Source organism: uncultured Pseudosulfitobacter sp., assembly GCF_963976325.1.
Lineage (GTDB): Bacteria > Pseudomonadota > Alphaproteobacteria > Rhodobacterales > Rhodobacteraceae > Pseudosulfitobacter.
On record NZ_CAXBJW010000009.1, the window covers coordinates 1 to 102,092 of the forward strand.

The 102,092-nt window shown below is 61.6% G+C and carries 94 protein-coding genes; 37 read left to right on the forward strand and 57 right to left on the reverse strand.

The window, feature by feature from the left end; genetic code table 11:
* Positions 1–1,328 (forward strand): 2-isopropylmalate synthase (locus AAC077_RS16370; protein WP_339771700.1); only part of this gene is annotated, 1,328 nt, incomplete at its 5' end.
* Positions 1,329–1,335: 7 nt separating this feature from the next.
* On the opposite strand, the gene AAC077_RS16375 is transcribed toward AAC077_RS16370, so the two are convergent.
* Together AAC077_RS16375 and AAC077_RS16380 are read right to left on the reverse strand one after the other, a co-directional pair.
* Positions 1,336–2,862 carry a cryptochrome/photolyase family protein gene (locus tag AAC077_RS16375; RefSeq protein WP_339771702.1) on the reverse strand — a complete coding sequence of 509 codons (1,527 nt, stop codon included), beginning with the start codon at positions 2,860–2,862 and terminating at the stop codon, positions 1,336–1,338.
* Positions 2,859–3,515 (reverse strand): SDR family NAD(P)-dependent oxidoreductase, encoded by a 657-nt coding sequence (locus AAC077_RS16380; RefSeq protein ID WP_339771705.1) that lies wholly within the window; start codon positions 3,513–3,515, stop codon positions 2,859–2,861. Before AAC077_RS16380 ends, AAC077_RS16375 begins: the two co-directional genes overlap by 4 nt.
* A gap of 305 nt (positions 3,516–3,820) precedes the next feature.
* Between AAC077_RS16380 and AAC077_RS16385 the strand changes: the two genes are divergently transcribed.
* Positions 3,821–5,383, forward strand: a complete 1,563-nt coding sequence (locus AAC077_RS16385) for a 2-isopropylmalate synthase (protein WP_339771707.1) — start codon at positions 3,821–3,823, stop codon at positions 5,381–5,383.
* Between the two features lie 145 nt (positions 5,384–5,528).
* Here AAC077_RS16385 and AAC077_RS16390 read toward each other — a convergent pair whose 3' ends face one another.
* Positions 5,529–6,395, reverse strand: coding sequence for a 2-isopropylmalate synthase (locus AAC077_RS16390; RefSeq protein ID WP_339771710.1), 867 nt, complete (start codon positions 6,393–6,395; stop codon positions 5,529–5,531).
* Positions 6,396–6,585: 190 nt separating this feature from the next.
* Positions 6,586–7,167, reverse strand: a complete 582-nt coding sequence (locus AAC077_RS16395) for a VOC family protein (RefSeq protein ID WP_339771713.1) — start codon at positions 7,165–7,167, stop codon at positions 6,586–6,588.
* 238 nt (positions 7,168–7,405) lie between these two features.
* Between AAC077_RS16395 and AAC077_RS16400 the strand changes: the two genes are divergently transcribed.
* From AAC077_RS16400 to AAC077_RS16425, 6 genes are all read left to right on the forward strand, one after another.
* Positions 7,406–8,452 (forward strand): rod shape-determining protein, encoded by a 1,047-nt coding sequence (locus AAC077_RS16400; protein ID WP_028955141.1) that lies wholly within the window; start codon positions 7,406–7,408, stop codon positions 8,450–8,452.
* Positions 8,453–8,540: 88 nt separating this feature from the next.
* Positions 8,541–9,425 (forward strand): rod shape-determining protein MreC, encoded by an 885-nt coding sequence (mreC, locus tag AAC077_RS16405; RefSeq protein WP_339771717.1) that lies wholly within the window; start codon positions 8,541–8,543, stop codon positions 9,423–9,425.
* A complete protein-coding gene (locus tag AAC077_RS16410) occupies positions 9,422–9,961 on the forward strand; it encodes a rod shape-determining protein MreD (protein WP_339771720.1) in 540 nt (179 codons plus the stop codon). Before mreC ends, AAC077_RS16410 begins: the two co-directional genes overlap by 4 nt.
* Positions 9,958–11,901 (forward strand): penicillin-binding protein 2, encoded by a 1,944-nt coding sequence (gene mrdA / locus AAC077_RS16415; protein ID WP_339771722.1) that lies wholly within the window; start codon positions 9,958–9,960, stop codon positions 11,899–11,901. The genes AAC077_RS16410 and mrdA overlap by 4 nt, the downstream gene beginning before the upstream one ends.
* On the forward strand, positions 11,898–13,037 hold the full coding sequence (rodA, locus tag AAC077_RS16420; protein ID WP_339771724.1) for a rod shape-determining protein RodA: 1,140 nt from the start codon (positions 11,898–11,900) through the stop codon (positions 13,035–13,037). The genes mrdA and rodA overlap by 4 nt, the downstream gene beginning before the upstream one ends.
* A 3-nt stretch (positions 13,038–13,040) precedes the next feature.
* The gene (locus tag AAC077_RS16425; protein ID WP_339771727.1) at positions 13,041–13,970 is read left to right on the forward strand and encodes a glyoxylate/hydroxypyruvate reductase A; all 930 of its coding nucleotides are present in this window, start codon (positions 13,041–13,043) and stop codon (positions 13,968–13,970) included.
* Between the two features lie 52 nt (positions 13,971–14,022).
* Here the strand turns inward: AAC077_RS16425 and AAC077_RS16430 are convergent, their stop codons facing one another.
* The 8 genes from AAC077_RS16430 to AAC077_RS16465 form a co-directional block, all read right to left on the reverse strand.
* Complete coding sequence (locus AAC077_RS16430) at positions 14,023–14,364, reverse strand: hypothetical protein (protein WP_339771730.1); 342 nt, start codon at positions 14,362–14,364, stop codon at positions 14,023–14,025.
* Positions 14,361–15,299 carry a DnaJ C-terminal domain-containing protein gene (locus AAC077_RS16435; protein ID WP_339771732.1) on the reverse strand — a complete coding sequence of 313 codons (939 nt, stop codon included), beginning with the start codon at positions 15,297–15,299 and terminating at the stop codon, positions 14,361–14,363. Before AAC077_RS16435 ends, AAC077_RS16430 begins: the two co-directional genes overlap by 4 nt.
* A 103-nt stretch (positions 15,300–15,402) precedes the next feature.
* Positions 15,403–17,415: a M3 family metallopeptidase gene (locus AAC077_RS16440; RefSeq protein WP_339771734.1), complete on the reverse strand. Its 2,013-nt coding sequence runs from the start codon at positions 17,413–17,415 to the stop codon at positions 15,403–15,405.
* 76 nt (positions 17,416–17,491) lie between these two features.
* Positions 17,492–18,538, reverse strand: coding sequence for a molybdopterin-synthase adenylyltransferase MoeB (gene moeB / locus AAC077_RS16445; RefSeq protein ID WP_339771737.1), 1,047 nt, complete (start codon positions 18,536–18,538; stop codon positions 17,492–17,494).
* Complete coding sequence (gene dut / locus AAC077_RS16450) at positions 18,535–19,002, reverse strand: dUTP diphosphatase (RefSeq protein WP_339771740.1); 468 nt, start codon at positions 19,000–19,002, stop codon at positions 18,535–18,537. Before dut ends, moeB begins: the two co-directional genes overlap by 4 nt.
* A gap of 36 nt (positions 19,003–19,038) precedes the next feature.
* Positions 19,039–20,232, reverse strand: a complete 1,194-nt coding sequence (coaBC, locus tag AAC077_RS16455; RefSeq protein ID WP_339771742.1) for a bifunctional phosphopantothenoylcysteine decarboxylase/phosphopantothenate--cysteine ligase CoaBC — start codon at positions 20,230–20,232, stop codon at positions 19,039–19,041.
* 76 nt (positions 20,233–20,308) lie between these two features.
* Complete coding sequence (locus AAC077_RS16460) at positions 20,309–21,115, reverse strand: ChaN family lipoprotein (RefSeq protein WP_339771744.1); 807 nt, start codon at positions 21,113–21,115, stop codon at positions 20,309–20,311.
* Complete coding sequence (locus tag AAC077_RS16465; protein ID WP_339771746.1) at positions 21,112–21,990, reverse strand: RNA polymerase factor sigma-32; 879 nt, start codon at positions 21,988–21,990, stop codon at positions 21,112–21,114. The genes AAC077_RS16460 and AAC077_RS16465 overlap by 4 nt, the downstream gene beginning before the upstream one ends.
* Positions 21,991–22,091: 101 nt before the next feature.
* Here AAC077_RS16465 and cobU point away from each other — a divergent pair, with 101 nt between their 5' ends.
* From cobU to AAC077_RS16485, 4 genes are all read left to right on the forward strand, one after another.
* Entirely contained in the window at positions 22,092–22,598 is a 507-nt protein-coding gene (gene cobU, locus AAC077_RS16470; protein WP_339771748.1) for a bifunctional adenosylcobinamide kinase/adenosylcobinamide-phosphate guanylyltransferase, read from the forward strand.
* Positions 22,595–23,173, forward strand: a complete 579-nt coding sequence (locus AAC077_RS16475) for a histidine phosphatase family protein (protein ID WP_339771751.1) — start codon at positions 22,595–22,597, stop codon at positions 23,171–23,173. Before cobU ends, AAC077_RS16475 begins: the two co-directional genes overlap by 4 nt.
* A gap of 60 nt (positions 23,174–23,233) precedes the next feature.
* Positions 23,234–23,908 carry a glutathione S-transferase gene (locus AAC077_RS16480; RefSeq protein ID WP_339771753.1) on the forward strand — a complete coding sequence of 225 codons (675 nt, stop codon included), beginning with the start codon at positions 23,234–23,236 and terminating at the stop codon, positions 23,906–23,908.
* A gap of 128 nt (positions 23,909–24,036) precedes the next feature.
* Positions 24,037–25,551: a YifB family Mg chelatase-like AAA ATPase gene (locus AAC077_RS16485; RefSeq protein WP_339771756.1), complete on the forward strand. Its 1,515-nt coding sequence runs from the start codon at positions 24,037–24,039 to the stop codon at positions 25,549–25,551.
* Here AAC077_RS16485 and AAC077_RS16490 read toward each other — a convergent pair.
* The 4 genes from AAC077_RS16490 to rsmI are packed head-to-tail and all read right to left on the reverse strand — an operon-like array spanning position 25,517 to position 28,757.
* Positions 25,517–26,431, reverse strand: a complete 915-nt coding sequence (locus AAC077_RS16490) for an alpha/beta hydrolase (protein WP_339771759.1) — start codon at positions 26,429–26,431, stop codon at positions 25,517–25,519. The genes AAC077_RS16485 and AAC077_RS16490 overlap by 35 nt on opposite strands.
* Entirely contained in the window at positions 26,428–27,363 is a 936-nt protein-coding gene (gene gshB / locus AAC077_RS16495) for a glutathione synthase (RefSeq protein ID WP_339771761.1), read from the reverse strand. The genes AAC077_RS16490 and gshB overlap by 4 nt, the downstream gene beginning before the upstream one ends.
* Before the next feature lie 60 nt (positions 27,364–27,423).
* Positions 27,424–27,879 (reverse strand): YraN family protein, encoded by a 456-nt coding sequence (locus AAC077_RS16500; protein WP_339771764.1) that lies wholly within the window; start codon positions 27,877–27,879, stop codon positions 27,424–27,426.
* A gap of 8 nt (positions 27,880–27,887) precedes the next feature.
* On the reverse strand, positions 27,888–28,757 hold the full coding sequence (rsmI, locus tag AAC077_RS16505; RefSeq protein ID WP_339771767.1) for a 16S rRNA (cytidine(1402)-2'-O)-methyltransferase: 870 nt from the start codon (positions 28,755–28,757) through the stop codon (positions 27,888–27,890).
* 88 nt (positions 28,758–28,845) lie between these two features.
* On the opposite strand from rsmI, the gene AAC077_RS16510 reads away from it, so the two are divergent.
* Both AAC077_RS16510 and AAC077_RS16515 read left to right on the forward strand, forming a co-directional pair.
* Positions 28,846–30,027: a penicillin-binding protein activator gene (locus AAC077_RS16510; protein ID WP_339771769.1), complete on the forward strand. Its 1,182-nt coding sequence runs from the start codon at positions 28,846–28,848 to the stop codon at positions 30,025–30,027.
* A gap of 6 nt (positions 30,028–30,033) precedes the next feature.
* Positions 30,034–32,805 (forward strand): [protein-PII] uridylyltransferase, encoded by a 2,772-nt coding sequence (locus AAC077_RS16515; protein WP_339771771.1) that lies wholly within the window; start codon positions 30,034–30,036, stop codon positions 32,803–32,805.
* Positions 32,806–32,840: 35 nt separating this feature from the next.
* On the opposite strand, the gene AAC077_RS16520 is transcribed toward AAC077_RS16515, so the two are convergent.
* The gene (locus AAC077_RS16520) at positions 32,841–34,010 is read right to left on the reverse strand and encodes a M20 aminoacylase family protein (RefSeq protein ID WP_339771774.1); all 1,170 of its coding nucleotides are present in this window, start codon (positions 34,008–34,010) and stop codon (positions 32,841–32,843) included.
* Positions 34,011–34,281: 271 nt separating this feature from the next.
* Between AAC077_RS16520 and murJ the strand changes: the two genes are divergently transcribed.
* Complete coding sequence (murJ, locus tag AAC077_RS16525) at positions 34,282–35,820, forward strand: murein biosynthesis integral membrane protein MurJ (RefSeq protein WP_339771776.1); 1,539 nt, start codon at positions 34,282–34,284, stop codon at positions 35,818–35,820.
* Between the two features lie 74 nt (positions 35,821–35,894).
* On the opposite strand, the gene AAC077_RS16530 is transcribed toward murJ, so the two are convergent.
* Positions 35,895–36,575: a rhomboid family intramembrane serine protease gene (locus AAC077_RS16530; protein ID WP_339771779.1), complete on the reverse strand. Its 681-nt coding sequence runs from the start codon at positions 36,573–36,575 to the stop codon at positions 35,895–35,897.
* Between the two features lie 73 nt (positions 36,576–36,648).
* Here AAC077_RS16530 and trpS point away from each other — a divergent pair, with 73 nt between their 5' ends.
* The 5 genes from trpS (at position 36,649) to AAC077_RS16555 (ending at position 40,886) form a co-directional block, all read left to right on the forward strand.
* Positions 36,649–37,677: a tryptophan--tRNA ligase gene (gene trpS / locus AAC077_RS16535; RefSeq protein ID WP_339771781.1), complete on the forward strand. Its 1,029-nt coding sequence runs from the start codon at positions 36,649–36,651 to the stop codon at positions 37,675–37,677.
* Between the two features lie 153 nt (positions 37,678–37,830).
* Entirely contained in the window at positions 37,831–38,316 is a 486-nt protein-coding gene (locus AAC077_RS16540) for a VOC family protein (RefSeq protein WP_339771784.1), read from the forward strand.
* A 74-nt stretch (positions 38,317–38,390) separates the two neighbouring features.
* A complete protein-coding gene (locus AAC077_RS16545) occupies positions 38,391–39,497 on the forward strand; it encodes a class II histone deacetylase (protein ID WP_339771787.1) in 1,107 nt (368 codons plus the stop codon).
* 73 nt (positions 39,498–39,570) lie between these two features.
* Positions 39,571–40,149 (forward strand): nitroreductase, encoded by a 579-nt coding sequence (locus AAC077_RS16550; RefSeq protein WP_339771790.1) that lies wholly within the window; start codon positions 39,571–39,573, stop codon positions 40,147–40,149.
* The gene (locus tag AAC077_RS16555; RefSeq protein WP_339771793.1) at positions 40,146–40,886 is read left to right on the forward strand and encodes an EI24 domain-containing protein; all 741 of its coding nucleotides are present in this window, start codon (positions 40,146–40,148) and stop codon (positions 40,884–40,886) included. The genes AAC077_RS16550 and AAC077_RS16555 overlap by 4 nt, the downstream gene beginning before the upstream one ends.
* On the opposite strand, the gene AAC077_RS16560 is transcribed toward AAC077_RS16555, so the two are convergent.
* Both AAC077_RS16560 and mce read right to left on the reverse strand, forming a co-directional pair.
* Entirely contained in the window at positions 40,816–41,112 is a 297-nt protein-coding gene (locus AAC077_RS16560; protein ID WP_339771795.1) for a DUF1467 family protein, read from the reverse strand. The two genes, AAC077_RS16555 and AAC077_RS16560, sit on opposite strands and share 71 nt — an antisense overlap.
* Positions 41,112–41,516 (reverse strand): methylmalonyl-CoA epimerase, encoded by a 405-nt coding sequence (gene mce / locus AAC077_RS16565; RefSeq protein WP_339771798.1) that lies wholly within the window; start codon positions 41,514–41,516, stop codon positions 41,112–41,114. The genes AAC077_RS16560 and mce overlap by 1 nt, the downstream gene beginning before the upstream one ends.
* A 138-nt stretch (positions 41,517–41,654) precedes the next feature.
* On the opposite strand from mce, the gene AAC077_RS16570 reads away from it, so the two are divergent.
* Positions 41,655–42,374 carry a response regulator gene (locus AAC077_RS16570; RefSeq protein ID WP_339771800.1) on the forward strand — a complete coding sequence of 240 codons (720 nt, stop codon included), beginning with the start codon at positions 41,655–41,657 and terminating at the stop codon, positions 42,372–42,374.
* A 42-nt stretch (positions 42,375–42,416) separates the two neighbouring features.
* Here AAC077_RS16570 and AAC077_RS16575 read toward each other — a convergent pair whose 3' ends face one another.
* The 12 genes from AAC077_RS16575 to AAC077_RS16630 all read right to left on the reverse strand — a co-directional run bounded on the left by AAC077_RS16575 (position 42,417) and on the right by AAC077_RS16630 (position 56,842).
* Positions 42,417–43,142 carry a GNAT family protein gene (locus tag AAC077_RS16575; protein ID WP_339771803.1) on the reverse strand — a complete coding sequence of 242 codons (726 nt, stop codon included), beginning with the start codon at positions 43,140–43,142 and terminating at the stop codon, positions 42,417–42,419.
* A gap of 50 nt (positions 43,143–43,192) precedes the next feature.
* Positions 43,193–44,395, reverse strand: coding sequence for a DUF1501 domain-containing protein (locus tag AAC077_RS16580; RefSeq protein ID WP_339771807.1), 1,203 nt, complete (start codon positions 44,393–44,395; stop codon positions 43,193–43,195).
* A gap of 11 nt (positions 44,396–44,406) precedes the next feature.
* Positions 44,407–45,792 (reverse strand): DUF1800 domain-containing protein, encoded by a 1,386-nt coding sequence (locus tag AAC077_RS16585; protein WP_339771809.1) that lies wholly within the window; start codon positions 45,790–45,792, stop codon positions 44,407–44,409.
* A gap of 109 nt (positions 45,793–45,901) precedes the next feature.
* Positions 45,902–47,752: an aspartate--tRNA ligase gene (gene aspS, locus AAC077_RS16590; protein WP_339771812.1), complete on the reverse strand. Its 1,851-nt coding sequence runs from the start codon at positions 47,750–47,752 to the stop codon at positions 45,902–45,904.
* Between the two features lie 120 nt (positions 47,753–47,872).
* Positions 47,873–49,018, reverse strand: coding sequence for a lytic murein transglycosylase (locus AAC077_RS16595; protein ID WP_339771815.1), 1,146 nt, complete (start codon positions 49,016–49,018; stop codon positions 47,873–47,875).
* 114 nt (positions 49,019–49,132) lie between these two features.
* Positions 49,133–50,281 carry an iron-containing alcohol dehydrogenase gene (locus AAC077_RS16600; RefSeq protein ID WP_339771818.1) on the reverse strand — a complete coding sequence of 383 codons (1,149 nt, stop codon included), beginning with the start codon at positions 50,279–50,281 and terminating at the stop codon, positions 49,133–49,135.
* 4 nt (positions 50,282–50,285) lie between these two features.
* Positions 50,286–51,656 carry an aldehyde dehydrogenase family protein gene (locus tag AAC077_RS16605; protein WP_339771820.1) on the reverse strand — a complete coding sequence of 457 codons (1,371 nt, stop codon included), beginning with the start codon at positions 51,654–51,656 and terminating at the stop codon, positions 50,286–50,288.
* 2 nt (positions 51,657–51,658) lie between these two features.
* Positions 51,659–53,023 (reverse strand): glutamine synthetase family protein, encoded by a 1,365-nt coding sequence (locus AAC077_RS16610; RefSeq protein ID WP_339771822.1) that lies wholly within the window; start codon positions 53,021–53,023, stop codon positions 51,659–51,661.
* Between the two features lie 77 nt (positions 53,024–53,100).
* Positions 53,101–54,138 (reverse strand): TRAP transporter substrate-binding protein, encoded by a 1,038-nt coding sequence (locus AAC077_RS16615; RefSeq protein ID WP_028955184.1) that lies wholly within the window; start codon positions 54,136–54,138, stop codon positions 53,101–53,103.
* A gap of 48 nt (positions 54,139–54,186) precedes the next feature.
* Positions 54,187–55,512: a TRAP transporter large permease subunit gene (locus tag AAC077_RS16620; protein WP_339771826.1), complete on the reverse strand. Its 1,326-nt coding sequence runs from the start codon at positions 55,510–55,512 to the stop codon at positions 54,187–54,189.
* Entirely contained in the window at positions 55,512–56,081 is a 570-nt protein-coding gene (locus tag AAC077_RS16625; protein ID WP_339771829.1) for a TRAP transporter small permease subunit, read from the reverse strand. The genes AAC077_RS16620 and AAC077_RS16625 overlap by 1 nt, the downstream gene beginning before the upstream one ends.
* A complete protein-coding gene (locus AAC077_RS16630) occupies positions 56,069–56,842 on the reverse strand; it encodes an N-formylglutamate amidohydrolase (protein ID WP_339771832.1) in 774 nt (257 codons plus the stop codon). The genes AAC077_RS16625 and AAC077_RS16630 overlap by 13 nt, the downstream gene beginning before the upstream one ends.
* A 116-nt stretch (positions 56,843–56,958) precedes the next feature.
* On the opposite strand from AAC077_RS16630, the gene AAC077_RS16635 reads away from it, so the two are divergent.
* The 3 genes from AAC077_RS16635 (at position 56,959) to AAC077_RS16645 (ending at position 59,924) form a co-directional block, all read left to right on the forward strand.
* Entirely contained in the window at positions 56,959–57,831 is an 873-nt protein-coding gene (locus AAC077_RS16635; protein ID WP_339771834.1) for a MurR/RpiR family transcriptional regulator, read from the forward strand.
* Between the two features lie 71 nt (positions 57,832–57,902).
* Positions 57,903–58,685: an HAD-IIB family hydrolase gene (locus tag AAC077_RS16640; RefSeq protein ID WP_339771837.1), complete on the forward strand. Its 783-nt coding sequence runs from the start codon at positions 57,903–57,905 to the stop codon at positions 58,683–58,685.
* Positions 58,686–58,700: 15 nt separating this feature from the next.
* Positions 58,701–59,924, forward strand: a complete 1,224-nt coding sequence (locus AAC077_RS16645; RefSeq protein WP_339771839.1) for a glycosyl transferase — start codon at positions 58,701–58,703, stop codon at positions 59,922–59,924.
* A 30-nt stretch (positions 59,925–59,954) separates the two neighbouring features.
* Here AAC077_RS16645 and AAC077_RS16650 read toward each other — a convergent pair whose 3' ends face one another.
* The 13 genes from AAC077_RS16650 to AAC077_RS16710 all read right to left on the reverse strand — a co-directional run bounded on the left by AAC077_RS16650 (position 59,955) and on the right by AAC077_RS16710 (position 74,952).
* Positions 59,955–61,319, reverse strand: a complete 1,365-nt coding sequence (locus tag AAC077_RS16650; protein WP_339771841.1) for an FAD-binding oxidoreductase — start codon at positions 61,317–61,319, stop codon at positions 59,955–59,957.
* Between the two features lie 49 nt (positions 61,320–61,368).
* Positions 61,369–62,694 carry an FAD-binding oxidoreductase gene (locus AAC077_RS16655; protein WP_339771845.1) on the reverse strand — a complete coding sequence of 442 codons (1,326 nt, stop codon included), beginning with the start codon at positions 62,692–62,694 and terminating at the stop codon, positions 61,369–61,371.
* A gap of 1 nt (position 62,695) precedes the next feature.
* Positions 62,696–63,577, reverse strand: a complete 882-nt coding sequence (locus AAC077_RS16660; protein ID WP_339771847.1) for an ABC transporter permease — start codon at positions 63,575–63,577, stop codon at positions 62,696–62,698.
* 16 nt (positions 63,578–63,593) lie between these two features.
* Complete coding sequence (locus AAC077_RS16665; RefSeq protein WP_339771849.1) at positions 63,594–64,544, reverse strand: ABC transporter permease; 951 nt, start codon at positions 64,542–64,544, stop codon at positions 63,594–63,596.
* Between the two features lie 114 nt (positions 64,545–64,658).
* The gene (locus AAC077_RS16670; RefSeq protein ID WP_339771851.1) at positions 64,659–66,323 is read right to left on the reverse strand and encodes a peptide ABC transporter substrate-binding protein; all 1,665 of its coding nucleotides are present in this window, start codon (positions 66,321–66,323) and stop codon (positions 64,659–64,661) included.
* A 99-nt stretch (positions 66,324–66,422) separates the two neighbouring features.
* The gene (locus tag AAC077_RS16675) at positions 66,423–67,754 is read right to left on the reverse strand and encodes an FAD-binding oxidoreductase (protein WP_339771853.1); all 1,332 of its coding nucleotides are present in this window, start codon (positions 67,752–67,754) and stop codon (positions 66,423–66,425) included.
* Between the two features lies 1 nt (position 67,755).
* Positions 67,756–68,466 carry an SDR family NAD(P)-dependent oxidoreductase gene (locus AAC077_RS16680; protein WP_339771854.1) on the reverse strand — a complete coding sequence of 237 codons (711 nt, stop codon included), beginning with the start codon at positions 68,464–68,466 and terminating at the stop codon, positions 67,756–67,758.
* Positions 68,457–68,975 carry a MarR family transcriptional regulator gene (locus tag AAC077_RS16685; protein WP_339771856.1) on the reverse strand — a complete coding sequence of 173 codons (519 nt, stop codon included), beginning with the start codon at positions 68,973–68,975 and terminating at the stop codon, positions 68,457–68,459. Before AAC077_RS16685 ends, AAC077_RS16680 begins: the two co-directional genes overlap by 10 nt.
* 223 nt (positions 68,976–69,198) lie before the next feature.
* Entirely contained in the window at positions 69,199–70,824 is a 1,626-nt protein-coding gene (locus AAC077_RS16690; protein WP_339771858.1) for an ABC transporter ATP-binding protein, read from the reverse strand.
* 469 nt (positions 70,825–71,293) lie between these two features.
* On the reverse strand, positions 71,294–72,790 hold the full coding sequence (locus tag AAC077_RS16695) for a tripartite tricarboxylate transporter permease (protein WP_339771861.1): 1,497 nt from the start codon (positions 72,788–72,790) through the stop codon (positions 71,294–71,296).
* 1 nt (position 72,791) lies between these two features.
* Positions 72,792–73,241: a tripartite tricarboxylate transporter TctB family protein gene (locus AAC077_RS16700; protein WP_339771864.1), complete on the reverse strand. Its 450-nt coding sequence runs from the start codon at positions 73,239–73,241 to the stop codon at positions 72,792–72,794.
* 3 nt (positions 73,242–73,244) lie between these two features.
* Positions 73,245–74,195 (reverse strand): tripartite tricarboxylate transporter substrate binding protein, encoded by a 951-nt coding sequence (locus tag AAC077_RS16705; protein WP_339771866.1) that lies wholly within the window; start codon positions 74,193–74,195, stop codon positions 73,245–73,247.
* Positions 74,196–74,220: 25 nt separating this feature from the next.
* Positions 74,221–74,952, reverse strand: coding sequence for a GntR family transcriptional regulator (locus AAC077_RS16710; RefSeq protein ID WP_339771869.1), 732 nt, complete (start codon positions 74,950–74,952; stop codon positions 74,221–74,223).
* 82 nt (positions 74,953–75,034) lie between these two features.
* Here AAC077_RS16710 and AAC077_RS16715 point away from each other — a divergent pair, with 82 nt between their 5' ends.
* Positions 75,035–75,814 (forward strand): amidohydrolase family protein, encoded by a 780-nt coding sequence (locus AAC077_RS16715; protein WP_339771872.1) that lies wholly within the window; start codon positions 75,035–75,037, stop codon positions 75,812–75,814.
* Between the two features lie 236 nt (positions 75,815–76,050).
* On the opposite strand, the gene AAC077_RS16720 is transcribed toward AAC077_RS16715, so the two are convergent.
* A complete protein-coding gene (locus AAC077_RS16720) occupies positions 76,051–76,980 on the reverse strand; it encodes a LysR family transcriptional regulator (RefSeq protein WP_339771875.1) in 930 nt (309 codons plus the stop codon).
* A 229-nt stretch (positions 76,981–77,209) separates the two neighbouring features.
* Between AAC077_RS16720 and AAC077_RS16725 the strand changes: the two genes are divergently transcribed.
* From AAC077_RS16725 to AAC077_RS16775, 11 genes are all read left to right on the forward strand, one after another.
* On the forward strand, positions 77,210–78,913 hold the full coding sequence (locus tag AAC077_RS16725) for a CocE/NonD family hydrolase (protein ID WP_339771932.1): 1,704 nt from the start codon (positions 77,210–77,212) through the stop codon (positions 78,911–78,913).
* Positions 78,913–79,368, forward strand: coding sequence for a hypothetical protein (locus AAC077_RS16730; RefSeq protein ID WP_339771878.1), 456 nt, complete (start codon positions 78,913–78,915; stop codon positions 79,366–79,368). Before AAC077_RS16725 ends, AAC077_RS16730 begins: the two co-directional genes overlap by 1 nt.
* A complete protein-coding gene (locus AAC077_RS16735) occupies positions 79,359–80,159 on the forward strand; it encodes an ABC transporter permease (protein WP_339771881.1) in 801 nt (266 codons plus the stop codon). Before AAC077_RS16730 ends, AAC077_RS16735 begins: the two co-directional genes overlap by 10 nt.
* A gap of 15 nt (positions 80,160–80,174) precedes the next feature.
* On the forward strand, positions 80,175–81,218 hold the full coding sequence (locus tag AAC077_RS16740; RefSeq protein WP_339771883.1) for an ABC transporter ATP-binding protein: 1,044 nt from the start codon (positions 80,175–80,177) through the stop codon (positions 81,216–81,218).
* 35 nt (positions 81,219–81,253) lie between these two features.
* Complete coding sequence (locus AAC077_RS16745; RefSeq protein ID WP_339771885.1) at positions 81,254–82,291, forward strand: extracellular solute-binding protein; 1,038 nt, start codon at positions 81,254–81,256, stop codon at positions 82,289–82,291.
* A gap of 4 nt (positions 82,292–82,295) precedes the next feature.
* Positions 82,296–83,126 carry an ABC transporter permease gene (locus AAC077_RS16750; protein ID WP_339771887.1) on the forward strand — a complete coding sequence of 277 codons (831 nt, stop codon included), beginning with the start codon at positions 82,296–82,298 and terminating at the stop codon, positions 83,124–83,126.
* A gap of 304 nt (positions 83,127–83,430) precedes the next feature.
* Positions 83,431–84,375 (forward strand): LysR substrate-binding domain-containing protein, encoded by a 945-nt coding sequence (locus tag AAC077_RS16755; RefSeq protein WP_339771890.1) that lies wholly within the window; start codon positions 83,431–83,433, stop codon positions 84,373–84,375.
* 135 nt (positions 84,376–84,510) lie between these two features.
* Positions 84,511–86,022, forward strand: a complete 1,512-nt coding sequence (locus tag AAC077_RS16760) for an amidase (RefSeq protein ID WP_339771893.1) — start codon at positions 84,511–84,513, stop codon at positions 86,020–86,022.
* Positions 86,023–86,026: 4 nt separating this feature from the next.
* Positions 86,027–87,310: a TRAP transporter large permease gene (locus AAC077_RS16765; RefSeq protein ID WP_339771896.1), complete on the forward strand. Its 1,284-nt coding sequence runs from the start codon at positions 86,027–86,029 to the stop codon at positions 87,308–87,310.
* Positions 87,311–87,327: 17 nt separating this feature from the next.
* Entirely contained in the window at positions 87,328–88,302 is a 975-nt protein-coding gene (locus AAC077_RS16770) for a TRAP transporter substrate-binding protein (protein ID WP_339771899.1), read from the forward strand.
* Between the two features lie 53 nt (positions 88,303–88,355).
* Entirely contained in the window at positions 88,356–88,883 is a 528-nt protein-coding gene (locus tag AAC077_RS16775) for a TRAP transporter small permease subunit (protein ID WP_339771901.1), read from the forward strand.
* A gap of 247 nt (positions 88,884–89,130) precedes the next feature.
* Here AAC077_RS16775 and AAC077_RS16780 read toward each other — a convergent pair whose 3' ends face one another.
* The 3 genes from AAC077_RS16780 to AAC077_RS16790 all read right to left on the reverse strand — a co-directional run bounded on the left by AAC077_RS16780 (position 89,131) and on the right by AAC077_RS16790 (position 92,112).
* Positions 89,131–89,985 carry a fumarylacetoacetate hydrolase family protein gene (locus AAC077_RS16780; RefSeq protein WP_339771903.1) on the reverse strand — a complete coding sequence of 285 codons (855 nt, stop codon included), beginning with the start codon at positions 89,983–89,985 and terminating at the stop codon, positions 89,131–89,133.
* A 95-nt stretch (positions 89,986–90,080) separates the two neighbouring features.
* On the reverse strand, positions 90,081–91,076 hold the full coding sequence (locus AAC077_RS16785) for an NAD(P)H-quinone oxidoreductase (RefSeq protein ID WP_339771906.1): 996 nt from the start codon (positions 91,074–91,076) through the stop codon (positions 90,081–90,083).
* A 55-nt stretch (positions 91,077–91,131) separates the two neighbouring features.
* A complete protein-coding gene (locus AAC077_RS16790) occupies positions 91,132–92,112 on the reverse strand; it encodes a VOC family protein (protein ID WP_339771908.1) in 981 nt (326 codons plus the stop codon).
* A 229-nt stretch (positions 92,113–92,341) separates the two neighbouring features.
* Here AAC077_RS16790 and AAC077_RS16795 point away from each other — a divergent pair, with 229 nt between their 5' ends.
* Positions 92,342–93,094, forward strand: a complete 753-nt coding sequence (locus AAC077_RS16795; protein WP_339771934.1) for a helix-turn-helix domain-containing protein — start codon at positions 92,342–92,344, stop codon at positions 93,092–93,094.
* On the opposite strand, the gene AAC077_RS16800 is transcribed toward AAC077_RS16795, so the two are convergent.
* From AAC077_RS16800 to AAC077_RS16835, 8 genes are all read right to left on the reverse strand, one after another.
* On the reverse strand, positions 93,091–93,702 hold the full coding sequence (locus AAC077_RS16800; RefSeq protein WP_339771911.1) for a nuclear transport factor 2 family protein: 612 nt from the start codon (positions 93,700–93,702) through the stop codon (positions 93,091–93,093). The two genes, AAC077_RS16795 and AAC077_RS16800, sit on opposite strands and share 4 nt — an antisense overlap.
* A gap of 66 nt (positions 93,703–93,768) precedes the next feature.
* A complete protein-coding gene (locus tag AAC077_RS16805) occupies positions 93,769–94,776 on the reverse strand; it encodes a TRAP transporter substrate-binding protein (RefSeq protein ID WP_339771914.1) in 1,008 nt (335 codons plus the stop codon).
* Between the two features lie 89 nt (positions 94,777–94,865).
* Complete coding sequence (locus AAC077_RS16810) at positions 94,866–96,167, reverse strand: TRAP transporter large permease (protein WP_339771917.1); 1,302 nt, start codon at positions 96,165–96,167, stop codon at positions 94,866–94,868.
* 27 nt (positions 96,168–96,194) lie between these two features.
* The gene (locus AAC077_RS16815) at positions 96,195–96,728 is read right to left on the reverse strand and encodes a TRAP transporter small permease (RefSeq protein WP_339771919.1); all 534 of its coding nucleotides are present in this window, start codon (positions 96,726–96,728) and stop codon (positions 96,195–96,197) included.
* A gap of 52 nt (positions 96,729–96,780) precedes the next feature.
* Complete coding sequence (locus AAC077_RS16820; RefSeq protein WP_339771922.1) at positions 96,781–98,394, reverse strand: bifunctional 3-(3-hydroxy-phenyl)propionate/3-hydroxycinnamic acid hydroxylase; 1,614 nt, start codon at positions 98,392–98,394, stop codon at positions 96,781–96,783.
* 117 nt (positions 98,395–98,511) lie between these two features.
* Complete coding sequence (locus AAC077_RS16825) at positions 98,512–100,173, reverse strand: alkaline phosphatase family protein (RefSeq protein WP_339771924.1); 1,662 nt, start codon at positions 100,171–100,173, stop codon at positions 98,512–98,514.
* Positions 100,174–100,185: 12 nt separating this feature from the next.
* Positions 100,186–100,803 (reverse strand): glutathione S-transferase family protein, encoded by a 618-nt coding sequence (locus AAC077_RS16830; protein WP_339771927.1) that lies wholly within the window; start codon positions 100,801–100,803, stop codon positions 100,186–100,188.
* 10 nt (positions 100,804–100,813) lie between these two features.
* Positions 100,814–101,683 carry a 3-keto-5-aminohexanoate cleavage protein gene (locus tag AAC077_RS16835; RefSeq protein WP_339771929.1) on the reverse strand — a complete coding sequence of 290 codons (870 nt, stop codon included), beginning with the start codon at positions 101,681–101,683 and terminating at the stop codon, positions 100,814–100,816.
* Positions 101,684–102,092 lie beyond the last annotated feature (409 nt).

Genomic DNA, 102,092 nt, shown 5'->3' on the forward strand with positions numbered 1-102,092 from the left:
TGCAAAACGGCACCGGCACCTACCGGCTGCCCAACGGCTATGAATACACCGGCGCCTGGGTCGACGGCGAGATCAAGGGCGAAGGCGTGGCGCGCTTCCCGAACGGGTCGGTCTACGAGGGCAACTTTGAAAAGGGCAAGCCAGACGGATTTGGCAAGATCACATTTGCCGATGGCGGCACCTATGAAGGCGACTGGCAGGCGGGTGCGATCATGGGCAATGGCGTGGCGCTCTATGCCAACGGCGTGCGCTACGAAGGCGCGTTTCGCAATGCCAAGCACCACGGCAAGGGCGTGATGCAAAGCCCGGGCGGTTACGAATACAAGGGCGATTGGGTGGATGGTGTCAAACAGGGCGTGGGCACGATCACCTATCCCGACGGCGCGGTCTATGACGGCGAGATTGCCAACGGCGAGCGTGACGGCACCGGCACGCTGACCATGCCCGACGGGCTGGTCTATGCGGGCAAATGGGTCAACGGCCAGATCGAAGGTGACGGCAAGCTGACCCAACCCAACGGTGACATATACGAAGGCGACCTTGTCGCCGGGCGCCGCGAGGGCAAGGGCCGCGTGACCTATGCCAATGGCGATGTCTACGAGGGTGACTTCAAGGACGACCGCCGCGACGGCACCGGCACCTTTATCGGCAACGACGGATACACCTATATCGGCGACTGGGCCGAGGGCCAGATCGAAGGCAAAGGCCGCGTGACCTATCCCGACGGATCGGTCTACGAGGGCGATTTCCGCGATGATCTGGCCGATGGCACCGGCAAGATCACCTATGCCGATGGTGCCACCTATGAAGGGCAATGGACCGCCGGCGTGATCGAAGGCCAGGGCAAAGCCGTCTATCCCAATGGCGTGGTCTACGAGGGCGGGTTCAAGAATGCCAAGAACGACGGTCAGGGCGTGATGACCTATGCCGACGGCTACCGTTACGAAGGCGGCTGGCAGGACGGCCAACGCCATGGCGCGGGCAAGGCGACCTATCCCGATGGCACGGTCTACGAAGGCAATTTCGAAGACGGCCAGCGCCACGGCATCGGCACGATCGTGATGGCGGACGGGTTCAAATACGAAGGCGAATGGGTGCGCGGCGAGATCAGCGGCACGGGCACGGCGACATATGTAAACGGCGATGTCTACGAGGGCACCTTCCGCGCGGGCAAACGTCAGGGCGATGGCACCATGCGCTATGCCTCCGGCGAAGAAGCCTCGGGCGATTGGGACAATGGCGCGTTGAAGACAGAGCAGACGCCCGAGCAAACATCACAGCCAGCGGCAGATCAGACGCCCGAACCGACACCCGGACAGGGCGGCTAAGGGGCGGCTAGACCACCTCGCCCGCGTCCAGACGTTTCAGGAACCGCTTGGCGTCCGAGATCACCGCATCACGCCGGTCTGCATCCATGCGGTCCCATGTGCTGTACATATTGCCCATGCGCGGGTTGTTTTCGAACCTGTCGCGGTGTCGGGTCAGAAAGTCCCAATACAACAGGTTGAACGGGCACGCCCCGTCGCCGGTTTTCTTGGACACCTTATAGCTGCACTGTTTGCAGTGGTCCGACATGCGGTTGATGTAGGCGCCCGAGGACACATAGGGTTTGGACGCGATCACGCCGCCGTCGGCAAACTGGCTCATGCCCACGGTGTTCGGTGCCTCGACCCATTCGAAGGCATCCGCATAGACCGCCAGATACCAATCATGCACCTGCGCCGGATCGACGCCAGCCAATAGGGCAAAGTTGCCTGTCACCATCAGCCGCTGGATGTGGTGGGCATAGGCATGGGTTTTGGTCTGGGCCACCGCCTGCCGCACGCAGCGCATTTTGGTTTCCGCGCCCCAGTAGAATGCGGGCAGATCGCGGCTGTGGTTCAGGGTGTTGCGGTCGGTATAGTCGCGCCCTTCCAGAAAATAGATGCCGCGCACGTATTCGCGCCAGCCGATGATCTGGCGAATGAACCCTTCGGCGGCGTTGATCGGCACGTCGCCCGCGTCATAGGCATCCTGCACCGCCTGGCAGACCTCAAGCGGCGACAGCAGGCCGATGTTCATATAGGGCGACAGAACCGCGTGATAAAGGTAGGGTTCCCCGTCCAGCATAGCATCCTGATAATCGCCAAAACGCGGCAGGGCGTGTTCGACAAAATGCGCCAGCGCGTCCAGCGCGCCCGCGCGGTCGGTGGCAAACTCGAAGGGTTCAAGGTCGCCAAAGTGGTCGCCGAACTCGGCGGCCACCAGATCCAGCACGGCGCGGGTGGTGTCGTCGGGCTCGAACTTTAGCGGCCCATCGGTCTCGATGTCCTCGGGGGCTGGTTTGCGGTTGTCATGGTCAAAATTCCATTGCCCGCCCGCAGGATCATCGCCGTCCATCAACAGCCCCGTCTTGCGCCGCATCTCGCGATAGAAATACTCCATCCGCAGCGCCTTGCGGCCCTCGGCCCAGTCTTCGAACATGGCATGGCTGGCGATAAAGCGGTCGTCGTCGCAGATCTCGACCTTCAGCGGCGCGTACCGCAGCTTGTCGATCAACCGCCATTCGCCCGGCTCGGTGGCGATCACATGGGATGCGCCGCGTTCCTCGGCACGGCGCAACAGCTCGCCCACGATGCTGCCCGCGTTGTCGGGATCGTCCAGCGTGGTGTAATCCACGGTCCAGCCCGCATCGCGCAACCGGGCCGCGAACTTGCGCATCGCCGCCAGCACCAGCGCGATCTTCTTGGGGTGGTGGGCGACATAGGTGCCCTCGTCGCGCACCTCGGCCATCACCACAACGTCCTGCGACTTGTCCGCTTTGGCCAGCGCCGCGATGTTTTCGCTTAGCTGGTCGCCCAGGATCAGGACCAGACGGCTCACCACGGCACCTCTTTGCCGGCCCAGTCGAAAAACCGCCCCGTCTGCGCGGCGGTCAGCCCGTCCATCACCGCCATCAGGTTGTCTGCTGCCGCGTCCGGGGAAACCGACGGATGCCGCCCCAGATATTTCTCGGTGAACGGCGTTGCCACCGTGCCGGGATGCAAGGCTACCACCGCCGCACCCTTGTGGCTGCGCGCCAGTTCAATCGCCGCCGTATGCACGATCTGGTTCACCGCCGCCTTGGCGCTGCGGTAGCTGATCCAGCCGCCGATGCGGTTGTCGCCGATTGACCCCACCCGCGCAGACAGCACGGCCAAGACCCCATCCGGCTTTAACAGGTCGTGCGCATGGGCCAGCACCAGCGCAGGCCCGATGGCATTGACCGCAAACTGATCCGCCATCGCCTTGGCCGTGACCGCACGAATCGTCTTTTCCGGCACCGCCCCCGCGATTTCTAACGCGCCTGTCGCCACGATCACCCGGTCGAACGGCCCCAGCCCCGTCAGGGCGGCATCCACCGACGCGGCATCGGTCACATCGAACCCGTCGCGCGACCGCGACAGGCCTGTCACCGCATCGCCCCGCGCGTGATGTGCGGCGGACAAAGCCGACCCGATCCCGCCTGACGCGCCCAATATCAATACATCTGCCATGCAGGCAGACCTAGCGCACGGCCCGTGCCGGTCCATCTTCTCTGGTTCAAAAAATCCCCGCCGGAGGCACCGCGCCACGCGAAGGCGTGGTGCAAATAATAATTCTGCCCCCTTTTCATTCATTCGCAGGGATGTATAAGTTTTTCCCATGACACAGGTCGCACATATCCCTTCTGCCCGCGCTTCGCGTGCGATCCTGCGCGACCTACTGATCCTAATCCGCCTCTGAGCGTGCCATTCCGGCGCGCCCGCTCAGAGGGGAGTGCCGCGCGCCACAGGCTTTTAGGACAATAAAGAGAACTCTCATGACCCAAGAACAAGACCGCGTTGTCATTTTTGACACGACCCTGCGTGACGGTGAACAATCGCCCGGCGCCACCATGACCCACGCCGAAAAGCTGGAAATCGCCAGCCTTCTGGACGAAATGGGTGTCGACATCATCGAGGCAGGCTTTCCCATCGCCTCCGAAGGCGACTTTGCCGCCGTGTCGGAAATTGCCAGGAACTCGAAAAACTCGGTGATCTGCGGGTTGGCCCGCGCGCAACTGCCCGACATCGACCGCTGCTGGGAGGCGGTGAAACACGCAGCCCAACCGCGCATTCACACCTTTATCGGCACCTCGCCGCTGCACCGCGCCATCCCGAACCTGACCATGGACGAAATGGCCGAGCGTATCGACCAGACCGTCAGCCACGCGCGCAACCTGTGCGACAACGTGCAATGGTCACCGATGGACGCCACCCGCACCGAAGACGATTACCTGTGCCGCACCGTGGAAATCGCGATCAAGGCCGGGGCCACCACCATCAACATCCCCGACACGGTCGGCTATACAGCCCCGCGTGAAAGTGCGGCATTGATCCGCATGTTGCTGGAGCGTGTGCCGGGCGCGGACGAGATCATTTTTGCCACCCACTGCCACAACGATCTGGGCATGGCGACCGCCAACAGCCTGGCCGCCGTCGAAGCAGGCGCGCGCCAGATCGAGTGCACGATCAACGGCTTGGGCGAACGCGCGGGCAACACGGCGCTGGAAGAAGTCGTGATGGCCTTGCGGGTGCGCAACGACATCATGCCGTTCCAGACCGGCGTGGACAGCACCAAGCTGATGAACATCTCGCGGCGTGTGGCGGCTGTGTCGGGGTTCCCCGTGCAGTTCAACAAGGCCATCGTCGGCAAGAACGCCTTTGCCCACGAAAGCGGCATCCACCAGGACGGTATGTTGAAGAACGCCGAGACCTTCGAAATCATGCGCCCCGAGGATGTGGGCCTGACCGAGACCAACATCGTCATGGGCAAGCATTCGGGCCGTGCAGCGTTGCGCTCCAAGCTGGAAGATCTTGGGTTCGAGTTGGGCGACAACCAGCTTAAGGACGTGTTCGTGCGGTTCAAGGAGTTGGCCGACCGCAAGAAGGAAATCTATGAAGATGACCTGATTGCGCTGATGCGGACCACGACCGACCCCGAGGACGACCGGATCAAGCTGGTGTCGATGCGCGTTGTCTGCGGCACCGAGGGACCGCAACAGGCAGACATGACGCTTGAGGTTGACGGCGCCGAGCACAAGACCAGCCAGACCGGCGATGGCCCTGTGGATGCGTCGTTCAACTGCATCAAGGCCTTGGTCAGCCACACCGCACGCCTGCAACTGTATCAGGTTCACGCCGTGACCGAAGGCACCGACGCACAGGCCACGGTGTCCGTGCGGCTGGAAGAGGACGGGCGCATCGTGACCGGCCAGTCCGCCGACACCGACACTGTCGTCGCATCGGTGCGCGCCTATGTCCACGCACTGAACCGTTTGCTGGTGCGCCGCGAAAAGGGCGGCACCGACAAGCGCGAGATCAACTACAAGGACGTGCACTGACCCCCGTTCGGTCAGTTTGAAATGCGAAAGGGGCAGCGGGACATCCCGCTGCCCCTTTTTCGTGGTCCGCACACGGATCGCACAAACAAAAACGGCCGGATGTTTCCATCCGGCCGTTTCAGTATTCGGTAATCTGTCAGGCAGATCAGAAGCTGGTCAGACCCGCGAAGGAACCTGTGGCGCTGCTGATCACGTTGCCCAGTGTGCGACGCGAGGATGTGCGGCGACCGATTTCGTAGTTCACGCCAAAGCTGACCTGGTCGATGTTCGGCGCGCCGTCGATGTTGATGCGGCCCAGGGCCAGTTCAACATTCGCGCCTTCGACGAACTCGTACTGACCGCCCAGTGTGATGGACGTGCCGTCTGTGCCGCCCAGATCAAAGTAGGACAGCGAGCCGATGGCCGAGAAGCCGTTGCCGAAGCTGTAGCCACCTGCAACCGAAACCAGGTCCAGACCGTCTGTCGTGATCACGTCGGCCTGCACGTTGTAGATGTCCATGTCATAGTCGGCAAAGCCTGCGTACAGTGTCTGGCCTTCAATGCGGATGATATCCAGACCAACGGTGCCGGTGGGGGCCACGTCCCACGACCCGAACAGGGTGTAGACAGTGTCGTTCAGGTCGGAGGAGTCACCGATCGCGGCGCCCAGAGCATATGTGCCCATGTCGTAGTAGGCGAATACCGATGTCAGGCTGATGTCAGCGCCACCGAAATCCAGCGATGTGTAGTCCAGACCCATCGAGACGCCGTTGTTCAGGCGATATTCGCCCGCGACCGAACCGTAGTCGATGTCTGTGCCTTCGATGTCGAAGTGCGCCAGCTCGCCCGAGAAGGTCCACGCGTCGTACGTGTACTCGATGCCGCCGCCCAGAACGGTCAGGTCAGCCGAGCCGAAACCATCGGCGTCCAGGCGGTGTTGTTTGATGAATGCGTTGCCATAGGTCAATTCGCCTGCGGCGGCGACCGATGCAGTTGTGCAGATGACAGTGGCGATAAGAGCTGTACGGATCATGTGATGCCTTCTTTTCTTTTTTGCTGCTTTGAAGCGGGCTATACGCCTTTGGCTGGCAGACAAAAGTGGGAAGAAGACGTTAGACATTCACGGCGACCCGTTGTTGCAAAGCAGCCACAAGTCGTACGCTTCCAAACAAATTTGGCCTGCATTCACCATTTTTTAACAATCAGTTAGAGCCGCAGCGGCCTTAATAGGGGTTTTTAGGCTCTCTATTTTTGCTCAGCGACTCTTGCGACCGTTCCACGATGCGCTCGACCGCGTCGGCCAGGTGCACTTCGGCAATGTGGTCATCACCGGCGGCCACCCTGATCTTGTGCGCTTCCATCAGAACGGCCGCATGGCTGGACCCGCGCGGCGGGATAAACTTGTAGCACGCCAGTTCGATCAGCAGGCCGCAAGGGTCCTTGAAATAGATCGAGTCCATAAAGCCGCGGTCCTTGACGCCCGAATTGCCGATGCCCCGCGCCTTGAGCCGTTCGGGCACCTGGCCAAAGGTTGCGCGGTCCACCTCGAACGCCAGATGGTGGACACAGCCCACGTCCATCGGGGTGCGGCGGTTGTCGGCCTTGCGGTTGTCATCGGTAAAGATCGTGATCAACCGCCCGTCGCCGGGATCGAAATACAGGTGCCCCTGTTCGGGATCGTCCAGGTTGGGCTGATCAAAAATGAACGGCATCCCCAGTACGCCCTCCCAGAAATCAATCGTGGTCTGCCGGTCGGCACCGGTCAAGGTAATGTGATGAACGCCCAGAACCTGAAGTTTGCGCATGATTGTTCTCCCTTTTTCATCCGGGAACCTAGCACGGTACGCTCTGTGTGCCATATCCTGTTGACCGGGCTGCCCATTTGCAGTCTGCGGCCACAGTCGCCTATTTACCTGGCTGCGCGGGAACCCGCGTAACCAAGTTCCATTCGGCCCTTTCGTCCGGCTATACACATCCCTATAAGTCGAGCGCCCGCAGCAATCATGACTCGCGGGCCAAAACGTATTGACGAAGGGTACGCGCATGTCGTGGTTTGGAAATTTGGGTGGTCTGTTTTCTTCGGATATGGCCATTGATCTCGGAACGGCCAACACTCTGATATACGTAAAAGGCAAGGGCGTTGTTCTGTCCGAACCTTCTGTTGTCGCTTATCATATCAAGGATGGTGTCAAAAAGGTGCTCGCCGTGGGCGAGGACGCCAAGCTGATGCTGGGCCGAACGCCCGGCAGCATCGAGGCGATCCGCCCGATGCGCGAAGGTGTGATTGCCGACTTTGACACCGCCGAAGAGATGATCAAACATTTCATCCGCAAGGTGCACAAGCGATCGACCTTTTCCAAGCCCAAGATCATCGTCTGCGTGCCGCACGGTGCGACCCCCGTTGAAAAACGCGCGATCCGCCAATCGGTTCTGTCCGCAGGCGCACGGCGCGCCGGTCTGATCGCGGAACCCATCGCGGCGGCCATTGGCGCGGGGATGCCCATCACCGACCCCACCGGCAACATGGTCGTGGACATCGGCGGCGGCACCACCGAAGTTGCCGTTCTGTCGCTGGGTGACATCGTCTATGCCCGGTCCGTCCGCGTCGGTGGCGACCGCATGGACGAGGCGATCATCAGCTATTTGCGCCGCCAGCAAAACCTGTTGGTCGGTGAAACCACCGCCGAGCGCATCAAGACAACCATCGGCACTGCCCGTATGCCCGACGACGGGCGGGGCACCTCGATGCAGATCCGGGGCCGCGACCTGTTGAACGGCGTGCCGAAGGAAATCGAAGTGACCCAAGCACAAATCGCCGAGGCGCTGGCCGAACCGGTTCAGCAAATCTGCGAGGCGGTGATGACCGCGCTGGAAACCACGCCGCCCGATCTGGCGGCAGACATTGTTGACCGTGGCGTGATGCTGACCGGCGGCGGCGCGCTGCTGGGCGATCTGGACCTGGCCCTGCGCGAACAGACAGGGCTGGCCGTGTCCATCGCGAACGAATCGCTCAATTGTGTGGCCTTGGGCACCGGCAAGGCGCTGGAGTTTGAAAAACAACTGCGCCACGCCATCGACTACGACAGCTAAGCCAAAGGCCCCTTTGCAAGAAGGGGCCCCTTGCGGCACAATTGAAGCACCATCGCCGCGCTGACCATTTCGCAGGTGAGACTTCACATTGGCAAAAGACCGTTCTTCTTCATCCGATTATGTCGCCCCGATCCGGCGGCTGCTGACGGCTGTCCTGGCGCTGGCGTTGATCGCCACATTTATCGTCTGGCGCATCGACAGCCCGCGTGTGGAACGGTTCCGCGCGCAGGTCACGGACCGGATCGTTCCCAATTTCGACTGGGCCATGGCGCCGGTCACGGGCACCATCAACCTGGTGCGCAATTTCCGCAGCTATCAGCGTATCGCCGAACAGAACGCCGAACTGCGCCGCGAACTGCGCAAAATGCAGGCGTGGAAAGAGGCCGCTGTTCAGTTGGAACAGGAAAACGCGCGGCTTCTGGATCTGAACAATGTGCGCCTGGACCCGCGCCTGACCGTGATTTCGGGCATGGTGCTGGCCGACAGCGGGTCACCCTTTCGCCAGTCGGTGCTGCTGAACGTCGGCGCGCGTGACGGGCTGGTCGATGGCTGGGCCACGATGGACGGCATCGGCCTTGTGGGGCGCATTTCCGGCGTGGCCGAGAACACCGCGCGGGTGATCCTGCTGACGGATGCATCAAGCCGCATACCTGCGACAATCCAGCCGTCGGGCCAGCGCGCTATCGTGGCAGGCGACAACAGCCCCAACCCGCCGGTGGATTTTCTGGAAAACCCCGACCTGGTGCGCCCCGGTGACCGTGTGTTCAGCTCGGGCGATGGCGGGGTGTTTCCGGCGGGTCTGCTGATCGGCGAGATTGCCAAAGACCCCGGCGGGCGGCTGCGCGTGCGGCTGGCGGCGGATTACGAGCGGCTGGAATTCCTGCGGGTGCTGCGCCACTATGGCAACGAACCCGTCAGCGACGCCGCCCATATCATCACCCCCGAACAACCTGTGGCAAAGGTGGGTGAATGAGCGAACAGTCGCAATTCCACCTTTGGATGATGCGCGCGGGATTTTGCGTGCTGGTTCTGGTGATTCTGTTCTTCCAGATCCTGCCCTTGCAAACCCAGCCCGGCCAGTGGGCGCCGCCCGACCTGTTGATCGGGTTTGTCTTTGCGTGGTCGGTGCGCCGCCCCGAATATGTCCCGCCGCTGATGCTGGCCATCTTGCTGCTGCTGGCCGATTTGTTGCTGCAACGTCCGCCGGGCCTGTATGCGGCGTTGGTTCTGCTGGCGAGCGAGAACCTGAAGGCGCGCGCGCGCGCCTTGCGGGCCTCGACGCTGATGGCCGAGTTTCTGACCGTGGCGATGTTGATGGTGGCCGTGGCCGTGGCGTACCGGCTGGTTCACAAACTTATGTTGATTGATACCGCTCCGATGGGGCTATCACTGTTGCAACTGGGGCTGACAATCCTCAGCTATCCCCTGGTGGTGCTGGTCACGCACAGCATCATGCGCGTCCGCAAAACCGGGCCGGGCGATCTGGAAACGGCAGGAGGCCGCATATGAAACGCACCCGCGCAGACGCCGAAGCCGGCAACCGCACGATTTCGCGCCGTGCCGCAGTTCTGGGGGGCCTTCAGTTGGCCTTTGTCGGGGGGCTGGCCGCACGGATGAATTTCTTACAGGTCGATCAGGCCGACCAGTTCCGTTTGCTGGCCGAAGACAACCGCATCAAGGACAGCCTGATTCCGCCCGCACGCGGCGAAGTGTTCGACCGCAACGGGGTGCAACTGGCCAAGAACGTGCCCTCGTACCGCATTGTCGTCAAACGCGAGGACATCGGCGACGTGGACGAGGCGCTGGAACGGCTGAGCCGCGTGGTCAAGCTGGACCCTGACGAATTGGAACGCGCGATGATCGAGATGAAACGCTCGGCCCCGTTCCACCCGATCACGGTCGCCGAAAACGTGTCGTGGGAAGACATCAGCCGGGTCAGCGTCAACGCCCCCGCCCTGCCCGGTGTCACCCCCGAAGTGGGCCTGAGCCGGATTTACCCGCTGGGATCGAACTTTGCCCATGTGCTGGGCTATGTCGGTCCTGTCAGCGACTATGACCTGGACCAGATAGAAGCCCCCGACCAGTTGCTGCTGATCCCGCGGTTCCAGATCGGCAAGGTTGGCATTGAAGCCAAGCAAGAGGACCGTTTGCGCGGCAAGGCCGGCGTAAAACGTGAAGAAGTCAACGCCACGGGCCGCGTCATGCGCGAACTGGACCGGCGCGAAGGACGTCCAGGTGCGGACATTCAGTTGACCATTGATGCCGCCTTGCAAAACTATGTTCAGGCGCGGCTGGGCGACGAAAGCGCCAGTGCCGTGGTCATAGACTGCGAGACCGGCGATCTGGTTGCAATTGCCTCGGCGCCGTCGTTCGACCCCAACCTGTTCGTGCGTGGTATTTCGATCGCCAACTACAAGGAACTGACCGACAACATCTATCGCCCGCTGGCGTCGAAAACGGTGCAGGGGGCTTATCCGCCCGGTTCGACCTTCAAGATGATGACGGCGTTGGCAGCGTTGGAAGAGGGCATGGCCCAACCCGACGAGACGGTTTATTGCCCGGGCTATCTGGAAGTGGCCGACCGCCGCTTTCACTGCTGGAAAAGCGGCGGGCATGGCTATGTCGACCTGCAAAACAGCCTGAAACAGTCCTGCGATGTCTATTACTACGATCTGGCCCTGAAGGTCGGGATCGAAAAGATTTCGGCGATGGCGCAACGCTTTGGCCTTGGGGTGCGCCACGATGTGCCGATGTCGGCGATCTCGCAGGGATTGACGCCCACCAAGGACTGGAAGCGCCGTGTTCACGGTCAGGAATGGGTGATCGGCGACACGGTCAACGCCTCGATCGGTCAGGGCTATATGCTGGCGTCGCCCTTGCAACTGGCGGTGATGACCGCCCGCATTGCCACGGGCCGCAATGTGGCGCCGCGTCTTGTGAAGTCCGTTGACGGGATCGAAGAACCCTCTGGCGCCGGTGACAGCATGGGCCTGAACGAGAACAACCTGCGCAAGATGCGGCGGGCGATGTATGACGTGGTCAATGACCGGCGCGGCACCGGCTACGGCAGCCGGATCATCACCGAAGGTATGCGCATGGCAGGCAAGAGCGGCACCAGCCAGGTCCGCAACATCACCGCCGCCGAACGCGCCCGTGGCGTGGTCAACAACCGCGACCTGCCGTGGGAGCGACGCGACCATGCGCTGTTCGTCAGCTTTGCCCCCTTCGAGAACCCCAAATACGCCGTATCGGTCATCGTCGAACACGGCGGTGGTGGATCCTCCGCAGCGGCGCCGATTGCACGCGATGTCACGCTTCAGGCGCTTTATGGCGGACCGCCGCCGCTGGACGCTTATCCGTCCAAGGACCGTGGCCGTATCAAGACCCAGCAGGAAGAGCTGCAAGCGGTGCGCCCGATGGCCGATCTGGGCGGGTCTGATCAGGCATGAGCTATCTTGAGTATACGGTCAAATCTGTCCCAACCGGGTTTCGCAAGCTTCTGTACCTGAACTGGCCCCTGACCCTTTTGCTGAGTTCCGTGGCGGGCGTCGGGTTCCTGATGCTGTATTCCGTGGCGGGCGGGTCCTATATGCCCTGGGCCGAGCCGCAGATGGAACGCTTTGGCGTCGGGCTGGTGCTGATGGTGCTGGTGGGCATGGTGCCGATCTGGTTCTGGCGGTCGGTGTCATCCGTGGCCTACGGCGTATCGGTGATGCTGCTGATCGCGGTGGAACTGTTCGGGTCGATCGGGATGGGGGCGCAGCGGTGGATTGATCTGGGCTTCATGCGGTTGCAACCGTCCGAGTTGATGAAGGTCACGCTGGTGATGTTTCTGGCGGCCTATTACGACTGGCTGCCCCCTGCCAAGAAGTCGCGCCCGTTCTGGGTTCTGATACCGGTGGTCGTGATCCTGGTGCCCACGGCGCTGGTGCTGGGCCAGCCCGACCTTGGCACCGCGATCCTGTTGCTGGCAGCGGGGGGCGGGCTGATGTTTCTGGCCGGTGTGCACTGGGCCTATTTCGCGGCGGTGCTTGCCGCGGGGATCGGGCTGATTGCTGCCGTGTTCCAGTCGCGCGGCACCCCGTGGCAGTTGATCAAGGATTACCAGTACCGCCGGATCGACACGTTCCTTGATCCGTCCTCGGACCCGCTGGGCGCGGGCTATCACATCACCCAGTCCAAGATCGCGCTGGGGTCGGGCGGCTGGCCCGGGCGCGGGTTCATGCAAGGCACGCAATCGCGGCTGAACTTTCTGCCCGAAAAGCACACCGACTTTATCTTTACCACGCTGGCCGAAGAGTTCGGCTTTGTCGGCGGGTTCTCTTTGCTGGTGCTGTACGCGCTGATCATCTTTTTCTGCGTCGTTTCGGCCGTGAACAACCGCGACCGGTTTTCATCGCTGCTTATCCTGGGGCTGGCGTTGAACTTTTTCCTCTTTTTCTCGGTGAATATGTCGATGGTCATGGGATTGGCGCCCGTTGTGGGTGTGCCTTTGCCGCTGGTCAGTTATGGTGGGTCTGCGATGCTTGTTCTCATGCTCGCCTTTGGATTTGTCCAAAGCGCCCACATCCACCGACCAAGGTAATTTATGATCAATGTACTCTTCGCAGCCCAGCCCGACACCTGGGGCAGCTATGAAACACCCCTGAAACAGGCCATCGCCAACGCGGGGGTCGAGGCCAATGTGGCATTGGATATTCCGCCGGCCGAGGTCGACTATATCGTTTATGCGCCCAATTCACCCGTGCAGGATTTTGCGCCTTATACCCGCGCCAAGGCTGTGCTGAACCTGTGGGCCGGTGTGGAAAAGATCGTGGGCAATCCGACGCTGAAGATCCCGCTGACGCGGATGGTTGATCCGGGTCTGAGCCAGGGCATGTGCGAATGGGTCACCGGCCACACGCTGCGCCATCATCTGGGCATGGACGCGCATATCAATTGCGCCCCGGGTGTGTGGAAGAACGTGGCACCGCCGCTGTCCTGGGACCGCAAGGTAACGGTGCTGGGGCTGGGCGAGCTGGGCACCGCCTGTGCGCAGATGCTGGCGCTGGTGGGCTTTGACGTGACCGGCTGGTCGCGCAGCCCCAAGGACATCGACGGCATTCGCTGCCTGTCCGGCACGGCGGGTCTGGGCAAGGCGCTGGCAGGGGCGGAAATTGTCGTGCTGTTGCTGCCCGACACGCCCGCGACCGAAAACACGCTGAACGCCGATACGCTGGGACTGTTGGCCAAGGGGGCGTGCATCATCAACCCGGGGCGCGGACCGCTGATTGACGACGACGCGCTGCTGGCGGCGCTGGATGCGGGCCAGGTCGGCCATGCCACGCTGGATGTGTTTCGCGTGGAACCGCTGCCCGAGGCGCACCCCTACTGGCACCACCCGCGCGTTACGGTCACGCCCCATGTCGCCGCCGAAACGCGGGCGAAGTATTCGGCCCTGACCATCGCGGAAAACATCCGCCGCGGCGAGGCGTGTGCGCCGTTCCTGCATCTGGTGGACCGGTCCGCCGGTTACTGAGGCTGCCGATTTCCCACCCGCGCCATTGCCCATCTGGTGAAAGGCGCGGGACTTAGCCGTCAGTATCTTCCCCCGCCAGCCGACGCGACAGGCGCAGCTTGATCTCGGACGGCTCGGCGCCAATCGCCTGCATCACCTGCTCCAGCTTGCTGTGCGCGCCGTGCAACTGGTCAAGAAGTGACATGATGATCACCAAGGCATCCTCGTTCACCTCGAAATCATCGGTCAGCTCGCACAGCAGCGTGATCCGGCGGATGTCCAGCGTGCGGTAGCGTGGACCATCGGGGGTGGTCACTGGCGTGACAATGCGCAGGCGTTCAAAATGGCTAAGCCGTTCGGCGGTCAACGAGGTGACGTGCGCGATCACCTGATCGGGGGCATATGCATCGGTCATGTCGTTTCCTTTCCTGTGCGCGGATCATAGGAATGCGTGGTCCGCCAGTCCTCCATAAAGGTCTTCAGTGCGTCGTCGATTTTTGGCGGGCTGACGATGCGCAACGTGATGCGCTGGTCGCCCTTGCCGTTGCGCCCTTTGACGCCGCGCTCTTTCAACCGCAGCACCTGACCCGAGCTGGCACCGGCGGGCACGCTGACCTTGACCGTGCCGGACACGGTGCGCACGGGCACCTTGCCGCCAAGGATCGCCTCGTCGATGGTGATTGGAAGGGTCACGACAATATCGTCGCCGTCCCGTTCGAAATCCGGGTTCGGGATGACGTCCAACGTGATAAAGGCGTCGCCCGGCTGGCCTGCGCCATATCCCGGCGTGCCCTTGCCCCGCAACCGCAGGGTCTGACCGTCGCGCGCCCCTTCCGGGATCGTGACGCCCAGCGTGCCACCGTCCGGCAGGGTGATCCGCGTCTTCGTGCCCAAGGCCGCATCCAGAAACGGCACCCCCAGACGGTATTGCACATCTTGCCCCGGCATATCGCCCGGCGCACCACGGCCAAAGCCCGCACCGCGACTGCGGGCGAAGTTGGCAAAGAAATCATCGGCGTCAAACCCGTCCTGAAACGGACTGCCCCCCTGCGAACTGCGGCTTTGGGTATAGGGGTTTTCCGGCTTGCGCGCCGTGTCGCGGTAATATCCGCGCGGCGCTTGCTCGGCCCCGGAGGCGTCTATTTCACCGGCATCGAACCGGCGGCGCTGTTCGGGGTCTTTCAGCAGGTCATAGGCCTGCCCCGCCGCCTTGAACCGCGCCTCGGCCCGGGGATCGTCGGGGTTCAGGTCGGGGTGATCGGTGCGCGCGATCTTGCGATAGGCCTTTTTGATGTCGTCTGCGCTGGCCTCTTTGGTCAGGCCAAGTGCGGCATAGGGATCTTTTGTCATTGTCGTCTCCGCAACGGATTACAGAATGATCGGCAGCGCACCGTAGCCACGGCACACCACCGATGGACAAAGCCACCGCCCACGACGCGCGGCGGCCCCTTTTTCAGGCCGCGAGGCCGCGCCCTTTCAACAAGGCTTCGACCCCTGGCAAACGGCCACGGAACGCTGTGTACAGCTCTGCCGCGTCACGGCTGCCGCCAGTGCTCAGGATGTTTTCCTCCAGCGCCTTGGCCACAGTCTCGTCAAAGGCACCTCCGGCCTCTTCAAAGGCTGCGAAGGCGTCGGCATCCATCACTTCGGACCACATGTAGCTGTAGTACCCAGACGAATACCCGTCGCCTGAAAACACATGCGCAAAATGCGGCGTCGCGTGGCGCATGTTGATCGCCTGCGGCATCCCCAGATCTTGCAGAATGTCCGCCTGACGTGCCATCGGATCGGCGGGCGCCGCACCGTCGTGGAATTCCAGATCGACCAGCGCCGAAGCGATGTATTCAACGGTCTGGAAACCCATGTCATAGGTTGCCGCTGCCAGTACCTTGTCCAGCAATACCTGCGGCATGGGCTGGCCCGTGTCCGCATGAGTGGCAAAGGTGCCCAGCACCTGCGGCACGTCCAGCCAGTGTTCGTAAAGCTGGCTGGGCAGTTCGACAAAGTCCCGCGCGACCGAGGTGCCCGACACGCTTTCATAGGTCACATCCGACAGCATCTGGTGCAGCGCATGGCCGAATTCGTGAAACAGCGTGCGCGCGTCGTCATAGGACAGCAAGGCCGGATCGCCCTTGGCAAAGTTGCACACATTGATCACCACCGGCGTTTGAACCTGCGGGTGTTTCGCCTGCGACCGCATTGCCGAGCACCACGCGCCCGAGCGTTTCGCCCCCCGCGCGAAATAATCGCCGATGAACACCGCGATATGTTCCCCGCCCCGCGTCACGTTCCACGCGCGGCAATCGGCATGATACAGCGGCACGTCCAGCGGTTCGAACGACAGGCCGAACAGACGCGACGCGCAATCAAACGACGCCTCGATCATACGGTCGAGCTGAAAGTACGGCTTCAGCTCGGCCTCGTCCAGATCGTGCAGTTGCTGGCGGCGGCGCTCAGAGTAGAACCGCCAGTCCCAGGCCTGCAAATCGCCGTTCACGCCGTCCTGTTGCATCATCTGCGCCAGCACCCAGGCGTCGGCCTCGGCCTGTGCTTTGGCCGGTTCCCACACCTGCATCAACAGGGCGCGCACCGACGCGGCATTGCCTGCCATTTCGGTTTCCAGCTTGTAGGCGGCAAAGTTTTCATAACCCAGCAGCTTGGCCCGCTCCTCGCGCAGCTTCAGGATTTCGGCGGCAATGTCGCGGTTGTCGGTCTTGCCGCCGTTGGCGCCCCGTGCGGTCCAGGCCTTGTAGGCGATCTCGCGCAGGTCGCGGCGGGTCGAGAATTGCAGGAACGGCACGATCAGCGACCGCGACAGGGTGATCACCGCGCCATCCGCACCCTTTTCCTTGCCTGCCTCGCGCGCCGTGCGGATCACGAAATCGGGCAGGCCCGCCATGTCCGTTTCGGCCAGATCCATGTACCAGTCGCGTTCGTCCGCCAGCAGGTTCTGCGTAAACTCGGTGCCCAGCACGGCCAGCCGGCCCTTGATCTCTTTCATCCGCGCCGCTTCGGCCCCGGTCAGGGCGGCGCCTGCGCGGACAAAGCCACGATGGGTCAGCATCAGCACACGCGCCTGTTCGTCGGTCAACTCAAGCGCATCGCGCTGGTCCCAGACGGCGGCGACGCGGGCGAAAAGCGCCGTATTGGCCGATATTTCCGAGAAATGCGCCGCCAGTTTGGGTGAAAATTCCCGCTGCAACGCCTCGCGCGCGGGGTTGCTGTCCGCGCCTGCCACGGTAAAGAACACGCCCAGAACCTTGTCCAGATCGCGCCCGGCGGCCTCAAGCGCGCCGATCACATTGTCAAAGGTCGGCGCGTCCGAATTGCCCGCGATCGCGTCAATCTCGGCGTTGTGTGCGGTCAACGCCTGTTCCAGTGCGGGGGTGAAATCATCATCGGAAATCGCGTCGAACGGAGCGATCTGGAACGGTGTGTCCCAGTCGGCAAGCAAGGGGTTGGTCATATCGGGTCTCCTTTGCCCACAACCTAACCCTTGCCTCGGCACTTGCAATCGCATCCGCCCGAAGATGCGCGGGAAATCAGCCGTGGCCGCTGCAAACCGGACAGTCCGCGCGCCGCGCCAGCCCGATCTTGCGGCTTTCGCCATAAAGCGCGTCGTAAATCAGCATCTCGCCCCGCAAAGGCGCACCTGCACCGGTCAGCAGCTTCACTGCCTCGACTGCCATCATCGCCCCCACCACACCGGGCAATGGCCCCAGAACGCCGGCTTCGGCGCAACTGGGGGCCAGCCCGTCGGCGGGCGCGTGGGGGAAAATGCACTGGTAACAGGGGGCGCCACGGGCGGGGTCAAAGATGCTCAGTTGCCCTTCCCACTGGCTCAGCGCGCCGGAAACCAACGGCACGCCCGCCGCGACCGCCGTGCGGTTGACCAGATAGCGCGTTTCGAAATTGTCGGTGCCGTCCAGCACCAGATCGTATTCCGCGACCAGTTCGGCGGCAATCTCTGCGTCAAAGCGCCGGTGATAGGGGCGCACGGTCACGAAGGGGTTCAGCGCCTCCAGCGCGGCTTGGGCCGAGAACACCTTTGGCATGCCGATGCGCGCGTCCGTGTGGATCACCTGACGTTGCAAATTGCTGCCCTCGACGACATCGGCGTCGATCACGCCCAACGTGCCCACGCCCGCCGCCGCCAGATACTGCAAGGCAGGGGCACCCAGGCCGCCCGCCCCCACGACCAGCACGCGCGCGTTTTTCAACGCCACCTGCCCCGGTCCGCCGATCTCGCGCAGAACGATGTGGCGGGAATAGCGGTTCAGTTCCACCTCGGTCATCGGCCCGGTGCGTGGCGCGGGCGTTTCTGCCTGTTCGCCTGCTGCCTTCGCCTTTAACCGGCGCAGGCCCCAGCGATAGGCCAGAACCAGCACCACAAAGCCGCCAAGGATCAGCCACAGCGCCCCACTTTCCCCAGTTGCCATGCGCAAGGGATGCGCGTCCGGCAGCACCAGATGCAGCGCCAGCACCGCCACATACAACAGCAACACCATGTTCAGCCGCACCGCGCGCGGCGCGCCCATCATGGCCCCGACGCCCCACAGCGCAGCAGCAAGGGCCAGAACCAGAATCATTGCGCGCCCGTCGAGCCAAAGCCGCCCGCGCCACGCGCCGTGTCGTCCAGCGTCTCGGCCAGATCAAACCGCGCCTGCACCACCGGGGCCACGACGATCTGCGCGATGCGCATTCCGTGTTCGACCACGAAATCGACGTCACCCAGATTGATCATGATCACCCCCAACGGCCCGCGATAATCGCTGTCGATGGTGCCAGGCGTGTTCACCAGCGTCACACCATGCTTCAGCGCCAGCCCCGAACGCGGACGCACCTGCACCTCGAACCCTTGCGGGATCGCCATGCGCAACCCCGTCGGCACCAGCGCCCGCGCACCGGGTTCCAAGACCACCGCACCACGGTCGGCAAAGTTCGCCCGCACATCCGCACCGGCGGCGCCTGATGTCTCGTAGGACGGCAGGCCAAGCGCGGTGTCCGCGCCTGCGTCCCAGACGAATTGCACTGTCACTGTTTCGCTTTTCATCTTGCCCTGAAAACTCCCGCCGGAGGCATAAAAGTTCTATCCAACCGCCGCCGCAATCCGCGCCGCCAGTTTTTGTGCCACTGCATCCTTGCCCATGCGCGGCCAATCCTCGACGCCCGCGTCCGAAATCAGATGCACCGCGTTTTCGTGGCCGCCCATGATCCCCGTTTCGGGCGAGACATCATTGGCCACGATCCAGTCACACCCCTTGCGCGCGCGCTTGGCGGTCGCATGGTCGATCACGTCGTTCGTCTCGGCGGCAAAACCCACAACCAGCCCGGGCCGCCCCTCTGTCATCTGCGATACGGTGGCCAGAATGTCGGGGTTCTCGGCAAAATCAAGCTTCGGCATCCCGTCCTTGGTCTTTTTCAGCTTGCGATCCGAGGCTGACGCGACCCGCCAGTCGGCCACCGCTGCCGCGAACACGGCCACATCGCAGGGCAGTGCGGCCTGTACCGCCTGCAACATCTGCTGTGCTGTCTGCACCTTGACCACCTGCACGCCCGCAGGCGGCGGCACGTCGGCCGGGCCGGTGACAAAAACCACCTCGGCCCCCAATGCCGCCAGCGCCGCGCCCAGCGCCGTGCCCTGCGCGCCGGACGACCGGTTTGCGATATAGCGCACCGGATCAATCGGCTCGTGCGTCGGCCCCGAGGTGACCAGCACCCGTTTGCCCGCCAGCGGTCCACCGCCCAGCGCACCCTCAAGGGCTGCGACAATCTCCAGCGGCTCGGCCATGCGGCCCGGCCCGAATTCACCGCAAGCCATGTCGCCATCATTCGGCCCGATCACCGCGATGCCGTCCCCGCGCAGGGTCGCCAGATTGCGCTGGGTCGCGGGGTGGTCCCACATGCGTACGTTCATCGCGGGTGCGATCATCACAGGCGTGTCGGTCGCCAGCAGCAATGTCGAGGCCAGATCATTCGCCAGCCCCTGCGCCATCTTCGCCATCAGGTCGGCAGTGGCCGGCGCCACCAGCACCAGATCGGCGGAACGGGACAGTTGGATGTGGCCCATTTCCGCCTCGTCCGTCAGATCGAACAGGTCGCGATACACTTTGGTCCCAGCCAGCGCCGAAACGGACAGCGGCGTGACAAATTCCCCTCCTGCCTGAGTCAGAACCGGGGTCACCGATGCGCCGCATTCGCGCAGGCGCCGGATCAGGTCCAGCGATTTGAACGCCGCAATCCCGCCGCCAATGATCAGAAGAATTCTTTTGCCGTTCAGCATCCTGCGTCCCCGCTGCCGTCACATTTGCCCAACCATAAGCCGCGCCTGCGCATTCTGCCAGCCCGTAAGGCGCCCGCTATTTGAACGCGGCGCAAGGGTCGGGACGTGCCTGCTCGGGTGCGTCCCACACCACGTCAAAACCGCCTTCGGGGGCATTGCCATCCTCGGCCTGACCGATCGACCAGACGCGGGCCTTGGGCACAACCCCGGACAGATAGCTGGGCACGCCCCAATCCTTGCGCGCATGGCCATTGCCGGTGATCACAACCACCGGCCCGCCGGTGTCGGCCAGCGCCCTGACCGCCGCCTGTGCCAGCGTTGCATCGCGCAACCGCTGAACCTTGACCATCGCCGGCAACAGGTCCTTGGGCAGCGCGTCGCAATGGGCCACCCGTTGCAGCTCTTCCCGGGCAAGCTGATGTGCGTCGCTAAGGTCACGGTCCAACCCATAAGCCGCCGCCGCCTCGAATGCCGCGCCCAAGGGTTCGTGCATCACGGCCTGCGCCAAATCGCGCGGCACCGCGGCGCCATAGCTGACGGCATCGGGGGCCGCTGCAAAAATCGGGTGATACATGCTGAAATCCGGCCAGCCCGCCGCGTCCCAATCCAGCCTTTCGGCCATCGCAGTCGCGTTGTCGATCAATTCCGGAGTGACCAGCCCGGCCTGTGCGGGGGTCAGCATTTCCCAGACAATTGCCTTGGGCTGCACCTGTGCCACGACCGCCGCCTGCGCCGTGTGGTGGGCAGGGTTGTCGTGCACCTCGCCCACGATCACGATGTCGGCGGCGCCAATGTCAGCAGCGGCCACGTCAACAGGTTCAATAGCAAAGGCCGCCCCCGCGAGGACGGCCCACGACAACACAGCGGGAATCACATATCTCATACGAGGAAGTGATGCACCTCCCGGCTCTGAGTCTCCAGCGATTTCCGCATCTTGGCAAAAGCGGCGGCTTCAAGCTGACGCACACGCTCTTTGCTCAGGGACAGCTCTTGCCCCAGGCTTTCCAGCGTCCGCGCGTCGTCACGCAGCTTGCGTTCGCGGATGATGAACCGCTCGCGTTCGTTCAGCGCGTTCATCGCCATCAGCAGCCATTCGCGCAACTGGGCGGTGTCATGTTCATTCTCGACCTGCTCGGCCGCTTGCACGCCGTCGTCTTCCAGCGCGTCAATCCATTCGCGGCCTTCGTCCTCGGACGACTGGGTGGCGTTCAGCGAATAGTCGGACCCGCCAAGGCGGCCTTCCATCATTTCCACATCGCGCAACGGCACGCCGATCTCGGTCGAGATCATCTGGCGAAGTTGGTGCCGGTCCAGCGTTTCACCCGCCGAGGCGCTTTCGCGTTCCAGCCTCGCCTGAACCCGGCGCATGTTGAAGAACAGCGATTTCTGCGATGACGTGGACCCTGTGCGCACCATCGACCAGTTGCGCATCACGTAATCCTGAATAGACGCCTTGATCCACCAAACTGCGTAGGTCGAAAACCGCACACCCCGATCCGGGTCGAATTTGTCGGCAGCTTTCATCAAGCCAAGGCCCGCTTCCTGAATCAGATCATTCATCGGCGCGCCGTAGCGTTTGAACTTGGACGCCATCGAAATCGCCAGCCGCATATAGGCTGTGATCAGCCGGTGAAGCGCCGCCTCGTCCCGCTCGTCGCGCCAGGCATAGGCCAGTTTCAATTCGGTATCCGCGTCCAGCAATTCAGCTTTCATCGCGATCCGGGACAGTGAAATTTCCCGTACGTTGTCCAGTGCCATAGTCACATCTCCCCGATCGCTGCTTGTTTTGCGGTGTTGACTTAATTACGCATCAGCACAGGGTTTGGTTCACTCGAAAGGTGAAAAATATGTTGCCTTCGATGACATTCGTTTTAGGTGGCGCGGCTTCCGGAAAATCCGTTTTTGCGGAAAAAATGATAGTTAACAGCGGGTTAATTCCTGTCTATCTGGCCACGGCCCGCATCTGGGACGCCGAAATAAAAGATCGCGTGCAAGTGCACCGTGATCGGCGCGATGCTGCCTGGATCAACTGCGAGGCCACGCATGATCTTGCTGATACCTTGCGTGTGCGTCACGCGGGCGAGGCTGTTTTGATCGACTGCGCGACCATGTGGCTGACCAATCATGTGATGGACGGCACCGATCTGACACAGGCGCAGGCGGCGTTGATGCAGGCACTGGCCGATTGCGCGGCACCGGTGGTGATCGTGTCGAACGAACTGGGTCAGGGGATCGTCCCTGCCGACGCCGACACCCGCGCCTTCCGCGAGGCGCAGGGACGGCTGAACATCGCGCTGGCCGCCCGCGCCGACACCGCTGTGCAAGTGGTTGCCGGGCTGCCCAACGTTCTGAAAGGACACCTATGACCACGTGGCACTGGGTCCGGCACGGGCCGACGCATCAGAAAACCTTTGTTGGCTGGCGCGATGTGTCGGCTGATCTGTCCGACACCGCACAGATCGCGCGCATTCAGGCGTTTCTGCCAACAGATGCGCTGGTGATCTCGTCCGACCTGATCCGCGCCCACGCGACCGCCGATGCCATAGCGGGCGGGCGCTCCCGTTTGCCGTCGGACCCGATGCTGCGCGAATTCCACTTTGGCGCATGGGACAACTGGCATTTTTCGCGCGTCAGCGACGCTTATCCCGATCTCAGCCGCGCCTATTGGGAAGACCCGGGCGACATCGTGCCCCCGGGCGGCGAAAGCTGGAACATGGCCGCCGCCCGCGTCGCCACCGCTGTCCGCCGGATCAGCGCGCAGCATCCTGCGCAGCACATCATTGCGGTGGCCCACATCGGCGTGATCCTGACACAAGTGCAGGCGGCGATGCGCTGGACGCCCAAACAGGCGCTGGCCCACAAGATCGACAACCTGTCGGTCACCCGCATCGACCTCGCAGACACCAAAACACCGGTGCCGTTGCTCAATCACCTTCCGTGATGGATGCCCGCACAAAACAGCGATTTACCGATCAGGATGTCTGCGGCTAACGTCCATTGCATGACATATGATCTTTATATCGGTGACCGCACATTTTCGAGCTGGTCCTTGCGCGGCTGGCTGATGCTACAAAAATTCGGCCTGCCCTTCCGCACCCATCTTGTTGGCCTGTACGCCGGCACAATGGCTGACGATCTGGCACCCCTTGCGCCTGTCCGGCTGGTGCCCGCGATCAAGCTGCCGGATGGCACCGCCGTCGGTGAAAGCATGGCCATCGCCGAAACACTGGCCGAGCGTCACCCCGACGCTGGCCTGTGGCCCGAAGATGCCGCCGCCCGTGCCACCGCCCGGATGCTATGTGCTGAAATGGCCTCGGGCTTTGCCGCCCTGCGCAACCAATGCCCGATGCAGTTACAACACGTGAACACCGGCTTTGCCCCATCGGATGCCACCCGCGCCGATCTGGCCCGCATCGAAACCCTGTGGTCCCACGCCCGCAATTTTGCAACAGACGGCCCCTGGCTTTTTGGGGATTACAGCCTGGCCGATGCCTTTTACGCCCCCGTCTGCGCCCGCATTGTCGGCTACGACCTGCCCGTGTCTCAAGCCGCACGCGCTTATTGCACCACAACCCTATCCGACCCCGCCTTCAAGGCATGGCGCGCCGAAGGTCTGAAAACCATCTATGACCCTTTCCCCTATGACATGGGCACCCCGACCAAAGCGTGGCTCTAACCCTTCTTTTGGCCCTAAATATCCAAAATCCGACATCACAGCCGCCACTTCCGGTTGCCGTGATGTGCAGCATTAACCATTCGTAAACGCCCACCCTCTACCGATTAACCATATCGCAGAGGGATAGAATGGTCGCACGCGCCTATACCGTGGCATTTCAGGGGGTCGAAGCCCGCACCGTCGAAGTGCAATGCGCCCTGTCGCCGGGCCTGCCTGCCTTTTCCATCGTGGGTCTACCCGACAAAGCCGTGTCCGAGGCGCGCGACCGCGTCCGCGCGGCCTTGGGCGCGATGGCGATTGCGCTGCCGTCGCGCCGGATCACGGTCAACCTATCCCCTGCTGACCTGCCGAAGGAAGGCTCGCATTTCGACCTGCCCATCGCGCTGGCCCTTCTTGCCGCGCTCGACATTATCCCCAAGGACACCGCCGAAGGGGTCGTCGCACTGGGCGAGCTGTCCCTTGACGGCACCCTGATCCCGGTGATCGGTGCCTTGCCCGCTGCCATGGCCGCCGCCGCAGACGACCGCACGCTGCTGTGTCCCGCAGCCTCGGGGGCCGAAGCGGCGTGGGTGTCGGCAACCAAGGTGATCGCAGCACCCGATCTGGGCGCGGCCGTGCGCCATTTCACCGGCCAGTCGCTGATCGAACCCAGCACACCGGGCGAGGTCACCCCGGATGCGCCGCTGAAAGACATGCGCGACGTCAAAGGGCAGGAACGCGCCAAACGCGCATTGGAAATCGCCGCAGCCGGACGCCACCACCTGATCCTCGTGGGGACGCCCGGGTCGGGGAAATCCATGTTGGCCGCGCGCCTGTCGGGCATCCTGCCTTCGCTGACCCCGACCGAGGCGCTGGAAACCTCGATGATCCATTCGCTTGCCGGACTGCTGGACGCGGGCGGCATTTCGCGTGCGCGCCCCTTTCGCGAGCCGCACCACACCGCCTCGATGGCCGCGATCATCGGCGGCGGGCGCACGGCCAAACCCGGCGAGGTCTCGCTGGCCCACAACGGCGTGCTGTTCATGGACGAATTCCCCGAATTCCCCCGCACCGTGCTGGAAACCCTGCGCCAGCCTATCGAGACCGGCGAAGTCATGATCGCCCGCGCCAACGCGCATGTGAAATACCCCTGCGCCTTTATGCTGGTCGCCGCAGCCAATCCCTGCAAATGCGGCTATCTGACCGATCCCGACCGCGCCTGCGCCCGCGTGCCTGCCTGCGGCGAGGATTACATGGGCCGGATTTCCGGTCCGCTGATGGACCGGTTCGACCTGCGCGTGGACGTGCCGCCCGTGCGCTACACCGACCTTGACCTGCCCGCCTCGGGCGACACCTCGGCGCAGATCGCTGCGCGGGTCAAAGCCGCCCGCGACATTCAGCTTGCCCGGTTCGAAGGCCGCGCCGACATGCGGTCAAACGCAGATGCCGAAGGGGAAATTCTGAAAGACATCGCAACCCCCGACGCCGAAGGAAGCGCCCTGTTGACCCGGGTGGCCGAGCGGTTTGCCCTGTCGGCGCGCGGTTATCACCGTGTCTTGCGGGTGGCGCGCACCATCGCCGATCTGGACGGATCGCCCGAGGTGTGCCACCGCCACGTTGCCGAAGCGGTCAGCTACCGGGTGCCGCAACCCAGCGGGACCTGATCCATCCCGCCAGCTCGCCCAGCGTCGCACGTGCTTCGGGCAGGGTGTTATGAAACATCGGCCAAACGTGGGGCAGATCACCGGCAATGTGCATCTGCACCGAAACGCCCTGAGTTCTCACGTGGGCCGCAATGCGTCGCGTGTCGTCCAGCAGGATTTCCGTATCACCGACGGTCAGCCAGACCGGCGGCGCACCGGTGAAATCCGCAAACAGCGGGCTGACCTGCGGGTCGTCTGCGGCGGCCCCGGCAAGGTATTGCGCGGCCATTTCAGTCACGCGCGCCGCAGGCAACATCACGTCACGCGCCGCGTTTGCCTGTAGGCTGGCCCCCGAAAACGTCATGTCGGTCAACGGCGACAGCGCGAACACACCGGCAGGCAGATCAGCACCCGCCCCGATCAGCCGCCCCAACACCGCCAGAACCAGCCCACCGCCAGCACTGTCGCCGCCCAACACGATATTTTCGGGCGACACGCCCGCCGCCACCAGCGCGTGATAGGCATCTTCGGCACGGTCCACTGCGGCAGGAAAAGGGTGTTCAGGGGCCAGCGGATAGGCTGGTAGGACGGCACGCACGCCCGCTGCCTTGGCCAAAACCCCGACCATCGCCGCGTGGGTGCGCGGGCTGCCAAAGATATAAGCGCCGCCGTGGAAATACAGCAGGACACGGGACCGGTCCGCTGCGGCAGGTTCCAGCCACAGGGCGGCGCCGTCCCCCAGATCACGCCAGTGCTGGAGAACATCGCGCGGGCCGCGAAAAAAGAACCGCGCATTGCGCTCCAACCGGTTGCGCAAGCTGTCGTGCGAGGTGGCGTGGGCCAGACGCGGCTTTTCAACCAGCCGCAGCCAGCGGTTCAGCGCCGAGCGTTGCCAGCTCACGCGCGCCTGGCCTCGATCGCCTCCCAGATTTTGGCGGCAATGTTCACGCCGTCAAATCGCTCCAGCTCTTGAATGCCGGTGGGCGAGGTCACGTTGATTTCAGTCAGATAGTCGCCGATCACGTCGATGCCGACAAAGACCTGGCCACGCTCTTTCAGCAAGGGACCAATGGCCGCGCAAATTTCCAGATCGCGGTCGGTCAGGCCAACCTTCTCGGGACGGCCGCCCACGTGCATGTTTGATCGCGTCTCACCCTCGGCCGGCACGCGATTGATCGCGCCGACGGCGGCACCGTCGACCAAAATCACCCGCTTGTCGCCCTTGCTGACGGCGGGCAGGAATTTCTGCACAATCAACGGCTCGCGGCTGAAACCGGTGAACAGCTCGTGCAGGCTGCTGAGATTGCGGTCGTTGGCATCCAGCCGGAACACGCCGGCACCGCCGTTGCCGTAAAGCGGTTTGAGGATGACATCGCCATGCTTGGCCTTGAACGCCTTGATGGTGTCCAGATCGCGCGCAATCGTGGTGGGTGGGGTCAGGTCCGGGAAATCCAACACCAGCAGCTTTTCGGGAAAGTTGCGGACCCAGAACGGGTCGTTCACCACCAGCGTCGTTTCTTTCAGACGGTCCAGAAGATGGGTCGAGGTGATGTAATGCATGTCAAAGGGCGGGTCCTGTCGCAGCCAGACCACGTCGAATTCAGACAAGTCCACTTCGCGCATCTCACCCAGTTGGGCATGATCGCCCTGCACCCGCTGCACGGTAAAGTCCTGCCCGCGCGCAGTGATGCGCCCCTCTTGATAGGCCAGATGATCCGGCGTGTAGAAAAACAGCGAATGCCCCCGCGCCTGCGCCTCTTCGGCCAGCCGAAAACTGCTGTCTGCGTTGATATTCACGTCCCCGATCGGGTCCATCTGAAAAGCGATCTTCATCGCGGCACCTCGCGTTGCTGAGCTTCCTTGATGGATCAGCCACGCCAAAGGCGCAATGGGTCAGTCCAAACCAAACGCGTTTTCTATGATCCGCGTTTCGCCCTGCCCGTTCACCAACGCCACATCAAAGCGCACCTCGGTCAGGCTTCCGCGTGGCATCCGGCCAAGGTATTCTTCGGCAGAGGCATAGATGCGCCGCATCTGGGCAGCCGTCAGGCGGGCGGCGGCACGGTCGAATGTCTTGCTTTGTTTGACCTCGATGAACACCAGCCCGTCGCCGTCCTGCGCGATCAGATCAATTTCTCCGCGCTTGCCACGCCAGCGCTGCTGTACGACGGGAAACCCACGCCGTTCGTAATCGGAGGAAATCCGCATCTCGGCAGACGCACCGGCCTGATAGGCCATCGCGCCGCGCAAGCGGCGCCTGTCCGTTGCAGCAGGCCGCGCCGCCGGTACTGCGACAGCGGCAGCCGCCACAGCAGGTATCGGTGAAAAATCAAACGCCAGTTGGTCCATGCCGGTCCTCAGGATGCGCCGCTGCCCCCCTTGGGCAGGGTCAGCGCCAGTTGGTACACTTTGCGACGGGGCGCGCCGTGTGCAGCCGATACGGCATCCACCGCATCGCGCATCGACATATTTCCCAACGCTTCAATCAGGTCTGATTCAACATCATCTTCCCTAATTTTCTCTAAACGTCGGGCAATCAACACGACGATTTCGCCCTTAACCGATGCGCCTGCGTAATGCTCGGCCAGTTCGGTCAGCGTGCCGCTGCGCACTTCCTCGAATTTCTTGGTCAACTCGCGGCACACGGCGGCCTGACGTTCACCGCCCAGCACCTCTGCGGCGTCGGCCAGCATCGCCCCCAGCCGTTTGGGTGATTCGTAAAACACCAGCGTGGCCTGCACATTGCCCCACCCTTCCAGCGCAGTGCGCCGCGCAGCCTTGGCGTTGTGCAAGAAACCGCCGAACAAAAAGGCATCTGTCGGCAATCCGCCGACCGCCAAAGCGGTCACCACCGCACTTGGCCCCGGCGCGCAATGCACCGGCACGCCCGCGCCGCGCGCCGCGCGGATCAATTCGAAACCCGGATCGGCGATCAGCGGCATACCCGCCTCGGACGCATAGGCCACCGACCCGCCTTCGCCCGCGCGGGCCAGCAATTGCCCTACAACCTTGTCTGTACTGTGGTCATGCAATGTGTGGATGTGCCGCCCGTCCAGCGGCACGCCGTGGATATCCATCAGCCGCCGCAGGCTGCGGGTGTCCTCGGCGGCCAGCACATCGGCTGACGCCAGCACGTCCAGCGCGCGCAGCGTAATGTCGCGGGCCGTGCCGATCGGGACGCCGACAAGGTGGATGCCTTGCGGTAACGAAACCTTTTGGAAATTCAACGCTGGACCCGCCTTTCGTGACCTCTATGATCTTCGCCAAATCAAGGCGGCTTCTGCGCCGCCCAGACCCGAGGGAGTTCTCTGGACCATGTTCGCGTTTTTACAACCTGCCCGCAAGGCGTTGCGCCTGCTGTTTCTGTCACTGTTCGCACTGGCGCTGGCCGCCTGTGACGCCGGTATGACCGGGGGTGTCAGCCGAGGCGGCCCTTCGGTTGATACATCCAAACCTGTGCCGGTGGCCCTTTTGGTGCCGCGCGGAGGGTCAGCCTCGGACGATCTGCTGGCCAACAGCCTGGAAAACGCCGCGCGTCTTGCCATGCGCGACCTGACCGGTGTGGCGATTGACCTGCGGGTCTATGCCACGGCAGGCAATGCCGCCACGGCGGCCAGCGTCGCCACCCAGGCGGTCAATGACGGTGCCAAGATCATCATCGGCCCGGTCTATGCCGAAGCGGCAAATGCCGCAGGCGTGGCAGCGGCGGGTGCCGGTGTGAACGTGCTGGCATTTTCCAACAACACCACCATCGCGGGCGGCAACGTCTTTGTGCTTGGGCCAACCTTTCAGACCACCGCCGACCGTCTGGTCAGCTATGCTGCCAGCCAAGGCAAATCGCGTATCGTCGTGGTCAGCGCCCAGGACGTGGCGGGCCAGTTGGGCCGCACCTCGATCCAGAACGCCATTTCCCGCAGCGGTGCGACTTTGGCCGGTTCCGTGGACTATCCGCTGTCGCAACAGGGCGTGATCGACGCCGTACCGCGCATCAAATCCACCGTCGACAGTTCGGGCGCCGACGCGGTGTTCATGACCTCGTCCACGGCCTCGGCCCTGCCGCTGCTGGCGCAATTGCTGCCCGAAGCTGGCATTCAGCCCACGGTCACCCAATACATCGGCCTGACCCGTTGGGACATTCCGTCGCCAACACTCTCGCTGCCCGGCTTGCAAGGCGGCTGGTTTGCCCTGCCCGATCCGGCGCGCAGTGCTGCGTTCAGCGCCAAGTATCAGGCCGCATATGGCGGCACACCCCACCCGATCGCGAGCCTTGGGTTTGACGGCATCGCGGCTGTCGGCGCGCTGGTTGCCAAAGGCAAATCAAACGCACTGACCGGCGCCGCCCTGACGCAAGGCGCCGGATTTCAGGGCGCTTCGGGCATTTTCCGCCTGCGCAGCGACGGCACCAACGACCGCGGGCTGGCCATTGCCACCATCCGCAACAATCAGGTCGTCGTGATCGACGCGGCTCCGCAATCCTTTGGCGGCGCCGGATTCTGATAAAACATGCAAGACACACACCAGCTTGCACCTCTGGCGGTCGACTTGATCTGTCCGCCAGAGGAGATTTTTGATGCGGCCGCCTTTGCGCAGGCGCTGATCAAGGCGCAGCAGAACGACGCCGCGCCGATGGACGTGCGCAATGCCATCGTCACATGGCTGCAACAGGCCCAAAAGCAAGGCCGCGCCGCTATTGCCGAAGCCTTTGCCGAACGCCCCTTTGCCGCGCGGGCCACAACTGCGGCTTATACTTATCTGACCGACCAGTTGGTCCAGTCGGTCATGACGCTGGCCACCGAAGTCATCCATCCCAATGTGTCGCCCACCGCCGGCGAGCGACTGTCGCTGATTGCCGTCGGCGGCTATGGCCGGGGCGAGATGGCGCCGTTTTCCGATGTCGACCTGCTGTTTCTGACGCCCTACAAGATCACTGCCTGGGCCGAGAACGTGATCGAAACCATGCTGTATATGCTGTGGGATCTGCGGCTGAAGGTTGGCCATTCGTCCCGCACGGTCAAGGATTGCATCCGGCTGGGCCGCGAGGATTTCACCATTCGCACCGCCATGCTGGAACACCGGTTTATCGGCGGCGACTTTGAACTGGCCGAAATGCTGGACAAACGCCTGTGGGACGAGCTGTTCTCCGGCACCGCCCGCGACTTTGTCGAGGCCAAGCTGCACGAGCGCGACGAGCGTCACAAACGGCAAGGCCAACGCTATGTGGTCGAGCCGAACGTGAAAGAAGGCAAGGGCGGGCTGCGCGACCTGCAATCGCTATTCTGGATCGCCAAATACATTCACGGCGTCCACGACTCTGCCGATCTGGTGCCGCTTGGGGTTTTTACCGAAGACGAATTTGCCAGCTTCGCCGCCGCCGAAAGCTTTCTGTGGGCGGTGCGCTGCCATCTGCATTTGCTGACGGGGCGGCCCACCGAACAATTGACCTTTGACATGCAGGTTCAGGTGGCCGAGGCCATGGGCTACGAGGACAAGGTCGGCCGCCGCGCGGTCGAGGTGTTCATGCAGGCCTATTTCCTGCACGCCACCGAAGTGGGCGACCTGACACGCATCTTCCTGACGGGGCTGGAGGCCGTGCACCTGAAAGCCGAGCCGCTTCTTGAGCGTCTGCTGGGCCGCCGCCGCAAGATCAAATCGGGCTACGAGGTGATCAACAACCGTATCGCCATCATCGTCGATGCTGAATTTCTGGCCGATCCGCTGAACATTCTACGCCTGTTTGAAGAGGCATTGCGCACCGGCATGCTGATCCACCCGGATGCGATGCGTCTGGTCAAATCGAACCTGAAACTGATCGACGATACCATGCGCAACACGCCCGAGGCGCAGCGCATTTTTCTGGACCTTCTGCTGAAACACGGCAATCCCGAACGGGCGCTGCGGCGGATGAACGAACTGGGGGTATTGGGCGCCTTTATCCCCGAATTCAAACCGATCGTGGCGATGATGCAGTTCAACATGTATCATTCGTATACAGTCGACGAACATATCATCCAGACGATCATGAGCCTGAGCGAGATCGAAAACGGCGATCTGGTCGAAGACCTGCCGGTGGCCACGTCGATCCTGAAAGCAGGCGTGAACCGGCGCGTTCTTTATGTGGCGCTGCTGTTGCACGACATCGGCAAGGGCCGCGAAGAAGATCATTCCATCCTGGGGGCACAGATCGTGCGCAAGGTGGCGCCGCGTTTGGGGCTGAAACCGGACGAAGTGGACACGGTGGAGTGGCTGGTCCGCTATCACCTGCTGATGTCCGACATGGCGCAAAAACGCGACATCGCCGACCCGCGCACCGTGCGCGATTTTGCCAAGGCCGTCCGCACGGTCGAACGGCTGGACCTTTTGTGTGTGCTGACCGTCTGCGACATTCGCGGTGTCGGGCCGAACACGTGGAACAACTGGAAGGCCGTGCTGATCCGCGCGCTGTACCGCCAGACCCGCACAGCGCTTGAGGACGGCATGGAGGCGCTGAACCGCGAAAACCGGGGAGCCGAGGCCAAGAAGACCTTGCGTGCCGCGCTGGCCGACTGGCCGCGCAAGGATGTGCAGACCGAAACCGGCCGCCATTACGAACCCTATTGGCAGGGCTTGCACCAGACCGCGCATGTCGTCTTTGCCAACCTGTTGCGTGGCATCGCGGACGACGAAATTCGCATCGACCTGCACCCCGACGAAGACCGCGACGCGACGCGCGTCTGTTTCGTGATGCAGGATCATCCGGGTATCTTTGCACGACTGGCCGGCGCACTTGCGCTGGTCGGGGCCAATGTGGTCGATGCGCGCAGCTATACCACCAAGGACGGCTATGTGACCGACGCGTTCTGGATACAGGATGCCGACGACACGCCCTATGACGCCGACCGCCTGCCACGCCTGCGCAAGATGATCGAACGCACGCTGTACGGCGAGGTCGTCACCCGTGATGCGATGGTGGACCGCGACAAGGTCAAGAAACGCGAGAAAGTGTTCCGTGTGCCAACGCACATCACCTTCGACAACGACGGGTCCGAGATTTACACGATCATCGAAGTCGACACCCGCGACCGCCCCGGCCTGTTGCACGATCTGGCACGCACATTGGCGTCCTCCAACGTCTACGTGGCCAACGCGGTCATCGCGACCTACGGCGAACAGTGCGTCGATACCTTCTATGTGAAGGATATGTTCGGGCTGAAATACTACACGCCCAGCAAGCAGAAAACACTGGAGAAGCGACTGCGCGCCGCCATCGTCGAAGGGGCGCAGCGGGCCGAAGGGTGATGCCGGCCTGGCCTTTGCCGCCAGCCGCGGGCGGCTTAATCCGCCCGCAACACATCCTGCACAAGATGCACCCAGACATCTGCCCCCGGCACAAGGCCCGCATCATTAAAGTCATAGTCAGACGCGTGCAGCGGGCGGGCGTGCGCGCCCTTGGTGCCATTGCCCATCAGCAGGAAACATCCCGGTCGGGCCATCGCCATGTGAGCAAAGTCTTCCGAGAACAGTTTGGGAAAGCATGACGTGTCGACATTGGCAGCACCCAACGCCGCAGTTCCCGCAGCAGCCACGGCAGCGACCGCATCGGCGTCGTTGATCGTGGGGGCAAAGATCGTTTCGTAGGTGACCGCGCCTGTCACACCATGGGCGTCACAGGTGCCTGCCACCAGTTCGTGCATCCGTGCTTCGATGGTCGTGTTGATCTCGGGGGAAAGCGCCCGCGCGTCCCCTTTCAGGATCGCGCTGCCGGGCAGAACATTGCGCCCGCCGTCCGCGATGAATTCCGTGACCGACACCACGCCGTTCTGCGCCGGGTCCAGCTTGCGCGACACGATGGTCTGCAAGGCACCCACCACCTGCGAGGCCACCATAATGGCATCGACGCCCAGATGCGGCAGGGCGGCATGACCGCCGCGCGCACGGATGTCGATCTCGAACAATGCTTCGGACGCCGTCATCGGTCCCGCCCGCGTTTCCATCTGCCCCACGGCCAGCCCCGGCATGTTGTGAATGGCAAAAACCTGATCCACCGCGAACCGCTCGAACAGCCCGTCCGCGATCATCGCCTGTGCCCCTTGCCCGTGTTCCTCGCTGGGTTGGAAAATGAACACCACCCGCCCGTTGAACTGCCCGTGCGCCGCCAGATGCTTCGCCGCCCCCAGTAGCATCGCCATGTGCCCGTCGTGACCGCAGGCGTGCATGACACCCCGGGTCAGGCTGGTATGGCCCGCCCCGGTGGCTTCACGGATCGGCAGCGCATCCATATCGGCCCGCAGGCCCACCGCCCGCGTGCCATTGCCCCGCTGCAACACCCCAACGACACCAGTCTGCCCAATGCCGCGATGCACCTCGAGGCCGAAGCTTTCCAGCAATTCGGCCACCCGTGCCGCAGTGCGCGTCTCGGCAAAGCCCAGCTCGGGGTTGGCATGGAAATCACGGCGCCACGCGGTCATCTCGGCGGACAGGTGGGCAGTGCTGGCGTCTGGCATGAAGCATCCTTTGCGATGTGATTCCATCCATCAAAACCATCTCGGGAACAAACTCAAGTTTTGGCCCCTTTCGGTCCCTCCACAGGCAACAATGACACCAACGGGCCGCATTTATGCACGCCCGGGCCAATCCGGCAGGAAACTGCGCAGAAACTGCCGCAGCGCCGTGCCCCATTTGCACAGCGCCCTGCCATCGCAGCGACAGGCCCTTGTCACGCACCCGCCTGACCCGCTAGGCCCTGATCCAGACCTGCATCCGAAAGGCTCCCTTGTGAAACCCATCCGCCTGATGTCCGGCTTCTTGACTGTCGGAGTGTGGACGCTTTTGTCGCGCGTCCTTGGCTTTGTGCGTGAAATCCTGATCCTGTCCCTGATCGGGCCGGGGCCGCTGATGGATGCTTTTGTTGCCGCGTTCCGGCTGCCCAACATGTTTCGCCGTTTCTTTGCAGAGGGTGCGTTTAACGCAGCATTCGTGCCGATGTTCTCGGCCCGGCTGGAGGGCGAGGACAACCCGCACCGGTTTGCCAATGACGCGCTGAACGGGTTGATGTTTGCCACGCTGGCGCTGACGGCGCTGGGGCTGGTGTTCATGCCTGCGCTGGTCTGGGCCACCGCCGGCGGGTTCGACGCACAGCGGTTCGATATGACGGTGGGTTTCGGGCGGATCACCTTTCCTTATATCTTCTTCATGTCCCTGTCGGCGCTGTTCTCGGGCATCCTGAACGCCACGGGACGCTTTGCGGCGGCGGCGGCGGCCCCTGTGCTGCTGAACATCTTTGTCATCATTTCGATGATCGTCGCCAGCAAGGTCGGCGGCGAAATCGTTGTCTGGCTGATCTATACCATTCCGCTGGCGGGCATCGCCCAACTGGCGCTGACGTGGACCGCCGCGTCGCGCGCAGGGTTTGCCCTGACGCCCGGCCTGCCACGCTGGACGCCCGAGATGCGCCAGATGCTGATCGTTGCGGTGCCTGCGGCGTTGGCCACCGGCGTGATGCAGATCAATCTGGTGGTCGGCCAGGTCGTCGCCTCGCAATTCGACAAGGCCGTAAGCTGGCTTTTTGCCGCGGACCGTTTGTACCAGCTGCCGCTGGGCGTGGTTGGCATCGCCGTCGGGATCGTGCTGCTGCCCGACCTGTCTCGACGCCTCAAGGCGGGCGACGATGCAGGTGCGCGCAATGCACTGAGCCGCGCCGCCGAAATATCGCTGGCTCTGACCATCCCGTCCGCCGTGGCGCTGATGGTGATCCCGCTGCCGCTGACCTCGGTTCTGTTCGAGCGTGGCGCGACCGGGCCCGACGATGTGGCCGCCATCGCCGTGGCGGTTGCGATCTACGGGCTGGGCCTGCCTGCCTTCGTGATCCAGAAATTCCTGCAACCGCTTTACTTTGCCCGCTCGGACACCCGCAGCCCGTTTCGCTATGCGCTGTGGACCATGGGGGTGAACGCGGTTCTGGCCGTGGGCCTTGCGCCGGTGATCGGATGGCTTGCGCCTGCCATTGCGACGACTGCGGCAGGCTGGGCGATGGTCCTGATGCTGCGCCACGGCACGCGCCCGATGGGTGATGTTGCCCGCTTTGACGACCGCTTTCGCAAACGCATCTGGCGGATCATTCTGGCCTCGGTCGTGATGGGGCTCTGCCTGTGGGCCGCGGCGTTGGCCATGTCCGGGCCACTTGGCACGACGGGTCTGCGCTATATCGCGCTGCTGATCCTGATCCTTATCGGCGCTGTCAGCTACTTTGGCACGGGCCACCTGATCGGGGCGTTCAAGCTCTCCGACTTCAAACGCGCCGCCAAACGCAAATAAACCGCGGCTTCATCTTGCCGGATAAACTCCGGGGGCGCGCCGCAAGGCGCGGGGGCAGCGCCCCCAAAGCACCGTCAGCGGCGCTGGATCATCGTCCGCAGGCGTGCCCAGCCGCCCGGCACGACGACCAAGGACAGCACGAAACCGCAGACAAAACCGGCCAGGTCAGCCACCCATTCGACGCCCACTTCGAAGAAGATGCCAAACAGCAGTTGCAGCCCCATCAGAACACCAATCAGCGAAAACGCCTGAAACTGCTGCCCGCCGGTGCCTGCCAGCTTTTGCCACATCAAAAACGTATAGGCCCCGATCAAACCGTACACAGCGGGAAAGGCCCCAATCAACCACGGCGCATTGGTGACCAATCCGAACACCACGGCCCCGAAGATGGCCGAAAAGAAGAACACCACTAGCACCGCCAGTTGGCCCATGACCTCGCCCACCAGCTTGCCCAGCGCCAACAGGATCACGCCCGCAAACAGCGTGCTGGAGAACCCCGAGTGCACAAAGGGATAGGTGACAAAGCGCAGCAGATGTTCCCACGGGAAAATCCCGTTGGCCACCATCCAGTCAAAGGCGATGCCCGAAAACCCGTAATCGCGCAGCGCCGCCAGCCGCCAGCCCACGGCACCGGGGCCGCCGATGATGCCCGCCGATCCCAGCGACAGCACCGCCTCGACCCCCATGATGGCGGCGAACAGCGCCCAGACGACGGGCGGCAACGGGTTTACGGGGGGTTGCATATCGGGGTGCATCGGTGGCTCTCCTTGACGGGACTTTGGCGCATGGGTAAGCCAGCCACGCACGAATGCCCAGAGGGGAACCCAAATGACTGACGCTCCTGCATCGCAATTCACACCGCGCGTATTCTCCGGCATCCAGCCGTCGGGCGGTTTGACACTTGGCAACTATCTGGGGGCGCTCAAGCGGTTCTCGGAAATGCAGAACGAAGGCCGCGACTGCATCTACTGCATGGTCGACTTGCACGCGATCACCGTCTGGCAAGACCCTGACAAGCTGCGCCACAACACGCGCGAGTTGACCGCAGGCTTTATCGCCTCGGGCGTCGACCCTGAAAAATCCATTCTGTTCAACCAGTCCGCCGTGCCCGAGCACGCGCAACTGGCGTGGATTTTCAACACCGTAGCGCGCATGGGCTGGATGCAGCGCATGACCCAGTGGAAGGACAAGGCCGGCAAGAACGCCGAAAAAGCCTCGCTCGGGCTGTTCGCCTATCCCGCTCTGATGGCCGCCGACATTCTGGTCTATCATGCGACCCACGTGCCCGTGGGCGAGGACCAGAAACAGCATATCGAGCTGACCCGCGACGTGGCGGCCAAGTTCAACCACGACTATGGCGTCGACTTCTTCCCGATGACTGAACCGGTGATCGAAGGGGCCGCGACCCGCGTGATGTCCCTGCGCGACGGCTCCAAGAAGATGTCGAAATCGGACCCGTCGGATGCCAGCCGCATCAACCTGACCGATGATGCCGACACCATCGCCAAGAAGATCCGCAAGGCCAAGACCGACCCCGACGCCCTGCCGTCCGAAGCCAAGGGGCTGGAAGACCGCCCTGAGGCGCGCAATCTGGTCAACATCTACGCCGCTTTCACCAACCAGACCGTCGATCAGGTGCTGGCAGATGTGGGCGGCAAGCAGTTCGGGGAATTCAAGCCGATGCTGGCCGATCTGGCCGTGGCCAAGCTGTCGCCGATCTCGTCGGAAATGGCGCGGCTGCTGGACGACACCACGGAAATCGACCGTATTCTGGCACGCGGTGCCGAACAGGCGCGCGAAATCACGGTGCCGATCCTGAAAAAGACCTATGAAATCGTCGGGCTGGTCGGCGCGTAAGCCCCCCTTTCACGACAATCCAAAGTATCAAAGGGCGGGTGCAGCGGCATCCGCCCTTTGCGCATTGGCGCACCCTGCCTGCGCGCGCCCTCGCCTTTTGCGGGGGGATGGCGCAGGTTATCTAGAGGTCAACCACAGTCTCAGGAGGCACCCATGCCCGGCAAAGTTCCCGCCGACACCCGCGTCGGCCATATTCATCTGAAAGTGTCCGATCTGGACCGCGCAATTGCATTCTATGGCGATGTTCTGGGGTTTTCGCTGACGCAACGCTATGGCAGCGAGGCGGCCTTTCTTGCGGCGGGCGACTATCACCACCACATCGGTCTGAACACATGGCATTCCAAGGGAGCAGGCCCCGCGCCGGACCGCGCGCCGGGATTGTATCACTCGGCCTTTGTGTTCCCTGACCGCGCCAGCCTTGGGGCGGCGCTGAAACGGGTGGTCGAGGCCGGCATTCCGCTGGACGGCGCCGCAGACCATGGTGTGTCCGAGGCCGTCTATCTGCGCGATCCCGACGGCAACGGTGTCGAGCTGTACCGCGACCGCGACTCAGCCGACTGGCCGCGTGACGCCGATGGTCACCTCAAAATGGTCAACAGCCCGCTGGATGTTCACGCCCTGCTGGCCGAAGCCGCCTGAGGCGAATTTTACGCTCAGGCGCATCGACAATCCTCTCTGTCTCGGCCACCCTGCGGCCAAACAGGAGACAGCATATGACCACGGGATTTTTCTGGGACGAACGCACATTCTGGCACGGGGGCGGCAACTATGCCTTTACCCTGCCCGTCGGCGGGCTGATACAGCCGATGGCCGCCGGCGGCCTGCCCGAAAGCCCCGAGACAAAGCGCCGTCTGGTCAACCTGATGCAGGTCACCGGATTGATGGGCGAACTGGACGTGCGCACCGCATCCGAAGCGCCGACCGAGGCGTTGCTGCGCGTTCATCCGCAAAGCTATCTGGATACGTTCAAAAAGATGTCCGACAACGGCGGCGGCGAGCTGGGCCTGCGCGTGCCCTTCGCCCGTGGCGGGTATGAGCTGGCAGCCCTGTCGGCAGGTCTGTCGATGGCAGCGGTCGAGGCGGTCCTGACGGGGGATGTGCAAAACGCCTATGCCCTCAGCCGTCCGCCCGGACACCACTGTCTGCCCGATTATCCCAACGGCTTCTGCCTGATGGCCAACATTGCCATCGCCATCGAGGCCGCCAAGGCCAAGGGGCTGGCGGGGCGCGTCGCCGTTCTGGACTGGGACGTGCATCACGGCAATGGCACCGAGGCGATCTTTTATGACCGCGACGACGTGCTGACGATCTCGTTCCACCAAGAGGGCAACTATCCGCTGGACACCGGCGCGCTGGCCGACCGTGGCAAGGGGGCGGGCGAAGGGTATAACATCAACCTGCCACTGCCTGCCGGTGCGGGGCACACGGCGTATCTGCACGCGATGGACCGCGTGGCGATCCCGGCGATCCGCGACTTTGCCCCCGACATCATCATCATCGCCAGCGGCTACGATGCCTCGGCTGTTGACCCGCTGGCACGGATGATTGCCACGGCGGACACCTACCGGCAGATGACCCACAAGGTCAAAGATCTGGCTGCCGAGGTCTGCGATGGCAAGCTGGTGCTGGTCCACGAAGGCGGCTATTCCGAGGTTTACGTCCCCTTCTGCGCCCATGCCGCGATTGAGGCGATGTCGGACAGTGCCATCAACTTGTCGGACCCCTTTGGCATCACATTCGAAGTGCGACAACCCGGCCCGCGTTTCGATGCGTTCCTGATTGCCGAGATTGACCATATGGCCGACCAGCTTGGGCTATAATCCGCAGGCGGCCCTTGACGGCACCGCTTGCAATGACGACATGCAACCTGACCAATGTAAAAGATCGTAACATATGCCCGAATCTGATCACGCCGCCCTAAGCTTCCTGCTGTCGCGCCGCAGCCGCCCGGCCAAGACGCTGACAACGCCCGTCCCTGACCGCGCCGCACTGGAAGAATTGCTGACCGCCGCCGCCCGCACGCCGGACCACGGCAAGCTTGAACCGTGGCGGTTCATCGTGATCGAAAAGACCGCGATGCCACGACTGGCCGATCTGGCCGAAACGCGCGGCAAGGTGCTGGGGCTGGACGACGAACAGATCGGCAAGGGCCGCAGCCAGTTCGACATGGGCCATCTGGCCATCGCGGTGATCGAGGTGCATGTGCCATCGCCCAAGATCCCGCCGCTGGAACAAACCTATTCCGCCGGTGCGGTGTGCCTGTCGCTGCTGAACGCGGCACTGGCGGCGGGCTGGGGGGCCAACTGGTTGTCAGGCTGGCCCAGCCACGACCGCGTGTTCATGCAAGAGGCGTTTGGCCTGAAAGACAACGAACGCATCGCGGGGCTGATCCACATCGGGACCGAAACATCCGCCCCGCCCGACCGTCCGCGCCCGGACATCGCGGCCAAAACCACATGGCTGTCGGAATGATTTTCGCATCGTTTTTCGCCGCCCTGGGCCAGATCGGCGACCCGCGCTTTCGGCGTGTGCTGCTGTTGGGCGTCGGGCTGACCATCGCGCTGTTGGTGGCCTTTACCACCGGACTGGTGTGGCTGGTCGATGCGCTGACGGCTGACAGTGTGGACGCCCCGATTGTGGGCGAGATCACGTGGCTGGACGACATTCTAAGCTGGGGGTCGGTGTTTTTGATGCTGATCCTGTCGGTGTTCCTGATGGTGCCTGTCGCCTCGGCCATCACGTCGATGTTTCTGGACGAAGTGGCCCAGGCGGTTGAGGATGAACATTATCCCAACCTGCCGTCTGCGATCAACGTGCCCTTTGGCGACGCGGTGCGTGATACGGTGAACTTTCTGGGGGTGCTGATCGGTGCCAACCTGCTGGCATTGATCGTCTATTTCGTCCTGACGCTGATGCTGATGCCGTTCCTGACACCGGTCGTCTTCTGGGCGCTGAACGGCTTTCTTCTGGGTCGTGAATATTTCACCCTTGCCGCCATGCGCCGGATCGGACGCGAAGGTGCCCGCGACATGCGCAGCCAGCACAGCGGCACCATCTTTATCGCCGGATTTCTGATGGCAATCCCGCTGTCAGTGCCGCTGGTCAACCTGCTGATCCCGATCCTTGGGGCCGCGACCTTTACCCATTTGTTCCATCGGTTGCAGATGGCGGGCTCATCCGGTCAAACCAGTCAATATCGCGCAAGGTGATCACCCCGGACAGAATGATCGTTGCGACGATGGCCCAGATCACCGCGGCCACGCCGGTGGTAATCAACGCCTTTTTCTTCAGGTTGTGAACCTCGGGCGCGCCCGCGTGGGTGCCGGGCACGATCTTGCCCATGTCCCCTTGGGTCTGGACGCGAATCGGCAGAATGATCAGGAACGTCATGAACCAGATGACAGCGAACAGAACGAGACCGGATACAGGGCCCATCAGACTTGCTCAAGCTCTGTGAGAGTGCCGTTCATATCCTTGGGATGCAGGAAGATCACCGGCTTGCCATGCGCGCCAATTTTGGGTTCGCCGTCACCCAGAACCCGCAGGCCGCTGGCTTTCAGATGGTCACGGGCCGCGATGATGTCGTCGACCTCGTAGCAGACATGGTGGATACCGCCCGAGGGGTTCTTGTCGAGAAACCCCTGAATCGGGCTGTTGTCGCCCAAGGGGTACAGCAATTCGATCTTGGTGTTGGGCAGTTCGATAAACACGACCGTAACGCCGTGGTCGGGTTCGTCCTGCGGCGCGCCAACCTTGGCGCCCAGCGCGGTGCGGTATTGCTCTGACGCGGCCTTCAGGTCCGGCACGGCGATGGCAACGTGGTTCAGGCGTCCGATCATGGCAAATCTCCCGTATGATGTTGGTGCTGTTATGGGCAGCTTGGCTGTCGGGTGCAAGCGACGCACCGCCGCAGTCGCGTTAACGGCCTGTTAGGCAAGTCGCGCTAGCGTCAGTCAAGCAATCAAAGGACTGCAGTCATGGACACCATCGACCCATTCAAACCGCACCTGCCCGCCCCCACGACCGCGCGCCCGCTACTGGGGCTGACCGTTCTGGCCGTTGAAGACAGCCGTTTCGCCTGCGAGGCGCTTCGTTTGTTGTGCCTGCGCAGCGGGGCACGCATTCGCCGCGCCGACAGCCTGCGCGCCGCGCGACGTCACCTGCGGGTGTACCGCCCGACAGTGGTGATCATTGATCTGGGCCTGCCGGATGGCAACGGCGTCGACCTGATACAGGCCCTGTCCAGCGCGTCGCCCCGCCCCGAGGTGATACTTGGCACCTCTGGCGACAATTTCGGGCAGGCCGACGCGATGGCCGCCGGCGCAGACGGATTTATTGACAAGCCGATCACCTCGCTTGGCCTGTTCCAAAGCAAGATCCTGTCCCTGCTGCCAGAAGAGCGGCGCCCGGACGGACCGCGCAGCGTGTCCATGGAAGAGGTGTTTCCCGACCCGATCGCCTTGCAGGATGATCTGGCCCACGTGGCCGATGTTCTGGAAGACCGCGAAGACGACCGCACCCTGGATTATGTGGCGCAGTTTCTGTGCGGCGTGGCCCGCAGCGCCAAGGACAGCCCCTTGCAACAGGCCGCCGAAGCTTTGGCGCGAAAACGCGCCGCAGGACATCCTGCAATGTCCGAGGCTGCTGTTCTGGCGGGCTTGGTGCAGGACCGCCTGAACCAACGGGTTGCGATCTGAGCGTGCGAACAACCGGATAGAGGCGTAGGCGGTGACGCGGGTTTACAGCGTCGGGTCGCTGGTCACGCGCACCAGCGCTGTCAGATCCGACAGGCGTTCGATCTGGTGGCCTTCTTCGTTAAAGTTCGACGGGTCCAGCCAGACACGAAACGCCTCTTTCAACGCAGGCCATTCCTTGTCAATTGCAGCGAACCAGGCGGTGTCACGGTTGCGCCCCTTGTAGACCGTCGCCTGACGAAAGGTGCCCTCGTAGCTAAGCCCCAACCGTTGCCCTGCACGGCGCGACGGCACGTTCAGCGCGTCGCATTTCCATTCAAACCGGCGATAGCCTGCCTCGAACGCCCATTGCATCGTCAGAAACAACGCCTCGGTCGCGACGGGGGTGCGTTGCAATGCCGGCGAGAAATTGATGTGCCCCACTTCGATGGAACCCGCCGCAGGGTCAATCCGCAGCAGGCTGAGCACACCGTCAAAGTGGCCGGTGTCCAGATTGCGCACGGCAAAAAACACCGGATCACTTTTGTCGGTCACGCTGTGCACCCAGCGATGATACTGCGCCGACGATGAAAACGGACCGTAGGGCAGGTAATCCCAAACATGATCCTCGCCCTCGTAGGCGCGAAACAGCAAGGCCGCATGTTTATCCGCATTCAGCGGTTCAAGGGCAGCATAGCGCCCGGTCATCACGGCCCCTTCGGGCGTGGCGGGCGGCGTCCAGTCTGGCACCAAAGCGCCGAATTGCGGGCTGTCTGAGCGGCGTGTGTTCATACCCGAATCTATAGGCGGAACGCAGCCGACCGCCAAGCGCGATTTGATCCTTACAAAACGATCCCTGGATTGCTGCCCATATCGAGACCGGGGAAAATCACCCGTTCCAGTACCGATTTGTCCAGTCCGGTCATCGCCTGCATGATCCATGCCGCATGGGCGCGCACATCGCGGGTCGGCATCAGGTCGCGGCCTTCGTACAAGTCCGATTCTCTCAGCCCCGGCCAGTCGCCGTAAACCTTGCCCCCCTTGATCGCGCCACCCGCCATCACCATCAGCCCGCCGGTCCCGTGATCGGTGCCACCGGTGCCGTTCTCGCGCGCCGTGCGGCCGAATTCGGTCATCGCAACGACAGCGGTCTTGTTCCAGACAGGGCCGGTCAGCTCTTGCTTCAGATGCACCAGCGTGTCGGACAATTCGCCCAAGGCCGCTTTCAACCCGCGTTCCTGAAAGCGGTGGGTGTCCCAGCCGTTCAACGAAAATGAAGCAACCCGCGCATCTTCACGCAGGCGTTTGGCGGCGAATTCCGCGATTTTCAGGTGCTGTCCGCCCTTGCGGATTTCCTGCATATCCCGCGCCATATTGCCCGACATCGCAGGCGCGTCCGCCGCTGACAACAGCGCCGCCTCGGCCAGTGCCGCGTGCATCGCCGGATCGCTTTCCGAAATCATGCCCAACAGCCGTTCCGCCTGCGGGCTCAGGCTCAGCGTCGCCTCCGGAGTCCAGTTCGCCACCGGGGCCTTGCCCTTGAGAATCGGCATTTCACCCATACCGATGGCATAGGCGGTGTCCGCCTCGACGCCCGGCACCTCTTGCAGCATCCGGTTCAACCAGCCGTCGCGCACGCCGCCTTGCAGCGTGTCGGTGCCTGCTTCCAGCACGTCCTGCCCGTCGAAATGGCTGCGCTTGTCGCGGTAGGGCGTGCTGACCGCATGGGCAAAGCCCAGTTCGCCCGCCTGCCACATCGGCGCCAGTGCCGCCATCGCCGGGTGCAGCGCAAAGAACCCGTCCAGATCCATCGCGCCGTTCTGCGGACCGCCCGCAAGACTGCTGCGCAGGCCCGCATAGTTGGCGTCGCCATAAGGTTGCACCGCGTCCAGCCCGTCCATCGCACCGCGCAGGATGATGACAACCAGCCGCGTGTCCCAAGGGGCCGCGGCAAAGGTGACCGGCGTCAACAGCGGGCTGGCCGCCAGCGAACAGCCCAGAACCGCCGAGCGGGTCAGAAAAAAGCGGCGCGTAAGATCGGTCATGGCGGCTACTCCTAGCGGCGCTGGAACGCGGGGGACATCAGCACCAGGCCGATGGCTTCGGATTTGCTTTCGGCGGCACCTGCCGCGAATTTTACATCTTCGGGCGCCAGACTGCCCAGCGCCGCGTCGACAAAGGCGCGCGGGTCCGGCAGATCGGGGCGCAGCATCTCCGGCCCTGCCATCGCCCAACGGACACGGCCCGACAACCCTTGGGGTGTCAGCCATGCGTCGTCTTCTTCGGGCCAGCCGTCGGGGCCGGAAAACTTTTGCCAGGTCTGTCCCATCACCGCCATCGGTGTCAGCAGCACATTGCGCACCCGTTTCTCGGGCATCTCGGTCACCACGGCAGGATCGACGGCCAGCGCGCGCATGGCCGAGCCTACGAATTCCACCGGCGGCTTGATGTTCGCGCCCTCGGGCGTCCACGCGGCGGGGTGTTCCAGCAATGCAGCATAAACCTGCATCAGGTCGCCTTCGGTTTCGATATAGCGCGCCGTCACGTGGTCGATCAGCGCGGGATCGGGTGTGTCGGATACGAAATGCACCGCCAGTTTCCACGACAGGTGACGCGCGGTGGCGGGATGCACGGAAAGGTCTTCCAGAACCGCATGAACGGGCTTGATCGAATAGGCATCGTCATAGGTCACGCCCAGCACCGTTTCGGCCCCCGGCTCGACATAGTCCTTGCGAAACTTGGCGCCTTGTTTGGGCTGAAACGACAGGCCGGTAAACAGCTCGGCCAGTTGGCGCACATCGTCCTGGGTATAGGGGCCATCGACCCCAAGCGTGTGCAATTCCATCACTTCACGGGCGAGGTTTTCGTTCAGCCCTGCCGTCTTGCCCCGTTTCTGCGCCCGTTCGCTGCCCGGCCCCATCGACCGGTCCTGATCCAGAAATTGCAGCATGACCGGATGAGTCACGGCGCTGATCAGCAGATCGGCGAAACGACTGCCAACAAAGGGGCGAATGCCGTCTTCGATGTAGGGTGACGTGGCGCGCTTCACCACACCCGCCTTGCCCGTGGCAGTGAAATGGTCGCCCCAGAAATACACCAGACGTTCAAAGAACCCCGTTTCGGTATAGGTCCGGCGCAGCATGGACATGCCCAGCCAGTGGGTCATGTCGATACGGGCCTGTTTTTTCAACAGGTTGCGCTCTTTCTGCGCTTCTTTGGCTTCGGGTTTACCCCGGTTCGCCCGCAATGTGGTCCGCAGCTTGTCACTGGCGACCATTCGTTCGCGGAAGATGCTGAACGGCTCGATGGGAAAGCGTTGCGCCATCGCGTCGGGGGCGGTGATACCGGCCAGCATCGCCTCGACCGACGCTGCGGGGGCGATCACCGGCGACAGGCCGCAGCCAAATCGGATCTCTGCAAACTCAGGTTGGAATGCGCGCACGGACAACTCCCTTGCCGATCATGGATGCAATATAGCAAGGGGCGCGCCCATTTGCATCGGCGCGCCCCATCACTTTTTTATTGCAGGCGGCGGACCGCCCAAGGATGCATCAGTCCTGCGGAATGACCCGCAGACCCAGCTCCATCAACTGGTCGCTGGTGGGGTCTGACGGCGCATTCATCATCAGATCTTCGGCGCGCTGGTTCATCGGGAACAGGATCACTTCGCGGATGTTCTGTTCGTTCGCCAGCAGCATCACAATGCGGTCAATACCTGCGGCACAGCCACCGTGGGGCGGCGCGCCGTATTGGAAGGCGTTGACCATACCGCCAAAGCGTTTGCGCACTTCAGTCTCGTCATAGCCCGCGATTTCAAACGCTTTGAACATGATCTCGGGGCGGTGGTTCCGAATGGCACCGGACACCAGCTCATAGCCGTTGCAGGCCAGATCATACTGATAGCCCAACACATCCAGCGGATTGCCTTGCAGCGCGTCCATGCCGCCCTGAGGCATCGAGAACGGGTTGTGTTCAAAGTCGATCTTGCCGGTGGTTTCGTCTTTTTCATAGATCGGGAAATCGACGATCCAGGCAAAGGCAAACCGGTTGGTGTCGGTCAGGCCCAGCTCGTCACCGATGATGTTGCGGGCACGGCCCGCGATGGCTTCGAACTGTTTGGGCTTGCCGCCCAGGAAGAACGCCGCATCGCCCATGCCAAGGCCCAGTTGCTGGCGGATGGCTTCGGTGCGCTCGGGGCCGATGTTCTTGGCCAGCGGGCCGGCCGCCTCCATGCCGCCCTCGACCTCGCCGGATTTCAGCTTGGCTTGGGCCTCTTTCACGGTAATGCCCAGCTCTTGCGCCACGGCATCGGCGGTTTTCTCGCGCCAGAAGATATAGCCCATGCCGGGCAGTCCTTCCTTCTGGGCGAATGCGTTCATGCGGTCGCAGAACTTGCGCGACCCGCCTGTGGGCGCGGGAATGGCGCGCACTTCGGTGCCGTCCTGTTCCAGCAGCTTGGCAAAGATGGCGAAACCGGACCCGGCAAAATGCTCGGACACGACCTGCATCTTGATCGGGTTGCGCAGGTCGGGCTTGTCGCTGCCGTACCACAGGGCCGCATCGCGATAGCTGATCTGCTCCCATGTCTGGTCGACTTTGCGCCCGCCGCCGAATTCCTCGAAAATGCCGCCGATCACGGGCTGGATCGTGTCGAACACGTCCTGCTGGGTGACAAAGCTCATCTCAAGGTCAAGCTGGTAGAAATCGGTGGGCGACCGGTCGGCACGCGGGTCTTCGTCGCGGAAACAGGGCGCGATCTGGAAATATTTGTCAAAACCCGAGACCATCAAAAGCTGTTTGAACTGCTGCGGGGCCTGCGGCAACGCATAGAACTTGCCGGGGTGCAGACGCGAGGGCACCAGGAAGTCGCGCGCGCCTTCGGGCGACGATGCGGTGATGATCGGCGTTTGGTATTCGCGGAACTTGGCATCCCACATGCGGCGCCGCATCGAGGCAACAACGTCCGAGCGCAGCTTCATGTTGGCCTGCATCTTTTCGCGGCGCAGGTCCAGATAGCGGTATTTCAGGCGGGTTTCCTCGGGGTATTCCTGATCGCCAAACACCATCAACGGCAGCTCAGCAGCGGGGCCCAGCACTTCGACCGCGCGCACGAACACTTCGATCTCGCCGGTGGGGATCTTGGCGTTGACCAGTTCGGGCGCGCGCGCCTTCACTTCGCCGTCGATGCGCACGCACCATTCGCTGCGCAGCTTTTCCACGTCGGCAAAGGCGGCGCTGTCGGGGTCGCACAGAACCTGCGTCACGCCGTAGTGGTCGCGCAGGTCGACAAACAGGATGCCCCCGTGATCGCGCACGCGATTGACCCAACCGGACAGGCGGACGGTTTTGCCGACGTCGGCGGCGGTCAGTTCGGCGCAGGTGTGGCTGCGATAGGCGTGCATAATAGGCTCCCGCTCTCTGGGCTGATGATCGGGGCAGATACACCGCCCATAGGGTGGGAAGTCAAGCCGCGCGGGCCGTCGCGCGGGGGAAATCCGCGCGACAGGGACGTTTTGTGGGGTCTAGCCCAGCGATCGCAGCAATTCTTGCGAGGGCACGCCGGTGGCCGCCATCCCGCGGCTGGACTGATAGGCGCTGATCGCGGCCTTGCTTTTCGGGCCCAGAACGCCGTCGGCCCCGTCGGTGTCAAAGCCTGCGGCGGTCAGTTTACGTTGCAATGCCATACGGTCATCCTTGGTCAACCCGTTGGCATCGGGCGGGAAGGATCCGCGCAACGGCCCTGCGCCGCCGATGCGGTCAGCCAGATGGCCCACGCCAATCGCGTAGCTGTCCGAGTTGTTGTAGCGTTTGATCGCGTTGAAATTCGACGTGACGGCAAAGCTTGGGCCGCCCGGTTGCGGGGTGATCACACTGCCCGCAGGCGCGCCTGCGCCCACCTCGCCGCCCCAGCGGGTGCCACGGGACCAGCCGTTGCGTTGCAGGTACGCGGCGGTCGAGGCCAGCGCGTCGCTGGGGTCCGCCGACCAGATGTCGCGGCGGCCATCGCCGGTATAATCGACGGCAAAGGCTTGGTACGATGTGGGGATAAACTGGGTGTGGCCCATCGCCCCCGCCCAACTGCCCACCATACGGTCGGCGGCGATGTCGCCGTTCTGAACAATCTTCAGCGCCGCCACCAGTTGCTTTTCAAAGAATTCCCCGCGCCGCCCATCATAGGCCAGCGTCGAGGTGGCCGACACGACCGGCACGTCGCCCTTACGCTCGCCAAAAAAGCTTTCCAACCCCCAGATCGCACAGATGATAGTGCTGTCGACGCCATATTTCGCCTCAAGCGCGTTCAGCGTGCTGCCGTGGCGCGCATAAGCGGCGCGGCCCTTGGTGACGCGTTCGTCAGATGCCGCGATGGCAAGGTAATCTTCCAGCGTGCGGCTGAACTCGGTCTGGTTGCGGTCGCGTTTGACCACGCCGGGCAGGTAGCCCGCGCCACGAAAGCCGGCATTCAGCGTGCTGTCGGAAATGCCCTGCGCGCCTGCGCGGTCGCGGAACGATGCGACCCATTGGCTCCACCCGGCATTCGGCACCGGGCGCAGGTCATCGGGCAAGCCGCCCGATGCAACCGACGGGATGCCCGGCATCGAAGTGCCACAGCTTGCAAGGCCCAGCCCTGCGGTCAGTGCAAGTGTGAAATTGCGTCGTGTGATGATCATTTTTCTGCCCTGCCCATTCTTGTTTGGGCATCACCCTAACGCAAAGGTGAACACACGCAATCATCCGCGTACCGCATGTCGGGCGGTACGCGGCGTTTTGCCCAAGGCGCAGGCTTAGCCGATGATATTCAGCAGCAGTTCGCGCGTGTTTTCTTCGGTCATTGTCACCGGATTGCCGCCGGTGCTGGGGTCGATCAGTGCGCCCGCCACGATGCGGTCTACGTCGGGGTTTTCAACACCCAGACCCTTCAGCGTCTTGGGAATGCCCATCGACGCATTCAGATCGTCGACAAAGGCGCAGAACCCGTCAAAACCGCCGTCGATGTCCAGATAGCGCGCAGCCTGTGCGATCTTGGCTTCGATCTCGGGGCGGTTAAATTGCAGCACCGCGGGCATACACACGGCGTTCGTGGTGCCGTGGTGGGTGTGGTAGATCGCGCCGATGGGGTGCGACAAGGCGTGGATCGCGCCCAGACCCTTTTGAAACGCGGTGGCCCCCATGGCAGCCGCCGACATCATCTGTGCGCGCGCTTCGATGTCGGTGCCGTCCTTGTAGGCACGCGGCAGGTAATCCTTGACCAGCCGCATCCCTTCCAGCGCCATGCCCTGGCTCATCGGGTGATAATGCGGCGAACAGAACGCTTCGACGCAGTGGGCAAAGGCATCAAGTCCGGTGCCAGCGGTGATAAACGGCGGCATGCCCACGGTCAGCTCGGGGTCGCAGATCACGACACTGGGCAGGATCTTGGGGTGGAAGATAATCTTTTTCTCGGCGGTTTCCGAATTGGTGATAACCGACGCGCGGCCCACTTCGGACCCGGTGCCTGCGGTGGTGGGCACGGCGACGATGGGCGCGATGGCGTCGGCATCGGCGCGGGTCCACCAATCGCCGATGTCCTCGAAATCCCAGATCGGGCGGTTTTGCCCCGCCAGAAACGCCACGACCTTGCCCAGATCCAGGCCCGAGCCACCGCCAAAGGCGATCACGCCGTCATGGCCGCCCTCGCGGTAGACCGCGACACCCGCTTGCGCGTTCACTTCGGTCGGGTTCGGGTCCACGTCGGAAAACATCGCGCGGCCCAGACCGGCGGCGTCGATCAGGTCCAGCGTGCGCTGGGTGATGTCCATGCCCGCCAGCCCGCGATCGGTGATCAGCAGCGGCTTGGTGATGCCTGCGGCCATGCAAGCCTCGGCGATTTCGGAAATGCGCCCCGCGCCAAAGCGGATTGCGGTGGGGTAGGACCAGTTTGCAGTCAGCGTCATGGGATCAGGCTTTCTTCAGGTGGTAGGATTTGGGACGGGTCAGGTTGTGATAGCCGATGACCGACAGACCGCCGCCGCGACCGGTGTCCTTGCAGCCGGTCCAGCACAGCGCCGGATCAAGGTAATCGGCGCGGTTCATGAACACGGTGCCGGTTTCGATCTGGTCGGCAATCGCCTCGGCGCGCGCCGCGTCCTGCGTCCAGACGGATGCCGTCAGCCCGTAGTCACTGTCGTTCATCAGCCGGATCGCCTCGGCGTCGTCCTTGACGGCCATGATGCCGACCACGGGGCCAAAGCTTTCCTCGCGCATCACGCGCATGTCGTGGGTCACGTTCGTCAGGATCTGCGGCATCAGGTACGCGCCCCCGTCCTGCGGGAAATCTGCGGGGTCGATGTGGGCCGTGGCCCCTGCGGCAATCGCCTCGGCGGTCTGTTCGCGCACGGTGTCGGCGAACCGCACGTGGGCCATCGGGCCGATGGTGGTTTCGGGGTCCAGCGGATTGCCCAGCTTGTACCCTTTGACGATCTCGACCGCCTTGGCGACAAAATCATCAAACACTGCCTCGGCCACATAGATCCGTTCGATCCCGCAACAGCATTGCCCCGAGTTGAACATCGCGCCGTCAATCAGCGTATCGGCAGCGGCCTGCACATCGGCGTCATTGCAGACATAGCCGGGGTCTTTGCCGCCCAGCTCCAGCCCGACGCCGGTGAACGTGCCAGCGGCAGCCGTTTCAATCGCGCGGCCCCCGCCGACCGATCCGGTGAAGTTGACGAAGCCAAAGGATTTCGCCGCGATCAGGTCCGATGTGGTCTGGTGGTCCAGAAACACGTTCTGGAACACGTCGTCGGGGATACCGGCCGCGTGGAACGCTTCGGCCATACGCTCACCGACCAGCGGCGTCTGGCTCGCGTGTTTCAGCATCACGGCGTTGCCCGCGATCAGCGCAGGCGCGACAGTGTTGATCGCCGTCATATAGGGATAGTTCCACGGCGCCACGACCAGCACGACGCCATGCGGCACCCGTTTGATCACGCGGCGGAATTTGTCGCTGTCCTCGATCACCAGATCGGCCAGCGCGTCCTGCGCGATGTCGGCCATATAGGTGGCGCGTTCGTTAAAGCCGCCGAATTCCCCGCCATAGCGCACGGGGCGGCCCATCTGGTGCGCCAGCTCCGGCACGATGGCGTCATTCATCGCCCCCACACGGGCCACGCCGTCCTGGACCAAGGCAATGCGTTCGGCCAGCGGGCGCGCAGCCCATGCGGCTTGGGCGTTGCGGGCACGCGCAACAGCAGCCGCAGCGTCGGATGCGCCCAGCGGCGTGCGCTCGGCGTAGACCGATCCGTCGATCGGCGAAATACAGGTAATCATGGTCAGGCCCTTTCAAATCCGCGCGCGATTTCCCAATCGGTCACGACGCGGTCAAATTCTTCCTGCTCCCATTCGGCGCATCGGGTGTAATGGTCAATCACATCGTCCCCGAACGCATCCCGAAGGAAAGCGGATTTCCGCAAGGTCTCGGTCGCCGCCCGCAGGGTCTGCGGAATGTCGGCGGCCTTGGCGTCTTCGTACACGTCGCCGGTGGTGGGCGGCGACAGTTTCATCTTGTCCTCGATCCCCTTGATCCCTGCGGCCAGCATCGCGGCCTGCGCAAGATAGGGGTTCAGGTCCGAGCCACCGATCCGGCATTCGACCCGCACGCCCTTGGTGTCGGCCCCGCACAGACGGAAACCGGCCGTGCGGTTGTCGATGGACCAGACGGTTTTGGTGGGGGCAAAGGTGCCTTTGGCAAAGCGTTTGTAGCTGTTCACGTAAGGCGCCAGGAAAAACGTGTAATCCGGCGCATAGGCGATCAGCCCGGCCATATAGTTTTTCATCAGGTCGGACATGCCCAGATCGGCGTCCTTGTCGAAAAACGCGGGCGTCTCACCCTGCCACAGCGATTGGTGCACGTGGCTGGAACTGCCGACGCGGTCCTTGTGCCACTTGGGCAGGAACGACGCCGCGCGACCGTTTTGCCAGGCGATTTCCTTGATCGCATGTTTCGCAATGCTGTGGTGATCGGCGCAGTCCAGTGCCGGGGCATAGCGAATGTTCAGCTCTTCCTGCCCGGCCTCGGCCTCGCCCTTGGAGTTCTCGATGGGCAGGCCTGCTGCGTACAGATGGTTGCGGATCGGGCGCATCACGCCTTCTTCCTTGGTGGTCTGGAAGATATTGTAATCTTCGTTGTAGCCGCTGATCGGCGTCAGATCGCGAAAGCCGCCAGCGCGGATTTCGTCCAGGCTTTTCTCGAACAGGAAAAACTCCAGCTCGGTGGCCATCTTCGCGTCAAAACCCAGATCGCGCAGCCGCGCCACCTGCTTTTTCAGGATCGCGCGTGGGTCATGGGGCACGGGGGCGTGGGTGTGATGGTCCAGCACATCGCACAGCACCAGTGCAGTGCCTTCCAGCCACGGCACAGCGCGCAGCGTGGTCAGGTCGGGGGCCATGACATAGTCGCCATATCCCGTTTCCCAACTGGTCGAGGCATAGCCATCCGGTGTCGCCATCTCAAGGTCGGTCGCCAGCAGATAGTTGCAGCAATGGGTCTCTTTAAACGAGGTTTCCACGAAGTTGACCGCATGAAACCGCTTGCCCATCAAACGGCCCTGCATGTCCACAAAACAGGCCAGCACCGTGTCGATGCTGCCGTCAGTGACGCGGGATTTCAGGTCATCAAAGCTAAGGTTGCCGGGCATGTCGGTGTCCTGTGGTTAAAGTGCGTGTGGCGGGCGACCCGAAAGGCCGCCCGCATGTATTTGTGGGACAGAAAGGCTTAGCCGAAGCTGTAGGGCGGGCCCGCCTTGTCGATCACGTCGTTATAATCGCGGAAAATCTGGACGATCTTGGCGTTCACTTCGCCCTCTTGGGCCACCTCGTCCCAGAAGACCTTGGCCGCGTCTTCGACGACTTTCCATTCCTCTTGCGGGATCGAACGCAGTTGCAGCTTGTCGCCCTTGGCGCGCAGCGACGCCTCGCCGCCCCAATACCATTGGTTGCGATAGGTGTGACCCGCCTCGATGCCCGCCATCACGATGGCTTTCAGATGCTCGGGCAGATCCGCCCAGCGGCCTTCGTTGACAAAGAACGACCCGATCCATGCGCCCGAGATGTTGTTGGTCAGGAAATAGTCGGTCACGTTGGCCCAACCGACGGTGTAATCCTCGGTGATGCCGGACCACGCCATACCGTCCAGCTCGCCCGTCTGAACCGCGACTTCGGCGTCTTCGTAGGGGATCGACACCGGCACAACACCGAACTGAGTCAGGAAACGGCCCGCTGTGGGGAAGGTGTACAGCTTCAGCCCGTCCAGATCGGCCAGCGATGTGACCTCTTTCTTGGTGTTGAAGTTGCACGGGTCTTGCCCCGCCGCCGACAGCCATGTCACGCCGACCTTGGCGTATTCCTCGCGCCAGATGTCGGCCAGACCGTATTGGTTGAACAGCACCGGCACATCCAGCGAATGTTTGGTGGCCAGCGGGAAATAACCGCCGAACTGCTGCAAGGGCGTGGGCGATGCCATGCTGTCGTCGTCCGAATGCACGGCGTCGATGGTGCCACGTTGCAGGGCCTGGAACAGCTCGCCGGTGGGGACGATCTGGTCGGCATAGAACAGCTCGATCTCAAGCTCGCCGTTCGCGGCGGTGTTGATGTAGTCAATGACCGGCTTGGTCACATGTTCGCCCAGCGCGGCGCCGGCATAGGTCTGAAACCGCCACTTGATGGTGTCCTGCGCCCGGACGATGGCAGGGGCCGCAAGGCTGGCCGCGCCGCCAAGGGCTGCGGTGCGGATGAAATTGCGTCTCGTCGTCATGTCGTTTCTCCTTGTTAAGTTGGGGTGCACCGTTTGCGGTGTCTGTTATCAGTTTGCGTAGACGTAACCCGGCAGCCACAGGGCGATCTGGGGAAAGGCCATCACCATCACCAGCGCCCCCACCATGACCAGAACAAAGGGCGCGATGGACCCGTAGATGTCGCGCAGTGTGATCTCGGGCGGGGCCATGGCCCGCATCAGGAACAGGTTATAGCCAAAGGGCGGCGTCATATATGCGATCTGGCAGGTGATCGTATAAAGGATACCGTACCACACCAGATCAAAACCCAGCGCGCCCACCAGCGGCACATACAGCGGTGCTACGATCACCAGCATGGCCGTGTCGTCCAGAAACGTCCCCATGATGATAAAGCTAAGCTGCATCAGGATCAGGATCACCCACGGGCTCAGGTTCAGCCGCTCGGTGAACAGGTTCTCGATCGCCTTGACCGCGCCCAGCCCGTCGAACACCGCGCCAAAGGCCAGTGCCGCCAGAATGATCCACATGAACATGCAGGTGATGCCCAGCGTCTTGCGGACCGAATTTTCGAACACTTCGCGGGTCATACGCCCCTTGAGGATGGCCGCCACAAAGGCCGCAATCGCTCCGATGGCCGAGCTTTCCACCAGCGATGTCCAGCCTTTGACAAAGGGGAACATCATCACCGCAAAGATCACCACCGGCAGCAGCCCCGCCCGCAACAACGCCAGCTTTTCGCGGCGCGGCATCGCGCGTTCCTCGGCGCTTAGCACCGGGCCGAGCGACGGGTTCAGCCAGCAGCGGATGGTGATGTAGGCAATGAACATCGCCGCCATCATCAGCCCCGGGATCACCCCCGCCAGCCAAAGCTGGCCCACCGGTTGCCGCGCGATCATTGCATACAGCACCAGCACGACCGACGGCGGCACCAGAATGCCCAGCGACGACCCCGCCTGAATCACGCCGGTGACCATGCGTTTGTCGTACCCCCGTTTCAGCAGTTCCGGCAGCGCGATGGTGGCACCGATGGCCATGCCCGCCACGCTCAGCCCGTTCATCGCGGAAATCAGCACCATCAGCCCGATGGTCCCCACCGCCAGACCGCCGCGCAGGCCGCCCATCCAGACGTGAAACATCTTGTACAGGTCATCGGCGATCTTCGATTCCGACAGAACGTAGCCCATGAAAATGAACATCGGCAGCGTCAGCAACGGATACCATTTCATCAGCTTCATCGCGGCGGAAAACCCGATGTCATACCCGCCCTTGTCGCCCCACAGCAGCAGGGCCGCGACGACAGCGACAAAACCGATGGCACCGAACACGCGCTGACCTGTCATCAGCATCAGCATCATCGTCGAGAACATCAGGGTGGCGATCAATTCATATGACATCAGATCTCATGGCCCTTCAGCCGCAACACATCTTTGCAAAGCTCGGACAAGCACTGCAAAATCATCAGGAAAAAGCCCACGATCATCACGACTTTGACGGGCCACAGATAGGGTCGCCACGCGGACGACGATTGTTCAAGCCGACCGATTTCCTCGGTGCCGGTGACAACGCCGAACAGATAGCTCAGCGGTTCGGTCTTCCAGTAGCCCAGCGAATAGGCGGTCGAGCTGATGGCACCGTAAAGCAGGACCACAAGGTAGAAGATCAGCAGCAGGACAGTGAACAGATCGACCCATGCCTTTTTGCGGACCGACCAGTCGCCATACAGCAAATCCATGCGCACATGGTCGCCCATCTGCATCGAATAAGGCCCGCCCAGAATGTAGTAACCGACCATAATGAACTGGGCCATTTCCAGCGTCCAAAGCGACGGCAGGAAAAACACCTTGTTGACTGACGACCACAACAGCACGCCCATCAACGCGAAAATGCCATACATCATGATACGGCCCAGACGGTAGTTGACCGTATCAACGCCACGAATAAACCCACGCATCACGCCCTGCATACAACATCCCCCGCGTTGAGTTTCGTGCAGGCATCAGCCAGCCATTCCGCCAACATGTCGCCCATCTGCGCCTGCTGTTCTTCGGTCTGGATCAGGTCGTTGCGCACTTCGATCATCACGTTCGGATGGCCGTGCGCCGTGCCGTGCACCTGCAACGTATGCGTTACGCCGTCGCCGGGCCCATAGGGCGCGTTGCGCTGCACGTCGGCCGAGGTGTGCGCAGGGGCAAGGTCCAGCATCGCATCGGCCAGACGCGTATCGGTGTCATGCAGAACGCCAATCTCGACCGCGCGGGGCGCACCGTTGTAAACGGGGGTAAAGCTGTGGATGGTGACCAGCACCGGCGCCGGTCTGGCTGCAACAGTTTGTACAAGAAGGTCGCGAAACGGTACATAATATGTCGCCGCCCGGGCCGCGCGCTGAACGGTGGTCAGGGCCGCATTGCCGGGCACATCAAAGATTTCGCTTTTGGCGGGCATCGCCCCCGGTGCCTCGGGCGGGCGGTTGCAATCATACACCAGCCGCGACACGCAACTGGCCACCAACACGGCATCAAGCCGTTGGGCCATCCGCTGCGCCACAGCCAGCGCGCCGGGGTCCCATGCGGCATGGCTGACCTTGGCCGCGTCGGACAGTCCCAGCCCATCCAAAGCTGCGGGAATGAAGGACGACGCATGTTCACAGACCAGAACAACAGGCGAAGCGCCTGTGGAATTGATCGTCTGTGCGACCCCCATCTGATCTGCGTTTGCGTCCGTCATGGCACCTCCTGCATTCACAAAGTGCTTGCCTCGACGGCCATCTGTCAACAGAATTGTTAAAATATCCGTCAGCCGCAACGGATGTGAAAATTTTTCGATCAAACAGGAGGCGCCCCGTGTCCTCAGATGCGCTTACGATTTCCGACCGCATCCAGCAAAAGCTGGACGATCTGACCCGTGCCGAACGGCAACTGGCCCATTCCATCCTGGAAAACTACCCGATCTCGGGGCTGGGGCCGCTGACCGAACTGGCGTTGGATGCCAACGTGTCCGGCCCCACAGTCGCGCGGATGGTGCAAAAGCTGGGGTTCAAAGGCTATGCCGAATTTCAGGCCGAACTGCGCGAGGAACTGCGCGCCAAGGTCAAAGGGCCGATTGCCAAGCACGACACATGGGCCGACAGCGCACCGTCGGGGCATATCCTGAACACCTTTACCGACGCCGTGATCGACAACATCCGGCACACGCTGGGCCAGATTGACCCCCAAGCCTTTGATAAAGCATGCGCTTTGGTCGGTGATCCGGCGCATCACCTGTATATTGTCGGCGGACGGGTGACCCACACGCTGGCGGAATATCTGTTTTTGCACATGCAGGTGATCCGCCCCAACATCACCCACGTGCAATCCACGTCGAACGCCTGGCCGCACTATCTGCTGGATGTGAAACCCGGCGATGTGTTCGTGATCTTCGACGTGCGCCGTTACGAGAACAACACCCTGAAACTGGCCGAGATGGCCCATGCCCAAGGAGCCAGGATCATCCTGTTCACGGATCAATGGCGATCGCCCGTGCATCAGCTGGCCGACATCAGCTTTAGCAGCCGCATCGTGGTGCCGTCGGCGTGGGATTCGGCGGCTACGACCCTGTTGTTGACCGAAACGATGATTTCTGCGGTGCAAAACCTGCGCTGGGACGACACCAAGGGACGCATGGAAGAGCTGGAATCGATGTTCGACCAGACCAAGCTGTTCCGCAAATTCACCTGACCGCCTAAAAATCAGGCATCTGTGCTGTCCCGGGTTGCAGCCCCGCCGTGCAGCCCGCAGACTGATTTCAAATGCTGCAACCGCTTCCTCTTCTTGTCTTTAGCGATCTCGACGGGACGTTGATTTCGCATGATACGTACCGCTGGGATGCCGCGCGCCCTGCGTTGGCGCACCTGCGCAACATCGGTGCGGGTGTGGTGCTGGCCAGTAGCAAAACAGCGCCTGAAATCATCGGATTGCGCGCACAGATGGGGTTGGAAGACTGGCCCGCCATCGTTGAAAACGGCGCGGGCGTGCTGGATGCACATGCGACGGACACGCCAGCCAACACCGAGTATCTGCGCCTGCGGTCCGCGTTGAACCAACTGCCCGAAGAGCTGCGCGGACTGTTCACGGGCTTTGGCGATCTGGATGCTGCGGGCGTTGCGGACATCACCGGCCTGCCACCCGCCGACGCGCAGAACGCCAGGACGCGCGCCTTTTCCGAACCGGGGCTGTGGCACGGCACGGACGCCCAGCGCACCGCGTTTCTTCAGGCTCTGAAGCAGCACGGCCTAACGGCCCGCGAAGGCGGCCGGTTTCTGACGTTGTCCTTTGGCCAGACAAAAGCGGACCGGATGGCCCAGATCATCGCCACATACCGCCCACAGGTCACATTGGCCCTGGGTGATGCGCCGAACGACATCGAGATGCTGCAAACCGCCGATCACGGCGTGATCATAGCCAACCCGCACCGTGCGCCCCTGCCCCCGCTGGACACCGAAAGCGCGGGGCGCATCACGCGCACCACCCTGCCCGGCCCCGAAGGCTGGAACCGCGCGGTACTGGATTTCGTTGACCGATTGACCCCCTGAACAAGGACGCCACCCATGACAGATTTTCACCAGAACGGGAACGTGGCGACGCTGCACAATTTGCGAACGCGTTCTTTGGATGAAATGACCTATGAGCTTGAGACCTTTGCCCAGTCGCGCAAAATCTCGTTGATCCTGCCCTGCCTGTATTCCGAACTGGAAACCGACGCGATGCCGCTGATCCTGGGCGAATTGTCCAAGGTCACATACCTGCACCGCATCATCATCGGACTGGACCGCGCAGACGAGGCACAGTTTCGCCACGCCCAGCAGTTTTTCAAAGGGTTGAACCAGAACCACATCGTGATCTGGAACGACAGCCCCCGGATGAAAGCCCTTGGCGAACGGCTGGATGCGCTGGGGCTTGCGCCGATGGAGCAAGGCAAGGGCAAGAACGTTTGGTCGTCGCTGGGCTATCTGATCGGCTGCGAGGACAGTTCGGTCATGGCGATCCACGATTGCGACATCGTCACCTACACCAACGAAATGCTGGCGCGGCTGGTCTATCCGGTGGCAAACCCGACCTTTCCCTATCAGGTGGCCAAAGGGTTTTATTCGCGCGTGGGTCAAGGCAAGCTGAACGGGCGTGTGACCCGTCTGCTGGTCAGCCCGCTGCTGATTGCACTGAAAAAAGTTGTGGGTGACCGCGACTATCTGGATTACCTGCGCAGCTTCCGCTATCCGCTGTCGGGTGAATTTGCCATGCGCACCAGCATATTGCCCGATCTGCGCATTCCGTCCGACTGGGGGCTGGAGATCGGGGTGCTGTCCGAAGCCTGGCGCAATCTGGCGCCCAAGGCGGTCTGCCAGGTCGAGATTGCCGACAACTACGACCACAAGCACCAGGACCTGAGCCCCGAAGACGCCAGCGCGGGCCTGAGCCGTATGTCCACAGACATCTGCAAGGCCATCTTCCGCAAGCTGGCCGCTGACGGCACGGTGTTTACCCCGAACGTTTTCCGCACGCTGAAAGCGACCTATTACCGCTGCGCGCTGGACCTGCTTGAGGCCTATTACACCGATGCGCAGATGAACGGGCTGACCATTGACCGGCACAAGGAAGAACAGGCGATCGAGTTGTTCGCAGAAAACATCATGCGGGCTGGCCAGACGTTTCTGGACAACCCGCACGAGACGCCTTTCATCCCGACGTGGAATCGCGTTCACGCAGCCGATGCAGGCTTTTTGACCGATTTGCGGGCGGCGGCTGTCGCGGATGAAAAGGAATTTTCAGCTTAGCGCCAGCCGCCGATATTCATCAACTGGCCCTTACTGCGGCGTGGTGATGACCGGGATGGGCGAGATTTTGGTGCCATCGGTAAAGCGGTGCAGGCGGAATGGCGTGGGGTCGACCACTGGCGTTTGCCCGGTGATCAGGTCTGCGGCCAGACGGCCAGCCCCCGTTCCCAGACCAAACCCGTGGCCGGAAAAACCGGTTGCGACGAACAGGCCCGGAATGCCGTTCTTCACCCCTTCGGTAGATGAAATGGCCGGGATCAGGTCAGGCAGAACGTCGATGTATCCGCCCCAGCGCTGCGCGACCGTCGCATCCTTGAGCGCGGGGTAGGTTTTTTTGACCTCGGCAAGGGTCTTGTCGATGTAGGGCGCGTCGGCGTCGGGGTCCAGAATGCGGGTCTTTTCGAACGGGGTGACATCGTCGCCGGTCCAGTGGCGCGGTGTGCGCAGCGCGTCCATGAAGGCCGGACCAAGGCCCAGCCGGATCGACCGCCATTCGTTTTTCAGCGTGGGCAAGAAAGCCGTGAACAGACGGAAGCTGTCGGGCGTCAACTGATACCGGCTGGGCACGGCGGATGCCACGGTATAGCCACCATCCTTGCGCTTTCGTATGGCAAATGACGTGGTTTTCAGGTTGCTTTGTGGTCCTGCCTCGACCGCGTCGGTGCGCAGCACGGTGTTGCGGGTGCGCAGTTGCGGCAGGTAGATGCCGATGTTGCGCAGGAACAGCCGCGACCAGACGCCACCGGCCACCAGCACCGCGTCGCAGGCGATGCGGCCCTGTTCGGTGACAACGCCCGACACTTTGCCCTGGGACGTCTCGACCACCCGAACCGCGCAGTTCTGGTGCACCGTGCCACCGCGTGCCTGCACGGCGCGGGCGATGGCGGGTGCCGCCATTTGCGGCTCTGCCCGCCCGTCGCGGGGGCAATGCAGGGCGCCGATGATACCTTGGGCATCGGGGTCGTAGCCTGCCAGATGCGTCAATGCAGCGTCGCGGTCCATCAGGTGCGTCGGGATCTGGTAATGGCCCAGCTCTTCCTGCGCCTTACGCTCGGCCTGCAAGGCGGCATCGCTGGCGATGGCATAGGTTGAACCGCACTGAGTATACCCGGTGTTCCCGTCGATGCGGGCGTCCAACCCTTCCCAGATCTTGACCGATTCAATCATCAGCGGCAATTCGCGCGGGTCACGGTGGGTCAGGCGCACCCAGCCCCAGTTGCGGCTGGATTGTTCGCCGCCGATCTGACCTTTTTCGCAGATTGCAACCTTCAGGCCCCGGTCCGCCAGTTCAAGTGCTGTGCACACGCCCGCGATGCCGCCGCCGATGATGACGACATCGACGGACGGGGGCAAAACACTGTCGCTGACAACGGGGTCCAGCTTGGGTCCGGGCATGGTAGTCTCCTTGGTGCGGCGTTGTTGGCCGCTCTGGTCTATGAGGTATTCAGGCGTGCGGTGGCAAGGGCGCACCTTGTAGACGCGCCCGCAGATTGTCGCGCAGCCGGTAGCCCCGCAAGGCCGCCTGGGGGGCCACGGACATATACAGCGGCTGGGATTGCAGCGGCTCGACCGGCAGATCAAGATCGGCCTCGGCCACGCCCATCGCCCAATCGGACAGGATGCCCCCGATCATCGAGCCTGTTGGCACGCCGCGCCCCGACAGGCCCGTCATGGCGACGACACCGGGGGCCAGCGCATAGAGGCGCGGGATGGTTTTGCGCTGCATGTCCAGTTCGCCGTACCAGAAAAACTCCCACCGCAAATCCTCGCGCAGGTCGGGGTGCAACCATTTCAACCGGTCGCTGAGGACCTGCCGCGTATAGGCCGGGTCGCGCCCGCGCTGGCCCATCGGGAACATCGAGGCAACGATGCGGTTCTGGCTGTTGTATTTATAGACATAGATGTCGCCGCGCCCGTCCTGAATGGTTGTGCGTTGCGGCAGAACCACGGCCTGCGCGGCGGCCGACAGCGGCTGGGTCGCGGCCACGAACACGCGCATGATGCGGAACGTCTGGTCCAGCTTGGGCCAACCTGCCACGGTATAGGCACCGGTGGTGTAGATCACCTTTTCCGCCCGCACCGATCCCTGCGCGGTGCGTACCTGCCACGCGTTGTTCACACGGTCGCAGCCTGTCACGCCCGCGCCGGTGAAAATCTGCCCGCCTTCGGACAGCACCGCGCGGCCCAATCCGCGGGCATAGGCCAGCGCATTCAGCCCGCCCGCCTCTTCGTGCAGCCAACCGCCATAGAACCGCGACGATCCGGTAACCGCCTGCACCTCATCCCGGTCCAGCATCCGGGTGCGCGCGCCTGCGGCGTTATAGTTTTCCATATTCGCCTGAAGCTTTTTCAGATGCGAGGGGAACAGCGCACCCTGGACATATCCGTTCTGTTCCCATTCGCAGTCGATGTCGTATTGCGCGATCATCTGCCCGACCACATCGTTGGCGCGGGTCTGGCGGTGGATCAGCCGTTCGGCCCACGGCGCGCCCATGACTTCGCGCAGTTCGGGCAGGCTGTAATGGGTGAAGGTCGGCGTACAGTGCCCCGCATTGCGCCCCGATCCGCCAAAACCGATTTCCTCACGCTCCAGCACCACGACGCTGACGCCTTTGCGGGCCAGTTCCAGCGCAGTGGTCAGCCCCGAATAGCCCGCGCCGACCACGCAAACATCTGCCGTGACCTCACCTTTGAGCGTTTGCGTGTCCGGACCTTCGGGCGCTGTGGCGTACCACAATGTGTCCTTGAATTCAGAGAACTTCGGCTTCATCTCACTGTCCTTGCGCACGGCTGTCGAAGGCATCGCGCAGACCGTCCCCGATAAAGTTGAAACCGGTCACGGCAATGGTGATCGCCAGCCCTGGAATGATGGCCAGCCACGGGGCCGAGCCCAGATATTGCTGCGCCCCGTTCAACAGGTTGCCCCAGCTTGGCAGCGGCGGCTGGATGCCGTAGCCCAGAAAGCTGATATAGGCCTCAAGCAGGATGGCGCGCGCCACGGTCAGCGATGCGGCCACGATGATCGGGCCGATGGCGTTGGGCAGCAGTTCGCGGAACATGATCCAGCGGCCTGACAGACCCAGCATATGCGCTGCCTGGACAAAATCCTGATTGCGCAGCGATTTCACCTCGGCCTCGACGATACGGGCGACTTCCATCCAGCTTGTGGCCGAGATGATCACGGCGATCATCACCGGACCCGGCTGGATAAAGGCAGCCAGTGCCAGAAGCAGAAAAACAGAGGGGAACGACAGGAACGCATCCACAACGCGCATCAGCACCGCGCTGATCTTGCCGCCGTAATACCCCGAGACGACGCCGACGACCGACCCGACGGTGGTGGCAATCACCATCACGGCAAAGCCCACCGCCATCGAGATTTGCCCCGCGTGGAACAGCCGCGCGGCCAGATCGCGGCCCAGCGGGTCGGTGCCAAAGATATGGCCGCCGGTGCCGGGCGGCGCAAACCGCGCGCGCAGGTCGATGTAAAGTTCGTCGTAGGCCAGCAGATACGGCCCGACAAAACAGGCAAAGGTCAGACCCAGCACCATGAACAGGCCGACCATGGCCAGCTTGTGACTTAGGAACCGTCGCAGCGCGCGGGATTTGATCAAGGGCTGGCGGACCGGAGGTGTCGTTGTTGCAGCAGTCATTGTCAGGACCTTTCTTTCATTCCAGAGCGATGCGCGGATCAATCAGCGCAACGGCGATGTCCGCGGCAAGGTTGCCGATCAGCACCAGCATGGCCGAGGCCATGAGCAGGCCCATGACCACCGGGTAATCCGAATACCCCAGACTATCGAGAAACAGCCGCCCCATCCCGGGCCAGGTGAACACGGTTTCGGTCACCAGCGCGCCGCCCAGCACCATCGGCAATTGCAGGCCCGCCAGCGTGATCATCGGCACCAGCGAGTTGCCCACGATATGCTTGAACAGCACCCGCCGCTGGGTCAGCCCCTTGGCCCGTGCGGTGCGCACGAAATCCTGATTGATCACGTTCAGGGTCGAGGTGCGCATGTACCGGCTCCAGACCGCCACATCGACCAGCGCCAGAACACAGGCGGGCATGATCAGGTGTTTGAGGTAGTTCAGAACCGATCCGTCGCCCACCGTGTACATGTTGCCCGCAGGCAGCCAGCCAAGGTTCAGCGCAAAGATGTAGATGGCGATCAGGCCGAACCAGAACGTCGGGATCGACAGGGCCACCATCGACGCCACGGTCATGGCATAGTCGAACACCGACCGGCGGCGCAGGGCGCTGAAAATACCGATCGTGCTGCCCAGCGTGATCGAGATGGACGTGGCGGTGCCCATCAGCAGCAAGGTGGCGAACAGATGGCTTTCGATCACGTGCAGCACCGGTTGCCCGTCACGATACGAGGTGCCCCAGTCGCCCACCAGCATATGGCGCAACCAGTCGAAATATTGCACGATAAGCGGTCGGTCCAACCCCATTTGCGCGGCGATCTTGTCGATCTGCTCTTGGGTCATGCCCGGACTAAGCGCGAATTGCGACAGCGGGCCGCCCGGCGCGAGATTGAGCACCGCGAACCCGATGAATGACACGATCAGCAGCAGCAAAAGGCTTTGGCCGACGCGGGATAAGATGTAGCGCAGCATGGCGGGGCGCCCTCTTTGTACAAATGTCTGAATTCAGGGGTCGCCCAACGCGACACCCGGCAGACGCGGCGGATGGTCCCGCCGCGTCCATGGTTCAGGCTGGAACAGCCGCGTTCAGGTGCGTTTCCAGTCGCGCACGTTCCATGTTTCGATCCGGTTGTTCACGTTCGGAGCCGGACCGTCGACATCGTCCTTGCGCCCCTTGATGACGGCGTATTGGAACACCGGCAAAAACGGCAGGTCGTCCCGGATCACGCGTTGCAGCTCTTGGTAGATCTCGCGGCGCTCTTCGGGAACAAAGCTGGCCGCCCCTTTTATCAGCAACTCGTCAACCTTGGGGTTCTGATAGGCAAAGGTGTTCTGCCCAGACCCGCCCAGTACGGGCGACATTGTGGACATGAAATAGTCGGAGGTGTCCGGGTCGGCGCCTGACAGGGCATTCAGCCCCACAACAACCGAGTCAAAGCCCGAGTTCATCCAGTAGTCGCCCCACATCACGGCAGGCGGCAGGTTCTTGATGATCATCTCGACGCCGACTTCCTTGAACGTCTGCTGGATGAACTGCTGTGCCTGCTCGCGCAGGTGGTTGCCTGCGGTGGTCGAGTTGGTGAACGACAGGCGCACGCCGTCTTTTTCACGCACGCCATCCGCACCGGGCACCCAGCCTGCATCGTCCAGCAGCTTGCGCGCTTTCTCGAGGCTGAATTCATGTTTGGGCAGGTCCGGTTCATAATAATAGGACTGCTGCGGCATGTAGGTTTCGGTCGGGGTCGGCACGCCGTAGTACAGCGCGTCGATGATCGACGTCTTGTCCAGCGCGGCATACAGCGCCTGCCGCACAGCCAGTTCCTGAAACTGCGGGCGCGTCATGTTCAGGCCGATGGATTCAAACGTCGCGGTGCCTGCAACGGTCACAATCTTGTTCGGCAGCTTTTCCGCTTCGGCCAGGTGGTCGGGCGAGATGTATTGCAGGCCGATCACGTCGATGTCGCCCGATTTGAACTGGGTGTACATCACGTTCAGGTCAGGCACGTATTTGATGATCAGCGTTTTCAGATAGGGGCCGTCCATGTGATAGTCTGCGTTCGCTTCCAGCTCGATATGGTCGCCCGCCATGCGTTCCTTGAACTTGAAGGGACCTGTGCCAATCGGCGCGTTCGAGAAGGGGGCGGTGTTCTTGTCCTCAACCCCGTCAAAGGCGTGTTTCGGGATGATATAGGTCGATGCCAGGATGGCCGCCATCGGGGCGAAGGGTTCGGACATTTCCCATGTCAGTTCGGTGTCGGACACGACCGTGATGTTTTGCATGAACTTGTAACCGGTCGAACGGAACGACCGGAAATCGGGGTCCATCGTCAGCTCCAGCGAGAATTTGACATCTTCGGCGGTGAAGGGCGTACCGTCATGCCATGTGACGCCGTCCTTCAGCTTGATCCGCCAGTTCAGGCCGTCCTCGGAGATACCGCCATTGGCGACGGTGGGCACTTCGGCCACAAGGATCGGGAAATATTCACCGTCAGGGTCGAAATCAAACAGCGGGTCGAAGACGGCATAATATACGCCCTCGTCCACTTCGATGTGCGGCATCAACGGGTTGAACACCGTCGGTTCCTGCGAAAAGGCCAGGATAAGTTGGCCGTTTGCGTCAGCGTTGGCAGCAAAGGCCTGATCGCGGCCAATGGCTGCGGGCCCCATCAGTCCGGCCGCACCGGCGGCCCCCATCATCATCAGTGTCTGGCGACGGCTGAGATGTGCTTTTTGCGTCTTGTCATCAGTCATGTTGAGCTTCCTGTCGTTGTCGCAAGTTGGGCAGACAGCGACGCGTGCTTGCGTTTCACACGCCGCCTTGTGCCGCGTCCCCAAAGGGGCGCCGGCCAATCAGAAACCGCTGATGATCTCGATCTTTGAGCCATCCGAAAAGCGGTTGAAACGATAGGGCGCGGGGTCCACCACCGGTGCGCGGGCGCAGACCAGATCGGCGGCCAGACGGCCCGCCGCCGGACCGATGCCAAAGCCATGGCCCGAAAACCCCGTCGCAATGAAAAATCCGGGAATGTCATCAACGCCCGAGATCACGGGGATCGCATCGGGGGTCACATCAATCGCGCCGGCCCAGCGTTGGGCTATTTCGGCCTTCTCGAAGACTGGAAAGGCGCGGCGCAGGTTCTGCAAGGCCTTGTCCTGCATCGTAAAGCTGGGCTTGGGGTCCAGAACGCGGCAGTATTCAAACGGGCTTGCCTCGTCCATCGACCATTTGTTCTGCACCCGCACCTCGTCCAGAAACCGCCCGCCAAAGCTGAGCATCAGCGATTTCCATTGCGAGCCGAGCGCGGGCAGGAAATCCTTGAAATAGCGAAAGCTGTCGGGAACGATGTCAACGATGTTGCGGAAGCCGTCCGCGACGGTATAGCCGCCGTCCATACGCTTGCGGATGGAAAATCCGTTCGACCAGATCGCGCTTTCCGGGCCGCCTTGCAGCGGCTTGGTGCGGATGACCGAGTTCTTGACCTTGAGTTGCGGCAGGCGCAGTCCGGTGTTGCGGGCAAACAGGCTGGACCATGCACCCCCGGCCAGAACCACCTGTTCGCAAGCAATCTCGCCCCGCTCGGTCACCACGCCGCTGACGTGGCCCGCGCTGGTCTGGATGCCGCGCACGGCGCATTCGGTCAGCACATGAACGCCCAGATCGCGCGCCGCCTCGGCGATTGCGGGGGCGGCTTGTTGCGGCTCGGCGCGTCCGTCAACGGCTGTGAACAGCGCGCCTTTTACTTCCATCTCTGAACCTGGGAACAGCTCTTTGAATTCGCGCCCCGACACCATGCGGCTGTCGATCTGGTAGTCTTTCAGGTTCTCAAGCCAACGCTCGTGTTCCTCGAATTCGGTGTCGTTGGCGCAGGCAAAGGCAACGCCCGCTTGGGTATACCCCAGATCGCGCCCCGTGCGCTTTGCCAGATCGGGCCAGATCCGCAACGCCTCGGCCATCAGCGGCACTTCGCGCGGGTCGCGGCGGGTGATGCGCACCCAGCCCCAGTTGCGGCTGGACTGTTCGTGACCGATACCGCCCTTTTCGCACAGGGCCACGGTCATGCCGCGTTCGGCCAGTTCCAACGCGGTCGAGCATCCGATGATCCCGCCACCGATCACGACCACATCTACCTTGGCGGGCAGGTCAACATCGCCATGGACGGGAACAACAAATGGTCCGGGCATATCAGAACGATTCCTCAAGTTGGCAGTTCACACAGAATTCGGCCACGCTGGCTTCGTTCGGCAGGTCGATCAGCATCTCGATGACGCGCGCCAGATCGTCCGGTTGGGTCATCGCGTCCGACGCGCGGTCTGTAATGGCCATCGCCATGTCGGTGGCCACGAACCCCGGACAGACGGCGGTGGCGCGAATGCCCTTGTCGAACCCCGCGTGACGCAGCGCATGGGCCATGCCGATCACCGCGAACTTTGACACGGAATACGAGCCTGACTTGGCCGATTTGACCCGTTTGCCCGACAGCGACCCCAACAGGATCACCCGCCCGTTGCCCGCAGCGCCCAGCGCGTCCCAGCAGGCAGCGGCCAGCCGGCGGGGGGCTTGCACATTGATTTCAAGCAGTTGCGCCATCTCGTCGTCGGACACTTCGACGATGGTTCGGGGGATCATGATGCCCGCGTTGGCCACGACCGCGTCGATGCGGCCAAAACGGTCGGTCACCTGTGCGGCCCACGACGTGCCCGCATCGGGCTGCGCCGCCTGGTAGGCAAACAGATGAACCCGCTCGGGCGCAGCAGCCGCCCAATCGGGCATTTCAGGTTTGCGCATCCCCAAAGACACGGCCCATCCCGCATCAAAAAGCCGTTTCGCCACGGCCGCGCCAATGCCGCGATTTGCGCCGGAAATCAGTGCCGTGCGATGTGCGTTCAATCCCATTTTGCCCTCATGTTCAGATAGACCCGCTTGAGCATTTGCATGAACTGGTCGCGGTCTTCAGGTGCGATAAAGTCAAAGAATTCAGCCTCTTGCGCGCGAATGATTTCGCGCACTTTCTCGGCCAGTTCGTGTCCTTTGTCAGTGATGTACAGGGCTTGCGCGCGCTGGTCCTCGGTCGAGGTTTCGCGGCGTATGATGCCTGCCGAAACCATGCGGTCGATGATCCGCCCCGTGGCCGGACGATCGCGCATCAGCACGTCTGCGACTTGCGACGGGCGCACGCCGGGATAGTCATCGACCAGAAACAGCGTGGTGATCTTGCCCTTGCCCTTCGCCACTTCGAGTTCGGCCATGCGCCGGTCAAGATCACGCGACACGACGGAATCAAGCGACCGGATGTACCAGCTAAACGCCCCCTCAAGGATGTCGATGCGCAGCCCGCCGATCTCGATGTGCGGATCGTCATAATCATCGTCAACAAAATGCGGGGCCGTCGACTCTGGTGTCATAAAGCTGTCGTCCTTTGGCTTGTTGTTTCAAGTAAAGAACCCAGTTTCCGCTGCGGCAAGGAAAAGTTGCATAATACAATTATTTTGATTGTATTTTACAATTACCAGCCTGTTTTTCTAACATTCCCGACCAAAGCCAGCGCCGTTTCAGGGCATCAAACAGCAAAAAGGGGGCGAAACGAATCGCCCCCTTTCCCTTTTTGGTGCAAGTTGGTGGCCGTCCTTAGGCCGCTTTACCGCCCGGAATGGCGTCAACCAAAGATCGGGTATAGTCGTGCTGCGGGTTCTGAAAGATTTGCGACGGCGGGCCGTATTCGACCATCTTGCCGCGGTGCATCACCAGGATTTCGTCACTGATCTGGCTGGCGACGCGCAGATCGTGGGTGATAAACACCATCGCCAGCTTGCGTTCGTGGCGGATCTTGTCCAGCAGTTCAAGCACCTGCGCCTGAATGGACACGTCCAGCGCCGACACGGCCTCGTCCGCGACGATCACTTCGGGATCAAACATCAGCGCCCGTGCTATCCCCACGCGCTGTCGCTGCCCGCCCGAGAATTCATGCGGGTAGCGGTCATAGGCAGAGGGGTCCAATCCCACCAGTTCCAGCGTGTCCTGTGCCAGCGTCCGCGCCTGTGCTTGCGTGACCAGATTGTGCGCCACCGGCCCCACCGTCAATGCCTGCCCGATGGTGAACCTAGGGTTCAACGATGCATAAGGGTCCTGAAAGATCATCTGGATGCGCGCACGCAAGGGACGGAAAGTTTCCTTGTCCAACGGCAACGTATCCTTGCCCTGAAAGATGATCTGACCGCTGTCGGCGTCAATCAGCTTCATCAGCACCTTGCCCATCGAAGACTTGCCCGAACCGGATTCGCCCACGATGCCCAGGGTTTCGCCCTTGTGCAGCGTGAACGAGATGTCGTTGACCGCGTGCACTTCGCGCATCCGTCCCAGAAAACCGCTGCGTGTGCGGTAGGTCTTGTTCAGGTCGCGCACCTGCAGAACCGCAACCTTGTCCTGTTCCCGGCTGCGATCCTCTTCGCGCATCTTGGGAACGGCGGCGATCAGCTTTTTGGTATAGTCGTGACTTGGCGCATTCAGCACCTGCGACGCGGTGCCTTGTTCGACAACCAGCCCCTGCTCCATCACCACCACGCGGTCGGCAATCTCGGCCACGACGCCGAAGTCATGGGTGATGAACATCACGCTCATGCCTTTGCTTTTCTGGATGTCGCTGATCAGCTTGAGGATTTGCGCCTGCGTGGTCACATCCAGCGCGGTGGTCGGCTCGTCCGCGATCAGGATGTCGGGGGCCAAGGCCAGGGCCATTGCGATCATCACCCGCTGGCGCTGCCCGCCAGACAGCCGAAACGGGTACTGGTGCTGGATCAGCATGGGGTCGGGCAGTCCCACCTCGGTCAACATCTCGACCACGCGGTCGGCGCGGCTGGCCTTGGTGCCGACTGCGTGGCTGTCCAGAACCTCGCGGATCTGGTCCCCGATGGTCATCAGCGGGTTCAGCGCCGACAGCGGGTCTTGAAAGATAATCGACACCGCCCGGCCGCGCAGCTTGCGCATTTCGCTGTCAGGCAGCTTGGTCAGGTCCTTGCCCTGAAACAGGATGCTGCCGGCGTCTATCGACATCACCTCGGGCAGCAGGCCCATAACGGCGCTGGCGGTGACAGATTTGCCCGAACCGCTTTCACCGATGATGCACAGGATTTCGCCGGGCATCAGGTCAAAGCTGACATTCTTTACCGCGTAGGGTCTGTCGTGTTTTCCGGGAAGAGCGACCGAAAGGTCGCGCACGGTCAGGACGGGCGAAGGGCCCGTTGATTGGTTGGTCATCCGTTTATCTCATCGTTTATAGTTATTATGCCCCTTCAGCTTTTGTTAAAAATAGCCGCACGACAAGGGGCATGCCCCCGAAGCTGTCCTGAAAATTTTGAAAAGACGTGCGGGCTGCATCAAAATACGCCGCGCGGTGTACGGGTGCCTTGCGTTTGGTGGGGTCCCGAAGTGCGGGAAAACCACCAAAACCGCGAATGCCAATGCCATGCCTCAGACACAGTTGGTTTGTTCCGCTTCATTCCAGGCCAGGGCCGCGGGCTGTTTTCTCAATTGGAGAACAGGCCGACAGCAAACGCCGGATAGGTTAAAGGGCACAGTTTCAGGAGCGCCAGCAGAGCCGTCTTTCAACTCAACCTTCAGGGGGAAGCAAGACCATGGACAAGTTCCTGCATCCGACAACCCGAAACTCCCGTTCGGTGGCATGCTGATCGGGCTTGCCAAGCGATCCACACGGTACGAGCGCCCCTTATGACTGCGCAGGGCGCCGACGTCGTCGCATGGTTTTGACGATGGGCCAGGCGATGACCAGAACAGTCGCAATGGCCAGACCGGTGGAAATCGGGCGCGTCAGAAGTTCGGTCGCATCGCCGCGGCTGATCAGCAACGCCCGACGCACGCTTTGTTCGGCCATCGGGCCCAGGATCATGCCAAGGATGATCGGCGCGAGGGGCACGTTGACCTTTTCAAGCAGATACCCCGCGAAACCCGCCAGAAGCATCACCCAAAGGTCAACGGGCCTGCCGTTGATCACATAGACACCCACGCACATCAGGATCAGGATGGACGGCACCAGCAGCACACCGGGCAGGCGCTGGAACTGGGCAAAGACGCGGGTCGCCACCGCGCCGCCGAGGGCAAAGATCAGCAATGACGTGATCAGCATCTCCATCATGAAACCGCCCACAAGCAGAGGGTTCTGGTGGAAAAGCTGCGGCCCCGGTTGCAGGCCGTGAATGGTCAGCGCGCTGAGAACCAGTGCTGCGACCACATTTCCGGGAATGCCCAACGACAGCGCCGGGATCATGGATGCCGCATTGTCCGCGTTGTTGCCGCACTCTGCCGCAGCGACCCCCTGCGGATTGCCCTTACCGAAGCTGTCGGGATCGTCCGAGGCGTTCCTGGTCGCGTTATAGCTGAGGAATGCGGCAATGTTGCCACCGGCACCCGGCAGAATGCCGACGCCGATGCCGATGCCAGAGGCGCGGAGCCAGGTCGGGATAAGGCCGCGAATTTCGCCCTTCTCGAAGGGTGCGTCGGCCAGTTTCAATTGCGCTGCCGACAATCCCTTGAGATCGCATTTCTCGGCCAGTTGCAGGACTGGCGGCAGGGCATAAAGCCCAACCAACACGACGATCAAATCAAGTCCACCCAGCAGCCAAGTCTGGCCAAAGGTAAACCGCGCCTGCCCGGACAGGTTGTCGATGCCGATGGTGCCGATCAGCAGACCAAGCACTGCCGCCATGATGCCCTTGACCGGGTCAGAGCCGACCATGACACCGACCGAAGCCATGCCAAAGATCGCGATCCAGAAGTATTCCGCCGGGCCAAAGAACAGCGTCACGCGGGCCAGCAGTGGGCCCATGGTCATCAAGGCGATGGCGCTGGCGATCCCGCCAATGGCCGACGACCAGCAGGCGACTTTCAGCGCCTTGGACGCCTCGCCCCGGTCGGCCATGGGAAAGCCATCGAAGGTGGTGGCAATCGAGGCAGGTGTGCCGGGAATGCGCAGCAGGATCGCGGGGATGGCGCCGCCGTACATCGACCCGTTGTAGATGCCCGCGACCATCGCAAGCGCCACCAGCGGGTCCATCGAATAGGTCAGCGGAAGCAGCAGCGCGATGGCCATCACCGGGTTCAGTCCCGGCAAGGCACCGATAAAGACGCCCAGCAACGTCGCGCCGATCATCGCTGTCAACGGCCCGAATGTAAGAACCCCGACAAGTGCATTTACATAAAAATCCATGTCAGCCGCCTGTCGAAATGAAGGTCAGGATTGCCTCGCGCGGAAGCGGTTTCTCGAGAAGAACCGAGAATACAAGATAGACAAGGCTCATGAACACCGCGGCCACGACCGCCGCATAGCCGATTTGCCGGAACCCCAGCGCCAAAGGCATGACCAGCATCAGCAGGATCGAGGCGGTATAAAAGCCGAACGGCACCACCAGCGCCACGTAGATCGTCGCGACAAGCGCCGCGGTGAACATCTTGGACGGTGCGTCAACCAGCGGACGAACCTCGTTGCGGGGGGACCGGGCGGCTTTGACCGCCACGGCGCCGCCAAGAAGCGTCAGGACCAGGCCCAGCACCATCGGGTAGATGCCGCTGGCCCCGTTATAGTCGGTCGCCATCCATGCGGCGGCGATCCCGATGCCGACGAAGATCAGACCGACCACAATATCCTGACGCTTCTCCATCACTCAGAGGCCCAGACGTTTGGACACTTCGGCAAGCGCGTCATATTCGTCCTGAAGCCGTGCGCCCAATGCGTCGCCCTTGACCACGTTCGGAACTTCGCCCTTGGTTGCCAGAAATTCGACATAGCCGGGATCGTTCACTGCCCTGTCAATCACGTCGGCCAGTTGTGCGACGATTGCCGGATCAAGATCTTTGGGGCCAAGGATCGCGCGCCACAGCAGCGTTTCTTTTTCCGGCATCCCAAGCGCGGCCAGGCCCGAGGCACCCGGCAGCGCAGGTACGTCGCTGGCCGAGGTCACCAAGGGGCACTTGGCCTCGCCGTTTTCCACGTAGGGCAGCACGGTCGAGATCGAGCCACCGTAGATATCGACGTGACCGCCGAGAAAGTTTTGCAGCGTTTCACCGGCGCCGCCAAACGGGATCGCAACGGCGTCGATGTCACGCGCTTGGAAAATCCGCTCGGCCGCGAGCTGCATGGTGCCGCCGATGCCGTCATTGCCATAGGTGTACTTGCCCGGATTGGCGGCCAGTTCAGTCAGGAATTCCTCGCCCGTGGTCGCGGGGAAGTCAGCCTTGACGCACAGGGTGTAGGCTGTTTCAGAGGTCGAGGCGATGGGGGTGAAGCTGTCCAGCGCATAGGCCACGTTCTGGACCTGCGGCACGGTGGTCAGCGGGCTGTTCCATGTGGCGAACAGGGAATAGCCGTCCGGCTTGGCCTGCATGAATTGCGAAGCCCCGACCGACCCACCGCCGCCACCCACGTTCAGGATCGCGATAGAGGTGCCAAGTGCTTCTTCCAGCAGGATCGCCAGCTTGCGCGCGCTGGTGTCGGTCCCGCCACCGGCGCCGGCCGGAATTGTAAGTTCAATCGTGCGTTCCGGGTATTCGGCAAGGGCGGGTGTCGCCAGTGTCGCGATGGCCGCAAGGCCGATCGTTGCAGTCTTGAGTTTCATGGTCTCTCTCCCTTTGAATGTTTGATTAGTGGATTTCGCTGCGATACCGGAACCCGTGGGCGCTGCCGCTGGCGATGCGCCATTCTACGGGTTTGTCTTCGATGTCGAAGGCGGTGCGCCGGATTACGGCCAGCGGATCGTTCGGCTGAATGCGAAGGCGTTCGGCAATCCGGTCCGAGGCAGTCGCAAAGGACACCTCGTCGGTTGCCCGTTTCACAAGCACGCCGAAATGTTCGAAGTAAAGCGGGTAAAGCAGCGGGCCAAAGGCGGTGTCGGGCAATGTTTCGAACCCGGAAAACCGCGATGTCGGAATGTAGATTTCCTCGAACAGAACGGGATGTTCTGACAGGCTGCGCATACGAATGATTTTGATCACGTCGTCTGTGCCCAGCGCCTCTGCCGGCTCGGCCGGTGCGGTAACAACCGCGCGCAGCAGCATCTGGCTGGACGGAATCGACAGCGGCGAGCCGTCGCTCTCGCGCATCGGGAAAAACCGGAACAGCGTGGCGTTAAAGGACGGTGCGCGCACGAAAGTGCCAGACCCCTGCCGCCGCTCGAGAAGGCCTTCGCCAACGAGGCCGTCAACGGCCTTGCGCACGGTGCCGACGGAAACGTCGAAATCACGCGCCAGCCGCGCCTCGGAGGGGATCGGTTGATCTGGTGTCCACTGCCCTTGGGCAATGCGCGCGGTCAGCGTGTCGCGCAGCCGAGCATAGGCTGGCAGCCGAACGTCCGTCGCTCCGAATCCATCGCCCATTTGTCTTCCTCCCGCTATCAGGCTTAAGTCATCTTGACCCATTTAGTCAACTAGTCATATATATGAATTATGGAGAGACTATATGATCCTGTTTGACTGCCATGCTCACGTCTACGAAACGGTCACGCCTGTTGACGGAGCGCGATATGTTCCGGCGACCGCGGCCCCCCTGGCCGATTGGCTGGGCCATCAGCGCGCCCACGGGCTGCGCGGCGGCGTCATTGTGCAGGTCAGTTTCCTGGGGACCGACAATTCCGAAATGTGTGCTGCGCTTGCAAGGCTTGACCCTCGTTGCTTTGCCGGGGTTGGCGTGGTTGCGCTGGATATTGGTGATGATGCGCTGGATCAACTGGCCCAGGCCGGAATGCGGGGCGTGCGTTGGAACCTGGTGCGGGGCGCAGAAATGCCGGACCTGCGGGCGCAACGGACGCGCGCGTTTTTTCAGAAGCTGCGCGACAGGAACCTGCATATCGAGGTGCATCTGGAAGGTCCGCGGCTGGCCCCCTGTTTGGCCGAGCTTGCCGATCAGGGCGTGAACCTTGTCGTGGATCACTTCGGGTTGCCAAGCGAGCCCCTGCCATCAGACGACCCGCTGATACAGGCCGTTGTTGCGTTGCAAGATCGCTCTGCCATCTATTTCAAGTTCGCCGCGCATTACCGAATTCCGTTTGACGTACGCCCACATGCCGAACGCCTTTTGTCTCTTCTGCCTGCCGACCATGTCGTTTGGGGCAGCGATTGGCCACATACACAGCACGAGCAATTGACAAGCTACCCGCAGGTTCGGGATTTCGCGGACGTTTGGGGCGCAATGTCCGACCGCAAAGCGGTAAAGTGCCTTTATGGGTTAGAAACGGTGTGACAGCCCATAGCAGCTGGCGGCACGCTGTCGATACATCTGGAAGGGGCTCTGGCGGCGCTCTTGCGTCTGGGCTTGGGGGTCAAAACACAAGAAGGCCCGAGCGATAACGCTCAAGCTTTTGAATATATTTAAGAACTGGCGTTGGCTGCGGCAGGGTGCAGCCGCCGCTGCCTACCTCTCCTTCAGTGTGTGATTTGAACAAGAGCCGAACGGTAAGCACGGCTACCTTCGCAAGCTCACAGGAAAGTTCTCAAGTCTTGGTGAAATATCCGCTCTGCAAGGATCGCGGTGCTTGTCCGGATCTCATCGGCAACTTCATCAACAATTGGCGCACGGCTACCCCAGCCCGGATACAGAAAACCATACTTGAGCAGGCCGAGCGGTTCGAAAGGACGGATAATAAAGTCCGTCACACCACTGGAAAGCGCTACGAAAGGATCAGCCAGGCAGCAACCGAGATTGAGGCTTGCCATCTGACACGCGATCACACCGTTTCGGGCCTCGACCCGGACATTCAGACGTCGGCCCGTCTTTTTGACTTGGGCTTCCAGATGCTGGCCTAGCAAGCTGCGCGCGTGAGTCGCGATGATCGGATGCTCTGCAAAGTCTTCGAACGTGACTGTTTTCAGTGCAGCAAGCGGGTGGCTGGGGTGCATGACCACCACCATCGGAAGTTCAAGAAACGGCTCTACCTCGAAAGCGCTTTCTCGGATGGGCAAGGGCGCGATGCCAAGATCGAAGGTTTCCTGCGCCACCCAGACGTCGATATCCAAGCGAACACGAGAGTCGATCTGTGCGGTCATGTCGGGATACCTCTGCATGACCCGAGCCAGTGTCCGGTTGATAACGGCATGGGAAATAAACGGCGCTGTAAGGATACGGATATGGTCGGTTTTCCCCCGCCGCATCTGGTCTGCACGCCGCTCCAGTTCATCATGAGCAAGCATAAGCCGTTCAGCTTCTTGATAAAATTCTTTTCCTTCCCGTGTCAGATGCAACCGGCGTCCGCGTCGGGATAGAACTGCGAAACCGACCTCATCTTCCAGTGCTGACAGCAACCTGCTGATCTGTGGCGCCGTGCGAAAAAGCCGATCTGCCGCCCCGTTGATCGAACCAGTTTCGACAAAAGCACGAAGCGCTTCCAGAGACTTCTGATTGAGGCCCAAACGGTCTCTCCTTTTGTCAATAAATGTATCAGTTGCTAAAAGTGCAACCAAAGTGACAAAAAACTCAATTTACGCAAGTTAAATTTTGCGTCTTCCTGAGAGGGAACAAGACAAACGGACCTATTGAATGACTATGATATCGGCCTTCCAAAGTCGCATCGCAGAATACGAAGCAAACCGCCCTATACCCTACGCCCTGCCAGAGCGGCCAAGTTCGTGCTATGTGACCATGCGCGACGGCTGTCGCATCGCGGTGGATGTTTACCTTCCTCAATCAGATGAAAACAGCGAACGCTTTCCAACGCTGTTGCTGTTCACCCCTTATTTCCGTCGTTTCGCGCTCAAACCCGGTTCAGATGCCAATCCAAGCCCGAACACTGGAAAATTCAGCGATTACTTTGTACCACGCGGCTATGCCGTCGTTGTTGTCGATGTGCGCGGCACTGGGGCAAGCTTTGGGACGCGCGACGGGTTCCGCTCACCCGCCGAACGGGCGGATTCTGCGGAAATCGCGGATTGGGTCGTCAAGCAGAATTGGTCTGACGGCGTTATTGGCGCGACTGGCATCTCCTACCTCGGGGCCGCGTCCGATTTCCTTGCCTCAACAGGGCATCCCGCCGTGAAAGCCATCGCGCCTTTGTTTTCTGTTTGGGACACTTATGCCGACAACTATTTTCCGGGCGGTATGCAATGCACATCGCTAACCCAACTTTACGATACCCTGATGAAGGGGCTGGACCTGGATCAACGCCACCACCTCAAGGATTACAAATATTACGCCAATCCTGATTTCCAGGGACCGCTGCCGGTGGATGAAGACGTTGACGGCAGTTTGGTCAAGGCCGCTGTGGCCGAGCATCAGGGCAACTTTCGTCAGACAGATTTCATGGCGGACCTCGCCTATCGCGAGGAAGGCCTACCCTATGATCAATCCTATTCCAGCGCGTCGATCAGCCCCTATTCGTACAGCGAAGGCACGCGCGAGGATGTCGCGATCCTGTCGATGTCGGGCTGGATGGATGGCGCCGGATATGCCAATGGCGCCATCGCGCGCTTCCTCACACTTGACCACAATCCCCGCCACCTGGTGCTGGGCCCGTGGGATCACGGTGCGCGCATAGATGTGTCACCATGGCGCGCGGCCGAAGACCCGTCGTTTTCCGTGCTGGGTTGTGTGCTGCGGTTTTTCGACACCTACCTCAAGGGCATGGAAACGGGCCTTCAGGATGACCCGCGTGTCGCATATTTCAAGATGCACGAAGAATCTTGGGGAGAGGCCGAGACCTGGCCACCGCAGCAACGGCAGCTTGAACTGCATCCAGCGGACGCAGGCAAGCTGCAACCGGAGACGGCGACAGGGAATGTGTCCTATCAATGTGTTCCGCACACCGGCACCGGGTTTGAAACTCGCTATGAGCGGATCGCCGGAATGGATTCCCGGAACTATTACGCCGATTGGCAAGGCCGGACCGCCGCGATGCTTTCGTTCGACAGCGCTCCGATGGAGGCCACCACGCTCTCCGGTCACGCCCTTCTGGAACTGACAGCAAGCTTTGATGCACCCGATGCCGGCCTGTTCGTTTACCTGACCGAAGTGGAGGCAGACGGAACCGAGCGATACATGACCGAAGGCGTGCTTCGGGCGATTTTCCGTGAGGAAGAACAGCCACCTGCGAACATCCGCATCAACTGGCCTTTCCGCAGCTTCCATCGCAACAGTGCGCGTGCCCTGCCGATCAACAAGCAGCAAAAGATCCGTATCCCGTTGTTGCCGACGGCATGGACCATTTCCAAAGGAAGCCGCCTGCGCCTGTCTATCGCCGGGGCGGATGGCGATCACTTTAAAAAAGTCCCACACGGCAAAATGCCTCGGATTACAATGGATTTTGCCGAAACGCGCCTGGTCCTTCCCATCGAAAAGGCGGCAGAGTGATGGCAACGCATATTTCCACAATCCCGGCGTTGATTGAAGCCTTGCGCAAGATCGTGACCTTCAACGCCGCCACCGCCCTGCGCTATCAGGCGCACGGTGCCGCACGTATCTTTTCGACGCACCCTGATCGTTTTGCCGATGTTGGAGTGAAAGACTACAAGGACGCCCCCACCATGCGACGGGTGCGGCTTGCCGTTTCGCCGATCCTGACCGAAGGTGTTGAGGACTTGCAAAACGGGTTCGGTGACTGGCGGACCATTCTGGAAACAGACAGTGACGCTGTTCTTAATGTGCCGGTTCGCACCACTTCGGGGGAAGCGGTGGGACAGCTTAACCTTATGGGGCGGTCTGGTGATTTCCCTCCTGATATACGCGACCGCATCCAGGGGATCGTCAATCAGGCTGCGGATTGCTTTATCGAAACCGCCGGACAGGAGCCGGTGCCATGTCGCTGACCCGTCTTGTCTATCGCACCGGTATCTTTGCTGCATACACCGTGATGCTCTTGCCGGTGCTGCTACTGATTGTCACTTCGTTCTTCCAGGATGCAATTATTTCCTTCCCGCCAAGCGGTCTGACGCTGTCGTGGTATGCCAACGCGCTGCAACGTGAGGAATTCCTGAACGGGTTCATTGTCAGCTTTGAGGTCGCGGCCCTTGCAACGCTGATCGGCGTTCCGGTCGGCACCGCCGCCTCGCTTGCCCTTGTCCGCAGCAACATCAAGGCTAAACAAGCGATCACCACCTTCCTGCTGGGACCGATCATCGTGCCCGGCATCGTCGCTGGCACCGCGCTGTATCTGACGTTTCTGATCGTTCAGATGCGTCTGGACATGGACATCGTGGGCACTCTGCCCGGCCTTGTCGGTGCGCATATCCTGCTGACCATACCTTGGACGGTTCGGGTCGTGACGGCCGGCCTTCAGGGGCTGGATCGCAGTGTCGAAGAGGCCGCCGCCAATCTGGGCGCACGTCCCTGGACCGTTTTCATGCGGGTGACGCTTCCGATGATGCGCCCTGCGATTGTGGCGGCATCCATGTTCTCTTTCATCCAGAGCTTCGAGAACCTCGAACTGACGCTTCTGCTTGTCGGGCCGGGCATGAGCACACTGCCAATTGCGATGCTGAATTATCTCGAGTTCCAGATCGACCCGACCTTGGCCGCCGTGGCCACGATACAGATCGTTGTCATTGCGGCGATGATGCTGATTACCGATCGTTACGTCAAACTCTCGCGCATCGTGTGAGACCGGAGAAAAGCTATGAATTCCCTCGAACTCGTCAACATCCGCAAAGAATACGGTCAAGCGGTCGCCGTCTCGGACATGAACATGCAGATCAGCAAGGGTGAATTCGTCTCGCTTCTTGGTCCTTCGGGCTGTGGCAAGACGACGACGCTGCGCATGGTCGCAGGGTTCATTGCGCCTACGAAGGGGGCGATTGTCATCAATGGCCGTGATGTAACCGGACTGCCTCCATATGAACGCAACACCGCGCTTGTATTCCAATCCTATGCGCTGTTTCCGCACATGACCGTGGCCCAGAATGTCGGCTTCGGGTTGGAAATGCGAAAGGTTGGCAAATCGGAGCGTGATGAAAAGATCATCGAGGCACTCAAGAGGGTGCGGCTGGATCATCTGCACGACCGCTATCCCCGTCAGCTTTCGGGCGGCCAGCAACAGCGTGTCGCACTGGCGCGCGGGCTGGTGCTGAACCCCGACATCTTTCTGCTGGACGAGCCTCTTTCGAACCTTGATGCCAAGTTGCGCGGCGAGGTGCGCAGCGAAATCCGCGGCCTTCAGCAGGCGCTTGAACTGACTACGTTGATGGTCACACATGATCAGGAAGAAGCTCTGACCATGTCCGACAAGCTGGTGTTGATGGAAGCGGGTAGAGTGCGCCAGGCCGGAACGGCACGCGAGCTTTATGAACAGCCTGCCGACGCCTTTGTCGCTGATTTCGTCGGCCGGTCGAACGTGATCAAAGGACGGATTGCCGATGGTCGCTTTGTCACTGCTGACAACATCATCTTGCCTGCCACTGACGCACGTCTGGCCGAAGCGCAATTTTATACGGTGCGCCCCGAGAAGATTAGCTTGGCGCGAGACGGTGCCGATGTCGAGGGCACGCTGCGCGAGGTGCTCTATCTGGGCGCTCATACCGAATACACAGTCATGCTGGGACAAACGCCCGTGACAGTCATCACCCCGACACCTGGCCCCGACGACACAAACGCCGGTTTGCGGGTCGGTGACCCCGTGGGGATGCGGTGGGATGCCGCGTCCCCCCGGCTTCTTCCCAAATAGAAAACAAACAAAACCAACCTCAACAGGAGAACGCTATGACACATATCAATAGACGCACCTTCCTTGCCGCGACCACCGCGGCGTCCGCCAGCAGCCTTTTGCCGGGCGCGGCGTTTGCTCAGTCCAATGAAATGGTCGTTGGCACATGGGGCGGCACTTTTGGTGACTTGCTCAAGGTCAATGTAGACGAGGCAATCATGGAACCAGCGGGCTACAGCATCCTGCAAGAGATTTCCGGCCCGGTGCCCCGCCGCACCAAACTGATTTCCGAACGGATGCAGCGCCGTGGCAGCATGGATGCCGCGTTGCTGGCCGACTTTGACATGCACGCCGCCGCCAAGATCGGCGCGCTGGAAGAACTGGACGCCGGCAGCGTTGAAAACTATGACAACATCCTGCCCTTTCTTAAGAAAAAGCATTCTGTACCGCTGATCTATTCCGCCCATGCGATTGTGTATCGCAAGGATCTGATCACGACACCGCCGGCCTCTATCGCGGAACTTTGGAACCCGAAATACAAGGGCAAGATCGGCCTGAGCGATTTCCTCTACACCTCGAACATGGCCTATTCCGCCATTCACAACGGCGGCACGCTGTCCGACTTTGAAGGGGCCGAAAAAGGCGTGCAGGAATGGCGCGATCTGGACGTGCAGTTGCTGCCTTCAACCGAAGCTGTGGGCAATGCGCTGGCCTCGGGTGACATCTGGATGACCATCATCTCGGCCGCGCGCGGCTATAGCTGGTCCCAAAGCGGCATCGACCTTGGCTGGGTCATCCCTGAAGAAGGTGCATTTCCCGCCGTCTACGAAGCAGGCGTCCCCCTGAACGCACGCAACACCGAAGGCGGAATGACCTACATGAACGCGTTGCTTCAGCCTGCGGCGCAAAAGGCATTCGCCGAGAAGATGGGGTATCTGCCCACTGTGACCAACGGCGAGATCAGCCCGGAGCTGGAAAGTCTGATCGGCTTCAGTGAGGCGGAACAGAACCGTCTGTGGCAACCTGATCTGGATTTCATCATGGAGAACCAGGCCACGATGCTGGACACCTGGAACCGCGTGCTCAAAGGTTAAGAAAATGGCAAAGCTTGTTCTTCCGGCGGGGCTGCTCGTCCTGCTTCTTCTCGGTGCGCCGATGCTGCTGATGCTGCGGTATTCGTTCAACGAATACGATCCGCTTTATCTGATGCAACAGGCATTCACGCTGGAGAACTATGCAAAGGCTGTTGTCGATCCTTATTACCAGAAGATCCTGCTGACCACGGTTGCGGTCGCGTTCAGTTGCACGGTTCTGGCCACGCTTCTGGCATACGGGCCGGCTTATTTGCTGGCCCGTATGGAGGGACGCTGGAAAAGCAAGCTGACCATTCTGACCATGTTCCCGTTGCTTGTCGGGGGCGTGGTCCGATCCGCCGGCTATCTGGCACTGCTCAGCACGACCGGTTTGATAAACGCCAGCCTCTTGGGCCTCGGCGTCATAACGGAGCCGCTCAAATTGCTGTACACTCCCGGCGCGGTGATCTTTGCCACCGTCGGCATCGTGCTGCCTTACATGATACTGACCTTGGCATCCGTTATCGAGAGCATCCCGCGTGATGTAGAAGACGCTGCCGCCAACCTTGGTTCACGCCCCACGCGAACCTTCTTTCGCGTGCTCTTGCCGCTGTCTTTGCCCGGTGTTCTGGCGGGTGCGACGCTGGTTTTCATATTGTGCATGAATGCCTACGCCACGCCGCTGTTGCTGGGTGGACCACAATTCCAGATGATGGCACCAGCGGTTTACGAACAATTCGCCCGCGCCTCCAACTGGCCATTCGGCGCGGCGCTTGCGCTCATCCTGCTGATCGTCACTGTCATCCTGACAACGATCGGCAGTTCGTTCATTGCGAACCGTTACAAGGCGGGTTGATGAAACTTCGAATTTGTTGACTGCTGATTTTCGTGTCGGGTTGACCCACCGGGTCAACGCCTCGCGGAATTCAACAGTCATTACCGCTCCCCCTTCTCATGCCGGCTGCGCAACATGCTATCCTGGTTGCAGGTCAGCGAGACCCCGCTTCGGCTGCGATCCTGATACCAAGATATATCCCGCTGGCTCATACAGGGATGGGTTCTGGTCCGGTTGCCGGACATAATTAGGCACATGACCATATTTTCACTTTCAGTGAACTGTGACAGGCTGCCCGCGACCTGACTGGGGGGAGCCAAGGCGTTTGGGCAAGGAGTTTCAAAAGGTAATCACACTGCGCCACCTGCGGGTCATTGCGGCGCTGGCCGATCTCAAACTGGTGGCCCGGGTGGCTGTGGCTTTGAACGTCACCCAGCCCGCGGTTTCCAAACAGATTGCCGAGTTGGAAAAGATCGTCGGCGCACCGATTGTAACGCGCGATCGCAACAGGCTGTACCTGACACCCATTGGCAACCGTTTGGCCGATCACGCCCGACAAACCCTGAACCAGCTTGACCGCGCGGCCTTTGACATCGAAGCGATGGCCAGCGGTGTAACAGGCTCGGTGACCATCGGGGTCGTCAGCTCGGTCGCCCCGACCTTGTTGCCGGGCAGCATCGCGACTTTCAAACGCAGCACGCCGCAGGCAAATGTGACCGTTCTGGAAGGCCATTTTGTCGAGCTTTTTCCAGAGCTTGAGGCCGGTGCAATTGATCTGTTGATCGCGCGCGTCTGGCAGCCGCAGGAATTGCCCGGCATCGACCAGATGCCCCTGTTTTCCGAACCCGTCGTTGTGGTCGCAGGACGTCACCACCCGCTTGCCCAACAAAACGAGCTGGTCTGGGCCGATGTCATCCCGTTTCCGTGGATTCTGCCACAGGCGAACTCGGTGGCGCGGCGGGCGGTGGATGCGCTGTTTGCCACCAACGGGCTGACCGCGCCGAGCAACACCATCGCGTCGAATTCACTTGCATTGAACCTTGAATTGTTGCGCGTGATGTCCGCGCTTGGCCTGATGCCGCTGCAACTGGCCCAGGCACAGGCCGCGCGCGGCGAGGTTACGATCCTGCCGCTGGATACGCAGGGTCTGCTGTCCGAAGCGCGGTGCTTCTGGCGCGCGGATCAGGTCACGCAGAACGGCACCCTGTCGCTGTTCCTGAAATGCCTGCAACAAACCACGTCCGAGATGAAAACCATTCTTTTTGGTTAATGTTTCACGCCAATAACTCACTTTTTCTTACGGCTTACATGGATTACCTTAACCCAATGAAAGGTTTGGGAGGACTTTTGTGCTATTTCTGCTGGCCACGAACGCACGGGCGTTTCTTTGAACTGCCTGTCACTTATGGCGCTGCCCGCACATGAGGTTGTTGCCCGTTTTGCGGCCCAAACCCTGACGCCCAGCGATTATCTTTGCGCGTGTCTTGAACATATTTCGCTGTTCAATCCAAAGGTTAATGCGCTGACCGCGCTGGATGCGGAACGCGCGGTGACGCAGGCGTCGCAGGCAACGCAGCGCTGGAAGACCGGAACCCCCATTGGCCCGCTGGATGGCCTGCCCATTGGCGTCAAAGACTTGCAAGACACCAAGGGTCTGCTGACCACACACGGCAGCAAGCGCGGGCGCAGCAATGTTCCCACGCAAGACCTGCCCATGGTCGCGCGTCTGCGGGCGGCGGGTGCCATCATTCTGGCCAAGACGAATGTTCCCGAACTGGGCGCGGGTGGCAACAGCCGCAATCCGGTATGGGGGGCCACGGGCAACCCGTTCAATCCCGACCTGATCGCGGGTGGCTCGTCGGGCGGTTCAGCGGCGGCACTGGCAGCCGATCTTCTTCCGCTTTGCACCGGTTCCGATACGGGCGGCTCGCTGCGCCTGCCTGCATCCTTGTGCGGGATCGTCGGCTATCGCCCTTCGGTCGATGTGGTCGCACACCCGACACGCCCGCTGGGTTGGTCCGGCATTTCCGTACTGGGGCCGATGGCGCGGACAGTGGATGACTTGCTTTTGATGTTGAAGGTCATTCAGGGCCACGATCAAGACGATCCACTGTCGTCGCCCGCGGCTCCCGACAGGTTTACCACCCTGCCGCAGGTTGACCTGAAAACCCTGCGCGTCGGATACAGCGAAGACTTTGGCGGCGCGCCCGTCGATCCGGCCATCCGCGAGACCTTTCGCGCGCGCATCGACGCACTGCGACCGCATGTAAAAGACTGCCGCCCGGCAAACCTTGATCTGGGCCAGATGGACCGTGTCTTTGACATCTTGCGTGCTGAAAGCTTTGTTGCGGGATTTGCCGAGGCGCTGAAAACAGCACCCGACGATTTCGGCGACCATATCGCCACAAACGTCGCAATGGGACAGGCCATGACGCTGGCCGACAGAAGCTGGGCACATACGGAACAGACCCGCATTTTGCGCAACTTCAACAAGGTGATGGACCAGTTTGACATCATCCTGCTGCCAACCGTGCCGGTGTCGCCCTTTCCGTGGCAGCAATCGCACCCGACCGAAATCGACGGGCAAGTGATGGATGTCTATTACCGCTGGCTGGCGCTGGCGTATCGCGGCTCGTTGACAGGTGGCCCGGCGCTCACCCTGCCCTGTGGCCGCGATCCGCATGGCATGCCCTTCGGGATGCAGATGCTTGGCCCATTGCGCGGTGACGAACGACTGCTGGCCACTGCCAGAGCACTGGAAGCCCTGTTTGCCCGTGACGATGTCACCGCCCGCCCGCGCCCCGATATGGCGGCGCTTGCTGCTTCGAATGTTGACTTGCGTGCGATCGTGACACATCCGCCTGTTCTGACATCAGCGGTTCAGTCAACAACACCCAACATCAAAACGGCGGTGTAATATCATGTGGTTCATCCCGATCATTTTCATCGTTTTCCTGATCAGCGGCACCGCCTTTGCCTATTTGATGGGCTCGGTTTCTGTTCTGGCCTTTGTGGCCGTGGGCAAAACCCAGTTCCTGTCCATCATGCCACAGCGCATTTTTGCGCAGCTTGACGTCTTTGCCTTCATGGCGATGCCGTTGTTCATCCTGACCGCCGAAATCATGAGCCGCGCGGGTGTCACGCGCAGCCTGATCGACTTTGCCATGTCCATTGTCGGACGGTTTCGCGGCGGGCTTGGCCATGTCAACATTCTGACCAGCGTGTTTTTTGCGGGCATCTCGGGTTCGGCCATCGCAGACAGCGCCGCGCTGTCGCGCACCTTTGTTCCCGAAATGAAGGCGCGCGGCTATGATCCCTATTATGCCGGCGCCATTACGGCAGCCTCGTCCATGATCGGACCGATCATTCCGCCGTCGATCATCATGATTATCTATGGCGGCCTGACCGGCGCTTCCGTCGCCGCCCTGTTCATCGCCGGCGTTGTGCCGGGGTTGCTGCTGGCGGCGGCCCTGATGCTGCTGAATGCGGTGATTGCCAAAATCAAGGGGCATCCGGGCGGCAAGTCGGACGATCTGCCGTCCTTCCTGCCCAGCCTGTTGCACGCCGCACCGGCGCTGTGCCTGCCGGTGGTGATCCTGGGCGCCTTGGTGTTCGGCCTGGCCACCCCGACCGAAGGGTCGGCCATCGCCGTTATGGTCGCGCTGATCGCGGGCCAGTACTACAAGGGGCTGAACTGGAAAATGATCTTTGATGCCGTCGAGGCGACAGCCAAGATGACCGGCACCATCTTTATCATTCTCGCCGCCATCTCGGTGCTTGGCTACCTCGCCGGTCAGCTGGGCTGGTCGCAGGCACTGGCAAACTGGGTCGAATCCTTTGGACTGACGGGCACGAAATACCTGTTCTTCCTGGTGGCGATCTTCCTGGTCGCGGGCATGTTCATGGACACGCCCGTGGCGCTGACCCTGCTGATCCCGCTGTTTGCACCACAAGCGCTGGCGCAGGGCATTAGCCCGATCCATCTGGGGATCGTGCTGTGTTTCAACCTGTGCGTCGGCCTGATTACGCCCCCGCTGGGCAAATGCCTTGTGGTCGTATCGGCGCTGACAAATCTGAACTATTGGCGGCTGGCCTATGCTGTGCTGCCCTTCATCGCCGTGCAGGTTCTGCTGCTGCTGGCGCTGGTCTACTGGCCTGCGCTTAGCCTGACGTTGCCGCAGATCTTCGGCTTTTCCGTGAACTGAATAAGGGAGGACGACTAATGAAACTGACATCACTGACACTGGCCGCACTTATGGCCATGGCGGCCCCCGCCATCGCAGAAGTCAAGATTGCACTGGATGGCAAGCCCGATCTGGAACAATCGGGGTCTTACAACTGGGCCTATGCCTTTGGCAACGCGCTGAAAGAGGCCGGGATGGACGTGCGTGAAATGCCACGCGACTCGGTCGGGAACGAGGCCGAGAAATTCGACCAGATTTCCACCGGATTGCTGGAGGTCTCTTTGTCCGACGTGCGCGCCATCGCCCAGATCGACCCCTTCGTTTATGGCGTGCGCTTGCCCTATATCTTTGATGATGCGGCGCATATGGACCGTGCGCTGGCTGCGGGCAAAGTCTTTGACTGGCTGAACGAAAAGCTGGCCGCTCAGGATGCAATGGTCGCGGCCTTTGTGCCCATCGGGCCGTCGTCGGGCATCATCACCACAACCAAAGCCGTGCGCGCGCCTGCCGATATGGCCGACCTGCGGATGCGGGCATTGGATGACGCGCAGATTGCAATGTATCAGGCCTGGGGCTCGACCGGCACGGTGGTGCCTTGGGGCGAAGTGCCCGCAGGCCTGCAAACCGGCGTGATCGACGGCTACCTCAACTCGCCTTTCGTGCCGGTGATTTTCGGCCAGACCGATTTTGTCAGAAACTTCTCGGATGCGGGTGTGATTATCCCGATGCGGGCCGTTTTGTTTTCGAAAGGCTGGTATGATGGCCTGAGCGACGACGAACGCGCTGCCGTCGATGCCGCCGTGGCCACGGCCGATGCCGCCAACCGCGCGTGGCTGGCCGAAGCGTCCGAATCCGGGCTGACCGCGCTTGAGGAAAAAGGCGTGACCGTACAGCGCCTGACCGCAGAAGAACGCGCCGTGTTCCGCGAAGCATCCAAGCCGGTCTACGAGTCGGACCTGATGCCAAGCGAAGACGTCAAGATCTGGACAGACCTGTCCGACAGCAACCGCTAAACACAACCGCCGGGCCCAAGACCGGGCCCGGCATTTCCAGTGGAGATCGGCACATGCGCCACGTCATCATCTCGATCAGCAACGGCATTCACGCAATCACGCGACGTGCTGCGGTTCTGGCTGTCTGCCTGATGTTTCTGACGGTCATGCTGCAAATCATCGCCCGCTACGTGTTTTCCGCGCCCCCGATCTGGACCGAAGATGTCGCGCGATATGCGATGGTCTGGACCGGCCTGCTGGGCGCAACACTGTCTTTCAAAACCCGTTCAGACGCCGTGCTGATGCAAAGCGTCTTTCCCAAACCGCCGCACATTCTTTCCGCGCTTGGCGACGCCATCCAAAGCGCGGCCGTGCTGATTTTTGTCCTGCCGGTGGTCTATTTCTGTTTTGTCGGCCTGCGTGGTGGCTTTGACAAAGGCTACCTTGCAAGGCAATCGGGGTTAACCGCAGACACGCTTGGCATTCCGATGGTGTGGATTTCGGTTTCGGTGCCACTGGCAATGATCATCATCCTGCTGCATCTCGCGGCAAGATGGGCAGGCGATACTGCCGCTGACAACGCCCAATCGCAACTGGACTGACATAGCAGCCTGCGTGGCGCGGTCAAAGGCCACCAGCCGCGTGATGTCGCCCGGCCGGTGCCTGTGGCAGCCGGGTTGACATCATCGGCGCAAAGGTCGGCCTCGCAGATCGGTCGGCCGGTTTTGATCGGTTTGGCCATTTGTCTACCTTTCTCCTTGCCCGAGGCTGACCCTTGGGGGCGTGATTGCGCAGAACGCTCTGACAGGAATGCCCGTCAGATGTGTGCCCGCGAAAGCTGCGGTATGATCACTTGCCCTCGTCGCGGATCGGATTGGAAAGTGTGCCGATGCCCGAAATTTCCACTTCGATCCGGTCGCCGTCTTTCATGAACAGCTTGGGCTCGCGGAACAGGCCGACACCGCTGGGCGTGCCTGTGGCGATGACGTCCCCCGGCAGCAGTTCGGTCACGATCGACAGATAGGCAATCAGTTCAGGGATGTTGAAGGCCAGATCGGAAATCGGGGTTGATTGCACGACTTCGCCGTTTAGCCGGGTTTCCATGGTCTGTGCTGCCGGATCGGTCATCTCGTCTGCTGTGACCAGCCAAGGCCCCATCGCCCCGCTGTCGACAAAGTTCTTGCCTGCCCAGAACTGCGAGGTGTGGCGCTGGTAATCGCGGATCGACCCGTCGTTAAAGCAGCTGTAGCCGCCCACATACGCCATGGCGTCGGCTTCCGGGATGTTGCGCCCCGCTTTGCCGATAATCACCGCCAGTTCGCCTTCGAAATCGAACCAGCCGGACGCCTGCGGGCGGATCATCGACACATCGTGGCCGACCACCGAAGACGGGTAGCGGGTGAAAATCGACGGCTTGGCCGGCTTGTCGCGGCCTGTTTCGTTGATGTGGGTCATGTAGTTCAGGCCGATGCAGATAATCTTGTCCGGGTTCGGCAAGGGCGACAGCAACTTGACCGACGCCATGTCCAGCACTTCGCCCGTTTCAGCGGCGGCTTTAAGCTGATCCAGTGCACCCGCCGCCATCACCGCCCGCAGGTCGGGGAATGTTGCGCGCAGCGCCTTGCCTGCGTCGTGCAGTTTACCGTCCTGCACAATGCCGTAAGATGCGGTTCCGTCCGCAGTGATATAAGAAGAAATACGCATCGTTATGCTCCGTTTGTTGGGTGTTGATCGGGTTTTATCGTGGACTGTGGAACAGGGCCGCAGCCCATTGGCGCATGTCCACCTTGCGGACAGCCCTAGTCTGACACTGCCAGAACGATCTTGCCGACGTGGTGGCCCTTTTCTATTTCCAGATGCGCCTGTGCGGCGTCGGACAGCGGCAGGACAGCGGCCAGTGCCGGGCGCACCTGCGTGCCCAGCAAGGGCCAGACATCGCGGCGGATCATCTGTGCCACCTGTGTTTTTCGCGCAAGCGCCAGTGGGCGCAGCAGCGATCCGGTGATCGAGATACGCTTGGCCATCAGTTTCTTGAGCGGCACGCTCAGCGCGGCACCGCCACCGCCCGACAGATGCGCAATGCGCCCGTCCGGGGCCATCATCTCCAGATCCGCGTCAAGATGCGCACCGGCAGAGACATCCAAAAGCGCACTGATGCCCTGACCGCCCGTGGCATCCAGTACTTTGGCCGCCAGTTCGGTGTCATTGTAGTTGAACGCATCGCGCGCGCCGAACCGTTTGGCGGCGGCAATCTTGTCGGCACTGCCGCAGGTGGCCAGAACGCCGTAGCCCAGCGCCGACATCGCCTGAAGCGCCAGATGGCCGACGCCGCTGGTGCCGCCGTGCATCAGGGCGAATTCGTCGGGTCGAAGCTGCATCAGGAAAAAGAAGTTCCACCACGCGGTGAACAGCGCCTCGGGCACTGCCGCGGCCTCGGTCATGCTTAACCCCTCGGGCACCGGCATCGTCAGGGCCACATCTGCCACCGCATATTCGGCGTAGCCGCCGCCTTGCAACAACGCCATCACTGGCGCGCCGATGTCCAACCCGGTCACCCCCGGCCCCAGCGCAACGACAACGCCCGCGGCTTCGAGCCCCGGCACAGGGTTGCCATCATGGTGGATGCCCGCCGCACGTTGCAAACAGTCGTGGCGATTGATGCCCGCCGCCGCGACGCGGATCAGCACCTGATGCGCCCCGGGGTGCGGCAGCGTCAATTGCGCGGTTTGTAAAACCTCTGGCCCGCCGGCTTCGGAGATGATGATCGCGGTCTGAAAATCTGGTAGCTTGGTCATGCGCGTAAATCGCTCCGTCCCGTGTTTAGTGTGTCTGGAATTTTTCGGGCCGCGATCATTCCTGCCGGACAACCGAGTCCAGCCAGGCGCAATTGGGCACAGGATCGGCGGCGCGCATGCCACGGCTGGCGGCGTCTATCCGCATCTCGCGCATGCGTTCGCGGGCCGGATCGCCGTCTGGCAGGTGCACCCGTTCGTGGCCCCAATAGCTGGGTCCGTCTGACGTTTCGTGCGCCTCCCATGTCGCGGGCTCGATCACCCGCGCGCCCCAGCCATATTCGACGAAAAACCCCGAAGGTGTGGTCGCGTAAAAGCTCATCATGTGGTCATTGGAATGCCGCCCCAGCGTATAGGCCACGCGCCCCTCGTCCTGTTGGGCGATGTCATAGCCCTGGCCTACGTCGTCCAGCGATTGCAGTTCGACCATGAAATGATGCAGCCCCTTGCGGCCCGATCCGACCATGGCAAAGCTGTGATGCCGCCCGTTGATATGAAAGAAATACAGCGGGAACGGCGTCAGCCCGTAGTCGGTGACGCTGAAGCCAAGAAGATCGCGGTAGAACGGCAAAAGGGCGGAGGCATCTTCGACGTGCAGCACCGCATGGCCCATGCCCAGCGTGCCCGTCTTGAACCCCGAAATGGGCCGTGCCGGGACAAAGGGATCGCTGGCGATCTGCGGTTTCCAAAAGACTTCGATGTGATTGCCATCGGGATCGTTAAAGGAAATCAGCTGGCTGACCAGACGTTGATCGGCCAAAGCGGCCGTTTCAACGCGCACGGCCACGCCTGCGTTTTCAAGGCGGCTGGCCAGACGGTCCAGATCGTCGGGGTGGTCCACTTCCCACCCCATGAAATCCAGCCCCTCTTGCCCGTCATCGGTGACCAGAAGGCGCTGCTTGCGATCGTCCATCCGAAAGGCCCGCGAATTGCCGCCGCGATCCACTTGCTGCATGCCCAGAAGGTTGGTGGCAAAGCCGCTCCAATCCTCGGTCTTTGCGGACCGGATGCCGATATATCCAAGTGAACTGAGGGTCATGGGACAGATTCCTTTCGGGCGTAAGCGGGTGCTGCTGGTCATGGTAAACCAAGCGGCGGATCTTGCACCGCCGACCGCCGGACTTGTCCACTTGACGGACAAAACCGATGACCTCCCCCGACATAGGCCGCGGTTTGTTGACATACCCCCTCTCGATGTAATGATCAGCTTAGGCCCCTATGTGGTCATCGGGAGGTAGAACATTTCAAATTTTGGATCTGTCCGGTCGCTGGAACGCGGCTTGCTTATTTTGCAGACCTTGAACCGGCGGAACGGTTTGAAGGCGGCCGAGGTTGCAACAGCGACGTCTATTCCACGCCCGACGGTCTACCGGCTGCTCGAAACGCTGGAAGGGCTGGGGTTCGTCAGCCGTGACCATTCGTCGGAAAAATGGCGCCCGACGTTGCAGGCCAAATCGCTGAGTTCGGGGTTCCGCCACGAGGATTGGGTCACGCAGTCCGCCGTGCCTGAAATGGTAAGGTTGGGGCGCGAAATCCTGTGGCCGCTCGATCTGGTGACATTCAACGACTACCAGATGGAAATTCGGGAATCGACGCATAACATCAGCCCCTATTCCATTGATCACGGCATGGTCGGGCTGCAACTGCCCGTGCTGGATACGGCTGGCGGGCGCGCTTACCTTGCCTTTTCACGCCAAGAAGAGCGCACGCAAACGCTGGCTGGTTTGTACGCCAAGCTGGGCTGCCAAGGTCCGGTGATATTGCAGGACGGACCGCTAAAACATGTGTTGGATACCTGTGTGAAATTGGGCGTCGGCTACCGCAAGGAAGGCTACCGGCTGAGCACGCAAAGCATCTCTGCCCCGATCTATCGCGGCCAACGGGTTGTGGCCTGTCTGACGGTGATCTGGACCAGCAGCGCCCTGTCGTTCGACAAGGCGCTGGACCAGTATCGTGACAAGCTTTTGGCAACCGCCAATGGGATCACCGACGCGCTGGGACGGCTTGATTTGCCGGATTAATCCGCACAGGTCATTTGCGACATCCAGCGGTGCGCCTTTTGTATCAAGGTGTCGGCTTCGGGTGTGCCGTCGCAGATTATCCCGCTTTGCAGCGGGCGGCCCGCCGACAACAGGCGGTACCCCAGATAGCGATAGGGTTCGGGCACTTTGGAAAAGTCAGTCTGTGTCATGAAGTTGGCAAATGCGTCGCTGGGGACAACCGGATCAAGCCGGTCTTTTTCATAGATCGCGACACGCGCGTGAATGCGCCATCCCGCTTTGGTGCGCACCAAACGATCCACAAACCGCGCGTAGCTGGTGTAATCCACATCGGTTCCGGCGGCCGAGAACCGCCCCAAAATCTGGACGTTGGTTTCCGCCACGGCACGGTGACCTTGCACATCGACAACCGGCAGCCCGATCAGGTGTTTGACCCGTGGCGACTTCGGCACATGCATCTTTTTCGATGCTTCGACAAAATCCGCAAACCAGCCCAGAAACCATGTCACAAAGATAGTGCCATCGGGGGTAAATGTCGCCTTCAGATCGTCCCAGCGCCCTTGGTCACGGTACAGGCCCCATTTCTGGATCAATTGAGCAATCTCGACGATGTCATCTGTGTCATCCATCACGCAAAACCTTGTGAAAAAAACCAGTCCGGCACCAACGGGATTGTTGGCGCCGGAGCTCAGGGGTCAGTTTGCGGCCGTAGCCTTTTCGATGGCGGCAACGAAAGCGTCATAGATGGCCTGACCGTTTTCGTGGCCTGCAATCCATTCGGTCGTCGAGACTGACAGCGCGTCTTTCCATTGCTGCGTCAGCGCATCATCCGGTTCGATCAGGGTGATGTCGTTGGCCGCCAGAACCCGTTCGCGTGCTTCGGTGACGTTCTGGTCAAAGGATTTGCCAAAGTCTTCTGAGAACACCTTGCCCGAATACTGGTCGATGGCAGCTTTGGCCTTGTCCGACAGGCTGTCGTATTTGGCCTGGTTCATCACGATCAGCATGGGTGTCGCGCCCAACGGCAGGTCCAGATAATAGTTGATGGCCTCGCCCACCCGGAACGTCTCGATCGCGCCGAACTGAGAGAACGTGCCCGAGATCAAACCACGGCTGATCGCTTCGGCCAGCCCCGGTCCGGTGATCCCGCCCACGGGCACCGCATCAAGCGCGTTGATGGCGCCCAGCATGATCGGCCCGGGCGCGCGAAAGTTCTGGCCCTTCATGTCCGCAGGTGTGCGCACTTCGACCGTGCTGGCGATGGCGTTGGGAAAGGATGTCATCACGCCGATCAGTTTGAACTTTTCATAGTCGCCGGTGAACAGCCCCTGTTCGTACATCGACCACATTGCCTCGGAACCGATTGTGCCGTTGGGCACCAGAAACGGCAGTTCGCCGATTGTGCCCTGGTCAAAACGTCCGGGTGTATAGCCGGGGATCACCCAAGCGATGTCGGCCACGCCGTCTTCCACCAGCTTGAGCTGTTGCGCAGGGTTGCGCCCCAAGGTGCCGCCCGGGAAAATCTGAACGTCCAGCTCACCGTCCGAGGCGGCGTTCACCTTTTCCGCCCACGGCATCAGGATATTCTTGGTGACGTGCGCCACTGGTGGCTCGAAGCTGGAAAACCGCAGGATCTCGGCGGTGGCGGTGGTGCCAAAAGCGACGGCCGCAGCGGTCGCAATCAGGAAATGTCGTAGTTTCATCGTATCCTCCCTTTTGTGAAATTACTCTGGCGCTGATGGGCTATCCGCTCGACTCTCAAGCCGCAGTTGTCCACTTGATGGACAGACGTTTACCCTAAGATGCTGGGCAGCCAGAGTGTGAGCGGGGGAAACAGCACCAGAATGGTCAGGCGCACCAGATCGGCCACAAGAAACGGCACGATGCCGCGGTAGATCGTGGTGATTTTCACATCGCGGTACATAGAATTCAGCAGCATCACGTTGATCCCGATGGGCGGGGTGATCATGCCGATGCCGATCACCACCACGTTGATAATGCCCCACCAGACCAGATCGTAACCCAGCCCCTGAATGACGGGGATGACAAAAGGCAGTGTGATGACCATCGCCGCAACTTCGTCAAAAAACGCGCCCAGAATGATGTAAAGCAGCAAGATGCCAAAGATCACCATCAGCGGATCGACCGAGGCGTCAGAGATCAGCCCGACGATGAACGACGCACCGCCGGTGACCGAGATAAAGTAGGAAAAGATCGTCGCACCAAAGACCATGATATAGATCATGGCGGTGGACCCGCTGGCCTCGGCCATCACACGCAGGAACGTGGCACGGTCCAGCCTGCGGCGCAGCAATGCGAACAGGAAGGCGATGACAACACCGATGGCGGCGGCTTCGTTCACGGTGAAGATGCCCGAATAGATGCCGCCCAGTACGACCACCGCCAGCAAGATCACGCCCCACGCACGGCCAATCGCGGCCATGCGGTCCCTGAACGGCAGCTTGTCGGATCGCGGGGCGCTGTCGGGGTTGCGCATGACAGTCACCTGCACCGCAATGGCATAGAACAGAACGGCCAGCAGGGCAGGAATGATCGCGGCCGTAAACAGTTGAAGCACCGATTGCTCGGTCAACACCGAATACAGGATCATCATCGCAGACGGCGGCACGATTATCCCCAGCGTACCGCCCGCGGCGACTGCGCCCGATGCCAATGCCGGATGATAACCGCGCGCCAGCATCTCGGGCATGGCGACCCGCCCGAAGGTGGCCGTTGTTGCCACGCCCGACCCGCAGATCGCGCCAAAGCCAGCGCTGGCCACAACGGTCGTCGTCGCCAGACCACCACGGCGATGGCCGAACAACGCACTGGACATGTCATAGACATCCGAGGCCAGCCCGCTTGCGGCGGCAAGGCTGCCCATCAGCATGAACAGCGGGATCACCGCAAGATCAAGCGAGCCCATCGCCGAAGCCGGTTCGCTGGCGAGCAGCGAAATCGCAGGCGCCCAGCCGACAACCTGCGCAAAGCCCACAACGCCGACCAGCGCCATCGAAATACCAATCGGAACGTGCAGCAAAATCAGCCCCATCATGGCGACACAGCCGATCATGGCAATAACAAGAGGATCCATATCCGTTTCCTTTGGGTCTTTGCGCTGTCAGAGCAGAGAAGAAGGGTCGTTGTGCAGCGCCGCGTCTGTGTCGCGGCCGCCAAACAAGGATGAAATGTCGATGATCAGAACCATCGCCTGTACGAAAGCCGCAAGCCACAGCATCACCGTGGCCACGCTCCACCACGGCCAGACCTTCCAACCCAACACCCATGTCCGGTCGCCGTTCTCCTTCAGCGCATCGACGTATCCGACAAATTGCCAGGCCATCAGCGCGATCAGGGCAAAGGTCAGCGCGCTTGAAAACACTTCGAGCAATGCCTTCGTGCGTGGCCCCGCTATCGACCCGAAAACCTCGACGCGGATGTTTTGCTTCATGGCAAGGTTGGCCGGAATACACGCAGAGATCACCACCGCCATGACGACCGAACTGACATCATTGACGCCCTGAAGCGGTGCCTTGAACAGCCAGCGCATCAGCACGTCCGAGGTTGTCATCAGTGCCAGCACCAGCAGGCCGGTGAAGCCAACCAACGCCAGCACCCGCGCCAGTGCATAGGATCTTTTCCAGATAAGTTGCATTGGGTCTCCTCCTCCCGCGCAATGTCTTTGGCAGCTTTTTTCTGCCCCGTTCTCAGGCCGTCATTTCGACAGCCTTGGGTGCAGCATCCGTCTGTGTCAGCAGCGCTGTGCAGCGTTCCAACGTGGCCGATAATGCCTCGGGAAAGAATGCGGCGGCGCAATAGCGGTCGGGCCGGACCAGCAGGATCTGATCGCGGTGGGTCAAGAACGGTCGGATGGCTTGCGGATCGACAGGGCGCAGCGCGTCCAGATCGCCGCTGCCCATGGTGTCCAGCGTGATCGCAGTCAGCGGCAGGCCCAGCAATGTATCCTGCTCGAGCGCGGCCAGCGCCGCCGCCCCTTCAGCATTTTGCGCGATCAGGCAGAAGCCCAGCCCTGTAATGTCGTCAAGCAACTGCACCTTGCTGCCCTTCTGCACCTCAGGCTGGGGGATCATTTCGCCCACCAAGGATGCCTCGAAAAGAGGGGTGTCCAGATCCAGAAACAGCCCCTCAAGATACTGCGGCTTTGGCTTGAACCGCATGTGCACCAGCCAGTCTTTCACAGCTGGAAACGGCTCAAGCGCCTGCATCATCAGGTCGCGGAACATGATCTGGTCGCGCCCGGCGGGCATCACGATGCTGCCCATGGCCACGGCAAGCTGGATCATGTCCCAAGCGGGCTTGCGCCGCTCGGCCTCGTAGCTTTGCATGATATGCGCATCGGCACCGCCGCGCAGGATAACGGCAAGTTTCCACGCAACATTGTGCGCATCGCGCAGGCCCGCGTTCATGCCCTGACCGGCAAAAGGCGGCGTCAGATGCGCCGCATCCCCCATCAACAGAATGCGTCCCGACTGAAACTGCTCGGCCATCCGCGCATGAAAACGATAGACGGTTTTGCGCACAATATCTTCGGTCCGGTAAGGCCGGTAGGGGGTCATCAGATCCTTGAGAAATCCGTCCTGCAACACCTGTTCGCGGGTTTCGCCGGGCTGAAGCATGAATTCGTAACGTCGCCCACCATGCGGAGCAGGCACGCTGACCGTTGGCCGCGCGCCACTGCAAAAGAACTTGGAATAGAGGGTCGGGTCAGGATCGTTCATCGTATCGACGACGATCCAGTCTTCTTCGTAGGTATTTCCCGACATCGGAATGCCCAGCCGTTCGCGGATCGGGCTGCGCCCACCGTCACAGGCCAGCACCCACTGTGTGCGGATCTGATGGCTATGACCGTCCGCATCTTGCACCGTGACCAGCGCATGATCGGGCCCATTGCGTACATCGGTCACCTCGGCCCCGAAGTGCAGTGTGCCCGGGGACGTTTGTGCCGACACATCGCGCAGCGCCGCCTCAAGCTCGGGCTGGAAGAAGAACTGTCGCTTGGCAAAACCAAAGTTGCGCGGCCCCCGCCCCGTCTCTGCAAAACAGTTGCCCTCGTCGTCGTAATACCGCGATCCGACGCCTTCCATCGTGTCCTTGAGATAGGTCTTGTCCAACCCGAACACCTGCATCGTGCGCGCCCCTTCGTCGTCGATCACGATGGCGCGCGGCAGGTTCATCGGCTCTGCGGTTTGCTCCAGAACAACACAGTCGACACCGTAGACAGCCAGCAAATTGGCCGCTGTCAAACCTGTCGGACCTGCGCCGACGATAACGACCGGAATATCGTTGGGATAAGGGGGCATTGGGTGGACCTTTCCGCGTCTTTCTTGCTTCACAACTTGTCTTGTTGTGGCGTGCGCGGGGGGGCTGCGTCTATCGCTTGGCCCCAGCTGTTCACAAGGTGGACAGCCCGTCCCAGGTCAGCCCGTCGGCTTGCGCACCCGCGCCTTGCGGTCGCGGTACGCGATCGTCAGGTCAAGCGGCGTGTCATTCTCGTCATAGACGCCCAGCACCACACCGCGCCGCCGCAAGGATTTGCGCAGTTCGACCAGCTGCGCCTCGGTCCGTGTCGTGCGCTGCGCGATGCGGCGTGTCCAGGCGTGCAGCTTGTCGTACATCCGCGCGATGATCTCTTGATGGTCAGGGTCTTCGGCCAGATCGACAAGTTCGTCAGGATCGTTTTGCAGATCGAACAGGATCGGGCGAAAGCCGCCTTCGCAGTGGATCAGTTTCCAGTGTTTGTCGGCCACCATGAACATGACAGCCTCGCGCACTGACAGGCCAAGGGCGTCGGCCAGTGGTGTCGATGCATAGTCGTATTCGCAGATCACTTTGTCGCGGTCCCACGCCGTCCTGCCGTGCAGCAATGGCAACAAGGAGCGGCCCTCCAACACATGATCAGCCACCTGACCGCCCGCCACGTCGACAAAGGTCGGGGCAAGGTCGATGGCCTCGACCAGCTCATCGCACACGGTGCCGCGCGTGGCATCTGCGGCATTGGTCGGGTCGTAGATGATCAGCGGCACCTTGATGGCGGCATCGTGGAAAAACGTCTTTTCGCCCATCCAGTGATCGCCCAGAAAGTCGCCGTGGTCCGATGTGACAACGATCATCGTGTCATCCATCCGGCCTGTCTCTTCGAGCCAGTCGAACAGCACGCCCATTTGGTCGTCGCACTGCTTGATCAGGCTCATATAGGCAGGGATCACAGCGCCGCGCACATCGTCACGAGAAAAGGCGGTGCCGACCGGATTGCGCATCATTGCCTTCAGAACGGGGTGGGCGTTGTCAAACTCGGACTGTGCACGGTTTGGCGGCGGCACATCCTGCGGGCCATACATCGCGTGATAGGGATCAGGCACAATGTAGGGCCAATGCGGTTTGATATAGCTTAGGTGGCACAACCATGGTGCATCGTCGCGGCTTGCGATAAACTCTATCCCTCGGCGCGTCAGATAGGGGGTTTCGCTGTCCTGTTCCTCGATATTTGCCGCTTCGCCCGCGTTCTTCATGAACCAGCCCGACAGCACGTTGCCCTGTGCATCGACGCCGGCATTCGCGTGGTCGTGCCACGGGTTGTCAGTGTCATAGCCACGTTCCTGTAAATAGGCGTCGTAACCATGCCCGCCCGGTTCCGTCAGCGGCCCGTCGGGACCTACTGCACGCATCCCGTCGTCACGCTCGAACACGTCAAACCCGCATTCCGCCACCCGGGCGCCGATGATGCTGTCGGGGTCCAGACCAAGCCGCGCCATGCCTTCGGCGTCGGCGGCCATATGCGTCTTGCCCACCAACCAGCAGCCCATTCCGGCAGCACGCAGATGGTCGCCCAGCGTCTGCTCGCCCACTTTCAGCGGTGTTGCATTCCAACTTGCGCCGTGGCTGTGCACATAGCGCCCCGTATAGGTCGACATCCGTGACGGTCCACACAGCGGTGCCTGCACATAGGCGCGGGTAAACCGCACACCCATTTTTGCCAGCCGGTCGATGTTCGGCGTGTCGATATGCTGCGCGCCGTAGCAGCTAAGGTAATCCCAGCGCAGCTGGTCGAACATGATGAAAAGAATGTTCTTTGCAGCCATGTCCGCCGCCTTCTATCGCGTCAAAAGCGGGGCTGCGGCCGCATGTGCGGGGCGCTGTTTGATCCGCGCAAGGCAGGCCTGAAGATTGGCCGGAATGTCATATCCGCCATCCTGTGCGGCCCAGTCGAGCACATAGAACAGGGCTGCGTCCGCCGCACTGAAGTCACCCAGAATATAGGGCCTGTCCCCCAGCATCGCGGACAGGCTCATCAGCCCCTTGGCCACCTCGGCACGGCCATGTGCCCTGAGTGTGGCCTGTCCGTCCGCGTCGGGCATGAACTTTTGCGGCACCTTGTCAAAGGTGAAGCCGCGCATGTGGACAGAGCTCACGATGAAATCCAGCGCCTCAAGCACGCGCGCGCGCTCAATCGTACCCGTTGGGGCAAGACCCGCTTGCGGATGGCTTTCAACCAGCCACAGGGCGATGGCCGGAAATTCGGTCAAAGTCGATCCGTCCGCTAGCCCCAGTGCCGGCACCTTGCCCTTGGGGTTCAGCCCCAGATAAGTCGCCCCCCGCTGGTCGCCCGCCCGTACATCGACAATTTTGGTCTCGAACACTGCACCAACCTCGTGCAACAGCAACAAAATGCCGTTCGAGCAGCTTTGCGGAGAATGGTAGAAGGTCAGCATGGCAATCTCCTTACAGGCCAAGCCGCGCGCGAACCTGTTTTGGCGTTTCCAGATCAAAGCCCAGTTCGTTCACGATCCGCGCCGCCTTTTCGACCATCGCGGCGTTGGACGGTGCCTTGACGCCCTTCGCCAGCCAAACGGCGTCTTCCATACCTATGCGTATGTTGCCACCCATCAGCGCCGATTGTGCCACCATCGGAAAAGCCATCGCGCCGGTGCCGAACCCCGTCCAGATTGCATTGGAGGGAAGCAAACCGCGCGCATACAAAAGCGTTTCGGGCAGCGGTACGAAGCCGAACTTGACCCCCATCACAATCGAACACAGCGGCGGATGTTCAAAGAACTGCTCGTCCATCAGCGTGTTCAGAATTGCCACGTCGCCACTGTCGAACAATTCAATCTCGGGGCGCACGCCAGCGTCTTGAATCAACGTGCCCATGCGGCGGATCGACGACAGCGTGTTGATCACGACCTCTTGGCCAAAGACCATCGTGTTCAGGTCCAGCGTGGCAATGTCCGGCTTGATCGCCAGAACATGCTGCACACGGTCATCGGGCACAAGCAGATTGGTCCGCGGCCCCGCAACCGCCGGATCTGCCTCGGACGGCTCGTAGCGCCCGCCGTTGCCTGTGGTCAGGTTGATGATCAGATCATCGTTATTGTCGCGGATGCGGTCCACCACCTCGCGGTAGAGCGCAGTGTCCATTGATGGCATTTCGGTTTCGGGGTCGCGCACGTGGATATGTACAATCGCCGCACCGGCCTCCGCCGACGCTAAGGCATCGCAGGCGATTTCTGCGGGTGTAATCGGCAAGTTGATGTTTTGAGCACGGGAGGAAAAATTGCCCAACACCGCCGCGGTTAGAAATAGGGATGTCAATCGCAGCGCCTCCAGAAAACAGGTATCGCGATTGTCTCGCCGGGAATCATGAAAAGCCAGAGACCGCCCGCACCTGTCCACCTGTCGGACGGCACCGCATATCGAACCCGGCCTATGAGCGATACCTGAACCTGACGGCAAACTGTCGATACATCTGGAGGGGGTTCTGGCCGCGCTCTTGTGTCGTGGCTCGAGGGTCAAAACGCAAAAAGGCCTGAGCGACAAAACTCAAGCCTTTGAATATAGTGAGGAATTAGGGTTGGTTGCGGGAGCTCGACTTGGACACTATTTCTCTGGCTTGAACGAAGTTCGTATCGAACGGCAAAACGAGTAAGCGCTCAAAGTTAGATAGCTTTTGACCTGCCCCCTGCTGGTCCCTCATTCATAACGAGAGTCTGCAGGTTGGATT

What these genes read in the sequence shown, in the direction of transcription:
- AAC077_RS16430 (WP_339771730.1), bottom strand. Translation starts at nt 14,364, where the DNA reads ATGACCGATGCATATGCCCCCGATCAGGTGATCGCGCACGTCACCTCG.
- AAC077_RS16530 (WP_339771779.1), bottom strand. Translation starts at nt 36,575, where the DNA reads ATGCACCCCGATATGCAACCCCCCGTAAACCCGTTGCCGCCCGTCGTC.
- AAC077_RS16595 (WP_339771815.1), bottom strand. Translation starts at nt 49,018, where the DNA reads ATGATCATCACACGACGCAATTTCACACTTGCACTGACCGCAGGGCTG.
- AAC077_RS16715 (WP_339771872.1), top strand. Translation starts at nt 75,035, where the DNA reads ATGATCCTGTTTGACTGCCATGCTCACGTCTACGAAACGGTCACGCCT.
- AAC077_RS16510 (WP_339771769.1), top strand. Translation starts at nt 28,846, where the DNA reads ATGTTCGCGTTTTTACAACCTGCCCGCAAGGCGTTGCGCCTGCTGTTT.
- AAC077_RS16435 (WP_339771732.1), bottom strand. Translation starts at nt 15,299, where the DNA reads ATGACAAAAGATCCCTATGCCGCACTTGGCCTGACCAAAGAGGCCAGC.
- AAC077_RS16385 (WP_339771707.1), top strand. Translation starts at nt 3,821, where the DNA reads ATGACCCAAGAACAAGACCGCGTTGTCATTTTTGACACGACCCTGCGT.
- AAC077_RS16560 (WP_339771795.1), bottom strand. Translation starts at nt 41,112, where the DNA reads ATGGGCCCTGTATCCGGTCTCGTTCTGTTCGCTGTCATCTGGTTCATG.
- AAC077_RS16555 (WP_339771793.1), top strand. Translation starts at nt 40,146, where the DNA reads ATGATTTTCGCATCGTTTTTCGCCGCCCTGGGCCAGATCGGCGACCCG.
- AAC077_RS16395 (WP_339771713.1), bottom strand. Translation starts at nt 7,167, where the DNA reads ATGCGCAAACTTCAGGTTCTGGGCGTTCATCACATTACCTTGACCGGT.
- AAC077_RS16440 (WP_339771734.1), bottom strand. Translation starts at nt 17,415, where the DNA reads ATGACCAACCCCTTGCTTGCCGACTGGGACACACCGTTCCAGATCGCT.
- AAC077_RS16775 (WP_339771901.1), top strand. Translation starts at nt 88,356, where the DNA reads ATGCGCCACGTCATCATCTCGATCAGCAACGGCATTCACGCAATCACG.
- AAC077_RS16570 (WP_339771800.1), top strand. Translation starts at nt 41,655, where the DNA reads ATGGACACCATCGACCCATTCAAACCGCACCTGCCCGCCCCCACGACC.
- AAC077_RS16820 (WP_339771922.1), bottom strand. Translation starts at nt 98,394, where the DNA reads ATGCCCCCTTATCCCAACGATATTCCGGTCGTTATCGTCGGCGCAGGT.
- AAC077_RS16815 (WP_339771919.1), bottom strand. Translation starts at nt 96,728, where the DNA reads ATGCAACTTATCTGGAAAAGATCCTATGCACTGGCGCGGGTGCTGGCG.
- AAC077_RS16810 (WP_339771917.1), bottom strand. Translation starts at nt 96,167, where the DNA reads ATGGATCCTCTTGTTATTGCCATGATCGGCTGTGTCGCCATGATGGGG.
- AAC077_RS16605 (WP_339771820.1), bottom strand. Translation starts at nt 51,656, where the DNA reads ATGATTACCTGTATTTCGCCGATCGACGGATCGGTCTACGCCGAGCGC.
- AAC077_RS16825 (WP_339771924.1), bottom strand. Translation starts at nt 100,173, where the DNA reads ATGGCTGCAAAGAACATTCTTTTCATCATGTTCGACCAGCTGCGCTGG.
- AAC077_RS16680 (WP_339771854.1), bottom strand. Translation starts at nt 68,466, where the DNA reads ATGGGATTGAACGCACATCGCACGGCACTGATTTCCGGCGCAAATCGC.
- AAC077_RS16390 (WP_339771710.1), bottom strand. Translation starts at nt 6,395, where the DNA reads ATGATCCGTACAGCTCTTATCGCCACTGTCATCTGCACAACTGCATCG.
- AAC077_RS16515 (WP_339771771.1), top strand. Translation starts at nt 30,034, where the DNA reads ATGCAAGACACACACCAGCTTGCACCTCTGGCGGTCGACTTGATCTGT.
- AAC077_RS16700 (WP_339771864.1), bottom strand. Translation starts at nt 73,241, where the DNA reads ATGGAGAAGCGTCAGGATATTGTGGTCGGTCTGATCTTCGTCGGCATC.
- AAC077_RS16735 (WP_339771881.1), top strand. Translation starts at nt 79,359, where the DNA reads ATGTCGCTGACCCGTCTTGTCTATCGCACCGGTATCTTTGCTGCATAC.
- AAC077_RS16460 (WP_339771744.1), bottom strand. Translation starts at nt 21,115, where the DNA reads ATGAGATATGTGATTCCCGCTGTGTTGTCGTGGGCCGTCCTCGCGGGG.
- aspS (WP_339771812.1), bottom strand. Translation starts at nt 47,752, where the DNA reads ATGCACGCCTATCGCAGCCACACCTGCGCCGAACTGACCGCCGCCGAC.
- AAC077_RS16645 (WP_339771839.1), top strand. Translation starts at nt 58,701, where the DNA reads ATGACAGATTTTCACCAGAACGGGAACGTGGCGACGCTGCACAATTTG.
- AAC077_RS16520 (WP_339771774.1), bottom strand. Translation starts at nt 34,010, where the DNA reads ATGCCAGACGCCAGCACTGCCCACCTGTCCGCCGAGATGACCGCGTGG.
- AAC077_RS16750 (WP_339771887.1), top strand. Translation starts at nt 82,296, where the DNA reads ATGGCAAAGCTTGTTCTTCCGGCGGGGCTGCTCGTCCTGCTTCTTCTC.
- AAC077_RS16475 (WP_339771751.1), top strand. Translation starts at nt 22,595, where the DNA reads ATGACCACGTGGCACTGGGTCCGGCACGGGCCGACGCATCAGAAAACC.
- AAC077_RS16410 (WP_339771720.1), top strand. Translation starts at nt 9,422, where the DNA reads ATGAGCGAACAGTCGCAATTCCACCTTTGGATGATGCGCGCGGGATTT.
- AAC077_RS16670 (WP_339771851.1), bottom strand. Translation starts at nt 66,323, where the DNA reads ATGACTGATGACAAGACGCAAAAAGCACATCTCAGCCGTCGCCAGACA.
- AAC077_RS16480 (WP_339771753.1), top strand. Translation starts at nt 23,234, where the DNA reads ATGACATATGATCTTTATATCGGTGACCGCACATTTTCGAGCTGGTCC.
- AAC077_RS16780 (WP_339771903.1), bottom strand. Translation starts at nt 89,985, where the DNA reads ATGCGTATTTCTTCTTATATCACTGCGGACGGAACCGCATCTTACGGC.
- AAC077_RS16615 (WP_028955184.1), bottom strand. Translation starts at nt 54,138, where the DNA reads ATGACGACGAGACGCAATTTCATCCGCACCGCAGCCCTTGGCGGCGCG.
- AAC077_RS16655 (WP_339771845.1), bottom strand. Translation starts at nt 62,694, where the DNA reads ATGAAGCCGAAGTTCTCTGAATTCAAGGACACATTGTGGTACGCCACA.
- AAC077_RS16785 (WP_339771906.1), bottom strand. Translation starts at nt 91,076, where the DNA reads ATGACCAAGCTACCAGATTTTCAGACCGCGATCATCATCTCCGAAGCC.
- AAC077_RS16425 (WP_339771727.1), top strand. Translation starts at nt 13,041, where the DNA reads ATGATCAATGTACTCTTCGCAGCCCAGCCCGACACCTGGGGCAGCTAT.
- AAC077_RS16765 (WP_339771896.1), top strand. Translation starts at nt 86,027, where the DNA reads ATGTGGTTCATCCCGATCATTTTCATCGTTTTCCTGATCAGCGGCACC.
- AAC077_RS16465 (WP_339771746.1), bottom strand. Translation starts at nt 21,990, where the DNA reads ATGGCACTGGACAACGTACGGGAAATTTCACTGTCCCGGATCGCGATG.
- AAC077_RS16790 (WP_339771908.1), bottom strand. Translation starts at nt 92,112, where the DNA reads ATGACCCTCAGTTCACTTGGATATATCGGCATCCGGTCCGCAAAGACC.
- cobU (WP_339771748.1), top strand. Translation starts at nt 22,092, where the DNA reads ATGACATTCGTTTTAGGTGGCGCGGCTTCCGGAAAATCCGTTTTTGCG.
- dut (WP_339771740.1), bottom strand. Translation starts at nt 19,002, where the DNA reads ATGAAAAGCGAAACAGTGACAGTGCAATTCGTCTGGGACGCAGGCGCG.
- AAC077_RS16545 (WP_339771787.1), top strand. Translation starts at nt 38,391, where the DNA reads ATGACCACGGGATTTTTCTGGGACGAACGCACATTCTGGCACGGGGGC.
- AAC077_RS16640 (WP_339771837.1), top strand. Translation starts at nt 57,903, where the DNA reads ATGCTGCAACCGCTTCCTCTTCTTGTCTTTAGCGATCTCGACGGGACG.
- AAC077_RS16550 (WP_339771790.1), top strand. Translation starts at nt 39,571, where the DNA reads ATGCCCGAATCTGATCACGCCGCCCTAAGCTTCCTGCTGTCGCGCCGC.
- AAC077_RS16770 (WP_339771899.1), top strand. Translation starts at nt 87,328, where the DNA reads ATGAAACTGACATCACTGACACTGGCCGCACTTATGGCCATGGCGGCC.
- AAC077_RS16620 (WP_339771826.1), bottom strand. Translation starts at nt 55,512, where the DNA reads ATGTCATATGAATTGATCGCCACCCTGATGTTCTCGACGATGATGCTG.
- AAC077_RS16580 (WP_339771807.1), bottom strand. Translation starts at nt 44,395, where the DNA reads ATGACCGATCTTACGCGCCGCTTTTTTCTGACCCGCTCGGCGGTTCTG.
- AAC077_RS16745 (WP_339771885.1), top strand. Translation starts at nt 81,254, where the DNA reads ATGACACATATCAATAGACGCACCTTCCTTGCCGCGACCACCGCGGCG.
- AAC077_RS16540 (WP_339771784.1), top strand. Translation starts at nt 37,831, where the DNA reads ATGCCCGGCAAAGTTCCCGCCGACACCCGCGTCGGCCATATTCATCTG.
- AAC077_RS16685 (WP_339771856.1), bottom strand. Translation starts at nt 68,975, where the DNA reads ATGACACCAGAGTCGACGGCCCCGCATTTTGTTGACGATGATTATGAC.
- AAC077_RS16600 (WP_339771818.1), bottom strand. Translation starts at nt 50,281, where the DNA reads ATGACGCTGACTGCAAACTGGTCCTACCCCACCGCAATCCGCTTTGGC.
- AAC077_RS16725 (WP_339771932.1), top strand. Translation starts at nt 77,210, where the DNA reads ATGCGCGACGGCTGTCGCATCGCGGTGGATGTTTACCTTCCTCAATCA.
- AAC077_RS16705 (WP_339771866.1), bottom strand. Translation starts at nt 74,195, where the DNA reads ATGAAACTCAAGACTGCAACGATCGGCCTTGCGGCCATCGCGACACTG.
- AAC077_RS16800 (WP_339771911.1), bottom strand. Translation starts at nt 93,702, where the DNA reads ATGGATGACACAGATGACATCGTCGAGATTGCTCAATTGATCCAGAAA.
- AAC077_RS16400 (WP_028955141.1), top strand. Translation starts at nt 7,406, where the DNA reads ATGTCGTGGTTTGGAAATTTGGGTGGTCTGTTTTCTTCGGATATGGCC.
- AAC077_RS16380 (WP_339771705.1), bottom strand. Translation starts at nt 3,515, where the DNA reads ATGGCAGATGTATTGATATTGGGCGCGTCAGGCGGGATCGGGTCGGCT.
- AAC077_RS16675 (WP_339771853.1), bottom strand. Translation starts at nt 67,754, where the DNA reads ATGCCCGGACCATTTGTTGTTCCCGTCCATGGCGATGTTGACCTGCCC.
- coaBC (WP_339771742.1), bottom strand. Translation starts at nt 20,232, where the DNA reads ATGCTGAACGGCAAAAGAATTCTTCTGATCATTGGCGGCGGGATTGCG.
- AAC077_RS16630 (WP_339771832.1), bottom strand. Translation starts at nt 56,842, where the DNA reads ATGACGGACGCAAACGCAGATCAGATGGGGGTCGCACAGACGATCAAT.
- AAC077_RS16805 (WP_339771914.1), bottom strand. Translation starts at nt 94,776, where the DNA reads ATGAAACTACGACATTTCCTGATTGCGACCGCTGCGGCCGTCGCTTTT.
- mrdA (WP_339771722.1), top strand. Translation starts at nt 9,958, where the DNA reads ATGAAACGCACCCGCGCAGACGCCGAAGCCGGCAACCGCACGATTTCG.
- mce (WP_339771798.1), bottom strand. Translation starts at nt 41,516, where the DNA reads ATGATCGGACGCCTGAACCACGTTGCCATCGCCGTGCCGGACCTGAAG.
- AAC077_RS16740 (WP_339771883.1), top strand. Translation starts at nt 80,175, where the DNA reads ATGAATTCCCTCGAACTCGTCAACATCCGCAAAGAATACGGTCAAGCG.
- AAC077_RS16830 (WP_339771927.1), bottom strand. Translation starts at nt 100,803, where the DNA reads ATGCTGACCTTCTACCATTCTCCGCAAAGCTGCTCGAACGGCATTTTG.
- AAC077_RS16730 (WP_339771878.1), top strand. Translation starts at nt 78,913, where the DNA reads ATGGCAACGCATATTTCCACAATCCCGGCGTTGATTGAAGCCTTGCGC.
- AAC077_RS16690 (WP_339771858.1), bottom strand. Translation starts at nt 70,824, where the DNA reads ATGACCAACCAATCAACGGGCCCTTCGCCCGTCCTGACCGTGCGCGAC.
- AAC077_RS16665 (WP_339771849.1), bottom strand. Translation starts at nt 64,544, where the DNA reads ATGCTGCGCTACATCTTATCCCGCGTCGGCCAAAGCCTTTTGCTGCTG.
- AAC077_RS16695 (WP_339771861.1), bottom strand. Translation starts at nt 72,790, where the DNA reads ATGGATTTTTATGTAAATGCACTTGTCGGGGTTCTTACATTCGGGCCG.
- moeB (WP_339771737.1), bottom strand. Translation starts at nt 18,538, where the DNA reads ATGATTCTGGTTCTGGCCCTTGCTGCTGCGCTGTGGGGCGTCGGGGCC.
- AAC077_RS16500 (WP_339771764.1), bottom strand. Translation starts at nt 27,879, where the DNA reads ATGGACCAACTGGCGTTTGATTTTTCACCGATACCTGCTGTGGCGGCT.
- AAC077_RS16610 (WP_339771822.1), bottom strand. Translation starts at nt 53,023, where the DNA reads ATGCCCGGCAACCTTAGCTTTGATGACCTGAAATCCCGCGTCACTGAC.
- trpS (WP_339771781.1), top strand. Translation starts at nt 36,649, where the DNA reads ATGACTGACGCTCCTGCATCGCAATTCACACCGCGCGTATTCTCCGGC.
- rodA (WP_339771724.1), top strand. Translation starts at nt 11,898, where the DNA reads ATGAGCTATCTTGAGTATACGGTCAAATCTGTCCCAACCGGGTTTCGC.
- gshB (WP_339771761.1), bottom strand. Translation starts at nt 27,363, where the DNA reads ATGAAGATCGCTTTTCAGATGGACCCGATCGGGGACGTGAATATCAAC.
- AAC077_RS16660 (WP_339771847.1), bottom strand. Translation starts at nt 63,577, where the DNA reads ATGACTGCTGCAACAACGACACCTCCGGTCCGCCAGCCCTTGATCAAA.
- AAC077_RS16650 (WP_339771841.1), bottom strand. Translation starts at nt 61,319, where the DNA reads ATGCCCGGACCCAAGCTGGACCCCGTTGTCAGCGACAGTGTTTTGCCC.
- AAC077_RS16625 (WP_339771829.1), bottom strand. Translation starts at nt 56,081, where the DNA reads ATGCAGGGCGTGATGCGTGGGTTTATTCGTGGCGTTGATACGGTCAAC.
- AAC077_RS16485 (WP_339771756.1), top strand. Translation starts at nt 24,037, where the DNA reads ATGGTCGCACGCGCCTATACCGTGGCATTTCAGGGGGTCGAAGCCCGC.
- AAC077_RS16760 (WP_339771893.1), top strand. Translation starts at nt 84,511, where the DNA reads ATGGCGCTGCCCGCACATGAGGTTGTTGCCCGTTTTGCGGCCCAAACC.
- AAC077_RS16575 (WP_339771803.1), bottom strand. Translation starts at nt 43,142, where the DNA reads ATGAACACACGCCGCTCAGACAGCCCGCAATTCGGCGCTTTGGTGCCA.
- AAC077_RS16710 (WP_339771869.1), bottom strand. Translation starts at nt 74,952, where the DNA reads ATGGGCGATGGATTCGGAGCGACGGACGTTCGGCTGCCAGCCTATGCT.